General features: G+C 70.2%; 115 protein-coding genes and 1 tRNA gene (2 of these 116 cut by a window edge). 63 read left to right on the top strand and 53 right to left on the bottom strand.

Going from position 1 to position 110,216, the window contains the following annotated elements; translation table 11 throughout:
• Positions 1-738: the 5' portion of a leucyl aminopeptidase family protein gene (locus tag T8T98_RS10740; protein WP_160733794.1), read on the bottom strand. The gene continues 666 nt to the left of window position 1, outside the view; only the first 738 of its 1,404 coding nucleotides appear in the window; its start codon is at positions 736-738; its stop codon lies beyond the left edge, outside the window.
• Between the two features lie 36 nt (positions 739-774).
• Here T8T98_RS10740 and T8T98_RS10735 point away from each other — a divergent pair, with 36 nt between their 5' ends.
• Together T8T98_RS10735 and map are read left to right on the top strand one after the other, a co-directional pair.
• Positions 775-1,617 (top strand): DUF4163 domain-containing protein, encoded by an 843-nt coding sequence (locus T8T98_RS10735; protein WP_251105198.1) that lies wholly within the window; start codon positions 775-777, stop codon positions 1,615-1,617.
• 67 nt (positions 1,618-1,684) lie between these two features.
• On the top strand, positions 1,685-2,512 hold the full coding sequence (gene map, locus T8T98_RS10730) for a type I methionyl aminopeptidase (protein WP_160733792.1): 828 nt from the start codon (positions 1,685-1,687) through the stop codon (positions 2,510-2,512).
• A gap of 44 nt (positions 2,513-2,556) precedes the next feature.
• On the opposite strand, the gene T8T98_RS10725 is transcribed toward map, so the two are convergent.
• Together T8T98_RS10725 and ccmA are read right to left on the bottom strand one after the other, a co-directional pair.
• On the bottom strand, positions 2,557-3,147 hold the full coding sequence (locus T8T98_RS10725; protein ID WP_251105956.1) for a heme exporter protein CcmB: 591 nt from the start codon (positions 3,145-3,147) through the stop codon (positions 2,557-2,559).
• A gap of 65 nt (positions 3,148-3,212) precedes the next feature.
• Positions 3,213-3,830 carry a heme ABC exporter ATP-binding protein CcmA gene (gene ccmA / locus T8T98_RS10720; protein WP_251105199.1) on the bottom strand — a complete coding sequence of 206 codons (618 nt, stop codon included), beginning with the start codon at positions 3,828-3,830 and terminating at the stop codon, positions 3,213-3,215.
• 48 nt (positions 3,831-3,878) lie between these two features.
• Here ccmA and T8T98_RS10715 point away from each other — a divergent pair, with 48 nt between their 5' ends.
• Positions 3,879-4,166 (top strand): 4a-hydroxytetrahydrobiopterin dehydratase, encoded by a 288-nt coding sequence (locus T8T98_RS10715; RefSeq protein WP_160733789.1) that lies wholly within the window; start codon positions 3,879-3,881, stop codon positions 4,164-4,166.
• Positions 4,167-4,175: 9 nt separating this feature from the next.
• Here T8T98_RS10715 and T8T98_RS10710 read toward each other — a convergent pair whose 3' ends face one another.
• From T8T98_RS10710 to T8T98_RS10700, 3 genes are all read right to left on the bottom strand, one after another.
• Complete coding sequence (locus T8T98_RS10710; RefSeq protein ID WP_160733788.1) at positions 4,176-4,982, bottom strand: SDR family oxidoreductase; 807 nt, start codon at positions 4,980-4,982, stop codon at positions 4,176-4,178.
• A gap of 79 nt (positions 4,983-5,061) precedes the next feature.
• A complete protein-coding gene (locus T8T98_RS10705) occupies positions 5,062-7,128 on the bottom strand; it encodes a S9 family peptidase (RefSeq protein ID WP_322295671.1) in 2,067 nt (688 codons plus the stop codon).
• Between the two features lie 79 nt (positions 7,129-7,207).
• Positions 7,208-7,825 carry a DNA-3-methyladenine glycosylase family protein gene (locus T8T98_RS10700; RefSeq protein ID WP_160733787.1) on the bottom strand — a complete coding sequence of 206 codons (618 nt, stop codon included), beginning with the start codon at positions 7,823-7,825 and terminating at the stop codon, positions 7,208-7,210.
• 90 nt (positions 7,826-7,915) lie between these two features.
• Between T8T98_RS10700 and T8T98_RS10695 the strand changes: the two genes are divergently transcribed.
• The 28 genes from T8T98_RS10695 (at position 7,916) to T8T98_RS10560 (ending at position 37,992) form a co-directional block, all read left to right on the top strand.
• Positions 7,916-8,233, top strand: coding sequence for a 2Fe-2S iron-sulfur cluster-binding protein (locus T8T98_RS10695; protein WP_160733786.1), 318 nt, complete (start codon positions 7,916-7,918; stop codon positions 8,231-8,233).
• A gap of 120 nt (positions 8,234-8,353) precedes the next feature.
• The gene (locus tag T8T98_RS10690; protein WP_160733785.1) at positions 8,354-9,355 is read left to right on the top strand and encodes a cysteine synthase A; all 1,002 of its coding nucleotides are present in this window, start codon (positions 8,354-8,356) and stop codon (positions 9,353-9,355) included.
• A 30-nt stretch (positions 9,356-9,385) separates the two neighbouring features.
• Positions 9,386-9,757, top strand: coding sequence for a hypothetical protein (locus tag T8T98_RS10685; RefSeq protein WP_160733784.1), 372 nt, complete (start codon positions 9,386-9,388; stop codon positions 9,755-9,757).
• A complete protein-coding gene (locus T8T98_RS10680; RefSeq protein ID WP_251105200.1) occupies positions 9,738-10,514 on the top strand; it encodes a GldG family protein in 777 nt (258 codons plus the stop codon). Before T8T98_RS10685 ends, T8T98_RS10680 begins: the two co-directional genes overlap by 20 nt.
• Before the next feature lie 320 nt (positions 10,515-10,834).
• Entirely contained in the window at positions 10,835-11,338 is a 504-nt protein-coding gene (locus tag T8T98_RS10675; RefSeq protein WP_322295670.1) for a division/cell wall cluster transcriptional repressor MraZ, read from the top strand.
• Positions 11,335-12,285, top strand: a complete 951-nt coding sequence (gene rsmH / locus T8T98_RS10670; protein ID WP_251105202.1) for a 16S rRNA (cytosine(1402)-N(4))-methyltransferase RsmH — start codon at positions 11,335-11,337, stop codon at positions 12,283-12,285. Before T8T98_RS10675 ends, rsmH begins: the two co-directional genes overlap by 4 nt.
• Positions 12,282-12,791 carry a hypothetical protein gene (locus tag T8T98_RS10665; RefSeq protein WP_322295669.1) on the top strand — a complete coding sequence of 170 codons (510 nt, stop codon included), beginning with the start codon at positions 12,282-12,284 and terminating at the stop codon, positions 12,789-12,791. The genes rsmH and T8T98_RS10665 overlap by 4 nt, the downstream gene beginning before the upstream one ends.
• Positions 12,788-14,509: a peptidoglycan D,D-transpeptidase FtsI family protein gene (locus T8T98_RS10660; RefSeq protein ID WP_160733780.1), complete on the top strand. Its 1,722-nt coding sequence runs from the start codon at positions 12,788-12,790 to the stop codon at positions 14,507-14,509. The genes T8T98_RS10665 and T8T98_RS10660 overlap by 4 nt, the downstream gene beginning before the upstream one ends.
• On the top strand, positions 14,506-15,975 hold the full coding sequence (locus T8T98_RS10655; RefSeq protein ID WP_322295668.1) for a UDP-N-acetylmuramoyl-L-alanyl-D-glutamate--2,6-diaminopimelate ligase: 1,470 nt from the start codon (positions 14,506-14,508) through the stop codon (positions 15,973-15,975). Before T8T98_RS10660 ends, T8T98_RS10655 begins: the two co-directional genes overlap by 4 nt.
• Positions 15,972-17,444 carry a UDP-N-acetylmuramoyl-tripeptide--D-alanyl-D-alanine ligase gene (locus T8T98_RS10650; protein WP_251105204.1) on the top strand — a complete coding sequence of 491 codons (1,473 nt, stop codon included), beginning with the start codon at positions 15,972-15,974 and terminating at the stop codon, positions 17,442-17,444. Before T8T98_RS10655 ends, T8T98_RS10650 begins: the two co-directional genes overlap by 4 nt.
• The gene (mraY, locus tag T8T98_RS10645) at positions 17,445-18,515 is read left to right on the top strand and encodes a phospho-N-acetylmuramoyl-pentapeptide-transferase (protein ID WP_160733777.1); all 1,071 of its coding nucleotides are present in this window, start codon (positions 17,445-17,447) and stop codon (positions 18,513-18,515) included.
• On the top strand, positions 18,512-19,885 hold the full coding sequence (murD, locus tag T8T98_RS10640; protein WP_160733776.1) for a UDP-N-acetylmuramoyl-L-alanine--D-glutamate ligase: 1,374 nt from the start codon (positions 18,512-18,514) through the stop codon (positions 19,883-19,885). The genes mraY and murD overlap by 4 nt, the downstream gene beginning before the upstream one ends.
• Positions 19,882-21,108, top strand: a complete 1,227-nt coding sequence (locus T8T98_RS10635; RefSeq protein ID WP_251105206.1) for an FtsW/RodA/SpoVE family cell cycle protein — start codon at positions 19,882-19,884, stop codon at positions 21,106-21,108. Before murD ends, T8T98_RS10635 begins: the two co-directional genes overlap by 4 nt.
• Entirely contained in the window at positions 21,105-22,316 is a 1,212-nt protein-coding gene (gene murG / locus T8T98_RS10630) for an undecaprenyldiphospho-muramoylpentapeptide beta-N-acetylglucosaminyltransferase (protein WP_322295667.1), read from the top strand. The genes T8T98_RS10635 and murG overlap by 4 nt, the downstream gene beginning before the upstream one ends.
• Entirely contained in the window at positions 22,313-23,734 is a 1,422-nt protein-coding gene (gene murC, locus T8T98_RS10625) for a UDP-N-acetylmuramate--L-alanine ligase (protein WP_251105208.1), read from the top strand. Before murG ends, murC begins: the two co-directional genes overlap by 4 nt.
• 38 nt (positions 23,735-23,772) lie before the next feature.
• A complete protein-coding gene (gene murB / locus T8T98_RS10620) occupies positions 23,773-24,699 on the top strand; it encodes a UDP-N-acetylmuramate dehydrogenase (protein ID WP_251105959.1) in 927 nt (308 codons plus the stop codon).
• The gene (locus T8T98_RS10615) at positions 24,696-25,682 is read left to right on the top strand and encodes a D-alanine--D-alanine ligase (RefSeq protein WP_160733771.1); all 987 of its coding nucleotides are present in this window, start codon (positions 24,696-24,698) and stop codon (positions 25,680-25,682) included. Before murB ends, T8T98_RS10615 begins: the two co-directional genes overlap by 4 nt.
• A complete protein-coding gene (locus tag T8T98_RS10610; protein WP_251105209.1) occupies positions 25,669-26,574 on the top strand; it encodes a cell division protein FtsQ/DivIB in 906 nt (301 codons plus the stop codon). Before T8T98_RS10615 ends, T8T98_RS10610 begins: the two co-directional genes overlap by 14 nt.
• Positions 26,575-27,855, top strand: coding sequence for a cell division protein FtsA (gene ftsA, locus T8T98_RS10605; RefSeq protein WP_160733769.1), 1,281 nt, complete (start codon positions 26,575-26,577; stop codon positions 27,853-27,855).
• 124 nt (positions 27,856-27,979) lie between these two features.
• Positions 27,980-29,704, top strand: coding sequence for a cell division protein FtsZ (gene ftsZ / locus T8T98_RS10600; protein WP_251105210.1), 1,725 nt, complete (start codon positions 27,980-27,982; stop codon positions 29,702-29,704).
• A 164-nt stretch (positions 29,705-29,868) separates the two neighbouring features.
• Positions 29,869-31,647 (top strand): tetratricopeptide repeat protein, encoded by a 1,779-nt coding sequence (locus T8T98_RS10595; protein ID WP_322295666.1) that lies wholly within the window; start codon positions 29,869-29,871, stop codon positions 31,645-31,647.
• 173 nt (positions 31,648-31,820) lie between these two features.
• Complete coding sequence (locus T8T98_RS10590) at positions 31,821-32,306, top strand: type III secretion system chaperone family protein (RefSeq protein WP_407675122.1); 486 nt, start codon at positions 31,821-31,823, stop codon at positions 32,304-32,306.
• A 101-nt stretch (positions 32,307-32,407) separates the two neighbouring features.
• Positions 32,408-33,151: a Bax inhibitor-1/YccA family protein gene (locus tag T8T98_RS10585; RefSeq protein WP_160733765.1), complete on the top strand. Its 744-nt coding sequence runs from the start codon at positions 32,408-32,410 to the stop codon at positions 33,149-33,151.
• Between the two features lie 151 nt (positions 33,152-33,302).
• Positions 33,303-34,457, top strand: a complete 1,155-nt coding sequence (locus T8T98_RS10580) for a hypothetical protein (RefSeq protein ID WP_251105212.1) — start codon at positions 33,303-33,305, stop codon at positions 34,455-34,457.
• 133 nt (positions 34,458-34,590) lie between these two features.
• A tRNA-Ala gene (locus T8T98_RS10575) sits at positions 34,591-34,666 on the top strand.
• A 134-nt stretch (positions 34,667-34,800) separates the two neighbouring features.
• Complete coding sequence (cgtA, locus tag T8T98_RS10570) at positions 34,801-35,862, top strand: Obg family GTPase CgtA (RefSeq protein ID WP_160733763.1); 1,062 nt, start codon at positions 34,801-34,803, stop codon at positions 35,860-35,862.
• Positions 35,863-35,935: 73 nt separating this feature from the next.
• Positions 35,936-37,069 (top strand): glutamate 5-kinase, encoded by a 1,134-nt coding sequence (gene proB, locus T8T98_RS10565; protein WP_251105213.1) that lies wholly within the window; start codon positions 35,936-35,938, stop codon positions 37,067-37,069.
• Positions 37,066-37,992 carry an NAD-dependent epimerase/dehydratase family protein gene (locus T8T98_RS10560; protein ID WP_251105214.1) on the top strand — a complete coding sequence of 309 codons (927 nt, stop codon included), beginning with the start codon at positions 37,066-37,068 and terminating at the stop codon, positions 37,990-37,992. The genes proB and T8T98_RS10560 overlap by 4 nt, the downstream gene beginning before the upstream one ends.
• 61 nt (positions 37,993-38,053) lie before the next feature.
• Here T8T98_RS10560 and T8T98_RS10555 read toward each other — a convergent pair whose 3' ends face one another.
• The 10 genes from T8T98_RS10555 to purM all read right to left on the bottom strand — a co-directional run bounded on the left by T8T98_RS10555 (position 38,054) and on the right by purM (position 47,356).
• Positions 38,054-38,848 carry a phosphoadenylyl-sulfate reductase gene (locus T8T98_RS10555; protein WP_160733760.1) on the bottom strand — a complete coding sequence of 265 codons (795 nt, stop codon included), beginning with the start codon at positions 38,846-38,848 and terminating at the stop codon, positions 38,054-38,056.
• A complete protein-coding gene (locus T8T98_RS10550; RefSeq protein WP_251105215.1) occupies positions 38,841-39,278 on the bottom strand; it encodes a DUF934 domain-containing protein in 438 nt (145 codons plus the stop codon). Before T8T98_RS10550 ends, T8T98_RS10555 begins: the two co-directional genes overlap by 8 nt.
• Positions 39,271-40,905, bottom strand: coding sequence for a nitrite/sulfite reductase (locus T8T98_RS10545; RefSeq protein ID WP_251105216.1), 1,635 nt, complete (start codon positions 40,903-40,905; stop codon positions 39,271-39,273). The genes T8T98_RS10550 and T8T98_RS10545 overlap by 8 nt, the downstream gene beginning before the upstream one ends.
• On the bottom strand, positions 40,905-41,201 hold the full coding sequence (locus T8T98_RS10540; protein WP_160733757.1) for a DUF2849 domain-containing protein: 297 nt from the start codon (positions 41,199-41,201) through the stop codon (positions 40,905-40,907). The genes T8T98_RS10545 and T8T98_RS10540 overlap by 1 nt, the downstream gene beginning before the upstream one ends.
• On the bottom strand, positions 41,198-41,956 hold the full coding sequence (gene cobA, locus T8T98_RS10535; protein WP_251105217.1) for a uroporphyrinogen-III C-methyltransferase: 759 nt from the start codon (positions 41,954-41,956) through the stop codon (positions 41,198-41,200). Before cobA ends, T8T98_RS10540 begins: the two co-directional genes overlap by 4 nt.
• 99 nt (positions 41,957-42,055) lie before the next feature.
• Positions 42,056-43,168, bottom strand: coding sequence for a mechanosensitive ion channel family protein (locus T8T98_RS10530; protein ID WP_160733755.1), 1,113 nt, complete (start codon positions 43,166-43,168; stop codon positions 42,056-42,058).
• Positions 43,165-44,388 (bottom strand): cystathionine beta-lyase, encoded by a 1,224-nt coding sequence (metC, locus tag T8T98_RS10525; protein WP_322295665.1) that lies wholly within the window; start codon positions 44,386-44,388, stop codon positions 43,165-43,167. The genes T8T98_RS10530 and metC overlap by 4 nt, the downstream gene beginning before the upstream one ends.
• Positions 44,385-45,230: a sulfurtransferase gene (locus T8T98_RS10520; protein WP_251105219.1), complete on the bottom strand. Its 846-nt coding sequence runs from the start codon at positions 45,228-45,230 to the stop codon at positions 44,385-44,387. Before T8T98_RS10520 ends, metC begins: the two co-directional genes overlap by 4 nt.
• 61 nt (positions 45,231-45,291) lie before the next feature.
• Positions 45,292-46,194, bottom strand: coding sequence for a phosphoribosylglycinamide formyltransferase (purN, locus tag T8T98_RS10515; RefSeq protein ID WP_251105961.1), 903 nt, complete (start codon positions 46,192-46,194; stop codon positions 45,292-45,294).
• 55 nt (positions 46,195-46,249) lie between these two features.
• Entirely contained in the window at positions 46,250-47,356 is a 1,107-nt protein-coding gene (gene purM, locus T8T98_RS10510; protein ID WP_251105220.1) for a phosphoribosylformylglycinamidine cyclo-ligase, read from the bottom strand.
• 72 nt (positions 47,357-47,428) lie between these two features.
• Between purM and T8T98_RS10505 the strand changes: the two genes are divergently transcribed.
• Genes T8T98_RS10505 through T8T98_RS10490 form a run of 4 tightly spaced genes read left to right on the top strand, consistent with a single transcriptional unit; the run spans position 47,429 to position 50,452 of the window.
• The gene (locus T8T98_RS10505) at positions 47,429-48,700 is read left to right on the top strand and encodes a heavy-metal-associated domain-containing protein (RefSeq protein WP_160733750.1); all 1,272 of its coding nucleotides are present in this window, start codon (positions 47,429-47,431) and stop codon (positions 48,698-48,700) included.
• 9 nt (positions 48,701-48,709) lie between these two features.
• Entirely contained in the window at positions 48,710-49,336 is a 627-nt protein-coding gene (locus T8T98_RS10500) for a P-loop NTPase family protein (RefSeq protein ID WP_251105221.1), read from the top strand.
• A 43-nt stretch (positions 49,337-49,379) separates the two neighbouring features.
• Complete coding sequence (gene epsC, locus T8T98_RS10495; RefSeq protein WP_251105222.1) at positions 49,380-50,084, top strand: serine O-acetyltransferase EpsC; 705 nt, start codon at positions 49,380-49,382, stop codon at positions 50,082-50,084.
• Complete coding sequence (locus T8T98_RS10490; RefSeq protein ID WP_251105223.1) at positions 50,084-50,452, top strand: DUF2794 domain-containing protein; 369 nt, start codon at positions 50,084-50,086, stop codon at positions 50,450-50,452. Before epsC ends, T8T98_RS10490 begins: the two co-directional genes overlap by 1 nt.
• A 91-nt stretch (positions 50,453-50,543) precedes the next feature.
• On the opposite strand, the gene T8T98_RS10485 is transcribed toward T8T98_RS10490, so the two are convergent.
• Both T8T98_RS10485 and T8T98_RS10480 read right to left on the bottom strand, forming a co-directional pair.
• Complete coding sequence (locus tag T8T98_RS10485; RefSeq protein ID WP_160733746.1) at positions 50,544-51,479, bottom strand: SDR family NAD(P)-dependent oxidoreductase; 936 nt, start codon at positions 51,477-51,479, stop codon at positions 50,544-50,546.
• Positions 51,480-51,633: 154 nt separating this feature from the next.
• Positions 51,634-52,317: an HAD hydrolase-like protein gene (locus tag T8T98_RS10480; RefSeq protein WP_251105224.1), complete on the bottom strand. Its 684-nt coding sequence runs from the start codon at positions 52,315-52,317 to the stop codon at positions 51,634-51,636.
• A gap of 60 nt (positions 52,318-52,377) precedes the next feature.
• On the opposite strand from T8T98_RS10480, the gene glmU reads away from it, so the two are divergent.
• Genes glmU through T8T98_RS10465 form a run of 3 tightly spaced genes read left to right on the top strand, consistent with a single transcriptional unit; the run spans position 52,378 to position 54,585 of the window.
• Positions 52,378-53,733: a bifunctional UDP-N-acetylglucosamine diphosphorylase/glucosamine-1-phosphate N-acetyltransferase GlmU gene (gene glmU, locus T8T98_RS10475; protein WP_251105225.1), complete on the top strand. Its 1,356-nt coding sequence runs from the start codon at positions 52,378-52,380 to the stop codon at positions 53,731-53,733.
• Positions 53,730-54,293 carry a hypothetical protein gene (locus T8T98_RS10470; protein ID WP_322295664.1) on the top strand — a complete coding sequence of 188 codons (564 nt, stop codon included), beginning with the start codon at positions 53,730-53,732 and terminating at the stop codon, positions 54,291-54,293. Before glmU ends, T8T98_RS10470 begins: the two co-directional genes overlap by 4 nt.
• The gene (locus T8T98_RS10465) at positions 54,280-54,585 is read left to right on the top strand and encodes an HNH endonuclease (RefSeq protein WP_251105227.1); all 306 of its coding nucleotides are present in this window, start codon (positions 54,280-54,282) and stop codon (positions 54,583-54,585) included. Before T8T98_RS10470 ends, T8T98_RS10465 begins: the two co-directional genes overlap by 14 nt.
• 44 nt (positions 54,586-54,629) lie before the next feature.
• Here the strand turns inward: T8T98_RS10465 and T8T98_RS10460 are convergent, their stop codons facing one another.
• From T8T98_RS10460 to T8T98_RS10420, 9 genes are all read right to left on the bottom strand, one after another.
• Positions 54,630-55,217 (bottom strand): SAM-dependent methyltransferase, encoded by a 588-nt coding sequence (locus T8T98_RS10460; RefSeq protein WP_251105228.1) that lies wholly within the window; start codon positions 55,215-55,217, stop codon positions 54,630-54,632.
• A gap of 139 nt (positions 55,218-55,356) precedes the next feature.
• On the bottom strand, positions 55,357-55,614 hold the full coding sequence (locus T8T98_RS10455; protein WP_129523147.1) for an ATP synthase F1 subunit epsilon: 258 nt from the start codon (positions 55,612-55,614) through the stop codon (positions 55,357-55,359).
• 3 nt (positions 55,615-55,617) lie between these two features.
• Positions 55,618-56,106, bottom strand: coding sequence for a hypothetical protein (locus T8T98_RS10450; RefSeq protein WP_160733740.1), 489 nt, complete (start codon positions 56,104-56,106; stop codon positions 55,618-55,620).
• A gap of 61 nt (positions 56,107-56,167) precedes the next feature.
• Positions 56,168-57,625 carry a F0F1 ATP synthase subunit beta gene (gene atpD, locus T8T98_RS10445; RefSeq protein ID WP_160733739.1) on the bottom strand — a complete coding sequence of 486 codons (1,458 nt, stop codon included), beginning with the start codon at positions 57,623-57,625 and terminating at the stop codon, positions 56,168-56,170.
• Positions 57,626-57,647: 22 nt separating this feature from the next.
• Positions 57,648-57,998 (bottom strand): MSCRAMM family adhesin, encoded by a 351-nt coding sequence (locus T8T98_RS10440; RefSeq protein WP_160733738.1) that lies wholly within the window; start codon positions 57,996-57,998, stop codon positions 57,648-57,650.
• A gap of 25 nt (positions 57,999-58,023) precedes the next feature.
• Positions 58,024-58,899 carry a F0F1 ATP synthase subunit gamma gene (locus T8T98_RS10435; RefSeq protein WP_160733737.1) on the bottom strand — a complete coding sequence of 292 codons (876 nt, stop codon included), beginning with the start codon at positions 58,897-58,899 and terminating at the stop codon, positions 58,024-58,026.
• Between the two features lie 30 nt (positions 58,900-58,929).
• On the bottom strand, positions 58,930-60,459 hold the full coding sequence (atpA, locus tag T8T98_RS10430) for a F0F1 ATP synthase subunit alpha (protein ID WP_160733736.1): 1,530 nt from the start codon (positions 60,457-60,459) through the stop codon (positions 58,930-58,932).
• A gap of 29 nt (positions 60,460-60,488) precedes the next feature.
• A complete protein-coding gene (locus T8T98_RS10425; RefSeq protein WP_251105229.1) occupies positions 60,489-61,043 on the bottom strand; it encodes a F0F1 ATP synthase subunit delta in 555 nt (184 codons plus the stop codon).
• Positions 61,044-61,292: 249 nt separating this feature from the next.
• Entirely contained in the window at positions 61,293-62,834 is a 1,542-nt protein-coding gene (locus T8T98_RS10420) for a S1 family peptidase (RefSeq protein WP_251105230.1), read from the bottom strand.
• A gap of 103 nt (positions 62,835-62,937) precedes the next feature.
• Between T8T98_RS10420 and T8T98_RS10415 the strand changes: the two genes are divergently transcribed.
• The 3 genes from T8T98_RS10415 to T8T98_RS10405 are packed head-to-tail and all read left to right on the top strand — an operon-like array spanning position 62,938 to position 65,226.
• Entirely contained in the window at positions 62,938-63,414 is a 477-nt protein-coding gene (locus T8T98_RS10415; RefSeq protein WP_251105231.1) for a DUF1203 domain-containing protein, read from the top strand.
• A 1-nt stretch (position 63,415) separates the two neighbouring features.
• On the top strand, positions 63,416-64,453 hold the full coding sequence (gene ada / locus T8T98_RS10410) for a bifunctional DNA-binding transcriptional regulator/O6-methylguanine-DNA methyltransferase Ada (protein ID WP_407675121.1): 1,038 nt from the start codon (positions 63,416-63,418) through the stop codon (positions 64,451-64,453).
• Complete coding sequence (locus T8T98_RS10405; protein WP_251105233.1) at positions 64,450-65,226, top strand: isocitrate lyase/PEP mutase family protein; 777 nt, start codon at positions 64,450-64,452, stop codon at positions 65,224-65,226. The genes ada and T8T98_RS10405 overlap by 4 nt, the downstream gene beginning before the upstream one ends.
• Positions 65,227-65,232: 6 nt before the next feature.
• Here T8T98_RS10405 and T8T98_RS10400 read toward each other — a convergent pair whose 3' ends face one another.
• The 3 genes from T8T98_RS10400 to T8T98_RS10390 form a co-directional block, all read right to left on the bottom strand.
• Positions 65,233-65,859 (bottom strand): glutathione S-transferase family protein, encoded by a 627-nt coding sequence (locus tag T8T98_RS10400; protein WP_251105234.1) that lies wholly within the window; start codon positions 65,857-65,859, stop codon positions 65,233-65,235.
• A gap of 25 nt (positions 65,860-65,884) precedes the next feature.
• Complete coding sequence (locus T8T98_RS10395; protein ID WP_251105235.1) at positions 65,885-67,510, bottom strand: hypothetical protein; 1,626 nt, start codon at positions 67,508-67,510, stop codon at positions 65,885-65,887.
• Between the two features lie 70 nt (positions 67,511-67,580).
• Positions 67,581-69,746 (bottom strand): primosomal protein N', encoded by a 2,166-nt coding sequence (locus tag T8T98_RS10390; RefSeq protein ID WP_251105236.1) that lies wholly within the window; start codon positions 69,744-69,746, stop codon positions 67,581-67,583.
• A gap of 150 nt (positions 69,747-69,896) precedes the next feature.
• Here T8T98_RS10390 and fsa point away from each other — a divergent pair, with 150 nt between their 5' ends.
• The 7 genes from fsa to T8T98_RS10355 all read left to right on the top strand — a co-directional run bounded on the left by fsa (position 69,897) and on the right by T8T98_RS10355 (position 78,197).
• Entirely contained in the window at positions 69,897-70,550 is a 654-nt protein-coding gene (gene fsa, locus T8T98_RS10385; RefSeq protein WP_251105237.1) for a fructose-6-phosphate aldolase, read from the top strand.
• A 103-nt stretch (positions 70,551-70,653) separates the two neighbouring features.
• A complete protein-coding gene (cobT, locus tag T8T98_RS10380) occupies positions 70,654-72,474 on the top strand; it encodes a cobaltochelatase subunit CobT (RefSeq protein ID WP_251105238.1) in 1,821 nt (606 codons plus the stop codon).
• A gap of 471 nt (positions 72,475-72,945) precedes the next feature.
• Positions 72,946-73,617 carry a nitroreductase gene (locus tag T8T98_RS10375; protein WP_251105240.1) on the top strand — a complete coding sequence of 224 codons (672 nt, stop codon included), beginning with the start codon at positions 72,946-72,948 and terminating at the stop codon, positions 73,615-73,617.
• A gap of 55 nt (positions 73,618-73,672) precedes the next feature.
• The gene (gene cysS, locus T8T98_RS10370) at positions 73,673-75,118 is read left to right on the top strand and encodes a cysteine--tRNA ligase (RefSeq protein ID WP_251105241.1); all 1,446 of its coding nucleotides are present in this window, start codon (positions 73,673-73,675) and stop codon (positions 75,116-75,118) included.
• A 148-nt stretch (positions 75,119-75,266) separates the two neighbouring features.
• Positions 75,267-75,752 (top strand): endonuclease domain-containing protein, encoded by a 486-nt coding sequence (locus T8T98_RS10365; protein WP_251105242.1) that lies wholly within the window; start codon positions 75,267-75,269, stop codon positions 75,750-75,752.
• The gene (locus tag T8T98_RS10360) at positions 75,749-76,687 is read left to right on the top strand and encodes a D-2-hydroxyacid dehydrogenase (RefSeq protein WP_251105243.1); all 939 of its coding nucleotides are present in this window, start codon (positions 75,749-75,751) and stop codon (positions 76,685-76,687) included. The genes T8T98_RS10365 and T8T98_RS10360 overlap by 4 nt, the downstream gene beginning before the upstream one ends.
• Before the next feature lie 64 nt (positions 76,688-76,751).
• Positions 76,752-78,197 (top strand): aldehyde dehydrogenase family protein, encoded by a 1,446-nt coding sequence (locus T8T98_RS10355; protein WP_322295663.1) that lies wholly within the window; start codon positions 76,752-76,754, stop codon positions 78,195-78,197.
• A gap of 116 nt (positions 78,198-78,313) precedes the next feature.
• On the opposite strand, the gene T8T98_RS10350 is transcribed toward T8T98_RS10355, so the two are convergent.
• Positions 78,314-78,682 (bottom strand): hypothetical protein, encoded by a 369-nt coding sequence (locus T8T98_RS10350; RefSeq protein WP_251105245.1) that lies wholly within the window; start codon positions 78,680-78,682, stop codon positions 78,314-78,316.
• Positions 78,672-78,869 (bottom strand): hypothetical protein, encoded by a 198-nt coding sequence (locus T8T98_RS10345; RefSeq protein ID WP_160733724.1) that lies wholly within the window; start codon positions 78,867-78,869, stop codon positions 78,672-78,674. The genes T8T98_RS10350 and T8T98_RS10345 overlap by 11 nt, the downstream gene beginning before the upstream one ends.
• Positions 78,870-78,993: 124 nt before the next feature.
• On the opposite strand from T8T98_RS10345, the gene T8T98_RS10340 reads away from it, so the two are divergent.
• The gene (locus T8T98_RS10340) at positions 78,994-79,635 is read left to right on the top strand and encodes a S24 family peptidase (RefSeq protein ID WP_251105246.1); all 642 of its coding nucleotides are present in this window, start codon (positions 78,994-78,996) and stop codon (positions 79,633-79,635) included.
• 172 nt (positions 79,636-79,807) lie between these two features.
• Positions 79,808-80,449 (top strand): MBL fold metallo-hydrolase, encoded by a 642-nt coding sequence (locus tag T8T98_RS10335; RefSeq protein WP_160733968.1) that lies wholly within the window; start codon positions 79,808-79,810, stop codon positions 80,447-80,449.
• A 51-nt stretch (positions 80,450-80,500) separates the two neighbouring features.
• Here the strand turns inward: T8T98_RS10335 and T8T98_RS10330 are convergent, their stop codons facing one another.
• On the bottom strand, positions 80,501-80,893 hold the full coding sequence (locus T8T98_RS10330) for an MAPEG family protein (RefSeq protein WP_251105247.1): 393 nt from the start codon (positions 80,891-80,893) through the stop codon (positions 80,501-80,503).
• 275 nt (positions 80,894-81,168) lie between these two features.
• Here T8T98_RS10330 and rpmF point away from each other — a divergent pair, with 275 nt between their 5' ends.
• The 5 genes from rpmF to T8T98_RS10305 all read left to right on the top strand — a co-directional run bounded on the left by rpmF (position 81,169) and on the right by T8T98_RS10305 (position 84,183).
• Positions 81,169-81,348: a 50S ribosomal protein L32 gene (rpmF, locus tag T8T98_RS10325; RefSeq protein WP_047806539.1), complete on the top strand. Its 180-nt coding sequence runs from the start codon at positions 81,169-81,171 to the stop codon at positions 81,346-81,348.
• A 19-nt stretch (positions 81,349-81,367) separates the two neighbouring features.
• Positions 81,368-82,426 carry a phosphate acyltransferase PlsX gene (plsX, locus tag T8T98_RS10320; RefSeq protein ID WP_160733721.1) on the top strand — a complete coding sequence of 353 codons (1,059 nt, stop codon included), beginning with the start codon at positions 81,368-81,370 and terminating at the stop codon, positions 82,424-82,426.
• Positions 82,423-83,388 (top strand): beta-ketoacyl-ACP synthase III, encoded by a 966-nt coding sequence (locus T8T98_RS10315; RefSeq protein WP_160733720.1) that lies wholly within the window; start codon positions 82,423-82,425, stop codon positions 83,386-83,388. Before plsX ends, T8T98_RS10315 begins: the two co-directional genes overlap by 4 nt.
• A 116-nt stretch (positions 83,389-83,504) precedes the next feature.
• Positions 83,505-83,804 carry an integration host factor subunit alpha gene (locus tag T8T98_RS10310; protein WP_202389054.1) on the top strand — a complete coding sequence of 100 codons (300 nt, stop codon included), beginning with the start codon at positions 83,505-83,507 and terminating at the stop codon, positions 83,802-83,804.
• 4 nt (positions 83,805-83,808) lie between these two features.
• Positions 83,809-84,183 carry a MerR family transcriptional regulator gene (locus T8T98_RS10305; protein WP_251105248.1) on the top strand — a complete coding sequence of 125 codons (375 nt, stop codon included), beginning with the start codon at positions 83,809-83,811 and terminating at the stop codon, positions 84,181-84,183.
• Between the two features lie 27 nt (positions 84,184-84,210).
• On the opposite strand, the gene T8T98_RS10300 is transcribed toward T8T98_RS10305, so the two are convergent.
• A complete protein-coding gene (locus T8T98_RS10300) occupies positions 84,211-84,663 on the bottom strand; it encodes an Lrp/AsnC family transcriptional regulator (RefSeq protein WP_251105249.1) in 453 nt (150 codons plus the stop codon).
• 72 nt (positions 84,664-84,735) lie between these two features.
• Between T8T98_RS10300 and T8T98_RS10295 the strand changes: the two genes are divergently transcribed.
• Positions 84,736-85,338 carry a LysE family translocator gene (locus tag T8T98_RS10295; RefSeq protein ID WP_251105250.1) on the top strand — a complete coding sequence of 201 codons (603 nt, stop codon included), beginning with the start codon at positions 84,736-84,738 and terminating at the stop codon, positions 85,336-85,338.
• Positions 85,339-85,350: 12 nt separating this feature from the next.
• Here the strand turns inward: T8T98_RS10295 and T8T98_RS10290 are convergent, their stop codons facing one another.
• The 4 genes from T8T98_RS10290 to T8T98_RS10275 all read right to left on the bottom strand — a co-directional run bounded on the left by T8T98_RS10290 (position 85,351) and on the right by T8T98_RS10275 (position 90,883).
• The gene (locus tag T8T98_RS10290; protein ID WP_251105251.1) at positions 85,351-88,770 is read right to left on the bottom strand and encodes a chromosome segregation SMC family protein; all 3,420 of its coding nucleotides are present in this window, start codon (positions 88,768-88,770) and stop codon (positions 85,351-85,353) included.
• Positions 88,771-88,804: 34 nt separating this feature from the next.
• On the bottom strand, positions 88,805-89,554 hold the full coding sequence (locus T8T98_RS10285; RefSeq protein ID WP_160733715.1) for a thioredoxin domain-containing protein: 750 nt from the start codon (positions 89,552-89,554) through the stop codon (positions 88,805-88,807).
• A gap of 118 nt (positions 89,555-89,672) precedes the next feature.
• Entirely contained in the window at positions 89,673-90,350 is a 678-nt protein-coding gene (locus T8T98_RS10280) for a DsbA family protein (RefSeq protein WP_251105252.1), read from the bottom strand.
• Complete coding sequence (locus T8T98_RS10275; RefSeq protein ID WP_237487040.1) at positions 90,347-90,883, bottom strand: DUF721 domain-containing protein; 537 nt, start codon at positions 90,881-90,883, stop codon at positions 90,347-90,349. Before T8T98_RS10275 ends, T8T98_RS10280 begins: the two co-directional genes overlap by 4 nt.
• Before the next feature lie 62 nt (positions 90,884-90,945).
• Between T8T98_RS10275 and T8T98_RS10270 the strand changes: the two genes are divergently transcribed.
• Positions 90,946-91,956, top strand: coding sequence for an A/G-specific adenine glycosylase (locus T8T98_RS10270; RefSeq protein WP_251105253.1), 1,011 nt, complete (start codon positions 90,946-90,948; stop codon positions 91,954-91,956).
• Between the two features lie 233 nt (positions 91,957-92,189).
• Here T8T98_RS10270 and T8T98_RS10265 read toward each other — a convergent pair whose 3' ends face one another.
• Entirely contained in the window at positions 92,190-92,411 is a 222-nt protein-coding gene (locus T8T98_RS10265; RefSeq protein ID WP_160733711.1) for a hypothetical protein, read from the bottom strand.
• Between the two features lie 104 nt (positions 92,412-92,515).
• Here T8T98_RS10265 and T8T98_RS10260 point away from each other — a divergent pair, with 104 nt between their 5' ends.
• Genes T8T98_RS10260 through T8T98_RS10250 form a run of 3 tightly spaced genes read left to right on the top strand, consistent with a single transcriptional unit; the run spans position 92,516 to position 95,428 of the window.
• On the top strand, positions 92,516-93,835 hold the full coding sequence (locus T8T98_RS10260) for a serine hydrolase domain-containing protein (RefSeq protein ID WP_251105254.1): 1,320 nt from the start codon (positions 92,516-92,518) through the stop codon (positions 93,833-93,835).
• 10 nt (positions 93,836-93,845) lie between these two features.
• Positions 93,846-94,763 carry an NAD(+) diphosphatase gene (gene nudC / locus T8T98_RS10255; protein ID WP_407675026.1) on the top strand — a complete coding sequence of 306 codons (918 nt, stop codon included), beginning with the start codon at positions 93,846-93,848 and terminating at the stop codon, positions 94,761-94,763.
• Complete coding sequence (locus T8T98_RS10250) at positions 94,760-95,428, top strand: DsbA family oxidoreductase (protein WP_251105255.1); 669 nt, start codon at positions 94,760-94,762, stop codon at positions 95,426-95,428. Before nudC ends, T8T98_RS10250 begins: the two co-directional genes overlap by 4 nt.
• 22 nt (positions 95,429-95,450) lie before the next feature.
• Here the strand turns inward: T8T98_RS10250 and T8T98_RS10245 are convergent, their stop codons facing one another.
• The 4 genes from T8T98_RS10245 to mgtE form a co-directional block, all read right to left on the bottom strand.
• Positions 95,451-95,696, bottom strand: a complete 246-nt coding sequence (locus T8T98_RS10245) for a hypothetical protein (protein WP_251105256.1) — start codon at positions 95,694-95,696, stop codon at positions 95,451-95,453.
• 90 nt (positions 95,697-95,786) lie between these two features.
• The gene (locus T8T98_RS10240; RefSeq protein WP_251105257.1) at positions 95,787-97,556 is read right to left on the bottom strand and encodes a methyl-accepting chemotaxis protein; all 1,770 of its coding nucleotides are present in this window, start codon (positions 97,554-97,556) and stop codon (positions 95,787-95,789) included.
• A 145-nt stretch (positions 97,557-97,701) separates the two neighbouring features.
• The gene (locus T8T98_RS10235; protein WP_251105258.1) at positions 97,702-98,094 is read right to left on the bottom strand and encodes a DUF1489 family protein; all 393 of its coding nucleotides are present in this window, start codon (positions 98,092-98,094) and stop codon (positions 97,702-97,704) included.
• 42 nt (positions 98,095-98,136) lie between these two features.
• Positions 98,137-99,585, bottom strand: a complete 1,449-nt coding sequence (gene mgtE, locus T8T98_RS10230) for a magnesium transporter (RefSeq protein WP_251105259.1) — start codon at positions 99,583-99,585, stop codon at positions 98,137-98,139.
• A gap of 107 nt (positions 99,586-99,692) precedes the next feature.
• Here mgtE and T8T98_RS10225 point away from each other — a divergent pair, with 107 nt between their 5' ends.
• Entirely contained in the window at positions 99,693-100,157 is a 465-nt protein-coding gene (locus T8T98_RS10225) for a peptidylprolyl isomerase (protein ID WP_160733704.1), read from the top strand.
• Positions 100,158-100,162: 5 nt separating this feature from the next.
• Entirely contained in the window at positions 100,163-101,128 is a 966-nt protein-coding gene (locus T8T98_RS10220) for a lipase family protein (RefSeq protein ID WP_251105260.1), read from the top strand.
• A 72-nt stretch (positions 101,129-101,200) separates the two neighbouring features.
• Here the strand turns inward: T8T98_RS10220 and T8T98_RS10215 are convergent, their stop codons facing one another.
• The 4 genes from T8T98_RS10215 to T8T98_RS10200 are packed head-to-tail and all read right to left on the bottom strand — an operon-like array spanning position 101,201 to position 104,601.
• Entirely contained in the window at positions 101,201-102,040 is an 840-nt protein-coding gene (locus T8T98_RS10215) for a LysR family transcriptional regulator (protein WP_251105964.1), read from the bottom strand.
• A 50-nt stretch (positions 102,041-102,090) separates the two neighbouring features.
• Entirely contained in the window at positions 102,091-103,008 is a 918-nt protein-coding gene (locus T8T98_RS10210) for a hemolysin family protein (protein WP_160733701.1), read from the bottom strand.
• A 5-nt stretch (positions 103,009-103,013) separates the two neighbouring features.
• Complete coding sequence (ybeY, locus tag T8T98_RS10205; protein WP_251105261.1) at positions 103,014-103,517, bottom strand: rRNA maturation RNase YbeY; 504 nt, start codon at positions 103,515-103,517, stop codon at positions 103,014-103,016.
• A gap of 55 nt (positions 103,518-103,572) precedes the next feature.
• Positions 103,573-104,601: a PhoH family protein gene (locus tag T8T98_RS10200; protein WP_160733699.1), complete on the bottom strand. Its 1,029-nt coding sequence runs from the start codon at positions 104,599-104,601 to the stop codon at positions 103,573-103,575.
• 220 nt (positions 104,602-104,821) lie between these two features.
• Between T8T98_RS10200 and T8T98_RS10195 the strand changes: the two genes are divergently transcribed.
• Entirely contained in the window at positions 104,822-105,772 is a 951-nt protein-coding gene (locus T8T98_RS10195; RefSeq protein WP_251105262.1) for a hypothetical protein, read from the top strand.
• Here the strand turns inward: T8T98_RS10195 and miaB are convergent.
• The 6 genes from miaB to tsaB form a co-directional block, all read right to left on the bottom strand.
• On the bottom strand, positions 105,745-107,097 hold the full coding sequence (gene miaB, locus T8T98_RS10190; RefSeq protein ID WP_160733697.1) for a tRNA (N6-isopentenyl adenosine(37)-C2)-methylthiotransferase MiaB: 1,353 nt from the start codon (positions 107,095-107,097) through the stop codon (positions 105,745-105,747). The two genes, T8T98_RS10195 and miaB, sit on opposite strands and share 28 nt — an antisense overlap.
• 70 nt (positions 107,098-107,167) lie before the next feature.
• Positions 107,168-108,016, bottom strand: a complete 849-nt coding sequence (locus T8T98_RS10185; protein ID WP_251105263.1) for a lysophospholipid acyltransferase family protein — start codon at positions 108,014-108,016, stop codon at positions 107,168-107,170.
• Entirely contained in the window at positions 108,016-108,447 is a 432-nt protein-coding gene (locus T8T98_RS10180; protein ID WP_251105264.1) for a Fur family transcriptional regulator, read from the bottom strand. The genes T8T98_RS10185 and T8T98_RS10180 overlap by 1 nt, the downstream gene beginning before the upstream one ends.
• A gap of 119 nt (positions 108,448-108,566) precedes the next feature.
• A complete protein-coding gene (locus tag T8T98_RS10175; protein WP_160733694.1) occupies positions 108,567-109,010 on the bottom strand; it encodes a MucR family transcriptional regulator in 444 nt (147 codons plus the stop codon).
• Between the two features lie 160 nt (positions 109,011-109,170).
• The gene (locus T8T98_RS10170; protein WP_160733693.1) at positions 109,171-109,626 is read right to left on the bottom strand and encodes a GNAT family N-acetyltransferase; all 456 of its coding nucleotides are present in this window, start codon (positions 109,624-109,626) and stop codon (positions 109,171-109,173) included.
• Positions 109,623-110,216, bottom strand: partial view of a tRNA (adenosine(37)-N6)-threonylcarbamoyltransferase complex dimerization subunit type 1 TsaB gene (gene tsaB, locus T8T98_RS10165; protein WP_251105265.1) — the 3' portion only. It continues 66 nt past the right edge of the window; 594 of the gene's 660 nt are visible here — the last part of the coding sequence; its start codon lies beyond the right edge, outside the window — the gene reads right to left on this strand; the stop codon is at positions 109,623-109,625. Before tsaB ends, T8T98_RS10170 begins: the two co-directional genes overlap by 4 nt.

Genomic DNA, 110,216 nt, shown 5'->3' with positions numbered 1-110,216 from the left:
CAACATGCCCGATGACGACTTCACGTCCAGCCCGCCCGAATCGAAGCAGACCCCCTTGCCGACCAGCGCCAGCACGGGATCGCTTTCCTTGCCCCAGGTCAGGTGCATCAGGCGCGGCGCGTGGTGGCGCGCGGCGGCGCGCCCGACCGCGTGGACCATGGGAAACCCCTGCTCCAGCGCGTCGCCGCGGGTGGTGGACAGCTTCGCCCCGTGCGCCCGGGCCAGCCGCTCGCACTCTTCCTCCAGCGCGGCGGGGCCCATGTCCTCGGCCGGGGTATTGACCAGGTCGCGTACCAGGCACACGGCCTGCGCCTCGGCCAGGGCCGGTTCGATGTCGCGCACTTGCGCGCTCAGCAGCACGCGCGGGCCGGTCGGCTCCTCTTCCTTGCGATAGCGTTCGAACCGGTACTGCGCGGTCTGCCAGCCGTGGACCGCGGGGCCGGGATCGCCCCCGGCAAGGCGATAAGTGCCCGCGGGCAGGGTCTCGGCCAGGCGGGCCATGCACCAGCTCGACAGCGAATCGGGGTCGGCCACGCCGCCCACCGCGAACCAGCCGTCGCCATCGGGCACGATGCCGACCTGGAACCCGCTGCCGTCGAAACGCTGCGCGGCGAGCGCGGCGCGCTGCCCGGCGGAAAGCCTGCGCGACCAGTCCTCGAAGCCGTCCTTGCCGACGAGGTGGATCGGGATCGCGTCCTGGCCGCGATCGTCTTGAATGAGAGTAGCGTTCTGGCCCATACTCGCCCGATAGCGCCTTTCGCGGGAGAAAATCCAATGTCGTTTCGCACAATTGCCGCCATCCCGGTTGCACTCGCATTGGCCGCCTGTTCCTCGCCCGACGAGGTGAGCGAGGAACTGGGCGTCTCGCAGGAGGGTGCTGGCGCGCAAGCTGTCGGCGCCCAGGGCGCCGCGACGGCCAATGCCTCTGCCACCGGCGGCGGCGCGAGCGCGGTGGAGGAAGAGAACGATACCTACAGCTTCGACTATGCCTATCCCGCCGCGGCCGGGGCGATCCCCGATCTCGCCGCGATGCTCGATCGCAAGCGCGAAGACGCCCGCAGCGCGCTGGAGGAGCAGGCGGGGGACGACCGCGCCCAGGCGGAGGCGAACGACTATCCCTATCGCCCGCACAGCTATTCGCACGAATGGAAAGTCGTCGCCGACACGCCCGGCTTCCTCTCGCTTTCGGGCGAGTTCGCGACCTATTCGGGCGGGGCGCACGGGATGTACGGCCTCGAATCGCTGGTCTGGGACAAGCGGGCCGGGCGGGCGATGGACGGGGTGGACATGTTCCGCTCCGCCGAGGCGCTCGACGACGCGCTGGGCGAGAAGCTGTGCGAGGCGCTCGACGCGCAGCGGGCGCAGCGGCGGGGCGAGCCGCTGCCGGCCGGTCCGGGCGGCGACGATTTCGGCTTCGACAGCTGCCAGCACGTGAAGGATGCCACCGTCCTCGTCGGGTCGTCGAACGGCCGCGCGTTCGACCGGATCGGGATCTGGTTCGGCCCCTATGTCGCCGGCCCTTATGCCGAAGGTGCCTACGAGCTGAACTTCCCGGTGGACGCGGCGGTGCTCGATGCGGTGAAGAGCGAATACCGCGCGGCCTTCGCCGCCCGATAGAACGGCCCCCACAAGCCGACACGCGATAAGCTGGCAATTGCGCGCCGGTGCGCCTACATCGCCGGGCATGACCGAATACCAGGTGATCGACAGCCGCGACACGGTGATCCGCGACGGCACCATCAAGCTCCACGACGAAGCGGGCTTCGAAGGGATGCGCCGCGCCGGCCGGCTGGCGGCCAGCATCCTCGACGCGATCGTCCCGCTGATGCAGCCGGGCGTGACGACGGCCGAGATCGACGACAAGGTGCGCGAACTCATGCTCGCGGGCGGCGCGGTCCCGGCGACGCTGGGCTATCGCGGCTATACCCATTCCTGCTGCATCTCGATCAACCACGTCGTCTGCCACGGCATCCCGGGCGAAAAGGCGCTGAAGGACGGGGACATCGTCAATGTCGACGTGACCCCGCTGCTCGACGGATGGCACGGCGATACCAGCCGCATGTACCTGGTGGGCGACGTTCCGCTGAAGGCGCGGCGCCTGGTGGACGTGACCCACGAATGCCTGATGATCGGGATCGAGAAGGCCCAGCCCGGCGCACGCCTGGGCGACATCGGTGCCGCGATCGAAGCCCATGCGCGCCAGTTCCGTTATGGCGTCGTGCGCGAGTTCTGCGGCCACGGCCTCGGCCGCCTGTTCCACGATGCGCCCGAAGTCGTCCACGCGGCGACCGCAGGCACCGGGCCCGAACTGCGCCCGGGCATGTTCTTCACGATCGAACCGATGATCAACCTCGGCCGGCCGTGGGTGAAACTGCTGAAGGACGGCTGGACCGCCGTGACCCGCGACAAGAGCCTTTCGGCCCAGTTCGAACACTCGATCGGCATTACCGAAACCGGCAACGAGATCTTCACGCTGAGCGAGAAGGGCCTGCACAAGCCCCCTTACGACTGAAGGGGGCTTTGGCATTTCTGCGTGGGTTGACGCGCGCGGCGTGACTATTCCTCGCGCGCGGCGCGGATCGCGGCGCCGCCGGCGAAAGGCGCGATGGCCACGAGCAGGAGGCTGATCGCGCCGGTCAGCGCCAGCCCGCCTTCGCCCGGCGCCGAAAGCGCCCCCGCGCCGAACACCAGCAGGGGCACGGCCAGCGGGATCGCCAGCAGCCCGGCCAGCGCCGCGCTGCCCCGCAGGCCGATCGTCAACGAGGCGATCAGGATGCCGATTGCCGCCAGCCCGGGAGTCCCCGCGAGCAGCCCCAGTTCCACCAGAATCAGGGTTTCCCCGTCGATCCCGACGAGCGCGCTGGCGGGCACCGCCGCCAGCATCAGGAACGGGCCGAAGCCGAGCCAGTGGGCGAACAGGCGAACGGCGATTACCAGTTCTTCCGAAATGCCGCGCAGCGCCCACTGGTCGAACAGGCCCTGTTCGACGTCGCCCGCCAGAAGCCGGTCGAGCGGCAGGATCGCGGCGAGCAGCGCGGCGACCCAGATCACGCCCCCGCCGGTGGCGGCCAGCAATTGCGCGTCCGGCCCCACGGCGAAGGGATAGACCATGGCCACGGCGAGGAAGAACAGCAGCGGCAGCATCATCCCGCCGCCGCGCCCGCCGGGCAGGAGACGGGCCAGGTCGCGGCGCAGGAGGGCGGCGATCGTCCTCACGCTGCCGTCTCCCCCTGGCGGGAGCCGGCCGGGCCGGGCAGGGCGAAGTCGGCCAGCGCCAGCGTGGCCGGGGCCGGCATCGCCATCACCTGGTGGCTGGCGACCACGGCGATGCCGCCTTCGGCGCAGTGTTCGGCGACCAGCGCCTCGCACAGCGCGGCGCCTTCGGCATCGAGGCCGTTGAGCGGTTCGTCGAGCAGCCAGACCGGCGCGCCCTGCGCGGCCAGGCGGGCGAGGGCGGCGCGTTTCTTCTGCCCGGTCGAGAGATAGCGGACCGGCACGTCCTCCAGCCCCGCCAGGCCGAGGCGCCGGGCCTGCCGGCCCACGTCCGCGCGGTCGAGCCGGGCCCAGAAGGCCAGCGCGCGGCCGAGGGGGAGTTGCGCGTCCAGCGCGTGGCGGTCGTCGAGCAGGGCGATCGCGCCGCGCCGTTCGACCGTGCCGGCGAGCGGGCGCAGCAGGCCGGCGAGAATGCGGATCAGGCTGGTCTTGCCGATCCCGTTGGGCCCGGCGATGCGGCAGGCCGCGCCGGGGCCGAGCGCGAGCGAGACGCCGCGGAACAGGACCCGCTCGCCCCTGCGGCAGGCGAGATCGGTCGCGGCGAGGTGCGCTTGCATGGTCGCGCGGGTTAGGCGAAAGCGCCCGGCCTAACAAGGAGACACGAAATGGCCGTTGCCCGCCTGACCGATTCCGAACGCGAAGAGCTGCTGCGCCGGCACCCCGAATGGTCGCTGGCGCGCGACGGCGACGCGATCGAGCGGACGTTCGCGTTCGCCGATTTCAACGAGGCTTTCGGCTTCATGACGCGCGTCGCCCTGCTGGCCGACAAGGCCGACCATCATCCGGAGTGGTCGAACGTCTACAACCGGGTACAGATCGCCCTGACCACCCACGACGCGGGCGGCCTGTCGCAGCGCGATGCAGACATGGCGAAGGCGATCGACGCGCTCTGAGGCGGCGGCCTACTGCCCCAGCGGGCGCGCGGTGGCGCGGGCCATCCTGCGCACCCGGCCGGGCATCCAGCGCGCGCCGAAGGCCAGCCGCCGCGCGGTCTGGCCGACGAGGGTGTGAAGCCGCTCGCCATGGACGGCCGCCCAGGCCGCTTCGGCCACCTGTTCGACCGGGGTGATCTCCAGCCCTGCGGCGCGCACGCGGTCGCGGATCGCCTCGTTGCTCTGCTGGTTCGGGGCATGTTCGAGCAGGGGCGTGTCGATGAAGCCGGGGCACAGGCTGCGGACCCTGACGCCCAGCTCGGCCCATTCGGCGTCGAGCGCCTCGGTCGCGCCGCGCACGCCGAACTTGGTCGCCGAATAGACCGAGGCCCCGCTCGTCCCGTAGATACCCGCTGCGCTGGCCGTGTTGAGCAGGCAGCTGCCCGGCGCGGTCTTCTCCAGCCAGGGCAGGGCAGCCTGCGCGCCGTAGAGCACGCCCTTCAGGTTGATGTCGATGCAGCGGTCGATTTCCTCGGTGCTGTTTTCCGACAGCGATCCGCCCAGCGGAATGCCGGCGTTGTTCGCGACCACGTCGATCCGGCCGCCCGCCGCGGTCGCGAAAGCGTCCAGCGCCGTGTCCCAGGCGGCGCGGTCGCGCACGTCGAACTTGTGGGCGTAAGTGTACCCGTTGCCGATGGCCGACAGCGTCTGGTCCATCCCGGCGGTGTCGATGTCGCCCACGCCCACGAACCAGCCGCGCTGGCCGAACAGGTGGGCAATGGCCCGCCCGATGCCCGAACCGCCGCCGGTGATGAAGATCGCCTTGCGATCGCCCATTGTGCCTCTCCCGCAAAAAATGGCCGCGCGGGGATGGGTACCCCCGCGCGGCCGCTTTTGCCAGCACTTTACGTAAGCGTCAGTCGGCGAGCGCTTCGGCCAGGCCCTGGACGAATTCCTCGCCCTCGACGATCTGCGCCGAGGACGCGGCGACGGTGTCGCCGATCGGCTCGGCCCGGCCGCCCAGGCAGGTGGCGAGGAAATTCTCGCTGATCGCGGTGAAGGCGATGTTGTTCGCCGGGCGGGCGAACCCGTGGCCCTCGTCGGGGAAGAGCACGTACGTCACCGGGATCCCGTGTTCCTGCATCGCGGCGACGATCTGGTCGCTTTCCGCCTGCTTGACCCGCGGATCGTTGGCGCCCTGCCCGATCAGCAGCGGCTTGGTGATCCGGTCCGCCGAATGGAGCGGGCTGCGTTCCTTCAGCAGGGCCAGCCCTTCGGGCGTGTCGGGATCGCCCATGCGCTGGTGGAACTGTTCGACCAGCGGCGCCCAGTAGGGCGGGATCGTCTCCAGCAGGGTCTCGAGGTTGGACGGGCCGACGATGTCCACGCCGCAGGCGAATTTCTCCGGCGTGAAGGTCAGCCCGGCGAGCGTGGCATAGCCGCCGTAGGAACCGCCCATGATCGCGACCTTGTCGGGCGCGGTCACGCCGCTTTCGATTGCCCAGTCCACCGCGTCGATCAGGTCGTCGTGCATCTTGCGGCCCCATTCGAGGTCGCCGGCGGAGATGAATTCCTTGCCGAAGCCGGTCGAGCCGCGGAAATTGACGCTGAGGACGGCGTAGCCGCGGTTGGCCAGCCACTGGTGCTGCGAATCGTAGCCATAGCCGTCGCGCGCCCAGGGGCCGCCGTGGACCAGCAGGACCATCGGCACCGGCGCCTCGGGAACGCCGTCGCCATCGGCGTCGGAGCCCGGCGGCAGCGTGAGGTAGGACGGCAGGGTCAGCCCGTCGCGCGCGGTCAGCTCCAGCGGGTGCATCGGCTGCAGCGGCGCGCCTTCCAGCTCGGGCCGGCTGACGTAGAATTCCTCCAGCGTGCCCGCCTCGCGGTCGTAGATGAACGTCCGCACCGGCGCGGTCAGCGGGTCGTTCCAGACCACCCACTTGCTGTCGTCCTCGGTCCGCGACTGGATTCCGAACTCGCCCTCCAGCCGCTGGTCGAGCCAGTCGAGCGCGCTCCCGATCTCGGGATCGATCGCGGTCCATTCGGTGGTCAGGTAGGTGAAGCTGTAAGCCTCGATCTCGCCGGTCCTCGGATCGGTCAGCGCGCCGCCGATATCGGCCTTGTCGTTCTGCGCGATCACGGTCTTTTCGCCGGTCGCAACGTCCTGCGCGATCAGCGCGGCGGTGTTCCGGCCGCGGCTGTCGATCCAGTACATCGTCTTGCCGTCGGTGGTGAAACCGGCCGGCTGGGTCGTCAGCGAATCTTCCAGCCCGGTGCTTTCGGCCGGCTCGTCGGCGATCTCGCCGTCGACGATCGGGAAGAAATCCATCCCGCCCGCCGCGTTGGGGCGCAGCGCCATGCGCAAGTCGAGATTGTCGTCCGCCAGGAAGCCGGCATAGGCGTCGTTCTGCAGCACCAGGGTCAGTTCGCCGGTGTTGAGATCGAGCATGTGGACATCGTGGTAGCGCGGATCGCGATTGTTGAGGCCGACCAGGATCCGGTCGCGGATACTCTCCGACGTGCCGACGACCTGGACCCGGGTATCTTCGAACGGGGTCAGGGTGGTTTCCTGCCCGCTGGCGATGTCGATGCCGTAGAGCAGGAAGTTCTCGTCCCCGCCCTTGTCCTGGATATAGAGCAGGCTGCGGCTGTCCGGGGCCCAGAAATAGGAACGGATCGGGCGCTCGGTCGCGCTCGTCATCGCGCGGGCGGCGGCGGGATCGTCGACGGGCGCGAGCCAGACGTTCATCACCCCGTCCTTCGGCGCGAGCCAGCTCAGCCACCGGCCGTCGGGGCTCAGGCGCCCGGCGCTGCGGGTCGGGTTGCCGAAAAGATCCTCGCGCGGGATCAGCGGTGCGGCGTGGGCCGGGTTGGTCATTCCCGAGGTGGTCTCCGTTTCCTGGGCCGTGGCGGTGGCGGGCAAGGTCATTGCCAGCGCGGTGAGCGCGGCGCCTGCGGCGAGCATGTTCGAAAGCGAACGCATGGTCTTTGTCTCCCCTGTTCCTGCGTCGGCACGCTACTGCAAACGGGGGAGGGATTGCATCCGTAAACCGACGAACGGTTCACAGGGCTGGATTGTTGTAACAGTGCCAGGTCAGGATCGCGACGGCGCCGCGATGGGGCCGCCAGTCTTCGGCAAGTGCGCGCGTTTCCTTCTCCGATGGGCGTTCCGGCAGGTCCAGAATGCGGCCGATGCCGGCCTGAACGGCCAGATCGCCGGCCGGCCAGATATCGGGCCGCCCCTCCGCAAACAGCAGGTAGATTTCGGCCGACCACCGGCCGATGCCCTTGATCTGCGTCAGTTCGGCAATCGCCTCCTCGTCGTCGGCCGGAAGGTTGTCGAGGTCGAGCGCACCGCTGACCACCCTTTCGCAGAGCGAACGGGCATAACCCTGCTTCTGGCGCGAGAGGCCGCAGGCGCGCAGAGTGTCGAAATCCCGCGCCAACAGGGCATCGGGGGCAATGTCTTCGCCCAGTTCGGCTTCCAGCTTGTTCCACATCGACGTGGCCGCCGCGACCGAGACCTGCTGCCCCACGATCGTGCGCAACAACGTGCGGTAACCCCGCTCGCGGATGCGGGTATCGGGGTAGCCGACACGGCCCAGCGCCGCGCCAAGCCGCGCTTCACGCGCCGCAACGAAATCGATCCCTTCGCGCAACTGGTCGGCTGTCAGTCCCATCCGCCCGGCTTGCCTTCCCCACTGCGATTGCCTAGCAGGCCGGCGCATCCGGCCCGTTCACGGCCGCACGCCATAAGGGAAACACGCGCAATGCCCAAGCTGATCGTCGTCAATCGCAGTGGGGAAGAATCGTCGATCGACGTCGAGGATGGCCTGACCGTGATGGAAGCGATCCGCGACAACGGCTTCGACGAACTGCTGGCCCTGTGCGGCGGGTGCTGTTCGTGCGCCACCTGCCACGTCCACGTCGATCCGTCCTTCCGCGACAAGCTGCCGCAGATGAGCGAGGACGAGGACGACCTGCTGGAATCGAGCGACCACCGCGACGACAATTCGCGCCTGGGCTGCCAGATCCCGTTCACGCCCGACCTCGACGGGCTGAAAGTCGCGATCGCGCAGGAAGACTGAGCCGGCACCGCGCACCGCGGCGGGTGCGCCTGGCGCGCCCGGCCGGGCATTAGGCGCGGTATGCAGTCGCAAACCGCAAATGCGTTGCGCCGATGGGCAAGCGATCCTAGCTCGGTCACCATGACACCACCTGCATCCCGCACCGACACGCTCGATCTCATCGGCAACACGCCGCTCGTCCTGCTCAAGGGGCCGAGCGAGGCGGCCGGTTGCGAGATCTGGGGCAAGTGCGAATTCGCCAATCCGGGCGCCAGCGTGAAGGACCGGGCGGCCCTGGGCATCGTCCGCGATGCCGAGGCGCGCGGCGAGCTGAAGCCGGGCGGCTGCGTGGTCGAGGGGACGGCCGGCAATACCGGGATCGGCATCGCGCTGGTCGCCAATGCCCTGGGCTATCGCACGATCATCGTCATGCCCGACAACCAGAGCCGCGAGAAGATGGCGACCCTGCGCGCGCTGGGCGCGGAACTGGTCCTGGTGCCGCCGACCAAGTATTCGGACTGCAACCACTTCGTCCACACCAGCCGCCGCCTGGCGGAGGAGACCGAAGGCGCGATCTGGGCCAACCAGTTCGACAATACCGCCAACCGCAAGGCGCACCTGGAAAGCACGGCGCCCGAATTGTGGGACCAGATGGACGGGCGGATCGACGGTTTCACCTGTGCGGCGGGCACCGGCGGCACGATCGCCGGCGTCGGCATGGGCCTGAAGGAGCGGGACGAGAACGTCACGATCGCGCTGACCGATCCGCACGGCGCCGCTCTGTTCAACTTCTACGCCAATGGCGAGCTGAAGGCCGAAGGCAGTTCGGTCGCGGAAGGGATCGGGCAGGGCCGGATCACCGCCAACCTGGAAGGCGCACCGATCGATACCCAGTTCCGCATCTCGGACGAGGAAGGGCTCGAATGGGTTGCCCGGCTCCTGCGCGAGGAGGGGCTGTGCCTGGGCCTTTCGTCGGGCATCAACGTCGCCGGGGCGGTCGCGCTGGGCCGGCAACTGGGCAAGGGCGCGCGAGTGGCGACGATCCTGTGCGACACCGGCTTTCGCTATCTCTCCACCCTCTACAACCGCGAATGGCTGGAATCGAAGGGCCTGCCGCCCTTCGACTGGCTCGAACGCGATTGACTGGCGGCCGCGTTGGTCTAGCCTCGGGACATGCGCGGTATCGGCGGCATCATCGGTGAAAGGCGCCCGGACCCGGCGCGGCAGCCCGTCGAGCGATCGGGCCGCGGGCGGTCGGATTCGTTCCAGCGGCTGCAGGTCGGGCTGTCGGGCCTGATCGGGATCGTCCTGGTCCTGGCCCTGGCCGATGTCATCACCGATCGGGCCAACCGCACCGAGGCGGGCAGCGTGCCCGAGGCCGCGGCCACCGTCTCGGCCGGCCCGGTGGTGCACAGCCAGCAGAACGATCCCCTCGCCGAAGCCGGCGTCGTTCCCGACCCGAAGGCGAGCGCAACGGCAACCCCGGGACCGGTCGTGCCCATGCCGCCGATGCCCGAAGCGGACGATGCGATCCCGCCGCAGTAAGCTGGCGTGGCTGGGCGGGGCCTGCGCCCTGGCGCTGGCCGTGGCGGCCTGGGCCCTGTCCGGCGGCACCCGCGCGCGGGCGGAACTGGGCCTGTTCACCACGCTGCCGATCTACTGGGCCGAAGCGGCCGGAATGTCCGAGATGCTCAGCCTGGAAACGCGCACCGGCTGGACCCGCAGCGCGCTCGAACGGCGTTTCGACCTGATGCCGATCGACACGCTTGCGGGCGGGGACGGGGCGGCCAGCCCGGCGCTCGCCGATCTCGACCTGCTCCTGCTCGCGCAGCCGCGTGCGCTCTCCCCGCACGAGAACGTCGCGCTCGACCGGTGGGTGCGCGCGGGCGGGCACGCGCTGCTCTTCGCCGATCCGATGCTGACGGCGCATTCGCGCTTCGCGATCGGCGACCGTCGGCGGCCGCAGGACGTCGCGCTCCTCTCCCCCATCCTCGGCCGCTGGGGGCTCGAGATGCGGTACGACCCCGCGCAGGACGCGGCCGAGCGCATGATCGCGACCGATCACGCCGCGCTGCCGGTGCGGCTGGCCGGCACGCTTCACCCGGTGGACGGGTATCCGACGGCGCAGGAAAAGTGCTGGATCGCCTACGACCGGGTCTTCGCCCGGTGCGAGATCGGCCGGGGGCGGGTGACGGTGATCGCCGATGCCGCCGTGCTGGAAGAGGCCGCGGGCGCGGCCCTCGATGCGCGCGAGGACGCGCTCGACTGGCTGCTCGAAAGCGCGCTCGACACCGGCCGCTAGGCACGACCGGGGATTTTCGGGGAACGGGCCGCGCCGGCGGCGCAACTGCGTGAAATCGCGGGGCTTTTCGCGTGGTCTGTGCGAGCCTTTGCGTCGAAAATACTTAGGAAAATCAATATATTGCAGATCAATCCCCTGTAATCCCCGAATTTTCCCTTCCTTCCCGCCCTTCTCCGCGGTAGAAATGCCTTCCATCGGACAGGCTTCCCTGTGTCGCGCCCGCGATTCGCGAGGCGATCCGCTCTCGTTTGCGCGATTGCGGCGGCGCAGAAGGCATGCCCGGAACGGAGCAAACCCTGGGGTGATTGGGGGCGGGCCTGGTGCCGGAGGCGCAGAACTTCACAGGATTTAGCGGCCAGGCCTTTTCGCTGCTCGGCGAAAAGGGGCGCTACGTCCTGCCGCCCGCGTTCCGCAACCTGGTGAAGGAATCGAGCGGCGGGCGCACCTTGTGCATCGACAAGCATCCCAAGCTCGACTGCCTGGTCGGTTTCGGCCTCTCGCGCCACGACGAGCTGGAGGCGCAGCTCGACCGCGAGGAAGACCTCGCCTGGAAGCGCCAGCAGGATTTCGATCGCGACACCCGCGCAGCCCAGCTGTTCGGTTACCTGCGCGTGCCGTTCGACGACAGCGGCCGCTTCATCATGCCGCCGCACCTGATCCGCCTGGGCAAGATCGAGGACCAGCTCTACTTCCACGGCCTCGGCCGCTTCTTCACGATCTGGAACCCGACCGAGCTTGCCCGCATGAGCGACGACTGGGCCGGGGCGAAGGAAGCCTGCGCCGATTTCGTCGCCGAGCACAAGGCGAAGGCGAAGCGCAAATGAGCGGGCCGGAGCAATCCCCGCACGTCCCCGTGCTGCTGGACGAAGTCCTGGCCGCGCTCGCCCCGCGGCCCGGCGACGTGATCGTCGATGCCACGTTCGGCGCCGGCGGCTATACCCGCGCCCTGCTCGATGCAGGCGCGACGGTCCATGCCTTCGACCGCGATCCCGACGCGATCGCCGCCGGCCGCGCCTGGCCCGAAGCCGCCGAGCAGCCGCCGCGCCTCGTGCTTCACCCGCGGCGCTTCTCCGAAATGGTCGCCGCGCTCGCCGATGCCGGCGTGGCGCAGGTTGACGGGGTGGCGATGGATATCGGCGTGTCATCGATGCAGCTCGACCAGGCGGACCGCGGGTTCGCCTTTTCCGCCGACGGGCCGCTCGACATGACGATGGGCCGCACCCGTCCCAATGCGGCCGATTTCCTGAACGAGGCGGACGAACAGGCGATCGCCGACGTGCTCTATCGCTATGGCGAGGAGCGCCAGTCGCGCAAGGTGGCGCGGGCGATCGTCGCCGCGCGGCCGCTGGCGACCACCGGCGACCTCGCGCGCGTGGTCCGCAAGGCGCTCGGCTATCGTCCCGGCGCCCCCAGGGACCCGGCGACGCGCAGCTTCCAGGCCGTCCGCATCCACGTGAACGCCGAGCTGGACGAGCTTTCGGCCGGGCTGTCGGCGGCCGAGGCCCTGCTGCGCGAAGGCGGGCGGCTGGCGGTGGTATCGTTCCACAGCCTGGAGGACCGGATCGTCAAGCGGTTCCTGCGCGAAGCTTCCGCCCGCACCAGCGGCGGTTCGCGCCACTTGCCGATGGAAGAACCCGCGCCCGCGCTGTTCACCGCGGTTTCGCGCGCGGTCCGCCCATCGGAAGCGGAGATCGCGCGCAACCCGCGGGCGCGCTCCGCCACCTTGCGCCACGCGGTGCGGACCGCCGCTCCGGCGCGGGAGGCGGCATGATGATCGGGGGCAGCCGCCTGCGCCAGATCGGCTGGGCCGTGGTCCTCGCGGTGTGCCTGGCCGTGTTCATGGTGCTGACCTTCCGCGTCAACGCGGTGAAGAGCCAGGTGCGCCTGGCCGAACGACAGATCGTCGCGCTCGAGCGCGAGAAGCTGATGCTGGAAACCGAGTTCGAAACCCGGGCCAACCAGCGCCAGCTGGCCGACTGGAACCGGGTGGAATTCGGCTACCAGGCGCCGCGCGCCGACCAGTACCTGGAGAACGAGCGCCAGCTCGCCGCGCTCGGCCTGCCGCGGGCGGTCGATGCGCCCGAACCGATCCGCGTCGCCCGCGCCCCCGCGCCCGAGGAGATGGACCTGCCGTCGATCGTCTCCCCCCTCGTCGGCCGGGACGAGGGCGATGGCGCGGCGGATGGGCGGCGCGACTTGTCCGCGCCGCGTTCGCTGGCCGAGCGGCTTTCCGGCGGGGCGCGGCTGGGCACCGGCCTGGCGGAGGTCGCCGAATGAACGCGCTGAGCATCAGCACCGCGATTTCGACCGGCCGCGTCAACCTGATCACCACCCGCCAGCGCTCGCTCACCGTCGCGCGCTGGCGTGCGCTGTGGCTGGCGCTGGTCTTCGCCGCGATCGCCGCCGCGGCCCTGGTGCGGATCGCCGTGCTCGGCGTCAGCGACCGCACGACGACGATCGCCTCGCTGGAAGAGGCGCTGCTCCCGCCGCGCGGCGAGATCACCGATCGCAACGGCGTGCCGCTCGCGCGGGCCTTCCCCGCCTATGCCCTGTGGTACAACCCGCGCGCGCTGGGCGAGGGCGGATCGCCGCTGGTCAAGAGCGCGGAGGAAGTCGCCGCCGAGCTTGCCGCGATCTTCCCCGACCTCGACCAGGCGAAAGTCGCGCGCCAGCTGGCGGCCGGCCGGCCCGGCTACATCCGCCGCCGCGTGCTTCCCGAAGATGCCAACCGGGTCCAGGCGATCGGCGAACTGGCGCTCGAGATGCCGCAGGAAACCGACCGCTATTACCCGCAGGGTTCGATGGGGGCCCACGTGCTCGGCTATGTCGATGCCGAGGGGCGGGGGCAGGTCGGGATGGAGCAGGTGCTCGACCGGCACCTGACCGATCCCGCGCTGCGCGACCAGCCGGTCGCCCTGTCGATAGACATGCGCGTCCAGGGCGCGCTGGAGGACGAGCTGCGCCGCGGGATGCTGGCGGTCAACGCGCTGGGCGCGGCGGGGATCGTGCTCGACGTCGATACCGGCGAGGTCATGGCACTCGCCTCCCTGCCCGAGTTCAACCCGAACAAGATCGACGCCGAGGGCGAGAAGTACATGTTCAACCGGGTGACCAACCAGGTCTACGAACTCGGTTCGACCTTCAAGCCCCTGACCGTCGCCGCCGCGATCGACGCCGGGGTGGTGCGCGATTTCGGGCGCCGCTACAACGCGGAACCGGTCGCCATCGGCGGGTTCACGATTAGGGACAGCCACCCGCTCGGCGCGACGCTGAACGTGCCGGAAAGCTTGATCCATTCGTCCAACACGGTCACGGCGCGGATCGCCGACGAACTCGGCCCCGAAAAGCTGCGGCAGACGATGATCGACCTGGGAATGAACGAGCGCCCCTATATCGAACTGCCCGCGCGCGGCCACCCGATCTGGCCGGGCGACGACTGGCCGCGCCTGCGCAACATGACCGTCAGCTACGGCCACGGGATCGCCGTCACCCCGCTGCACCTCGCCAGCGCCTATGCCGCGATGGTCAACGGCGGCGTCTGGCGCCCGGCGACGCTGCGCAAGCTCGAACCGGGCGCGGCGCCGCGCGGCCGGCGGGTGTTCAAGGCTTCCACCAGCGCGCGGATGCGCCAGCTGCTGCGGATGATCGCGGTCTACGGCACCGGGCGCAACGCCAATGCGGCGGGGTATCGCGTCGGCGGCAAGACCGGTTCGGCCGAGAAGCCCGGCGCCGGGGGCTATCGCCGGTCCACCCTGGTCTCGACTTTCGCCGCCGCCTTCCCGATGGATCGCCCGCGCTACGTCGTGATCGCCATGCTCGACGAGCCCAAGGGCACGACGGCCAGCTCGTTCCAGCGCACTGCGGCGTGGAACGCGGCCCCGATCGTGGGCAACCTCGTTCCCCGGATCGGCCCGCTGCTGGGCGTCAGGCCCGACGACGCGCGCGATGTCGACATCAGCGACTTGCGCCCGCTGATCCGTGGAGACGGCGAATGAGGCTGGGCAGGCTGGGCGCCGCCGCGGGCATCGCGTTCGACAGCGACCCCGACCGACAGGTCACCGGGTTCGCGATCGATCACCGCAAGGTCGCCCCCGGCACCGTGTTCGGCGCCTTCCGCGGGGCATCGTTCAATGGCGAGGACTTCATTCCCGCGGCTGTCGCCGCCGGCGCGGTCGCTGTCGTCGCCCGGCCCGAAGTGCAGGTGGAGGGCGCGCTCCACATCGCCGATGCGGAGCCGCGCCGGGCCTTCGCGCGGCTGGCGGCGGGCTTCTTCGCGCCGGTGCCCCCCACGATCGTCGCGGTCACGGGCACCAACGGCAAGACCTCGACCGTCGAGATGACGCGCCAGCTCTGGCGCATGGCCGGCGAACGGGCGGCCTCGATCGGGACGCTGGGGGTCACGACCTCGGACGAAAGCGTTTCGACCGGGCTGACCACGCCCGACATCGTGACCTTCCTTTCGAACATGAGCGGCCTTGCGCGCGAGGGGATAACCCACGTCGCCTACGAGGCGTCGAGCCACGGCCTGTCGCAATACCGCAACGAGGGGCTGCGCGTGTCGGCCGCCGCCTTCACCAATTTCAGCCGCGACCACCTCGACTATCACGGGACGATGGAGGAATACTTCGCGGCCAAGATGCGGCTGATCGACGAGGTCGTGGCCGACGATGCCACCCTGGTGGCCTGGACCGGCGCAGGCGAGTGGGCCGGCCGGGCCATCGAGCACGCGCGCAGGCGGCAGCTGCGCGTGCTGACGGTGGGCGAGCAGGGCGAGGACATTCGCCTGCTCGCCCATAGGCCGACCCAGCTGGGGCAGGACCTGACGATCGCCCACGACGGGGCGGAGCGGACGGTCCGCCTGCCGCTGATCGGGGCTTACCAGGTCGCGAACGCCCTGGTCGCGGCGGGGCTGGTGATCGCGACCGGCGGCGCGGCGCAGGCGACGTTCGACGCGCTCGGCCGCCTGCAGCCGGTGCGCGGGCGGCTGGAACGCGCGGCCATCGCGCCCGGCGGCGCGCCGGTCTATGTCGATTACGCGCACACGCCCGACGCGCTGGAGGCGGCCATTGCCGCGCTGCGGCCGCACGTGGACGGCCGGCTGATCGCGGTCTTCGGCGCGGGCGGCGACCGGGACGAGGGCAAGCGGGCCGCGATGGGCCGTGTCGCGGCGGACAAAGCCGACTTGGTCATCGTCACCGACGACAATCCGCGCGGGGAAGACCCGGCCGCGATCCGCCGGGCCGTGCTGGAAGGCGCGCCGGGCGCGCGCGAGATCGGCGACCGGCGGGCCGCGATTGCCGAGGCGATCGCGATGGCCGGTGCCCACGACATCGTCCTGGTGGCGGGCAAGGGGCACGAACAGGGGCAGATCATCGGTTCGGGAGAGACAATGCGGGTATTGCCGTTCGACGACGTGGCGGTGGCGCGCGAATGCGCCGGGTCCGGGCGGGACCGGCCGTGAACGCCCATCGCGCCTTGCGCCCCTGGCCGGTCCGGCCGCGCGACCGCCTGCCGCTGGCCCTGTGGGACGCGGAAAGCCTGGCCGCGGCCATGGGCGGCACGGCGAGCGAGCCGTTCCAGGCCTCCGGCGTCGAGATCGATTCGCGCGACGTCCGGTCCGGCGACCTGTTCTTCGCCCTGGGCGGGGAGAACACCGACGGGCACCGGTTCGTGGACAAGGCCTTTGCCGCAGGCGCGGCCGCCGCGGTGGTGGAGCGCCCGATCGACTGGCCGCATATCCTGGTCGACGACACCGGCGCCGCGCTGCGCGCGCTGGCCGCCGCGGCCCGCCGGCGCAGCGCCGCGGTGCGGATCGGGGTGACCGGATCGGTCGGCAAGACCGGCGTGAAAGAGGCGATCTTCGTCGCGCTCGACCGGGCCAGCCGCGGGCAGGCCCATCGCTCGGTCCGCAGTTACAACAACCACGTCGGCGTCCCGCTCAGCCTCGCGCGGATGCCGGCGCGCAGCCGTTTCGGGGTGTTCGAAATGGGCATGAACCACGCGGGCGAGATCGCGGCGCTGACCGACCAGGTGCGCCCCGATGTCGCAGTGATCACCACGATCGCGCCCGCCCATATCGAGAACCTCGGCAGCGAAGAGGCGATCGCCGATGCCAAGGCGGAGATCTTCGCCGGGCTCGAGCCGGGGGGCTGGGCCGTCATCCCCGCCGATTCCCCGCATTTCGAGCGCCTGGCCGGCCATGCGCGGGCCGCGGGTGCGCGGATTCTCTCGTTCGGGCGCGCGGCCCATGCCGACGTGCGCCTGCTCGACGCGATCCCGTCTGCCAATGGCGGGGCGCTGGTTACGGCCGACCTCGGCGACCGGCGGGTCTGTTACTCGGTCGCCGAGCCGGGCGAACACTGGATCGCCAATTCGCTCTGCGTCATGGCGGCCGTGCGCGCGGCCGAGGGGGACCTCGCCGCCGCGGGGCTCGCGCTCGCGGAAATGGGCGGGCTCAAGGGTCGCGGCGCGCGCCACCGGGTCCCGGCCAGCGGCGGCCATGCCCTGTTGATCGACGAAAGCTACAACGCCAATCCCGCCTCGATGCGGGCGACGCTGCACCAGCTGGGGCAGACGCCGGCCACCCGGCGGATCGCGGTGCTGGGCAGCATGAAGGAACTGGGCGATTTCGCCCCCTCGTTCCACGCCCGCCTGGCCGAACCGCTGGCGGCGGCGAAAGTCGATCACGCGGTGCTGGTGGGCGACGAGATGCGAGCGCTCGCGCGGGACTTGGGGAAAGGCGGTGCCAATGCGCTTGCGGGCGGGATGAGCTTCGCCCATTGCGATGGGCCTGCCGAAGCGATCGCGGCGCTCGAGGAATACGGTATCGCCGCCGGCGATGCGATCCTGGTCAAGGGTTCCAACTCGGTCGGCCTGGGCAGGCTGGTGACACATTTCGCCTCCAGGAATGGTGGAGGCCGGGAAGGCTGAATGCTTTACCTTATCGCCGAATGGCTGGGCTTCGAAGGCGCTCTCAATCTCGTCCGCTACCAGACGTTCCGCGCCGGCGCGACGCTGATGACCGCGCTGCTGATCGGCCTGCTGATCGGCCCGCGGTTCATCAACATGCTGCGCGTGCGCCAGGGCAAGGGGCAGCCGATTCGCGAAGACGGGCCGCAGACCCACCTGGCCAAGCGCGGCACCCCGACGATGGGCGGGCTGATGATCCTCGTCTCGCTGCTGGTCGCGATGCTGCTGTGGATGGACTTGCGCAATCCCTTCGTCTGGGCCTGCCTTGCCGTGACCGCGGGCTTCGGCATGATCGGCTTCCTCGACGATTACGACAAGGTATCGAAGGCGAGCCACCGCGGCGTTTCGGGCAAGGTCCGCCTGCTGCTCGAATTCGCGGTCGCAGGCGTCGCGTCGTGGATCGTCGTCGGGCAGATCAACACGTTTCTCTACGTCCCCTTCTTCAACGACCTGGGGTTCGAACTCGGCTGGTTCTACTACGTCTTCGCCGCGATCGTGATCGTGGGGGCGGGCAACGCGGTGAACCTGACCGACGGGCTGGACGGGCTGGCGATCATGCCGGTGATCATCGCGGCGGGCACTTTCGCGATCATCGCCTACCTCGTCGGGCGGGTCGATTACTCCGAATATCTCGGCATCCCGCACGTGGCGGGGGCCGGCGAACTGGCGATATTCTGCGCCGCGATCATGGGCGGGGGCCTGGCCTTCCTGTGGTTCAACGCCCCGCCGGCGGCCGTGTTCATGGGCGATACCGGCAGCCTCGCCCTGGGCGGCGCACTGGGGGCGATCGCGGTCGCCAGCCATCACGAGATCGTGCTCGCCATCGTCGGCGGCCTGTTCGTGGCCGAAGCGCTGTCGGTCATCATCCAGGTCTTCTGGTTCAAGCGCACGGGCAAGCGGATCTTCCGCATGGCGCCGATCCACCACCACTTCGAACAGCTCGGCTGGAGCGAGAGCAAGGTCGTGATCCGGTTCTGGATCATCTCGATCGTCCTCGCGCTGATGGGGCTGGCCACGCTGAAGCTGCGATGATCGTTTCGCCCGCCTTCGCCGGCAAGCGCTACGCCGTGCTCGGCCTCGCCCGGTCGGGGCTGGCCGCGGCGGAGACGCTGCTGGCAAGCGGCGCCGAGGTGACCGCCTGGGACCGGCAGGACGTGGCGCGCGACAAGCTGGAGGGGCGGGCCCGCCTGGCCGACCCGCTGGAAATCGACCTGACCGGCTTCGACGGGGTGGTCGTGTCGCCCGGCGTGCCGCTCAACACCCACCCGATCGCCGCCCGCGCGCGCGATTTCGGCGTGCCGGTGATCGGCGACGTGGAACTGTTCGCCCAGGCGCGCGCGGCCCTGCCGCCGCACCGCGTGGTCGGCATTACCGGCACCAACGGCAAGTCGACCACGACCGCACTGGTCCACCATGTCCTCGACAGCGCCGGGGTCCCGGCGCGCATGGGGGGCAATATCGGCCTGCCGATCCTGGCGCAGGATGCCCTGCCGGCGGGCGGGGTCTACGTGCTGGAGCTGTCCAGTTACCAGGTGGACCTGACCCGCACGCTGGCCTGCGAGGCGGCGGCCCTGACCAATATCACCCCCGACCACCTCGACCGCTATGCCGACTTCGCGGCCTATGCCGCATCGAAGGCGCGGCTGTTCGCAATGCAGGCGCCCGACCAGTTCGCGGTGTTCGGCTGTGCCGACGGGCCGAGCGAGGCGGTCCGGGCGACGGAGGCCGCGCGCCGCGGCCCCGGGCGCGCGGTCTGCGCCGATCGCGCTTCGCTCGCCGCGGGCCAGCGCGACTGGCCCGCCCTGCAGGGGCCGCACAACCTCGAGAACGCGGCCATCGCCGCGGCGCTCTGCGCCGAGCTGGGGGTGGAAGAGGACGCGATCCGCGCGGCCATGGCGACCTTCCGCGGGTTGCCCCACCGGATGGAGATCGTCGCCGAACATCGCGGCGTCCTGTTCGTCAACGACAGCAAGGCGACCAACCAGGCCTCCACCGCGCCGGCGCTCGCGGCCTTTCCGCCCGATCGCGCCGGCACGCCCGCGCGCCCGCGCGTTCACTGGATCGTGGGCGGCCTGCCGAAGGAAGACGGCCTGGGCGAGTGCGAGGCGCACCTGGGCAACGTCGCCGCCGCCTACACGATCGGCGAGGCGGGCCCGCGCTTTGCCGAACTGCTCGAAGGCCGCGTGAGGGTGGAGCGGGCCGAGCTGATGTGCCAGGCCCTGCGCCTGGCCTTCGCCGCGGCGGGGCCGGGGGACGTCGTCCTCCTTTCCCCCGCCTGCGCCAGCTTCGACCAGTTCCGCGACTACGAGAAGCGGGGCGAGTACTTCCGCGAGATCGTGGCCATGATGATTGGGGAACCGGCGCCGCCTGCCGATGCCTTCCCGGGGCGGTCCGCGGCATGAGCGCGACCCAGCCCTATATCCCCCGCGCCGGCGAGCGGGCCCCGCGGCCCGACCGGTTCCGCACCTCGCGCCGGGCGGAGCTGAAGATCTGGTGGCGCGAGATCGACCGCGTTCTCCTGTTCCTGATCCTGGCGCTGATGGCGATCGGCGCGGCGGCGGTGGCGGCCGCTTCGCCGGCGAGCGCCAGCCGCCTGTCTACGTCCGACCAGCAATTGCCCGATCTCTATTTCTACTGGGCGCACCTGCGCTGGCAGCTGCTCGGCCTTGCCGCGATGTTCGGCGCGGCCATGCTCTCGCGCGAGAACGCGCGGCGCGCGGGCATCGTGCTGTTCGCGGGGATGTTCGCGATGCTCGTCCTGGTGCCGATCGCCGGGTACGAGGTGAACGGCGCGCGGCGCTGGATCGACCTGGGCGTATCGTTCCAGCCGTCGGAATTCCTCAAGCCCGCTTTCGTCATCACGCTCGCCTGGATCATCGCCTGGCGCGCGCGCGATCCGAACATTCCGGTGGTCGCCATCGCCACCGCGATCATGGGCGCGGTCGGCGTGCTGCTGATGATGCAGCCGAACCTGGGCGACACGGTCCTGTTCGCCGGGGTCTGGTTTGCGCTGGTCGTGCTCTCGGGCGTTTCGACCCGGCGGCTGGGCGCGGTGATCGGCGGGGGGCTGGTCGCCGGGGTGCTGGTCTACCTGTTCTACGAGAACGGCCGGAACCGCATCAACGACTTCCTCGGCGGGGGCACGGCCTTCGACCAGGTGGACCTGGCCCAGCGCACGCTGCTGGCCGGCGGCTGGACCGGCAGCGGCCTGTGGCTGGGCATTCGCAAGATGAGCCTGCCCGAAGCCCATACCGATTACATCTTCTCGGTCATCGGGGAGGAATTCGGCCTGCTCGTCTGCGCGGTCATCGTCCTGCTCTACCTCGCCATCGTCGTGCGCGTCCTCGTGCGCCTGGCGGACGAGGAAGACTTGTTCACCCTGCTCGCCGGGGCCGGGCTGGCCGTGCTGATCGGGGGGCAGGCCTTCATCAACATCCTGGTGAACCTGCAGCTCGCCCCGTCGAAGGGGATGACCCTTCCGCTCGTCTCCTACGGCGGATCGTCGACGATCGCGGTGTGCCTGACGGTCGGCCTGCTCCTGGCCATCACCCGGCGAAATCCCTTTCTCAAGCGCGGCAGGCCCGGTGTATGGCAGCGTCTTTTCGGGCGGGAGTCACGGCAATGACTGGCGGAGCGAACCGGCACTATGTCCTCGCGGCAGGCGGCACGGGCGGGCATCTCCTGCCCGCTTTCGCCCTGGCGGCCGAGCTGGAGCGGCGCGGCCACCACGTCGCCCTGATCACCGATCGCCGCGGGGCCGAGATTCCCGGCAAGCCCGACTTCCTGCCCGCCCACGTCCTGCCGGCCGGGCGGTTCGGCAAGAACCCGCTGCGCTGGCCAAGCGCGCTGCGGGCGGTGCTGGAAGGGCGCAAGATGGCCCTGCGCCTGTTCGAAAGCTTCGAACCGAGCGCGGTGGTCGGCTTCGGCGGCTATCCGGCGCTGCCGGCGCTTCTGGCGGCGACGTCCGCCGGCGTCCCCAGCATCGTTCACGAGCAGAACGCGGTCCTGGGCCGGGTCAACCGCCTCCTGGCCGGCCGGGTCGAGGCGATCGCCACCGCCTATCCCGAGATCGCGCGCCTCAAGGGCCGCCACGCGGACAAGGTCCACCTCGTCGGCAACCCGGTGCGCCCGGCGGTCCTCGCCCTGCGGGAGGCGGAGTTTCCGCCGCTGGCCGAAGACGGCGTGCTCAAGGTCCTGGTGACCGGCGGCAGCCAGGGCGCGCGGGTCTTGAGCGAAGTCGTGCCCGACGGCCTCGCCATGCTGCCCCCCCCATTGCGCCAGCGGCTGCAGGTGACGCAGCAGTGCCGGGCAGAGGATATCGAGGCCGTGCGCGAACGCTATCGCGGGCACGACATCCCGGCCGAGCTGGGCACTTATTTCGAGGACATGGCCGCCCGCCTTGCCGGCGCCCACCTGTTCATCGGGCGCGCGGGGGCCTCCACGATCGCCGAGCTGACCGCCGTGGGCCGGCCGGCGATCCTCGTGCCCCTGCCGATCGCGACCGACGATCACCAGGCGGCGAACACGCGCGAGGTGACGAGGGCGGGCGGGGCCCGGATGATCCGGCAGGACAAGTTCACGCCGAAGGAACTGGCCAAGCAGATCCAGGTCCTGGCGCAGGATCCCCGGGCGCTGGCCAATGCCGCCCACGCCGCGTGGAATTGCGGCCGGCCCGACGCGGCGAAGGACCTGGCCGACCTGGTCGAAAGCTTCGGCGGGGCGGAAATGATGGACGTTATCCGCGTCGGCGCCGGTTCGGCCCGGGCCGGCGCGCAGACGGCGGCCGCCGGGCAGGGCGCGGCGCGTGGCAGCCTGGGGAAATCGACGGCATGAAGGGCGTGGCAACCGATATCGGGACGATCCACTTCGTCGGCATCGGCGGGATCGGCATGTCCGGCATTGCCGAGGTCATGCACAACCTGGGCTATAGCGTCCAGGGATCGGACCTCGCCGAAAGCGCGACGGTAGAGCGCCTGCGCGCGCGCGGGATCAGGGTCGCCATCGGCCAGGCGGCCGGGAACGTCGAAGGGTCCGCGGTCGTCGTCATCTCGACCGCGGTGAAGCGGACCAATCCGGAAGTCGTCGCGGCGCTGGAAAACCGCATCCCCGTCGTCCGCCGGGCGGAAATGCTGGCCGAGCTGATGCGGCTGAAGAACACCGTCGCCGTGGCCGGGACGCACGGCAAGACGACGACGACCAGCATGGTCGCGGCGCTGCTCGACGCCGGCGGGATCGACCCGACGGTGATCAACGGCGGGATCATCGAACAGTACGGATCGAACGCGCGGCTGGGCGACAGCGACTGGATGGTGGTCGAGGCCGACGAGAGCGACGGCAGCTTCCTGCGCCTCGACGGGACGATCGCGGTCGTGACCAATATCGATCCCGAGCACCTCGATCATTACGGCGATTTCGACGGGGTGAAGGACGCCTTCGTCGAATTCATCCACAACGTGCCGTTCTACGGCGCGGCGATCCTGTGCATCGACCATCCCGAGGTCCAGGCCGTGACCGGCAAGGTGCGCGACCGGCGGGTCGTCACCTACGGCTTCTCGCTCCAGGCCGATGTCTGCGCGGTCAATGTCGAGCCCGATCGCGGGGGCAACCGCTTCGACGTGGTCGTGCGCCAGCGCAGCGGGGAAGACCGGCGGATCGAGGGGGTCCACCTGCCGATGCCGGGGCGGCACAACGTGCAGAACGCGCTCGCCGCGATTGCCGTGGCGATCGAGATGGGCTGCGACGACGAGACGATCTGCAACGGTTTCGGCCAGTTCGGCGGCGTGCGACGGCGCTTCACCCGCGTGGGCGACGTGGCCGGCGCGACGGTGATCGACGATTACGCGCACCACCCGGTCGAAATCCGCGCCGTCCTGTCGGCCGCGCGCGAAAGCGTGGCGAGCCAGTCCGCGGGCCGGGTGATCGCGGTGATGCAGCCGCACCGCTATTCGCGCCTCGGCGACCTGATGGACGACTTCCAGAACTGCTTCAACGATGCCGACAGGGTCTATGTCACCCCGGTCTATGCCGCGGGGGAGGAGCCGGTGCCGGGCGTGGATTCGCAGGCGCTGGTCGCCGGGCTGAAATCGCGCGGCCACCGCGCAGCGACGACGGTCGCCGACGCGCAGGAACTGGCCCGCGTGCTCGCGGGCGAGATCGGCGAGGGCGACCTCGTGGTCTGCCTCGGCGCGGGCGACATCACCCGCTGGGCGGCGGACCTGCCCGAGGCGATCGCGCGGGAGCGCGGCGAATGAGCGACCGCGCCCCTGACTGGCCCGAACCGGATACCGGCATGGCGCCCGATTGCGCGGTCGAAGGGGGCGTGTCCGCGCCCGTGCCGGCTGGCAGCGTGCGCGGCAGCCTGACCGCGCAGGCGCCGCTGGCCAAGCTGGTCTGGTTCAAGACCGGCGGGCCGGCGGACTGGCTGTTCGAACCGGCCGACCTCGACGACTTGCGCGAGTTCCTCGGCCGCCTGGGCGGCGAGCTGCCGGTCATGGCGCTCGGCCTCGGGTCCAACCTGATCGTGCGCGACGGCGGCGTGCCCGGGGTCGTGGTGCGCCTGGGCAAGCCTTTCGCCGGGGTCGCGGAAGAAGGCGATTCGATCCTGCGCTGCGGCGGCGGGGCAAGCGGCATCCTCGTCTCCTCCACCGCGCGCGATGCGGGGATCGCGGGGCTGGAGTTCCTGCGCGGCATCCCGGGCACCGTCGGCGGCTTCGTGCGGATGAACGGGGGCGCCTATGGCCGGGAAGTGGCCGACATCCTGCTCGATTGCGACGTGATCCTGCCCGGCGGCGAGCTCGTGCGGCTGCCGGCGGCGGACTTGCGCTACAGCTATCGCCACTCGGCCCTGCCCGAAGGGGCCGTGGTCGTCTCCGCCCGGCTTCAGGGCGTCCCCGGCGATCCCGCGGCGATCGGGGCGGAGATGGACCGGATCGCGCAGGCGCGCGAGGATTCGCAGCCGCTGCGGACCAAGACCGGCGGCTCGACCTTCAAGAACCCCGATGGCGACAAGGCCTGGCGGCTGGTCGATGCCGCCGGTTGCCGCGGGCTGCGCATGGGCGGCGCGCAAGTGAGTGAGAAACACACCAACTTCCTGATCAACACCGGCGATGCGACCAGCGCCGATATCGAGGGGCTGGGCGAGGAAGTGCGCCGCCGCGTCTATGCCGACAGCGCGATCATGCTCGAGTGGGAAATCCAGCGGGTGGGCCGGCCATGAGCGGCAGCACGACCACCGGGCGCGCGCTGCACGTCGCCGTGCTGATGGGCGGCTGGGCCAACGAACGGCCGGTCTCGCTGATGTCGGGCGAGGGCGTGGCCGAGGCGCTTGAAGCGCGCGGCCACCGGGTGACGCGGATCGACATGGACCGCCAGGTGGCCGCGCGGATCGCCCAGGCCGCGCCCGACGTGGTCTTCAACGCGCTGCATGGCGTGCCGGGGGAAGACGGCACGGTCCAGGGGATGCTGGACCTGATGGGCATTCCCTATACCCATTCGGGCCTCGCCACCTCGGTCATCGCGATCGACAAGGAACTGACCAAGCAGGCGCTCGTGCCGCACGGCATCCCGATGCCCGGCGGGCGGATCGTCGAAAGCGCCAGCCTGTTCGAACAGGACCCGCTGCCGCGCCCCTATGTCCTCAAGCCGGTGAACGAGGGCAGCTCGGTCGGCGTCGCCATCGTCACGCAGGAAGGCAATCACGGCAACCCGATCGCGCGCGATGCGAAAGGCCCCTGGCAGGAGTTCGAGCGGCTCCTGGCCGAACCCTATATCCGCGGACGGGAACTGACGGTGGCGGTGATCGACGGTGCGGCCGGGCCGCGCGCGCTGACGGTGACCGAGCTGGTGCCCAAGTCGGGCTTCTACGATTTCGACGCCAAGTACACCGACGGCATGACTGAACACGTCTGTCCGGCCGAGGTGCCGGACGAGATCGCCCGGCTGTGCATGGACCTGGCCCTGCGCGCGCACCGCGTGCTGGGCTGCCGCGGGTGCAGCCGGACGGATTTCCGCTGGGACGACGAACATGGCGAGGATGGCCTGTTCGTGCTGGAAACCAATACCCAGCCGGGCATGACCCCGCTCAGCCTGGTGCCCGAGCAGGCGCGCCAGTGCGGCATGAGTTACGAAGACCTGGTGGAGGCGATCGTGGCGGAGGCGATGGACCGCGCGGCCCGGGGGGGCGGCAGTGGCGACGGTTAACCGCAAGGCCAAGGGGGTGCGCCGCTCGACCGCGGCCAAGGGACGCGCGCGGACCGCGCGGGCGGCGCGGGCCAGGACCGGATCGGTCCTCGATTCGCTGGTCTCCGCCCTGCCTTTCACCGAGGAGCAGCTGCATCGCATCTTCCTCGCCATCATCCTCGGCGGCGCAGTCGCGCTGGCGCTGTTCGTCGCCAGCCTCGCCGGGGTTCCGGCAATGGCGCAGCAACAGGTCGCGCTGCTGGCGGCCGATGCCGGGTTCGAAGTCCGCAAGGTCCGCGTCACCGGGGTCGAGCGGATGAACGAGATGAAGGTTTACGAGCGCGCGCTGGCGCGGCGCGACCGGCCGATGCCGCTGGTGGACCTGGAGGCGCTGCGCGCCGAACTGCTCGAGCTGTCGTGGGTGAAGGACGCCCGCGTCTCGCGCCAGCTGCCCGATAGCCTGGTGATCGACATCGTGGAGCGCAGGCCCCATGCCGTCCTGCGCAAGCCCGACCGGCTGATGCTGATCGACGACAGCGGGGTCGAGCTGGAGCCGATCGCGGCCGACAAGGCGCAAGGCATGCTGATCGTCGCCGGGCCGGGCGCCGGCCGGCAGGTGGGCGCGCTGGCCGACCTGCTGGCGGCGGCCCCGGCGCTCGGCCCCCAGGTGGCGGAGGCGGAGTGGATCGGCAACCGCCGCTGGAACCTGACGTTCGACACCGGCCAGGTGCTCGCCCTGCCGCAGGGGGAGGACGAATCCGCCGGCGCGCTGGTCGCCTTCGCGCGGCTCGACGGGGTCAACCGCCTGCTGGGCGGCAAGGTCGCGACATTCGACATGCGCGCGCCCGATCGGATCTACATGCGCGTGCCCGGGCGCGCGGCGCAGGCCATGGCAACGCAGGAGGGGGAATAGATGGGGCTGCCGCGCATCACCCGCGTCTTCGGGGCGGTCAACATCGGCTCGTTCCGCATCTCGGCCATGATCATGGGGCTTTCCGAAACCGGCGAGATGATCGTCCTGGGGTCGGGGCACCGGGCCAGCCAGGGGATCAAGCGCGGTTACGTGACCGACATGGCCGCCGCGACATATGCCATTCGCGACGCGGTGGAACGGGCGGAGAAGAACGCGGGGACGAGCGTTTCCAGCGTGTGGATCGGCTGCGCCGGGGCGGGGCTGGCGAGCCAGGTCGCGAAAGTGGAAATCGACATCGGCGGGCGCCGGATCGAGGAGGAGGACATCGAGCTCCTGCTCGTCACCGCGCGCGATTCGATCGAGCCGGACGGGCGCATGGTCCTCCACGCCCAGCCCGCGCATTACACGCTCGACGGGGCGCACGGGGTCGCCAACCCCAAGGGCCTCCATGCCGAGCAGCTGGGCGTCGACGTCCACGTCATGCTGGCCGACGGGGCGCCGGTCCGCAACCTGATCGAGGCGGTGCAGAACGCGCACCTCGACGTGGAGGCGGTCGTCGCCGCGCCGATCGCGGCCGGTTACTCGTGCCTCACGCACGAGGAGCGCGAACTGGGCACCGCGCTGATCGAGATCGGGGGGGAGGTGACGAACGTCTCGCTCTATGCCGGCGGGATGCTGCTCGGCCTGGCCGCGATCCCCTACGGCAGCGCCGACATCACCGACGCGATCGCCTCCAGCTTCGGCATTCGCCGGTTCCAGGCCGAACGGCTGAAGTGCGTGGCAGGATCGGCCATCGCCAGCCCGACCGACCACCGCGAGATGGTGCCGGTCAACGGGCCGGACGACGGATCGGTCCAGCCGGCCGCGCGCGGCGCGGACGACCGCAACCGCATCCCCCGGGCGGAGCTGGTCTCGGTAGTGACCGAGCAGCTGGCCAAGCTGACGGGCGAGATCGCCCGGTCGCTGAAGGCGATGGGCTTTTCCGGCTCGAGCGGGAGCCAGGTCGTCCTCACCGGCGGGGGCGCGGAACTGGCGGGCATTGCCGAATTCACCCAGAGCGCGCTCGGCCGCCCGGTCCGGATCGGCAAGCCGCCGGCGCTGCGCGGCTTGCCCGAGGCACATTCCACCGCAGGTTTCGCGACGCTGGCCGGATTGTGCCTCTATGCGGCCGACGACCCGGTTGACATTCGCTCGGTCGGTCCGAGCTACCAGCCGACGATGCGATATTCCGGCCTCGGCCTGGTCAACCGCGTCGTTCGCGCGGTGCGCGAGTATTTCTGACGCGATGGCCCGGAGGTTTAACCACTGTGGATAAGCGGTTGCGCCCTATGCAACGCCGATTCCGTTTGTGCCAGACTGTGTGGCCAGTAACCAAAGCGCATACCATCCCTTGGAGCGACACCCCATGAGTATCAATATCGGCCCCGCAGCATCCGACGATCCGCGCCCCCGCATCGCGGTGATCGGCGTGGGTGGCGCCGGCGGAAATGCCATTGCCAACATGATGGCGGCGAAGATCGAGGGGGTCGAATTCATCGTCGCCAACACCGATGCCCAGGCGCTCAGCAATTCGCCCGCGCCCACGCGGATCCAGCTCGGCCCCGACATTACCGGCGGCCTGGGCGCGGGCGCGCGCGCCGAAGTGGGCAAGGCCGCGGCCGAAGAAACGGTGGCCGAGATCGAGGAGGCGCTGGAAGGCGCCAACATGTGCTTCATCGCCGCCGGGATGGGCGGGGGCACCGGAACCGGCGCCGCGCCTGTCATCGCCGAGGCCGCACGGCGCAAGGGCGTGCTGACGGTCGGCGTCGTGACCAAGCCGTTCCTGTTCGAGGGGACGCGCCGGATGCGCGCGGCCGAATCCGGGATCGTCGAACTGCAGAAGCACGTCGATACCCTGATCGTCATCCCCAACCAGAACCTGTTCCTGATCGCCAAGGCGGAAACGACCTTCAAGGAAGCGTTCCAGCTGGCGGACGAGGTCCTGCAGCAGGGCGTCCGCTCGATCACCGACCTGATGGTCATGCCCGGCCTCATCAACCTCGACTTCGCCGATATCGAATCGGTCATGCAGGAAGCCGGCAAGGCGATGATGGGCACGGGCGAGGGCGAAGGCGAGAACCGCGCGCTCGAGGCGGCGGAGCGCGCGATCGCCAACCCCCTGCTCGACGGTGTCTCGATGCAGGGCGCGAAGGGCGTGATCATCTCGATCATCGGCGGCGAGGACATGAAGCTGCTCGAAGTCGACGAGGCGGCGAATCATATCCGCGAACTGGTGGACGAGGACGCGAACATCATCTGGGGTTCGGCCTTCAACGCCGAACTGGAAGGCAAGATCAGGGTTTCGGTGGTGGCCACCGGGATCGACGCCGCGGCCGAGGCCAGCCAGCCGGAAAACCGCTCGATGTCGCTCGGCGCGGCACGCGCGCCCAAGCGCCCGGTGCTCGAACTGCCGAGCGAGGACGAATTCGGCGATGGCGATGGCGACGGCGGCGCGCCCGCGCCTTCCGCTCCGCCCCCTGCGCCGCAGGGCGATCGCTTCGCGGCCCCGGCCGATGCCCCTTCGGCAGACCATGACGAGGAAGGCGAGGACGACGACGTCGACGGGATCGTCGATCCGCTCGCCGGCCTGCGCAACGAGATGGCCGAGGCGCAGCGCGCCGGCCAGGGCGACACCGACACCGGCGTGGCCGAGCCGGCCGACGATTCCGGCCACGCCGTGGTCGGCGAGGATGGCGGCTTCGCGTCCGACGAGGGCGCCCAGCGCGCCGAGCCGGCCGGGCGGAAGGAACCGCTCGACCTCGGTGCCGGTGCCGGGGCGGATTCCGGGGCGGGCGACCGGGGCGCGCAGTCGCGGCAGGACGAGCTGCTTCTCGACGCCGATCGCCTGGCGGAAGAAGACGGCCCGGTCCAGCCGCGCGTCGGCCCCGGGCGCCGCCGCGGGCTCGTCTCGGGTGAAGAGGGCGGCTCCGGTGGCGGATCGACCCTGTTCGAGCGGATGGCCAATCTTTCCCGCGGTTCGGGCGACAAGGGGGGCGGCAAGCCCGCTCCGCGCGATGCGGAGGACGACGGCGACGACGATGGCGGTTCGCTGAACATCCCGCGTTTCCTGGGGCGCCAGAACAACCAGTAACGCCGCCCGGCGTTGCTGGGCCACGCCTTGCCGGTCATTTCCGCCCGCGGCCCTATGAAGGCGTGGCGTCACGGGCTAAGTGCTGCTTCACGGCAATGCGAAACCGACCTCTCCAGATCCCGTTTGGCCGCCGCGCGCCCGGCCCCTCCCCGATCGGGCCACGTGTGATCGGGGCCGCCCTGCTCGGCCTCGCCGGGCTGGGTTTCGCCGCGCCGGTCGCGGCGCAGTCCGGCGATGCGGTGTCGCGTCCGGTGGTCCAGCCGCTGCCGCCCGCGGGGGTCAACGATCTGACGTCCGCGCTCCAGCGGCTGGCGCGCGATTCGCGCGATGTCGATGCGCTGATCGATGCCGGCAACGCCTCGCTCGCGCTCGACGACATCGACGCCGCGATCGGCTTCTTCGGCCGCGCGCAGGAACTTTCGCCGCAAAATCCCCGGATCAAGCTGGGGCTGGCAGGCGCTTTCGTCCGCTCCGAGCGGCCGCTGGAGGCGCTGCGCCTGTTCGAGGAGGCGGAGCGTGCCGGCGTGTCCACCCGCGCCTTTGCCAGCGAGCGCGGCCTCGCCTACGACCTCGTCGGCGATTCCGCCGCCGCCCAGGCGCAATATCGCCTCGCGCTGGCCAGCGGCGCGGACGACGAGACCACGCGGCGGCTGGCGATCAGCCAGGCGATCGCCGGCGACAGGGAAGGGTTCGAAGAGACGCTCTACCCGCTCCTCGAAAGCCAGGACTTCGCCTCGTTCCGCGCCCGCGCCTTCGGCCTCGCGATCCTGGGCGAAGAGGACGAGGCGGTCGCCATTGCCGAGGCGGTCATGCCGCGCGACCTTTCGGCGCGGATCGCGCCTTACCTGCAGTACATGGGCCGCCTGACCCGGGCGCAGCAGGCGGCTGCCGCCAATCTCGGCATGTTCCCGCGCGCGGCGCAGATCGGGCGCGACGATCCGCGCATCGCGCAATATGCCGCGCGGCGCGGATCGCCCGCCGCGGCCCCCGATGCCCGGCTGGCCCCGCAGGGCGAGCCGCTGGGGCCGCGCGCGCAGCGCCGGGCGGAGGAACGGCGCGAAGCGGCCACCACGCGCGAGAGCCGCCGTGCCGCGCGCAATCGCGGCCGCGCCGCCGCGGCGGCCCCCACCGAACCGCCGGCAGACGGCCCGGCACCGGGGCGGGTGGCTGCGACCTCGCAGGCGTCGCCGGGGGCGGGGCCCGAGCCGGCCGAACTGCCGCCGGCCGCGCAAGCGCGGGCGCCGGTTCCCGTCGTCTCGCAGCCCGTGGTCCAGCAAATCGCGGCGTCCACCGACGATGCGGGCGAGGGCGGCGCACCGGCCGCCGGGGCCAATGCGGCATCACCGGCCATGCCCGACGCGGCTCCGGCGGCCCTGGCTGCAGCGAGCGGCACCCCCGCCGCGCCCGGTTTCGACCTGGCGGCCGTGCCGGGGGCCGTGGCGGCTGGAGCCGAGCGCAGTGGGGCCGAACAAGGCGCTGCGACCGGCAGCCCGACCGCCCGTCCAGCCTCCGGCGCGACTCCGGGGCCCGCGGCGCGGGTGGAGGATGCCTTCGCCGATTTCCGCCTGCTCCCGCGCGCGAATGCGCCGCAGTCGCCCGACGTGGTCGATATCCGCACGATCGAGCCGCCGCGCGAAGTCGAGGAAAAGCCGGCCGCCGAACCCGCGCCGCCGGCCCATCCGCGGCGTTTCTGGGTCCAGGTGGCGACCGGCCGCGACCTCGAGGCGTTCCGTTTCGACTGGCGCCGGATAAGCCGCAAGGCACCTGAAATCCTGGGCGAATTCGAGCCGATGACCGCGCCCTGGGGCCAGGCGAACCGTCTGCTGGCAGGGCCTTTCCCCAGCGCCAAAGCCGCCGCGGACGCCGTCAACGCGCTGCGCGAGGCGGGGCTGGACAGCTTCCCCTTCACCAGCGCGCAAGGCGAGGAAATCTCCCCGCTCTAGGCCTGGCGGCGGGCAGCCGCCGCGTTCTTTTTTACACAAGCTTTGAACAGTCTTGTTCGGTTCTCCCCAGCAGCCGCACGGCGCGCGATTGCAACGCCGCCCCGTCTCACTGCATCCAGCGCATCGTAATTGCTAACCGGGATTTAACGGCGATGGGACGTGGCGCGAAAAGCATGCAGTTGAGCGACGACGCCGCACCGGTGGACATGCTGGCGGCCCTGTTCGAGGCGCGCGGCTGGCCCTGCCAGTCGGTTTCCGAGGAGGAGATGCTGGGCGAGATCCAGGGCAGCTGGGGCGCGTACCAGCTGCGCGGGGTCTGGCGCCCGGAAGACCGCGTCCTCCAGCTTATCAGCCTGCCCGACATCCGCCTTTCGCGCGACAAGCTGCGCGACGCCTACGAATTGCTGGCGCTGGTCAACGAACAGCTCTGGCTCGGGCATTTCGACATCTGGTCGCAGGGCGACATGCTCGTTTATCGCCACGGCGTCATGCTCGGCGACGACGGGCTGCTCAGCCTCGACCAGGCGCAGGCGCTGGTGGAAATCGCGATCGACGAATGCGACCGGTTCTACCCCGCGTTCCAGTTCGTGCTCTGGAGCGACAAGTCGCCCCGCGATGCCCTGGCCGCCGCGCTGGTCGATGCCGCGGGCGAGGCCTGAGCGTCGCGGCGCAGCGATCCCTTGAAAAACCGGGCCCGGCAAGCGATATTGGCCGGTGAGCCGGCGGCCATTCCGCCGCCGGGAATGGAGAGCTGATTACAATGGCTGACTGGAACGAACCCCGCCGATCTCAGACGGGATTCGGCGCCTCCCCCGCCTACGGCGGCCAGGTTGCCGCCGGCGAGACCTTCGATGCGGGTCTGCGGCAGCACATGCTGTCGATCTACAACTACATGACCTCGGGCATCCTGCTGACGGGGATCGTGGCCCTGCTCACGTTCATGAGCGGGCTGGCCTACGATCTCTTCTCTGGCCCGATGCGCTGGATCGTCGCGCTGTCGCCGCTGGCGATCGTCTTCGCGATGAGCTTCGGCGCGAACCGCTTCGGCAAGACCACGCTCCAGGCGATGTTCTGGGCCTTCGCCGTGCTGATGGGCCTGTCGCTGTCGTCGGTCTTCGTGGTCTACACCGGCCCTTCGATCGCGGTGACCTTCTTTGCCACCGCGGCGGCCTTCGCCGGGCTGAGCCTCTGGGGCTACACCACGAAGAAGGATCTCAGCGGCTGGGGCAGCTTCCTGATCATGGGCGTCATCGGCCTGATCGTGGCGAGCCTGCTCAACCTGTGGCTGCAATCGCCCGCGCTGCATTACGCGGTGGGCGCGATCGGTGTGCTGATCTTCGCCGGCCTCACCGCCTACGACACGCAGCGCCTGAAATCGCAGTACTTCCAGGTCCGCGGGACGGACTGGGCCGGCAAGGCGGTCGTCCTCGGCGCGCTGAGCCTGTACCTCGATTTCATCAATATGTTCATGTTCCTGCTGCAGTTTCTCGGCAACCGCGAGTAATTGCACACAGGACTCGATTCATCGTGCCCGGGGCGCCTCGTGCGTCTCGGGCATTTTCTTTGCCCGTGCCTGCGACTAGGGTCGCGCGCTTAATGTTGCCGCAAGCTGCGATGGCGCACCCTGCCGCGCGGGCGAAGGAGGATCTGCAATAATGTTCGGACTGACCACCGGTCGGATTCAGCTACTGGCGATTGCCGGCGGCATGGCCATGCTGGCGGGTTGCGCCACCCCGCCGCCGCCGCCGCCGCCCCCCCCGCCGCCGCCGCCGGTCAAGGTCGTTCCGCCGCGCCCGACCCCGCCCGACGGCGCGACCGCCTCGATGGCGATCCCCCCGGTCGGCCCGGACGGCGTGCGGCGCACGGTCAATTACGGCCTGTCCACCGCGCAGACGATCTGGAACGTGCGCTCCGCGCTCAACGTGGCCGCGCTCAATTGCCTCGAGCCCGAACACGCGGAAATCCTCCCCGCGTACAAGTCGCTGCTCGAACGGGGCGAGAAGGCGCTGGCGCGGACCAATCGCAATCTCCTGGCCCAGTACCGCGAGAGCTACGGCTCCGAAGGGCGCGCGGCCTACGACCGCTACATGACGCAGGTCTACAACTACTTCGCCCTGCCGCCCGCGCTGGACGAGTTCTGCGACGTCTCGCAGCAGGTGGCGCGCGAATCGCTGCTGGTCGAGCCGGACGAGATCGACAGCTTCGCGCTGCGCAGCCTCCCGGTGCTCGAGGCCGTTTTCGAAGATTTCTTCAGCTCGTACGAACAGTATCGCAGCGCCGTGGCTTCGTGGGATGCCGAATATGGTCCGCCGCAGCCGGCGGCCACGCTGGTTTCGGGCCCCGGTGCGGCCGACACGGGCACCGCCGCCACAGGCTCGATCGGCACGGGCTCGATCGGCACGGCCTCGATCGGAGCGGGCGTCGCGAGCGCGGACGGCACCGCGCAGGCCGCCGGTGGGACCGATGCGGCCACCGTCCAGGCGATCCCCACGTTCGACCCGTCCCCCAGCCAGGTGGCCCAGCCGGCCGCGCCGACCGTGCCCGCCCCCGGGCAGCCCGGCGCGGTGCAGCAGGCCGCGATCCCGCCGGCGGGCGAGGCGGTTCAGGCCGTGTCGCAGCCCGTCGTCCAGGGGGAGGCGAACGTCGCGGCGCAGCCCGGCTTCGGCGCCGACCTGACCGGCACGGTTGCCGAGGAGCCTGCCGAGACGCCGACGATCGTTCTGACCCCGGGGCCCGAGGGCGCCGATGACGACGCCGAGGACAACGCCGGCGACCGCGCGAACGACAGCGCCGGCGACACCGGCGCCTGACCGGCGCGACCGGCCGCCGCCGGCACAGGGGCCGGGCCGCGCGGGATGCGAATTTGCCCTTTGCACCGCGCGCCGGTTTCGCTAAGGGGCGCGCTCGCCGGCGCGAACCGCAGCCCGGCAAGAGACCTGGAACGGGGCCGTAGCTCAGTTGGGAGAGCGCGTCGTTCGCAATGACGAGGTCAGGGGTTCGATTCCCCTCGGCTCCACCAGGCACAGCGCCGCCCGATCGATCGCGGCGCCAGGCACCGGCATGAATAGCGCGGCGCACCGCTTGCTTTCGCGGCCGAATGCGCAAGGATAGCCACGGGCACTGGGCTCAACGGCGCTTGAGGCTGAAAAGACTATGCATTTCCTCGACCAGGCCAAGATCTTCCTCAAGTCCGGCGCGGGCGGCCCCGGGGCGGTGAGCTTCCGGCGCGAGAAGTATATCGAATATGGCGGGCCCGACGGCGGCAATGGCGGCCGCGGGGGCGACATCGTGTTCGAGGCGGTGGCCGGCCTCAATACCCTGATCGATTTCCGCTATACCCAGCATTTCAAGGCCCAGCGCGGCGGGCACGGCATGGGCAAGGACCGGACCGGGGCGGGCGCGCCCGACCTGGTGATCGAAGTCCCCGTGGGTACGCAGATCCTGTCGGAAGACAAGGAGGAGATCCTGGCCGATTTCACCGAGGTCGGCCAGCGCATCGTGTTCCTCGAAGGCGGAATGGGCGGCCGGGGCAATGCCAGTTACAAGACCAGCACCAACCGCGCCCCGCGCCAGCACCAGCCGGGCGAGCCGGGACAGGAAATGTGGGTCTGGCTGCGGCTGAAGCTGCTCGCCGACGTGGGCCTGCTGGGCCTGCCCAATGCCGGCAAATCCACCTTCATCAACCAGGTGACCAATGCCCGGGCCAAGGTCGGCGACTATGCCTTCACCACGCTGATCCCCAAGCTGGGCGTCGTGCGGCACAAGGGGCGCGAATTCGTGCTGGCCGACATTCCCGGCCTGATCGCCGGCGCGGCCGAAGGCGCGGGGATCGGCGACCGGTTTCTCGGTCACATCGAACGCTGCCGTGTGCTGATCCACCTGGTCGATATCGCGGGGCAGGACCCGGCCGGGGCGATGCAGACCGTGCGGGCGGAACTGGCCGCCTATGGCGAAGGCCTGGCCGAGAAACCGCAGCTGGTGGCGCTGAACAAGGTGGACCTTGCCGATGCCGAGCTGGTCGCCGGCTTTGCCGAGGAACTTCGCGCTGCAGGAGCGGACGAGGTCTTCGGCGTTTCGGGCGCGACGGGCGAAGGGATCGAGCCGCTGCTCGACGCCGTCCTGGCCTACCTGCCCGATCGCACGGCGACCGAGACCAAGGGCAGCGAGGTCGAGGATGATCCGGGCGCCGAAGGCGACTGGTCGCCGCTCGGCTAGGGCCCCGGCCGCGCGGTCGCGGCGCAGGCAGGTAGTGGATGACGGAATCGAACCGCTCGGCTAAGCGCGCCGCATGGCCATTGCCGCGCTCCAGCACCTGACCGATCCCCGGCTTGCAGGGCGAATCGTGCTCAAGATCGGCTCCTCCCTCCTGGTCGACGGGGCCGGCTGCGCGCGTGCCGACTGGCTGCGTTCGATCGCCGGCGAGATCGCGGGCTTGCGCGCCGGCGGGCAGGAGGTGGTCGTCGTCAGTTCGGGCGCGATTGCCCTCGGCGCGGCGAAGCTGGGGCTGGACAAGGGCGGCCGGGCGACGCTGGCCGATGCCCAGGCGGCGGCCTCGGTCGGGCAGATCGCGCTCGCTTCGCTCTGGTCCCGATCCCTCGGCACGCACGGGCTCACCGCGGCCCAGCTGCTCCTGACGCTGGAGGACCTCGAGGATCGGCGGCGCTACCTCAATGCCGCGTCCACGCTGGCCCGCCTGCTCGAAAACGGCGCGGTGCCGGTGATCAACGAGAACGATTCGGTCGCGACCCAGGAAATCCGCTTCGGTGACAACGACAGGCTCGCCGCGCGCGTCGCCCAGGCCGCGCGGGCGGACGCGGTTCTGCTGCTGTCCGACGTCGACGGGCTGTTCGATCGCAACCCGGCAGAGGCCGGCGCGCGGCTCGTCCCGGTGGTCCAGGGGATCGACCAGTCGATCCGCGCCATGGCCGATGGCGGCTCCGCCTCCGGCCTCGGTTCGGGCGGGATGGTGTCCAAGCTCCAGGCGGCCGAGATCGCCGAGCGGGCCGGCATTGCGCTTGCGATCGTGAACGGCACCCACCGGGCGCCGATCGCGCGCGCGGTGGGGGAAGGGCAGGGCACGCTCTTCCTGCCGCGGCGTCGCGACGGTGCGCGCAAGGCATGGCTGGGCGGGCGCCTGCGGGTGAAGGGCGTGGTGCGCGTCGACGGGGGCTGTGCCGCCGCCCTGGCGGAAGGCGGCAGCGTGCTCGCCGCCGGGATCACCGCGGTCGAAGGCGCGTTCGAGCGTGGCGACCTGGTCGAGATCCGCGACCCGGCGAACGGGGCCCTGGCCCGCGGGCTGGCCGAATACCGGGCGGAGGAATGCCGCGCGCTGATCGGCCGGCGCAGCGCCGAACAGGCGGCGGTGCTGGGCTATGCCCCGCGGGCGGCCGTCGTCCACCGCGATCACATGGTGATGCTATGACCCGCAATGCAGCGACCCTGGCACTGACCGGAGGGACCGGGTTCGTCGGGCAGGCGACGCTGGACGCGATCGCGCAAGGCGGGCTGGCCGCGCGCGCGCTGGCGCGCAAGGTTCCCGCCGAATCGCGGCCCGGGATCGACTGGGTCCGCGGCAGCCTGTCCGACCGCGAGGCCCTGGCCCGGCTGGTCGAAGGGGCCGAGGCGGTGATCCACATCGCCGGGCTGACCAGCACGCTCGTTCCCGAAGAGTTCGAGGCGGCCAACGTCGCCGGCACGCTGGCCCTCGTCGAGGCGACAAAGGCCGCCGGTGTGCGCCGTTTCGTGTTCGTATCCTCGCTCGCCGCGCGCCGGCCCGACCTTTCGGCCTACGGCGCGTCGAAGGCGCGGGCGGAGAAGATCGTCGCGGCCAGCGGGCTCGACTGGACGACCGTGCGCCCGCCGGCCGTTTACGGCCCGCGCGATCGCGACATGTTCGAACTGTTCCGCGCCGCCCGCCGCGGGGTCGTGCCGATGCCGCCGCCGGGCCGCGCCTCGATGATCCATGTCGAGGACCTGGCCCGGCTTCTCCTCGCGCTCGTGCCGGGGGGCGAGGACGTGAGCGGGGCGACGTTCGAGCCCGACGACGGGCGCGAAGGCGGCTGGCCGCATCGCGCGCTGGCGCTGGCGATCGGCCAGGCCGTGGGGCGGCGCCCGTGGGTGCCGCACCTCTCGCGCACGGTGCTCGACTGGGCATCGCGGATCGATTGCAGCGTGCGCCGGGCCAGGGCGCGCCTGACGCCCGACCGGGTCGGCTACATGTGCCACCCTGACTGGGTGGCGGACCCCGCGCGGGCGGTTCCGCGCGATCGCTGGCAGCCGCGCATCGCCACTGTCGAGGGGCTGGCCGCCACGGCGCGCTGGTATCGCGAGCAAGGGTGGCTCTAGGCCGCGCCTGCCCGCGTCGTCTCATCGCGCCGCGCCCGACGTGCGCGCGGGCGCGGGACCGCTAGAACGCGGGATCGTATCCCGGCGGCAGCTCGCCGTCGGGGGTCAGCGGGGTGTGAATGCCGCACTCGGTCTTGTCCCAGCCTTTCCACCGGCCGGACCGCGGGTCTTCCCCGGGGGCGACCTTGTGGGTGCAGGGGCTGCATCCGATCGACGGGTAGCCTTCGGCCACCAGCGGGTGCGGCGGCAGGTCGTGCTCTGCGATATAGGCGGCCAGGTCCTCTGCGCTCCAGTCGATCAGCGGGTTGATCTTGAGCCGCCCCTGCGCGTCGGAGCTGTCGACCTCGAACCGGGGCAGGTTGGCGCGCGTGGCGGACTGGAACGCCTTGCGCCCGGTGAGCGTGGCATCGAAACCGGCCAGCGCCGCGGCGAGCGGCAGGACCTTGCGGATCTCGCAGCAGCCATCGGGGTCGTAGGACCAGCGCAGCCCGCTCTCGTCGCGCTTGGCCAGCAGCGCGGGATCGGGCGTCAGGTTCACCAGCCCGGTCAGGCCGAGCTGTTCGACCAGCTGGTCACGGTAGGCCAGCGTCTCGGGAAAATGCTTGCCCGTTTCGAGGAACAGGACCGGCAGCGAGGGATCGACCTGGGCCACGAGGTGAAGCAGGACAGCGCTTTCCGCGCCGAAGCTCGAAACCGTGGCAAGACGGCCGACCAGCCCTTCGTCGATGACGGCGCGCAGCATCTCGGCCGTGTCGGCGCCGCGGAACCGGCGGTTCAGCCGGATCGCGTCGGCATCGGTGAACCGCGGCCCCGTCTCGATCCGGTCGCGCAGGCGGATCGGGTCGGCGTCAGCCATTGTCCGTCCCGTGGCGCAGGTTCCAGATCGGCATGCGCCCGTCGGCAGCCGGCTGGTAGACATGGGGCCAGTGGCGGAAGGCGGCGTCGGCATCGGCCGGGTCGAACGGACGATCGGGGGCGAAGGAATCGAACCCGCACCGGCGCATAGCCGAAAGCTGGTCCACCAGCACGTCGCCCACCGCGCGCAGTTCGCCGGCATAGCCCGCTTCGCGCAGCACGCGCGCCGCGGAATAGCCGCGCCCGTCGGTGAAGGCGGGGAAGTTCACTTCGACCAGGCGGACATGGTCGAGGTGCGGGATCAGCGCGCGCGCGTCGTCGCCCGGCTCGATCCGCACGGCCGCGGCGTTCGACTGGTCGAGGAAGGCATCGACGGTCACCGCCGGGTGATCGACCGGCTCGTCGTCGCGAAAACGCAGCAGCTCAGCCATAGAGCGCCTCCTTGAACGGTTCCATGCCGATCCGGCGATAGGTGTCGAGGAAGCGTTCCCCGTCCTGGCGCCGCGCGAGATAGACGTCGGTGGCCTTTTCCACCGCGTCGACGATCCCGGCCTCGTCGAAGCCCGGGCCGGTGATCTTGCCGAGCGAGGTATCGTCCGCCTCGCTCCCGCCCAGCAGGAGCTGGTAGTTCTCGACCCCCTTGCGATCGACCCCCAGGATGCCGATGTGCCCGGCATGGTGATGGCCGCATGCGTTGATGCAGCCGGAGATCTTCAGTTTCAGCTCGCCCAGGATCTTGCCCTTGCCGTTCGCTGCGAAGCGTTCGGAAATCTGCTGCGCCACCGGGATCGAGCGGGCATTGGCGAGGCTGCAGTAATCGAGGCCGGGGCAGGCGATGATGTCGTCCACCTGGTCGAGGTTGGGCGCGGCAAGCCCGGCCTCGTCCAGCGCGCTCCACAGCGCATGGAGATCGGCCTTGCGGACATGGGGCAGAACGATGTTCTGCGTGTGCATCACGCGCAGCTCGTCGAAGCTGTAGCGCTCCGCCAGGTCGGCGATCAGGCGCATCTGTTCGGCGCTGGCATCGCCCGGGATGCCGCCCACCGGCTTGAGGCTGATGACCGTCGAGACATAGCCGGGCGCCTTGTGCGCCACGCAGTTGCGATCGACCCAGAGCGCGAATTCCGGGTCCGACCGGTCGATGTCTTCCGGCAGGCCGGTTTCGAAAGCGGGATCGGCGAAGAAGGTCTTGATCCGCTCCAGCTCCGCCCGGGGCGGCTCGATGCCCTGGTCGAGGAGGTGGGCGAATTCCTCTTCCACCTGGCGCGTATATTCGTCCGCGCCGAGTTCGTGGACCAGGATCTTGATTCGCGCCTTGAACTTGTTGTCGCGGCGGCCGTGGCGGTTGTAGACCCGCAGGCACGCCTCGGCATACATGACCAGCTGGTCGAGCGGCACGAATTCGCGGATGCACGGGGCGATCATCGGCGTGCGGCCCATCCCGCCGCCGACGTAGAACGCCGCGCCCAGTTCGCCCGCGTCGTTCTTCACGATGCGAATGCCGATATCGTGCAGCTTCATCGCCGCGCGGTCGGCCTCGCTGGCGATCACCGCGATCTTGAACTTGCGCGGCAGGGCCAGGAACTCGGGGTGGAAGCTCGACCACTGGCGCAGCAGCTCGGCATAGGGCCGCGGATCGACCAGCTCGTCGGCCGTGGCACCGGCAAAGTGATCGGAACTGATGTTGCGGATGCAATTGCCGCTGGTCTGGATGGCGTGCATTTCCACCGCGGCCAGGTCGGCCAGGATGTCGCCGGCATCCTCCAGCTTGATCCAGTTGTACTGGATGTTCTGGCGGGTGGTGAAATGGCCGTAACCGCGATCGTACTTCTCGGCGATGTCGGCCAGCGCGCGCATCTGCCGCGAATTGAGCGTGCCGTAGGGCACGGCGACCCGCAGCATGTAGGCGTGGAGCTGGAGATAGAGGCCGTTCATCAGGCGCAGCGGCTTGAACTGGTCCTCGCTCAGCTTGCCTTCGAGCCGGCGACGCACCTGGTCGCGGAACTCGGCGACGCGGGCATCGACCATGGCCTGGTCGTATTGGTCGTACTTGTACATCAGATCACCCAGTTGCCGGCCGTCGGATCGGCGGGTTTGAGCGTGAGGTCGGGGCGAACGGTCGGACCCAGCGCGCGGATCCGGTCCTTGATATGGGCCGGGCGAACGCCCTCGGCGGTCTTCTCCCCCTCGATCACGTAGGGGGCGTTGACGCGGCGGGCGGCCTCTTCGCGGGTGGCGATGTCTTCCGCCTGTTCGCCGGCATCGACCGCGTCCTCGACATGGATCGACCAGTCGACGCCGGTCCACCACACGACGGCCCCGGTCTTGAGGTCGTTTCCGGTAACGATCTTCATTCTGCTGCCTCCGCCGCCAGCGCGGCCACATGTGCATCGTCGCGTGCCGTGACCTCGCCGATCACGATCAGCGCCGGGCTCTTCACGCTTTCGCGCGCGACCAGCTCGGGAAGCGCGGCGAGCGGGCCGCGCAGGACCCGCATCGCGGGCCGGCAGGCGTTCTCGATCACCGCCAGCGGCATGTCGGGCGCGAGCCCGTCCGCCATCAGCTTTTCCGCGATCCGCGGCGCGGTCTTCACGCCCATGTAGATCACCAGCGTCCGCCCCTTGCCCGCCAGGCCGGCCCAGTCCTGGTCGGACAGGCCCTTGCACTGGCCGGCGACGAAGCTGACCACGCTGGCCGCGTCGCGGTGGGTCAGGGCGATGCCGGTGGCCGCGGCCGCGCCGTTGGCGGCGCTGATCCCGGGCACGATCTCGACCGGGACGCCGGCCGCGCGGCAGGCTTCCGCTTCTTCCCCGCCGCGGCCGAAGATGAACGGATCGCCACCCTTCAGCCGCACGACGGCGCGGCCCTTGCGCGCCTCGCGCACCAGAAGCTCGCAGATCGCCTCCTGCGGCAGGGTGTGGTGGGCCCGGCGCTTGGCGACCGAGATCATCTGCGCGTCGCGCGCGGCCAGCGCGAGCACGGCGCGGTCGACCAGGCCGTCGTGGACGACCACTTCGGCCCGTTCCAGCAGGCGCGCCGCGCGCAGGGTCAGCAGGTCCGGGTCGCCCGGGCCGGCGCCGACCAGGTAAACGGTTCCGACAGTATCCATGCGGCGCAAGATGCGCGGCCGCGCCGCGCCGCGCCAACGAGAATGCATGTCAGTGCCGCTAGGATTGGTTTTGATAGCCGCGGTAGCGGCCTCGCAAGCCTAGCTTTCGCGGGTTTCCAGGCGTTGTGAGATGGCCGCGATAAGCTGTTCGAACTGCTCGTTTCCGCGCAAGTTGATGTCGCGCTGGGGGAAGGGGATCTCGATCCCTTCGCGCTGGAACAGGTTCCACAGGTTCTTCAGCACCTGCGATCGCACGTTGCCGATCCCGGCTTCCGGGTCGGTGATCCAGCAGTGGATGACGAAATCGACCGAGCTTGCGCCGTACTGGTCCAGCCAGACCGTCGGCGGCGGGGTGTCGAGCACCCGCGGGGCGGCGCGCGCGGCCTCCAGCATCAGCTTCTCGGCCAGGTCGAGATCGCAGTTGTACGACACGCCCACCGGCACCTGGACCCTGACGTTGCGCGAGGAATAGGACCAGTTTTCGACCTGGTTGATCATCAGGTTCTCGTTCGGGATCAGGTATTCCTTCTGGTCGCGCGTGGTCAGCGAGACCGCGCGAATGCCGATCTTGCGGATCTGCCCGAAGGTCGAATTGCCTGCCTGGTCGGCGATCGCGATCACGTCCCCCGGCTTGATCGACCGGTCCATCAGCAGGATGATCCCGGCGATCAGGTTGCCGAAGGTCTTCTGCAGGCCGAAACCGATCGCGAGGCCGAACGCGCCGGAGAAGACGGCAAGCGCGGTGAGGTCGATCCCGAGAACGTCGATGCCGAGCAGGACGGCGATGGTCCAGACCGTGATCGAGACCAGCTTTTCCGCCAGGAGCTGCTGCGTCGAATCGAAGCGCGAGATGCGGCGCAGAACGGCGCGCGCCAGCTTGCTGCCGAACAGCGCGAGCAGGTAGATGCCGACGATCACCGCGGTCACCACCAGCGCGTCCCACAGCGAGATGCGCATGTCGCCCACGCTGAGGGCGAGCGCATCGAGCGTCTCGACCACGCCGCCGACCGTCTCGCTCTTCGACGCCACGGCCTGCGCGAGATCCTCGGCCGCGCCGACCGGCTCGGCGGGGGCAGGGCTCGGGACGGGCGCCGCGGCAGCCGCGGTGGCGGGCGCATCCGCCGCGGCGGTGCCCCCGGCGGGGTCGGGCAGGGCGGCGCCGTCGGTCGCGGCTTCGGCCTCGGGCGATGCGGTGGGAAGGGGCTGGGTCATGCTTGCCTCGTGCCGGTAAATGCCTGGTCCATGTCCGCGACGAGGTCCGCCGGGTCCTCCAGCCCCACCGACAGGCGCACGCCGCGGCGGTGGCCGGGCGCCCAGCCGGCGGGCGGCCAGGCGCTGGCGGTGCGGACTTTCGCGGGGTCGATCGGCAGGGCGAGACTTTCGAACCCGCCCCAGCTGAACCCGATCCCGAACAGCGAAAGCGCATCGACGAAACGGTCGGCCGCTTCCGCGTCGTCGGACGCGAATATGAAACTGAACAGGCCGCAGCCTCCGGCGAAGTCGCGCCGCCACAGCTCGTGGCCGGGTGAGCCGGGCAGCATCGGGCAGAGCACGTGGGCCACTTCGTCCCGGCCTTCGAGCCATTCGGCAAGCGCCAGCGCGGTGGCGGCGGAGCGTTCGACCCGCAGGCCCATCGTGCGCAGCCCGCGCAGCGCGAGCGCGGCGTCGTCGGGCGAGACGACCTGGCCGAGGGCCTGCGCGGTCTGGCGCAGGCGGCGATACCACCGCTCCCCGCCGCTGGCCGCGCCCATCATCAGGTCCGAATGGCCGCCGACATGCTTGGTCAGGCTGGTGATCGCGATGTCGCATCCCCGTTCGAGCGCGGGAAAGCCGAGGGGGGAGGCCCAGGTGTTGTCGATCAGGCTGACCGCGCCTTTCTCGCGCGCGATGGCGGCCAGTGCCGGAACGTCGCAGACTTCCATCGTCAGGCTGCCCGGGCTTTCCAGCAGCACCGCTTTCGTCCGCTCGCAGAACTGCGCGGCGAAGCCGTCGACGTCGCGCGGGTCGAAGAAGCGTGCCTCCACCCCCATGCGGCGAAGCAGGCCATTGGCCATGACCCGGCTGGGTTCATAGGCATTGTCGGTCACCAGCAGGACGTCGCCGGGCTTGAGCACGGCCAGAAGCGCGCCGGCAATCGCGGCGACCCCGCTGGGATAGAGAACCGTGCCCGCAGCGCCCGGTTCGATCGCGGTCAGCGCCTCTGCCAGGGCCCACTGGGTGGGCGCGCCGCGCCGGCCGTAGAAGAACCGGCCGTCCTCGTTCGTCCTGCCGCCTTCCTTCAACGCCGCGGTGTCGGGATAGAGGTGCGTGCTCGCGCGCCAGACCGGCGGGTTGACCACCGGGCCGGTCCATTCCGGCCGCCGCCCGGCCGCCGCGAGGCGGGTGTTCGGCCCGCCCTTGCCGCTCGCGCCGCTGTCGTTCTTCGCGCTCATGCCGGGGCCCCCGTTTCGCGCGGCAGATCGGGATCGGCCGCCCATTCGCTCCAGCTGCCATCGTAGAGCGCGGCGTCCTCCTTGCCCAGCAGGGCGAGGGCGAAAAGCACGACCGCCGCGGTCACCCCGCTGCCACAGCTGGCCGTGACCGGGCGATCAAGATCGACGCCTGCCGCATCGAAGGCGGCGCGCAGATCGTCGCGCGGACGGAATGTCCCGTCGTCGTTCAGCAGGTCGCGGTAGTGCAGGTGGCGCGCGCCGGGGATGTGGCCGCCGGGCAGGCCGTGGACGATGTCCTGCGCCGCCCCGGTGAAGCGGTCCGCGTCGCGCGCGTCGACGATCTGCTCGCGCGGGTCGACCAGGCTGGCGAGGACTTGCGCCCGCGTTCGCAGACGGGCGGCATCGGGATCGCGCGGTGCGCCGATGGGGCAGGGCGCATGGTTCGCCTCGCCGGTTTCCAGCGCGCGCCCTTCGGCCCGCCATTTCGCCAGCCCGCCATTGAGGATCGCGACCTCGGCGCATCCGAAGAGGCGGAACAGGAACCAGGCCCGCGCCGCGCTGCGCAGTGCGCTGTCGTCGTACAGGACGACCGGGCACCCGCTTTCCACCCCCAGCGCGGCCAGCCGCTGCGCGAACTGCGCCCCCCGGGGCACGGCGGCCGGCACGGGGGAGCTATCGTCCTGCAGGCTCGCGAGGTCGAGGAAGCGCGCGCCGGGAATGTGCCCTGCGGCGAATTCCGCCCGGGCATTGCGTCCGGCCGCGGGGAGGTGCTTGCTGGCGTCGATCACGGCCACGCGGGCGAGGTTGTCCGCCAGCCAGCCGGTCGAAACGAGAATATCCATGGCATCGGTGGGTAGCCTTGCCGGCCGGCCCCGTCGAGAGGGGGCGGGCCGGGGCGCGATGTCAGAACGCGTCGGCCGCGTCGACCAGGCCGGCGAGCGACCTGGGCGCCACCGCGCGCCAGCTGCGCCGGATCCAGCCGTCGACCGCGTCCCAGTCGGTATCGCCCAGGTCCAGCCGGATCCCGATCCAGCCGTCGCCGAAATAGGGCGGCCGGTAATAGCGTCGCGGATCGTTTTCGATCAGCTGCTCCTGCTCGTCGGCGCCGCTGATCTTCGCCAGCAGCGCGGTCGCCGCGTCGCCGTGGCGATCGACGCTGACCCAGGCGAATTTCTTGCCCTTCTCGATCCCGAAACAGGGCATTCCGTGGCTCACCGTCTCCTCCGCTCGGGGCAGGGCCATCGCGCGTTCGCGCACTTGCGCCACCAGCCATTCCGGGTCGAACGGGCGCGCGACATAGTCGCCCAGGACGCGGGGATAGAGCTGGTGTTCGGCGAGCTTGACCCGCTCGGCCAGGGTTTCCGCCGTGTCGCCGGGCAGGATCGCGACTTCGGCCCGGCCCAGGACTTCGCCCATGTCGAGATCGTCGGTCACGAGATGGACCGAGGCGCCGGCGTGGCTGTCGCCCGCCGCGATCGCGCGGGCATGGGTGTCGAGCCCGGGATAGCGGGGCAGGAGCGAGGGGTGGATGTTGAGCATCTTCCCCTCCCACGCGGCGACGATGGCCGGGCCAAGGATGCGCATGTACCCGGCCAGGACGACATATTCGGCCCCGGCTTCGCGGATCGCCGCGTCCATCGCCGCGTCGTGCTCGGCGCGTTTCATGCCGCGGTGGGCGAGGGCGAAAGTCGGCACGCCCTCCGCCTCGGCCAGGGCAAGCGCTTCCGCCGCCGGGTCGTTGCTGGCGACGAGGACGATCTCGTAGGCTGCCCCCGGCAGGCGCGAGGCGTAGAGCAGGGCGGCCATGTTGGTCCCCTTGCCCGATACGAGCACGGCGACCCGGGCGCGGGGGCGCGTGCCGTCAGGCAATGTGGCGCGCCTCCCACGCCTCGTCCGCCTGCCAGGTCCCCGCGCTGCCGCGCACGGTGCAGCCGCGTTCGCCCGCCTCGATCGTGCCGACCCGCACGACGCGTTCCCCCGCATCGGCGAGCTCGCGGGCGACCTGGTCGGCCGCGCCTTCTTCCACGACCAGGACCATGCCGACGCCGCAGTTGAACGTGCGCGCCATCTCCGCCGGGGCGATCGCGCCTTCGGCCTGGAGGAAGGCCATGACCGGCGGCTGTTCCCAGCCATCGGCATCGACTGCCGCATGGGCGCCCGCGGGCAGGACGCGGGGAATGTTCTCCAGCAGGCCGCCGCCGGTGACATGCGCGAGCGCGGCGATCTTCCCCGCGCGGATCGCGGGCAGCAGCGCCTTCACGTAGATCCTCGTCGGCGCGATCAGCGTTTCGACCAGCGTGCGCTGCGCGTCGAAGGGCGCGGGGGCGTCGAGCTTCCACTGCTTGTCGGCCGCCAGCCGGCGGACGAGCGAATAGCCGTTGGAATGAACGCCCGAACTGGCCAGCCCCAGCAGGATCTGGCCCGGGCGTACGCCTTCGCCGGTCAGCTGTTCGCCGCGCTCGACCGCGCCGACGCAGAAACCTGCCAGGTCGTAATCGCCGGGGGCGTACATGCCCGGCATTTCGGCGGTCTCGCCGCCGATCAGCGCGCAGCCAGCTTCGCGGCAGCCCGCGGCAATGCCGGCGATGACCCGCTCCGCCACGCCGGTCTCCAGCTTGCCGGTCGCGAAATAGTCGAGGAAGAACAGCGGCTCCGCGCCCTGGACGATCAGGTCGTTGACGCACATGGCCACCAGGTCGATGCCGACCGTGTCGTGCAGGTCGTGATCGATCGCCAGTTTCAGCTTCGTGCCGACGCCGTCGTTCGCGGCGACCAGCAGGGGATCGCGATAGCCGGCCGCGCGGGGATCGAAGAACCCGCCGAAGCCGCCGATCTCGCCATCGGCGCCGGGGCGCGCGGTCGCCTTGACCAGCGGGCCGATAGCCTTGACGAGGGCATTGCCCGCGTCGATCGAGACACCGGCCTGGGCATAGGTGTAGCCGCCGGACGTGTTTTCTTGCTCTGACATCGGCTAAGCGCTTTAGACTTTCGCGCTTGGATTTCCATGCCCGTTTCGGCAAAAGGCCGCGAGTTTTCCCCTATGGCCCATACCCTTTCGCTCTCCCGCCTCCCGCGCCCTTCGCTGATCTTCGCGGCCGTTCTCGCCTGCGCGGCGGGCGGCGCGGCGCTGTGGGCGCAGGTCGAGGGGGAACGCGGCATCGCGCCGATCGCCAGCACCGGCGATATCGACATTGGCGGGATCGAGGTGGACGTGCGCGGCGACAATGCCGAGGACGCGCGCGAGAAAGGCTGGCGCGAGGCCCAGCGCAAGGCCTGGGAAAAGCTGGGCGGGCCGAGCATTTCGGACAGCCAGCTGCAGGGCCTGGTCGTCGCCATGGTGATCGAAGACGAGAAGATCGGCCCGCGCCGCTATATCGCGCGGCTCGGCGTCACGTTCGACCGTGGCCGGGCGGGATCGATGCTGGGGGCGAGCGGGCGCGGCCCGGGATCGGCGCCGATGCTGCTGGTCCCCGTCACGCGTTCGGCCGGGGCCTACACCGTTTACGAGGCGCGCAACCCGTGGCAGCGCGCCTGGGCCGAGTACCAGACCGGGTCGAGCCGGATCAATTACGTCCGCCCGTCCGGGGCAGGGGGCGATTCGCTGCTGATCAACTTTGGCCAGACGGGGCGGCGCAGCCGCCTGTGGTGGCGCAACGTGCTCGACCAGTTCAGCGCCGCCGACGTCCTGGTGCCGGTCGCGCATCTCGAATACCAATGGCCCGGCGGCCCGGTGGAGGGGACCTTCACCGCCCGTTACGGCCCCGACAATACATATCTCGACAGCTTCGCCATGCGGGCCGAGAGCCCCGAGGAACTGCAACCGATGCTGGAGCGCGCGGTCGCGCGGTTCAACACGATCTTCGAACGCGCGCTGGCCGAAGGCAAGCTGAAGCCCGACCCGACGCTGGACCTCGGATCGGTGGAGGCGGAGCCTGCCCTGCAGCGCCTGATCGAGATCGGCCGCACGGCCCTCGCGCGCGAGCGGGCCGCGGCCGCCGCGCGCGAACAGGCCGCGACGCAGGAAGCCGCGGGCGAGACGCCGGCCGCCCCCGACCAGCCGGAACAGCCGGTCCAGGCGACGACTTACTCGGTCCAGTTCGCCACGCCCGACGCGGGCGCCTTCGACGCCTCGCTGGCCGGTGTTCGCGCCGCGCCGGGCGTGCGCGGAACGGCGGTCACCAGCACCGCGATCGGGGGCAGTTCGGTCATGGCGGTCACTTTCACGGGCACCCTCGACCAGCTCGCCGCCGCGCTGCGCGCGCGGGGCTTTGCCGTGCGCCAGTCGGGCAATTCGCTGGCCATCAGCCGCTAGGCCCGGGGCATGTCGCAGATTGCCCTGCCCCTGGTGGTGCGCAGGCGCGGCGATCCCGCGCGGATCGTGCTGGGCAATGCCAACCGCCACGTGGCCGACGCCTTGCAGGAACCGGCCGGCTGGCCGTTCGGCACCGCGGTCCTGCTCGGTCCGCCGCGCGCGGGCAAGTCGCTGTTCGCGCGCTGGTTCGCCGCCAGCGGGCAGGGCGAGGCGATCGACGATGCCGACCGGCTCGACGAGACCGCCCTGTTCCATCGCTGGAACCGCGCGCAGGAGGAAGGCCGGCCCTTGTTGCTGACGGCGCGGGCGCCGGCATGGACCATTGCCCTGCCCGACTTGCGCAGCCGCATCGGTGCCGCGCTGACGCTGGAGATCGGCGTGCCCGACGATGCCATGGTCGCCGACCTGATAGAGGCCCATGCCACCCAGCGCGGCCTTGCGCTGGGCGAAGGCGCGCTTACCTATCTCGTGCCCCGGGCCGAACGCGGCTTCGCGGGTATCGAGCGGCTGGTCGCGGCGATCGACCGGCTTAGCCTCGAGCGCAAGGCGCCGGCGACGATGTCGATCTGGCGCGATGCGCTCGCGGCGGTAATGGGGCCGGAGCAGCAAAAGCTCGACTTTGACCCCCCGAACTAGCCCCGGCTTGCCTCGCCGGGCCGGAAATGGGACTATCGGGCCGATGTTCGACCGCCTGCTTGCCTATCTCGACTCGATCCAGGCGCGCGATCCCGCGCCGCGATCGCGCTGGGAGGTGCTGCTCTATCCCGGCGTCCTGGCCGTGGGCCTGCACCGCCTGGCGCACTGGCTGTTCCAGGCGCGGCTCTATTTCCTCGCCCGGCTGGTCAACCACTTCTCGCGCTGGCTGACCGCGATCGACATCCACCCCGGCGCCAGGATCGGCCGCAACCTGTTCATCGACCACGGCTTTACCGTGATCGGCGAAACGGCGGAAATCGGCAATGACGTGACGATTTACCAATGCGTGACGCTGGGCGGTACGAACCCTGCCAACGGCAAGGGGGGCAAGCGCCACCCGACCGTGCGCGACGGGGTGATCATCGGATCGGGCGCGCAGATCATCGGCCCGATCACGCTGGGCGAACGCGCGCGCATCGGCGCCAATGCCGTGGTTACCGACGACGTGCCCAACGGGGCGACGATGATCGGCCTGAAAGCCCGCTCCACCCTCGTCCCGGCGGAGGAATGGCTGCGCGAGTTCATCCCCTACGGCACCCCGTGCGACGAACCTTGCGAGGAAATCGGCGCGAACGGCGCCGGCCGCATGGCCGAACTGGAACGCCAGGTGGCCGACCTGCGGGCCGAGCTGGACCAGCTGCGCGCAGGCGGGGGCGAGCCTGCCCGGCGCAGCGGGACGGACAGCTGATGGCGCCGCCGGGGGCAGGGGGCGCGGCCCCTGCCAATATCGTCGCCTTTCCCGGGCGCCAGCCGAACCAGGTGGCGTTCCAGCGCGACGAGCTGCAGCGGATACTCGACCTTTATGGCCGCATGGTCGCCGCCGGCCAGTGGCGCGACTACGCGATGGATTTCGCGCGCGATGCCGCGACCTTCGCAGCCTTTCGCCGCGCGGCCGAGCGGCCGCAGGCGCGGATCGAGAAACGCCCCGCGCTGCGTAACCGGCAGGGGATGTGGACCCTGTTCGGCGAACACGGCCAGGTGCTGAAGCGCGGGCACGAGCTGGCCGGCGTGCTCGCGCCGATCGAGCGCAAGCTGCTCAAGCCCGTTTCCGGCTGACCTGCGCCCGCGCAGCGGCGCGGGCGGCGAAAGCCGCGGCGACGGGCGCACCTGCCGGCCAGCGCCCGTCGCCGATCTTCGCGAGAAGCGGTTACCCGCGGGCGGAGGAGGGGGCCGCGTCGCCGCCCAGAACGCCCTGCATCGCCTTGAGGATCGCGCCCGACTGTTCGGAGCCGGACTGCGGGGCCTGGAGGTTGTTCATGCCCGAGATCCTGTCCCAGTTCGCGGCGAAGCCTTCGACGGTCCGCTCGTCTTCCTTCAGCCAGACGGCGTCGTTCATCACGACCCAGGCCGAGTGGAACCCGCCGGCGCCCGCGCCGACGATGGCATTGGTCGGGGCATCCTCGCTCACCAGGAAGAGCGCGGCGGGGACCACGTTGACCGGGTCGAACAGCTTGAACGCCTCTTCGGGGAAGAGATCTTCGGTCATGCGCGTCCCGGCAACCGGGCTGAGCGTGTTGACCTTGATGTTGTATTTCGCGCCTTCGAGCTGAAGCGTCTTGGTCAGGCCGGCCAGGCCCAGCTTGGCCGCGCCGTAGTTGGCCTGGCCGAAGTTGCCGAACAGGCCGGTGGAGGACGCGGTCATCAGCACGCGGCCATAGGCCTGCTCGCGGAAGGTTTCCCAGCAGGCCTTGGTCGCGAAGGCGGAACCGGTCAGGTGGACCTTGACCACGAATTCGAAATCGGCCGGGTCCATCTTGGCGAAGGTCTTGTCGCGCAGGACGCCCGCGTTGTTGATCAGCACGTGCACGCCGCCCCACTTCTGCTTGGCGTCGGCGACCATCTTTTCCATCTGTTCGTATTCGGTCACCGATCCGCCGTTCGCCATCGCGGTGCCGCCGGCCTTCTCGATTTCCTCGACCACCTGGGCTGCCGCGTCGGACGACCCGGTGCCGTCGCGCGATCCGCCCAGGTCGTTGACGACGACTTTCGCCCCGCGCCGCGCCAGCTCCAGCGCATATTCGCGGCCCAGCCCGCCGCCGGCGCCGGTGACGATCGCGACCTTGTCCTTGAAATCGATGCTCATGAGCTCTCTCTCCTGTGCAACAGCCCTCGCGGGCCTTACGTTTGCGTCAATCTGGCGCGGGGGTGGCAGGTTCCGCGCGGCGATGCAACCGTGTCCGCGGCAGGGCGTGTTGCCGTAGGGTCACCGGCCGCCGCGGGCCGCCGGCGCGGCCGGGTCAGAGCGCTTCCAGCGCCGGGATCAGCTCCGCGAACGAATCGATCATCGCGTCTGCGCCCAGCTCCTCGCGCGGGAGATCGCAATAGCCGTAACAGGCCGCGACCACCGGCACCCCCGCCGCGCGCGCCGCGCGCACGTCGTAAGAACTGTCGCCGACATAGGCCATGCGCCCGCCGCCGCAGCACGCGCGCGCTTCCAGAATCGGGTCGGGCGCGGGCTTGGCCCGCCGCCGCCCTGCCGCATCGCGGCCCAGGCTGTCGCCCCCGATCACGCAGTCGAACCGGTCGGCAAGGCCCAGCGCCCCCAGGATATCGCGGGCGAAGCCTTCGAACTTGTTGGTCACCACCCCCACGCGCACGCCGCGCGCGGCCAGTTCGTCCAGCACCTCGACCGCGCCGGGATAGGGCCGGGTGTGGACCGCGCTGTTGGTACCGTAGAAGGCCAGCATCTTCTTGTAGAGCGCGTGAAAATCGTCGTCCGCCATGCCGCCCTGGTCGTCGATCGCGCGCCGTAGCATGATCTTGGCGCCGCCGCCGATCAGGTCCTTCGCGCTGTCCGCCGGGACGACTTCGAACCCGCCCAGCGCCAGCGCGTGGTTCACCGCCGCGCCGAGATCGCGATGCGTTTCGAGGAGCGTGCCGTCGAGATCGAAGCCGACGACGTCGAAAGGAAAATCCGCCATGGCGGGCGGGGTGGCGCAAGGTTCTTCAAACCGCAAGCGTTTGCTGGCAAGGGGCAGGGCATGAGAGAGTTTGCAACGGTCATCCTTGCCGCGGGCAAGGGCACGCGCATGAAGTCGGGCCTGCACAAGGTCCTCCACCCGATCGCCGGGCGGCCGATGATCGATCACCTGATGGCCTCCGCGGCGGAGCTGGGGCCGGCGCGCACGGTTGTCGTCGTCGGCAGCGGGCGCGACCAGCTGGAAAGCGCGCTGGCCGGGCGGGCCGAGACCTGCCTGCAGGAACCGCAGCTGGGCACCGGCCACGCGGTGCAGCAGGCGCAGGGTAGCCTCGACGGGTTCGAGGGCGATGTCCTGATCCTTTACGGCGACGTGCCTTTCGTGCGGGCGGAGACGATGCGCGCCATGCTCGACCGGCTCCATGCCGACGATGCGCCGGCGGTCGTCGTCCTCGGGTTCGAACCCGCCGATGCCCTGCAATACGGCCGCGTGATCGCCGACGCGGATGGCCGGATCGAGAAGATGGTCGAGCACAAGGACGCGACCGAGGCGGAGCGGGCCTGCCGCCTGTGCAATTCGGGCTTGATGGCCGCGCGGGCCGCCGACATGTTCGACCTGCTCGGGCGGGTCGGCAACGACAACAGCCAGGGCGAATACTACCTGGTCGACGTGGTCAACGTCGCCCGCGAGGACGGGCGCCACAGCGCGGTCGTCGTGACCGACCGGCCGGACGAAGTGGCCGGCATCAACAGCCGCGCCGAGCTGGCGCGGGCCGAGGCGCAGTGGCAGGAAATGAAGCGCGAGGAGACAATGGCGAACGGCGCCTCGCTCCGCGCGCCCGAAACGGTGTTCTTCAGCTACGATACCGAGATCGGCCGCGACGTGACGATCGAGCCCAACGTCGTCTTCGGCCCGGGCGCGAAAGTCGCCGACGGCGCCACGATCCGCGCCTTCAGCCATATCGAGGGGGCGGAGATCGGCCCCGGCTGCGAGGTCGGCCCCTATGCCCGCCTGCGCCCCGGCGCGGTGATGGAAAGGGGGAGCAAGGTCGGCAACTTCGTCGAGATGAAGAAGGCCGTGCTGGGCGAAGGGGCCAAGGCCAATCACCTGACCTACCTCGGCGATGCCGAAGTGGGGGCGGGCGCCAATATCGGCGCCGGCACGATCACCTGCAATTACGACGGCTATTTCAAGTACAAGACCGTGATCGGCCCGCGCGCCTTCATCGGCAGCAACAGCGCGCTGATCGCCCCGGTGCGGATCGGGGCCGACGCGATCGTCGCCGCCGGCAGCGCGGTGAGCCGCGACGTCGACGACGGTGAACTGCGCATGGTGCGCGCCGAACAGCTGGTGAAGCCGGGCTGGGCCGACCGCTTCCACGATACGATGAAGAAGAAGAAGGCGGGCGAGGGCAAGTGATCCGCCTGCCGGCCCTGCTCGCGCTGCCGGCCCTCGCGGCCTGTGGCGGCGCGGGCCAGGGCGAGCGGGTCGAACCGGCCCCGGCGCTGGCCGCGCGCTGCGGGGCACAGGCCGAACCGATATTCCACTGCACGGTGGCGGACGGGCGCGTGCTCTCCGTCTGCGCGGCCACCGGCGACGGCGGCGTGCCCCGGGTCCGCTATTCCTTCGGGCGGGGCGCCGCGCACCTCGTCCTTCCCACGCCCGAGGGACCGCCCCCGCGCTTTGCCACCGTGCCCTATTCGGGGGGCGGGGAGGCGCAGATCGCGTTCGACGACGGCCCCTGGCGCCATGTCGTCTTCAGCCGCATGGTGCGGACCAATTTCACCGCGGGGGAGCCCAATTATCCCGCGATCCGCGACGGCCTCGTCGACCTGCGCGAAGGGCGGTTCGCGCAGATGCATGTGTGCCAGGGGGGCGCGGCCGACCTGCCCATCCAGTACGAGGCGGCCGGGCGCACGATGACGCGCGAGGACGAGCTGTTCACCGAAGAGACTGCGCGCGCCGATGCCGGGGGATGACGAGGGCGCGACCTGCTGGCTTTGCCACCGTGCGATCGCGAGCCGCGTCCAGTGGCATCACCCGGTGCCCAGGGCCAGGAAAGGGCGGGCGACCGTTCCCGTCCACCCGATCTGCCACCGCACGATCCATGCCCATTTCACCAATGCCCAGCTGGCCCGCATCGGCGACGACCGCGACCGGCTGGCGCGCGAGCCGGCCGTGGCGCGGTTCCTCGAATGGATTGCCGACAAGCCGCCCGACTTCCATGCCCCGACGCGCGGCGGCCCGGTGCGTGGCGGACGCCGGCGTTGATGGGGCGCGCCAGGGCGTTTCGCTTCGACCTCGCTGGAAAGCCCTCAATCGACCCCGCCGAAGCCGGGGATGAAGGTTTCGGGCACGGTCCACTTGTAGACCGGCCGGTTGGCCACGATCCGTTTCTCGTCCGGGGGCCAGTCGCCCATGGCGAAATCGTGGCTGACCACGCGGTCGCCGGGCTCCAGCTGTTCGAGCAACTGCGGGCGCAGGCGCAGGTTCAGCGTGTCGCCGAGATAGAGCGTGACGACGTCCGCGTCGGAAAAGTCGGTTGCGAACAGGTCCGCCTCGCGAAACTCGACGAGGTGCGCGACACCCGCGGCCTTCGCATTGGCGCGCGCCTCGCGCACCAGGCGCGGATCGATCTCGATCCCCACCGCGCGCACGCCGAACTGGCGGGCGGCGGCGATCGGTATGCGCCCGTCGCCTGACCCGAGATCGTAGAGCACGTCCCCTTCCTCGATCGCGGCCATGTCCAGCATGGCATCGACCACCGGCTCGGGCGTGGGCACGTAATGGATATCGACCCGCGGCCCGCAGCCCGCCAGCACGGCGGCGACCACGGCCAGAAGCGCGGCGACGACCGGGGCCGGGGCCCGGCGCGCGCGGAGGGCAGGGAATCGGGCGATCATCGGCCCCGGGGATGACGGGCTCGAAGTGACGTCACGCTGAATGGCCGTCTCAGGGTGCAATACGGCCGGGCCGCCCCCCGGCCACGAAAAAGGGCGGCCCTCGCGAGCCGCCCCTCCATCTCGCGCCGGTGCGACGGGCTCAGCCCTCGACATGCTCGGCAAGGACGGTGAGGCCGTTCTCGCCCACTTCGGCAAAGCCGCCGCGCACCTGGATTTCCTCGGGCGCGGCGCCCTCGGTCTTGTAGACCTGGACCGCGCCGTCGCGGATCGTGGACATGAAGGGGGCATGCCCTTCAAGCACGCCGAATTCCCCCTCCGCGCCGGGGACGACGACCATGTGGACGTCTTCGCTGCGGACGAGCTTGGCGGGAGTCACGAGTTCGAAATGCAGTGCCATCGTTCAACTTTCTTTCACACGGACGACCAGGGTGCCGCCATTCGCCTCGGCGGTCGCCACTGTCTCGCCCTTTTCCACGCTCCGGTAAACCGCGACCGGGGCCGGGCCCTTGCCGGCGGCTTCGGCCCGTTCGCGCGCGCCGCCTTTCCGCACGCCGACCTTGGCGTAATAATCACCCACCGCGTCCAGCGCGTCGTCGGCGTCCATTTCGGGCAGCATGACGCGGCAGCGCGGCGTTCCGGCCTCCTCGTCCAGCTCGACCGCGACCAGGCGGGCGCCGTCGTGCTGCATCCGGATCAGGTAGTCGCCGGGGGCGGGGGACACGACGAAACCGTGATCGGTCCAGTAACGCAGGAAGGCGGGATCGACCGCGCCGTCCTGCCCCAGGGCTTCGCCCGCCAGGAAAGTCGGGCAAAGCTCGCTCAGCGCGGGGCCGAGCGCGTCGGGCTTGGCCGCCTGTGCCGTGCCCGCCACGCCTGCGCCCGTTGCCACGAAGAGGGTGAACGGAAGAAGGCGGAAGGCGGGCATGGCGGTCGGTCCGGCGATCGGGCGATCAGGCCTCGTCGGCCAGCTTCTTCGCCTTGGCGACCGCCTGGTCGATGCCGCCGACCATGTAGAAGGCGGCTTCGGGCAGGTGGTCGTATTCGCCTTCGACGACGGCCTTGAACGACTTGATCGTGTCTTCGAGCTGCACGAACTCGCCCGGGATGTTGGTGAACACCTCGGCCACGTGGAACGGCTGCGACAGGAAGCGCTGGATCTTGCGCGCGCGGGCGACGGTCAGCTTGTCCTCTTCCGACAGCTCGTCCATGCCCAGGATGGCGATGATGTCCTGCAGGCTCTTGTACTTCTGCAGCGTTTCCTGGACCTTGCGCGCCGTTTCGTAGTGCTCCTGGCCCACGACGCGCGGTTCGAGAACACGCGAAGTCGAATCGAGCGGGTCCACCGCCGGGTAAATGCCCAGCTCGGAAATCGCGCGGCTCAGCGTGGTGGTCGCGTCGAGGTGGGCGAACGAGGTGGCCGGGGCCGGGTCGGTAAGGTCGTCGGCGGGAACGTAGATCGCCTGGACCGAGGTGATCGAGCCCTTGGTGGTCGAGGTGATGCGTTCCTGCAGGTTGCCCATGTCGGTCGACAGCGTCGGCTGGTAGCCCACGGCCGAGGGAATGCGGCCGAGCAGCGCCGACACTTCCGAACCCGCCTGGGTGAAGCGGAAGATGTTGTCGACGAAGAACAGCACGTCCTGCCCTTCCTGGTCGCGGAAGTACTCCGCCATCGTCAGGCCGGAGAGGGCGACGCGGGCACGGGCGCCCGGCGGCTCGTTCATCTGGCCGAAGACGAGCGCCACCTTCGAACCGTCGGACGTCGCGTTGCCTTCGGCGTCCTTGGCGATGACGCCGGCGTCGAGGAACTCGTGGTAGAGGTCGTTGCCTTCGCGGGTACGCTCACCCACGCCGGCGAAGACCGACACGCCGCCGTGGCCCTTCGCGATGTTGTTGATCAGTTCCTGGATCAGCACGGTCTTGCCCACGCCGGCGCCGCCGAACAGGCCGATCTTGCCGCCCTTGGCGTAAGGGGCGAGCAGGTCGATGACCTTGATCCCGGTGACGAGGATGGCCGCCTCGGTCGACTGGTCGACGAACTCGGGGGCCTCGGCGTGGATCGGCGCGGTCTGCTCGGCACCGATGGGGCCGCGCTCGTCGATCGGTTCGCCGACGACGTTCATGATGCGGCCGAGCGTCTTCGGGCCGACCGGGACCGAGATCTGCGCGCCGGTGCTGATCACTTCCTGCCCGCGGACGAGACCGTCGGTGCCGTCCATCGCGATCGTGCGGACGGTGTTCTCGCCGAGGTGCTGCGCGACCTCCAGCACCAGCGTGCTGTCGCCGTTCTTCGTTTCGAGCGCGGTGAGAATCGCCGGCAGTTCGCCTTCGAAGGTCACGTCGACGACGGCGCCGATGACCTGGCTGATCGTGCCGTTGGTTGCCTGGTTGAGTACGGGTGCGGTGGCCATGATGCTATGTCCTGCCTTGCAGTTATTCGGCGCCGGGAGCGCAGATCGAAGCGGGGTCGGCGAGCGTCCATTCCCCGTCGCCGGGGGTCAGGGTCGCCTTGTTGCGGAGGTACGAATCTTCGCCGAGGCCATATTCGCAGATGACGTCGCTGGAGCCGAAACCCGCGCGCTTGCACACGGCGGTGTTGACCGGCTTCAGTTCGGGGCACGCCTCTGCCAGCAGGCCGGAGAACAGTTCCTGGTCCGGGGCCGGGAGCGAGGGTTCCGGGGCCGGTTCGGGTGTCTGCACCGGTGCGGGCTCGGGCGCAGGCTCTTCGCCGCAGGCGGCGAGGGAGAGGGCGAGGGCGGGGACGAAAAGTGCGATCTTCTTCACGATTGATATTCCGGTAGCTGGGGGCTCAGAGCGCTTCCGCGCCGGCGATGATTTCGATGAGCTCGGTGGTGATGGCGGCCTGGCGGCTGCGGTTGTACTGGATGGTGAGCTTGTTGATCAGCTCGCCCGCGTTGCGCGTCGCGTTGTCCATCGCGGTCATCGACGCGCCCTGCTCGGAAGCGGCGATTTCCAGCAGCGCGCCGAACACCTGCGTCTTCACGTAACGCGGCAGCAGTTCCTCGAGGATCGCTTCCTCGTCGGGCTCGTACTCGACGACCGCGTCGCCGCCGGTACCCGCCTCGCCCTGGGGGGCGGGGACGGGGATCAGCTGCTGCACCGTCGGGTCCTGCGCCAGCGCGGACTTGAAGATCGGGTAGACGAGGTGCGCGACGTCGAACTTGCCCGCTTCGAACAGCTCGACCAGTTCGTCCGCGATCGCCTCGGCTTCCTCGAAGCCGGGGTTGCGCACGGTGCTGGTGTCGAACTGCTGCCCGATCCGGTCGGCATGGTCGCGCTTGATCGGCGCGCGGCCTTTCTTGCCGACGAGGTAGAACTGCACGTCCTTGCCCTCGGCGATCAGCGCGCGCGCCTTGGCCTTGGCAGCCTTGACGATATTGGCGTTGAGGCCGCCGCACAGGCCCTTGTCGGTATTGACCACGACCAGCAGGTGCCGCTGGTCCGAGCCGGTGCCCGCCAGGAGACGGGGCGCGCTGTCGCCGCCGACTTTGCCGGCGAGCGATGCCATGACCGCGGAAAGACGCTCGGCATAAGGGCGCGCAGCCTCGGCCGCGGCCTGTGCCTTGCGCAGCTTCGCCGCGGCGACCATCTGCTTGGCCTTGGTGATCTTCTGGGTCGACTTGACCGAGTTGATCCGGCCCTTGAGTTCTTTCAGCGAGGCCATTTCGGCTCCCTAGCTAGTGTCTCGCGGGGCTCAGGCGAACTGCTTGGCGAACGTGTCGAGCGCGGCGACCGTGCGGGCCTTCACGTCGTCTTCGAACTTGCCGCTTTCGCGGATGTCCTTGAGCACGTCGGCGTGTTCGCTGCGCATGTAGCTGAGCATGGCCGCCTCGTACTCGGTCACGCGTTCGACCGCGACGCTGTCGAGATAGCCGTTGGTGCCGGCGAAGATCGACACGGTCTGCTCCTCGAACGGCATCGGCGAGAACTGCGGCTGCTTGAGCAGCTCGGTCAGGCGCGCGCCGCGGTTGAGCAGCTTCTGCGTGGCGGCGTCGAGGTCCGAGCCGAACTGCGCGAAGGCCGCCATCTCGCGGTACTGCGCCAGCTCCAGCTTGATCGAGCCGGAGACCTTCTTCATCGCCTTCGTCTGGGCGGCGCCGCCGACGCGGCTGACCGAGAGGCCGACGTTGATGGCCGGGCGGATGCCCTGGTAGAACAGGCCGGTTTCGAGGAAGATCTGCCCGTCGGTGATCGAGATGACGTTGGTCGGGATATAGGCCGAGACGTCGCCCGCCTGGGTTTCGATGATCGGCAGCGCGGTCAGCGATCCGCCGCCGTTCGCCTGGCTCATCTTGGCCGCGCGCTCGAGCAGGCGGCTGTGGAGGTAGAACACGTCGCCCGGGTAGGCTTCGCGGCCCGGCGGGCGGCGCAGGAGGAGCGACATCTGGCGATAGGCGACGGCCTGCTTCGAAAGGTCGTCGTAAACGATCACGGCGTGCATGCCGTTGTCGCGGAAGAACTCGCCCATCGCGCAGCCGGTGTAGGGCGCGAGGTACTGCAGCGGGGCCGGCTCGGACGCGGTCGCGGCGACCACGATCGAGTATTCCATCGCGCCGTTTTCTTCGAGCTGGCGGACGATCTGCGCCACGGTCGAGCGCTTCTGGCCCACGGCGACGTAGATGCAGTAGAGCTTCTTCGATTCGTCGTCGCCGGCGTTGACTTCCTTCTGGTTGATGAAGGTGTCGATCGCGACGGCGGACTTGCCGGTCTGGCGGTCGCCGATGATCAGCTCGCGCTGGCCGCGGCCGACGGGCACGAGCGCGTCGATCGCCTTGAGGCCGGTCTGCACCGGTTCGGAAACCGATTCGCGCGGGATGATGCCCGGGGCCTTCACCTCGACCCGGCGGCGCTCGGTCGTCTCGATCGGGCCCTTGCCGTCGATCGGGTTGCCCAGCGCGTCGACCACGCGGCCCAGCAGGCCCTTGCCGACCGGAACGTCCACGATCGTCTCGGTCCGCTTGACGCTGTCGCCTTCCTTGATCTCCGCGTCGGAGCCGAAGATCACGACGCCGACGTTGTCGGCTTCGAGGTTCAGGGCCATGCCCTGCACGCCGTTGGCGAATTCGACCATCTCGCCGGCCTGGACCTTGTCGAGGCCGTGGATGCGGGCGATGCCGTCACCGACCGAAAGGACGGAGCCGACTTCGCTGACTTCGGCCTCGGTGCCGAAGTTGGCGATCTGGTCCTTGATGACCTTGGAGATTTCTGCGGCGCGGATTTCCATGTGCGTGTCTTCCTTCGAGCCTTGTGGCGTCAGCCCTTCATGGCGTGGGCGAGAGAATTGAGGCGGGTGCGGATCGAACCGTCGATGCGCTTCGAACCGATGGTGACGACGAGCCCGCCCAGGAGATCGGGATCGACCTTCGCGTCGAGCTTGACCGTGCGGCCTTCGCGCGCGGTCAGTTTTTCCTTGAGCGCGGCGAGCTGCGCGTCGGTCAGCGCGTGGGCGCTGGCGACTTCGGCCGATACCTCGCCCCGCTGGGCGGCGGCAATGGCGCGGAAGGCGCGGACGATCGCGGGAAGGGCGCCCAGCCGGCGGTTGGCGGCGAGCACGCCGAGGAAATTGCCGGTCAGGTCGGACAGGCCGAGCAACCGGGCCACGCCCTCCATGGCCGCGCCCTGCGCCTTGCGGCTCAGTTCGGGATTGGTCGTCACGGCGCGCATGTCGGCCGATTCGGCCAGGGCGGTGGAAAGCTTCTCCAGGTCCGATTCGACCGCAGTGACCGTGCCCTTTTCGGCGGCCAGATCGAACAGGGCCGAAGCATAGCGCCCTGGCAGGCTAGCCTGAATACCGGCGGAAATCTCCACGCGTCTCTCGTCCTTTGAAGGTCCGGAAAATAGCGGTGCATCGCCCATGCCGATGCGGGCGGAACGAGCCACCCCGGCAAGGCTGGCGCGCGACTAGCACCCGGTTTCCTACTATGCAACCCGCCCGATGCAACGCGCGCGGGCAACGCGGGCGGCCGGCGGGGGCGGATTGGCCCCTGTTGCGCCGGTGCGATGCACGGGCATCGGCCCGGCCGCGTGCGATCGCGCGCAACCGCCGCCGGGCGCCCGTCACTCGGCGGCCTTGCAGGAATAGACCAGCCGCTCGTTCGGCGCCTGCGGGAGGAGCGCGACGACGCCCGATTGCAGGTCGCCGAGCCGCGCGGCCGCCCCCGCGGCATCGCAGGCGGGCGGCGAATATTCGCCCCGTGCGGCGCGGGCCGCGGCCATTTCCGCCCGGCCGAGCAGGTAGCGGTCGGTGCGGAAGGTGCCGCTCGCGGGGTCGAAGCGGTTGACGGACACGGCCTGTTCCTCGTTCGGCACGAAGACGCGCGACCACTCGCCGCCGGCAAAGCCGTATTGCGTGCGGCCGTTGACGCAGCCGTCCTCGCGCCAGGCGAACTCCAGCTCGCGGTCGGGCGCGCCGACCACGCGGCTGCGGGCCAGGTCCAGGGTGCAGGTGAGCAGGCCCTCGCCGGTGCCGCCGGCCCCCGGCGCCTCGGGGTCCGCCTCGGCCTCGCCCATGGCGGCGGCGACGCGGCGTTCCACTTCGTCGAGCCCCGGGCGGGTGAGCCACAGCGCCAGTGCGGCGATCGCGGCCACGAGCGCGACCGTGCCGGCGATCATCATGCGCCGTTCGCCGCCTTCGCCCGCCTGCCGGGCCTGCCAGGCGAGGGCCAGGCCGCCCGCCGCGACGAGGGCGAGGACGAAGGCCAGCGCCATCGCGTTCTCGCGGTCGGTCCGAACCGATTCGCGCGCCTCGTCCTCCGCCCGTTCGCGGCGTTCGCGCGCTTCCTGCGCGCGGGCGGCCATTTCGCGGCGCGCCTGGGCCTGCTGCCGTTCCAGTCGCGCGCGTTCGGCCGCGTCGAGTTCCTCCAGGCTGCGGCAGGGCAGGTCGGCGACGCGGGCATCGACATCGTTCGCGCGCAGGAACGGCAGCAGCTCGCGGGTCGAAACGGCGAAGTAGAACTCGCCGTCCGAACCGCCCGAATCGGTGCCGAAGCTGTTGACCCCGATAACCCGCCCGCACCCGTCGAGCAGCGGCCCGCCGGAATTGCCGCGCGCGATCGGCGCGGTGTGCAGGATCGTGTCGAACAGGCGGCTGGGCCGCTGGCCGGACAGGAAGCCGCGGCTCTTCACCGGTGGCTGCGAACGGAAGATGTCGCCCATGTCGAGCCCCTGGGCGCGATCGACGTTCATCGGGTAACCGACGGCGGAAACCTGCCCGTCGCGCATCGGCCCGGCCGCGATCGTCAGCGGGGGCAGGCGAAGCGTGCCGGTGATCTCCACCAGGGCAAGGTCGTTGGCCGGACTGACCGCGACCGCGCGGGCATAGTCGGCCGCCTCGCCGCCTTCGCTGGGCACGATCCCGATTCGCAGCGTGTCGTCCTGCAGCGCCTCGCGCACGACGTGGGCGTTGGTGACGATCCGGCGCGGCGCGACGGCAAACCCCGTCCCGTGGCTGACGGGGAAGACTTCCTGCCCGTCGGTGCCCATGATCACCACCCGCACGACCCCGCGCGCGGCGGCGTCGATGTCGGCCGGGTCGGCCTGCGCCGCCGGGGGCAGGACCAGCGCGAACAGCGCGGCGAGAAGGCAGGACAGGCGCGTCATCGGGCGACATCTAGGCGAGGGCCGCTTTTGACCGCAAGCGGCGGGATGCGGCTGTCCGCGAGCCGATGCATAGCGAGCGGGCAATCGAACAGGAGCGGTTTTCATGGCATATCGCATTCGCGGGCTCGACCCCGCACAGTTCGCGGATCGTTTCGCAATGGGTGGGGACGCGCTGGCCGCAACGCTTTCGCAGCGGCTGACCGCGCGGCCCGAAGGCTACTATGCCTGCCGGGTGAGCCTGCAGGAAGCGGCACCGGGCGAGGAGGTGCTGCTGACCAATTTCACCCATCACGATCCGGCCAACCCCTATCGCAGCGCCTTTGCCATCTACGTGCGCAGGGATGCCGATGAACCGGCGGAGTTCGTGGACAGCCTCCCCCCGGTACTGCGCCGCCGCCCGATCGCGCTGCGCGGCTATACCGCGGACGGGTGCCTGCACCGGGCCTCGCTGGCGCTGGCGGACGACGTCGACGCCGCGATACGCGCTTTGCTCGAAGACCGGGACATCGCCTATATCGATGCCCACAACGCCGCGCATGGCTGTTTCGCAGCGCGTGTCGAACGGTATCGAGGGCTGTGAGATGGTGAGCGACGATCATGCCTGGGCCGCGGTCAAGCGGCGCGACAGGAGCTTCGACGGTCGCTTCGTCACCGGGGTGCTTTCGACCGGCATCTATTGCCGCCCGTCCTGCGCCGCGCGCCATCCCCGGCGCGAGAACGTCCGCTTCTTCGCCAGCGGGGCGGAGGCGCGCCGGGCCGGCCTGCGCGCCTGCAAGCGCTGCCTGCCCGACGACGTCGCGCGCGACGAAGCGGCGGTGGCCGCCGCGATCGACGAGATCCGGCAGGCCGTCGGCGATGCCGCGGGCCCGCCCTCGCTCGATAACCTGGCGCAGCTCACCGGCTATTCGCCGGGCCACTTCCAGCGGGTGTTCAAGCGCGCGATCGGCCTGTCGCCGGCCGCCTACGCCCGCGCCTTGCGCGACGAGCGCGTCCGCGACGCCCTGAGCGAGGGGGAAAGCGTGACCGGCGCGATCTACGACGCGGGCTTTTCCGCCCCTTCGCGGTTCTACGATTCGACCGGGGGGAGACTGGGCATGACGGCGAGCGCGTGGGTCAACGGCGGGGCGGGGGTGACGATCCGCTGGGCCCTGGTCGAAACGACGCTGGGGCCGATGCTGGTCGCCGCGACGGACAAGGGCGTGTGCCGCCTGTCGTTCGGCGAAGGCGAGGACGACTTGCGCCGGCGTTTCCCCAATGCCGACCTGGTCGAAGGCGGCGGGGCTTTCGCCCGGCTGCTGGCGGATGTCGTGGCGACGGTCGAATCGCCCGGCGATTTCGCCCACATCCCGCTCGACGTGAAAGGCACCGCCTTCCAGGAAGCGTGCTGGAAGGCGCTGCGCGAGATCCCGCCGGGGGAAACGCGCACTTACGCCGATATCGCCGCGGCGGCGGGCAATCCGAAGGCCGTGCGCGCCGCGGGCAGCGCCAATGCGCGCAACAATGTCGCCATCCTGATCCCCTGCCACCGCGTGGTCCGGTCCGATGGCGACCTGGGCGGCTATGCCTATGGGCAGGACATCAAGCGGGAACTGCTCAAACGCGAAGGAGCGAAGACATGAGCAAGATCGACGAACTGCGCGGCCTGCATGTTCCCGGCGATCCGCTGGTGCTGTTCAATGTCTGGGATGCCGGGTCCGCCCGCGTCGTGGCAAGGGCCGGGGCGGCGGCGATCGCGACGGGCAGTTACGGCGTGGCCGAATCGCTCGGCTATCGCGACGGCCAGACCGTTCCGCTCGACCTCGTCCTCGCCAATCTCGCGCGGATCATGTCGGTGACCGACCTGCCCGTGTCGGTCGACATGGAAGCCGGCTATGGCGACACGGTGGAACAGGTCGCCTCTTCCGTCGCCCGCGCGCGCGATGCCGGTGCCGCCGGGATCAACATGGAAGATCGCGGGCCGGGGCAGGACGCGCTCGTACCCGTCGCGCAGCAGGCCGAGCGCCTGGCCGCCGCCGCATCCAGCGGCGTCTTCGTCAATGCCCGCTGCGACGTGTTCCGGGGTCGCGACGCCGCCAGCGAAGGCAAGGCGCTTGTCGCCGGCGTCATCGAGCGTGCGCGCGCTTACGCCGATGCCGGCGCGGGCGGCCTGTTCGTGCCCTTCCTTTCCGATGCCGGCTGCATTGCCGCGATCTGCGAGGCATCGCCGCTCCCGGTCAATATCCTGTGGTCGCCGGCCTGCGGCGACCGGGCCGCGCTGGCCAGGCTCGGCGTGGCGCGGATCAGCCACGGGCACCAGCCCTGGGAAGCCGCGATGGCCATGCTGGAGCGCGAGGCGCAGACCGTCCTTGCCGGGGGAACGCCCGGCTACGCGGCCCAGGGCCGGCGTTACTGAAGCGGCCTAGTCCAGCTTGGGCGCCATGCCCGGTTCGCACTTCTCCATCGCGCGGCGATAGGCCTCGCGCCGGCCGATACGCTGGAGATAGGCGGCGATATTGGGAAAGGCGTCCAGGCTCGTCCCGCCGAACGTGCGCGCGGTGGTGAGGTTGAAGCCCATCATGATGTCGGCCGTGGTCAGCTGCGACCCGCCGAAGAACTCCGCCTCTCCCAGCCGCGCCTCGGCCAGGGCCCAGGCCTTCGCCGTCCGGCCGGTCACGAACTCGGGCACTTCGCCCATGCGCCCGGTGACGAGCGCCATCATGCCGTTGGTCATGAACGTGGCATTGGCGGAGTGGAACCAGAACAGGTGATCCGCAAAGTCGGGATGATCCGGGCCCGGCGACAGCCTGGCCCCGCCATACTTGCGGTCGAGGTAGTCGCAGATCGCCCCGCTTTCGCCCAGCGCCAGGTCGCCATCGGTGATGACCGGGGCAACGCCCATCGGGTGCAGCGCCTTGTACTCGTCGGGCGCGAGGTTGTTGTCTTCGCGCCGGGCATAGAGGCGCAGCGCATAGTCCAGCCCCAGCTCCTCGCACAGCCAGACGACCCGCTCCGACTGCGAGATGCGAAGGTGATGAACGGTCAGCATGGGGCTTCTCCTCGCGGCACGGGGTTCACGGCGCGGTCGGTTCTGTCTGCTGGCCGGTGCCGGTCTCGGCCGAAGTGCGCTCGGCGAGATGGTCTTCCAGTTCCTCCAGGAACTCCAGGGCTCCGCCCCCGCCGTGGGGGTTGTAGGCGAGAGCCTTCAGCAGGGCGATGGCCCGTGGGATCTCGTCGTGCGCAACCAGATCGTTGACATAGGCCATGCGCAGGCGGGACGATTCCGGAGCGAGCGTGAACGCCTGTCCGATCGCCGTGCGGGCGATGTCGGGTGCGGCCAGGCCGGTTTGGCGGAAGCTGTCATAGAACACGAACAACGGTTGCGGATCGCGCGGATCGGTTCGGTGCGCCTCCAGCAAGGCCTGGCGCAACGGGCTCCACGACCGGGTGGTCAGGTCGTCGGCCCGGGTAAGATCGCGCATCTGGAAGCGCACTTGTTCGACCCTTGCGCGCACATGCTGCGGGTCGGCGGCGAGCGCCTTCTCGATCGCCTGGCGGGCGGCCGCCTCGTGGACAAGCTGCTGGGGCGACGGGGCGTCGGGATCGTCGCCAACCTCTTCGCTCTCGCGTCGCTCGTCTCCGCCCTCCTTGTCCCCGTCCGCCGCGTCGACCGAGCGGGACAGCGCCAGTTCGGTCAGTGCCAGTTCGTACCAGACACCGGCATGGGCAGGCGACTCGGCGGCGAGTTCGAGCAGCTCCTCGCGCGTTCGCTCCAGGTCGGTTTCCATCAGCCGCTCCAGCCTCAGATCGACCAGGTCGCCTTCGGGACCCGACAGCGTCCGGATGTCCAGCCGTCCTTCATAGGGCAGCGGGGTTGAGGACGACCGGAAGCGCAGCGACTCGTTGACGTAGTTCTCCAGCGTCTCTTCCAGGTCGTCGAGCGAGCCGAAATTGCGCTCGGCCGCTACGCGCGGCTCCACGCCATTGGCGAAATCACGCAGGTAGCCCTGCAACTGGCGGCCTTTTTCCGGGTCGCTCATCGCCATGTGCACGAGCATCCAGGCCCGGCCGTAGTAGAGATCCACCTCGATGCGGGTCATCCCCTCGGTCGTTCCGAACAGGAGCTGGTCCAGATCGAGGCGATGGTTGCCCAGCAACGAACGTGCGCGGTGGTACGCGGGCTTGCCGAGATCCCAGCGGCCCTGCTTGTCGAACTCGACGGTCGAAAAGTACTCGGCGAAGCCTTCCACGTACCAGGCGGGATAGGCGGCCGTCAGGTGCCGGAACATGAAGTGGTGGGCATATTCGTGGAACAGCGTGGTCTGGCCCGACAAGGCGAACTTGGTGTTGGTCCGTTCGCGGTTGGTGACCGCGAAGCTGCCCTCGCCGCGGCTACGGTAGAAGCCGGCGATCGACGTTTCCCCCCGCCCCATCAGCCGGGCGATCTCGTCGGTCGAGCGCACCGCATAGATCGTCAGGCGGTTCTCTCCGCCGGCCGATGCGGGAAGGCGAAAGAACTGCCGTAACAGCGCATCGAAGCGCTCGGTGTCCTGGGCAAAGCGTTCGAGTTCGCGCGCCGAACCGTCGGAAAAGATGACGAAGTGATCGGTATCGGCGCGGTGCCAGTCTGCCCGGGCGCCGGCGGCTGCAAGACCGGCCAGGGCCAGGGTAACGGCGATGCGCAGGCATCTTGCGAACACGACTTGTCTCCCCCCGTTGCGCGTGTTTCGTCCATCATGCCCGAAACGCCTGATCGCGCAAGTCGATCGGTCAGACGAACGAATAGGGGTCGATGTCGATCGATACGCGCACGCCGCGGGGGAAGGCGAGGGCGTCCAGCCAGCTGCGGATCGTTTCCTGCAGGCGCGCGCTGCGGCGGGCGTTGATCAGCAGGCGGTAGCGATAGCGGCCGCGCAGCAGCGACAGCGGGGCGGGCGCGGGGCCGTAGATCGCGATGTCGGCCAGGTCGGGGCGCGTGCCGCCGATCGCGCGGGCGGCCTCTTTCGCTTCCGCCTCGTCCTCGCTCGACACGATGATCGCGGCCCAGCGGCCGAAGGGCGGGGCGCCGGCGTGGCGCCGTGCCTCCGTCTCCGCGGCATAGAAGGCATCGCGGTCGCCGGCGGCCAGCGCCGCGATCACCGGCGCTTCGGGATGGCGGGTCTGGATCAGCACCTGGCCCGGCTTCTCCCCGCGCCCCGCGCGCCCGGCGACCTGGGCGACCTGCTGGTAGGTCCGCTCCGCCGCGCGCAGATCGCCCCCCTCGAGCCCCAGATCGGCATCGACCACGCCGACCAGCGTCAGCTCGGGAAAATGGAAGCCCTTGGTCACCAGCTGGGTGCCGACGATCACGTCGATCGCCCGTTCCTCGACCTGCGCGACGAATTCGGCCGCGCGTTCGGGCGAATTGAGCGTGTCGCTGGTGGCCACGGCCACGCGCGCGCCGGGCAGGATCTCGGCCACTTCGTCGGCGATCCGTTCCACCCCGGGGCCGCAGGCGACGAGGCAGTCGGGCTCCCCGCATTCGGGGCATGTCGCGGGCGGCGCGGTCTCGTGGCCGCAATGGTGGCAGGCGAGGCGGCGGGTGAAGCGATGCTCGACCAGCCAGGCCGTGCAATTGGGGCATTCGAAGCGGAACCCGCAGTTGCGGCACAGCGTCAGCGGGGCATAGCCGCGCCGGTTGAGGAACAGCAGCGACTGTTCCCCCTTGTCCAGCCGCTCGGCCAGTTCCCGCGCCAGCCGCGAGGCCAGCCAGCGGCCGCGCTCGGGCGGGTCCTCGGTCAGGTCCACGGTGTCGATCGCGGGCAGTTCCGCCGCGCCGAAGCGGCTGGGCAGCTCAAGCCGTTCGTAGATCCCGCTTTCGGCCATCTGCAGGCTTTCGAGCGCCGGGGTCGCGCTGGCGAGAACCACGGGCAGCCGTTCGAAATGCGCGCGCATCACCGCCACGTCGCGCGCGTTGTAGCGCACGCCGTCGTCCTGCTTGAAACTGACCTCGTGCGCTTCGTCGACCACGATCAGGCCCAGCCGGGCATAGGGCAGGAACAGGGCGGAGCGCGCGCCGACGACGACTTGCGCCTCCCCGCTGGCGATCGCGCGCCAGGCGCGGCGGCGCTCGGTCGACTTGAGCGAGGAATGCCAGACGACCGGCGGCGCACCGAAGCGATCCTCGAACCGGCGGAGGAAGGCCTGGGTCAGCGCGATCTCGGGCAGGAGGACGAGGACCTGCCGATCCGCGTCGAGCGCGGCGGCAACCGCTTCGAAATAGGTTTCGGTCTTGCCCGATCCGGTCACGCCGTCGAGCAGGAAGGGCGCGAAGACCCCTTCGTTCACGGCCTCCACCAGCCGCGCCGCGACCGCGGCCTGTTCCGGGTTGAGGTCCACCGTCGCGTGACCGGCCCGGGCGCGGGGATAGGGGCGGTCGCAATCGACGGTGACCGCTTCCATCGCGCCCTGGTTGACCAGCCCGCGCAGCACGCCTTCGGAAACGCCGGCGATCTCCGCCAGCTCGCGGATCGTCGCCTGTTCGCCCTCCAGCCGCTCCATCGCGCGTTCGCGCTGCGAGGTCATGCGTTCGGGCATTCCGCCGCTCAGCCGGTACTCGGTCATCGTCGCCGGGCCGCGCAGCGCGCCGCCGCTGGAGATCACCATCCGCGCGACCGCCGACAGCGGGGCGCAGTAATAGTCAGCGGTCCATTCGATCAGGCGGCGCAGCTCGGCGCGCAGCGGGGGCACCGGGAGCACTTCGGCCAGCGGCCGCAGGCGCGCGTCGGGCACCGATTCGGCGGGCAGCCGCTCTTCCTCCCACGCGATGCCGACGATCTGGCGCGGGCCGAGCGGCGCGACCACGACCGATCCCGGTTCCACCGCCATGCCTTCGGGCACGCGGTAGTCGAGCGCGCCGAGCGCGGCGTTGAAGACGAGGAGACGGACACGGTTCATCGGCCCCGCCATATGAGAGCGCGCCCCCGCGCCCGGCAAGGCGCGGGCCGAGAAATCCTGCGAATTGTGCGGCCGCGCGCGTGCGATGGCCTAGCTCCGCCGGCCTGCCTTCGTTAGAGCGGGACGGGAATCGCCAATCGGAGCCGACCCATGAAATTCTTCGCCGACACTGCCGACACTGCCGAGATCGAGGAACTGGCCGCGACCGGCCTGCTCGACGGGGTCACCACCAATCCCTCGCTGATCGCCAAGTCCGGGCGCGACTTCATGGAAGTGACGAAGGAAATCTGCGCCCTCGTGGACGGGCCGGTGAGCGCCGAGGTCGTCGCGCTCGACCACGAGACGATGATGAAAGAGGCCGAGACGCTGCGCAAGATCGCGGACAACGTCTGCATCAAGGTGCCGCTGACGATCGACGGGCTGAAGACCTGCAAGGCGCTGACGGGCGACGGCACGATGGTCAACGTCACGCTGTGCTTTTCCGCCAACCAGGCGCTGCTGGCGGCCAAGGCGGGCGCGACGTTCGTTTCCCCCTTCGTCGGCCGGCACGACGACAACGGGTTCGACGGGATGGAACTTATCCGCGATATCCGCCTGATCTACGACAATTACCTGTTCGATACCGAGATCCTCGTCGCCTCTGTCCGCCACGCCACCCACGTGCTCGAAAGCGCGCGGATCGGGGCCGACGTGGCAACGATGCCGCCCGCGGTGATCAAGGGGCTGGTCAAGCATGTCCTGACCGACAAGGGCATCGAAGGCTTCCTGGCCGACTGGGCGAAGACCGGGCAAAAGATCGTATGATGATCTTTTGTCCGTCTCCCCGCGCAAGCGGGGACCTCGCGCCGCTGGCGCTCCGCCTGTGGCCTGAGGCCCCTGCCCTTGCGGGGGCACCGAAGGGATAGCATTGGCCGATCAGACACCCCTCGATCGTTTCAAGCGCGCGCTGACCGGCACGGCGCGCGCGCTTGCGCGCGAGAGCGAGGTGGAAGTGGCGTGGAGCGCCGATGCCCCGTCGGCATCGGGTCGTAATTTCCGCGTCCCGCTGCCGGGCCGCGACCTCCCGCCCGAACAGGCGCGCGAGGCGCGCGGCTTCGCCGACAGCTTCGCGCTCCGCCTGCGGCATCACGACAGTGCGCTCCATGCCCGCAACGCCCCGGCGGAACCGGTTGCGCGCGCCTGTTACGACATGGCGGAACAGGTCCGTTACGAGGCGCTGGGCGCCAATGGCTACAGCGGCATTCGCGAAAACCTCGACGCGGCGGTCGAGCTACGCACCGCGGCCGACCCGATCGCGCGGGCGCAGGGCGAGAACGAGGTCCCGCTGCAGACCGCGCTCGGCCTGATCCTGCGCGAGCGGCTGACCGGGGCCCCGGTGCCCGAACGCGCGCGGGCCGGCGTGGACATGGTGCGCGAGTTCATCGAGGCGCGGGCCGAACCCGATTTCGAGGCCCTGGCGCTCTCGCTCGACGACCAGAAGGCGTTCCAGTCGCTCGCGCTCGACATGTTGCGCCACCTCGAACTCGTCCGCCCGGAGGAGAACGAGGGCGGCGAGGACGAAGAGGGCGACGACGAGGACGGCGGCGAGCAGGACGAGGACGAGAGCGAGGGCGATGAAGGCGGCGAGGCGGAGCCGCAGGCGACCCAGATCGCCGGCGAGCCGGGCGAGGGCGAAACCGACGGCGAGACCGAGAGCGAGGCCGAATCGAGCGAGGAGACGGCCGACGGCGAGGCGGCCGACGACGGGGAGGAGGGCATGTTGCCGGTCCGCCCCAACCGCCCGTGGACCGACATCCCCGGCGATTTCGAGTACAAGCATTTCACCGACCGTTTCGACGAGGTGATCGAGGCGCCCGAGCTGTGCGACGCGGAGGAGCTGGACCGGCTGCGCAGCTATCTCGACAGCCAGCTGGCCGGGTTGCAGTCGGTCGTCACCAAGCTTGCCAACCGGCTGCAGCGGCGGCTGATGGCGCAGCAGAACCGCAGCTGGGATTTCGACCAGGAAGAGGGGCTGCTCGATGCCGCGCGGCTGGCCCGCGTCGTCATCAGCCCCGGGCACTCGCTCAGCTACAAGGTCGAACGCGATACCGAGTTCAAGGACACGGTCGTCACCCTGCTGATCGACAATTCGGGCTCGATGCGCGGGCGGCCGATCTCGATCGCCGCGATCAGCGCGGACATCCTCGCGCGCACGCTGGAACGCTGCGGGGTGAAGACCGAGATCCTCGGCTTCACCACCCGCGCGTGGAAGGGCGGGCAGAGCCGCGAGGCCTGGCTGGCCGACGGCAAGCCGCCGCATCCCGGGCGGCTCAACGACTTGCGCCACATCGTCTACAAGAAGGCGGACGAGCCCTGGCGCCGCGCGCGCCGCAACCTCGGCCTGATGATGCGCGAGGGGCTGCTGAAGGAGAACATCGACGGCGAGGCGCTGCTGTGGGCGCACCAGCGCCTGCTCGGCCGGCCGGAAGATCGCCGCATCCTGATGGTGATTTCCGACGGCGCGCCGGTGGACGATTCGACCCTGAGCGTGAACAGCGCCGGCTACCTCGAAAGCCACTTGCGCCGGGTGATCGACTGGATCGAGAAGCAGTCCCCCGTCCAGCTGGCGGCGATCGGCATCGGCCACGACGTCACGCGCTACTACCGGCGCTCGGTCACGATCATGGACGTCGAGCAGCTGGGCGGCACGATTATCGAGCAACTCGCCGACCTGTTCGAGGTGGAGTGACTAACGGAGCGCCCAACGGCCGCCGCCGATTCCATTTACCGAGCGAAATAAGTTTCGATGACCGGTGAATGACTCGGAGTCAGAGCTATTATTCTCTAATTCGCGTCGGATGACGGCGTCGATTGATGCAGGAAGAGACCTGCCTGCTTTCTGACGGATTTCTGTGACCGCACGATAAATCTCATGAAGGTCTGCCTCGCCACCCAAGCGACCCAAGGCCTCTACAATATCGTCTCTCCAACGCACTTTGTTTCCTTTCGATTTTGACGCTGACTGCCTGGGTTCAGCGAGCCGCTGTGACCTGACTTGAGGCGAACCGAGCATCCTCTTCAATATCTGGTCCTCAGTCTCTTCGCCCGGTTGACGCGCCGCCCAAATCAGCGAGAACACATCGGTCGAAATTTCGATCGTTCGCATAAAACCTCCAGAACGTTCGAAATAGCTCTAGAACGTTCTGGGAGGAAGTCAATAGTGAACGTATTAGAAGCCATCGCCAGCCGCCGCTCGGTGCGTGCGTTTCTCGACAAGCCGGTCGATCGCGAGACGCTCACCCGCATTCTTGAAAAAGCGCAGCGCGCGCCGTCGGGCGGGAACACGCAGCCGTGGCACGGGATCGTGCTGACGGGCGCGCCGATGCAGCGCCTGTTCGACCGGATCGCGCGGGAGTTTCCCAAGGGGCGCGCCGCCCATGCGCCCGAGTACCACATCTATCCGCCCGAACTCGACGGCCCCTACGAAGCGCGCCGCCGCGGGGTGGGGGAGGACATGTACGGCGCGCTCGAGATCGCGCGCGAGGACAAGGCGCAGCGCCTGGCCTGGTTCGCCAACAATTTCCGCGCTTTCGGGGCGCCGGTGCTGATGCTGGTCCACACCCCGCGATACATGGGCCCGCCGCAATGGAGCGATATCGGCATGTGGCTGCAGACGATCATGCTGCTCCTGCGCGAAGAAGGGCTCGATTCCTGCGCGCAGGAAGCCTGGGCGGTCTATTCCCCGCAGATCCGCGAGGTGGTCGATATCCCCGAGGATCACACGTTCTTCTGCGGCCTTGCCGTCGGCTATCGCGACCCGGATGCGCCGGTGAACCGTTTCCCGGTCGCCCGCGCGCCGCTGGAAGAGAGCTTGCGCTGGGAAGGGTGGTAATCCCCGCCCCCGCTCGCGGCTTGCGCTGCGGTGACGCGACTGTATCAGGCTCGCCATGACCGAAACGCCGCTCATGCTGTTCAACTCGCTCACCCGCGAGCTTGAGGAATTCGTTCCCGTCCATCCCGGCGAGGCGCGCGTCTATTCCTGCGGGCCGACGGTCTACAATTACCCGCATATCGGCAACATGCGCGCCTATGTCTTCGCCGACGTGCTCGGCCGCACGCTCTCGTGGAAGGGTTACGACCTGACCCACGTTATCAACATCACCGATGTCGGCCACCTGACCGACGACGGCGACGCGGGCGAGGACAAGATGGAGAAGATGGCCGCGGAAAAGGCCCAGTCCATCTGGGACATCGCGAAGCACTATACCGAGGCTTACTGGGCCGACGTGAAGGCGCTCAACATCCGCGAACCCGCCAAGTGGTCGGTGGCGACCGACTATATCGACGAGATGATCGATTTCGCGAAGTCGATCGCCGACCGGCACTGCTACGAGCTCGACAGCGGGCTCTACTTCGACGTGTCGACCGTCGAGGATTACGGAAGGCTGGCCCGCGCGGTCACCGAAGAAGGCGAAGGCCGGATCGAGACGGTCGAGGGCAAGCGCAATCCGGCCGATTTCGCGATCTGGCGCAGGACGCCGCCGGGCGAAAGGCGGCAGATGGAATGGGATTCGCCCTGGGGCAGGGGCGCGCCGGGCTGGCATCTCGAATGCTCGGTCATGGGCGAGAAGCTGCTCGGCTTCCCGTTCGACATCCACACCGGCGGGATCGACCACCGCGAGATCCACCATCCGAACGAGATAGCGCAGAACCAGGCCTTCTGCGGCTGCGGCGGCCTGTCCGAAGCCACCAATTCGGGTGCGAAGATCTGGATGCACAACAACTTCTTGGTCGAGCGCAGCGGCAAGATGAGCAAGTCGTCGGGCGAGTTCCTGCGGCTGCAACTGCTGATCGACAGGGGCTACCACCCGCTCGCCTACCGGATGATGTGCCTCCAGGCGCATTACCGCAGCGAGCTGGAATTCGGCTGGGAAGGGCTGGGCGCCGCAATGACGCGGCTGAAGCGGATCGTCATGGCGGTCGAGCGGCTGAAGGATGCCGCCTCGGGCGCTCCCGACCATCCCAGGTTCGCCCCGATGCGCGAGAAATTCGCCGCCGCCATGGCCGATGACCTGAACACCCCGATCGCGCTCGTCGCGCTGGAAGAGGCGCTCGCGGTCAAGAAAGTCGATGCCGGCGCGAAGCGCGCGGTGATCGAGGAGATGGACGCGGTGCTCGGCCTCAGCCTGTTCGACCTCTCGCGCGGCGACTTGCGGCTGCGGCCCCGGGACGCCACCGTCACCGAAGAGGAAATCGAGGCTGAACTGATCCGCCGCAAGGAAGCGCGCGCGGCCAAGGATTTCACGACTTCGGACGCGATCCGCGACGAACTGTCCGCGAAAGGCGTGGAGGTAATGGACGGCGATCCGCTCGGCTGGGACTGGAAGCTGTGAGGGAAGGCCCCTCCGTCAGCCGCTTGGGCGGCTGCCACCTCCCCAACGCAAGTCGTTGGGGAGGAACGATCGAGGCCGGCACCAGTCCTCCCCATCGTCTTGCGATGGGGAGGGGGACCGCTCGCGAAGCGAGTGGTGGAGGGGGGCCTTGAACCGCCCCGCCAAACCCAAACGCACCGTCGCGCGCGCGAAACGCCTGCGCCGTGAAATGTCGCTGCCGGAAATACTCCTGTGGCAGCAAATACGCGGCTCGCCGCGCGGCATTCGTTTCCGCAAGCAGCACGCCGCCGGTCCATATGCTCTCGATTTCTTCTGCGCGCGGGCCAACCTTGCGATCGAAATCGACGGCCTGGCGCACGACATGGGCGACAGGCCTGCTCGCGACGAAGATCGCGACGCTTGGCTGCGCGAGCGCCGGGTCGAAACGCTTCGCATTCCTGCCAGAGAGGTGATGACCGACGCGGTGCAGGTTGCCGAAGGAATTCTGGCCTTGGTGGAGGAACGGCTGATGGCGATGGGGAAGAAGGCCCCTCCGTCAGCCGCTGGCGCGGCTGCCACCTCCCCATCGCAAGCCGATGGGGAGGACTTGAGCGCCGATCCACCCGCCAACGAATCGAAGGAGCGAAGCCAATGACCGTTGCCGTGCTATCCGGGCTTGTCCGGCCGTTGGTGGAGGGCAAGTTGCCGGCGGGGATCGAGCCGCGCTGGTACACCTCGGTCGAGGAGCTTCACGCGCTTGCGCCCGAGGCGGAGATCGGCTGGTTCGACCTCGACGCGAAAGAGCCGATGGCCGAGGCGGTCCGGCGGGCGGAGAAGCTGCGCTGGCTCAGCTCGATCTACGCCGGGCTCGATTTCCTGCCGCTCGACCTGCTGCAGCGGCGCGGGGTCACGATCACCAATGGCGCGGGCATCAACGCGATCACGATCGCCGAATATGTCGCGATGGGGATGCTGACCATGGCCAAGGGCTACCGCGAGGTCGTGCGCGCGCAGGACCGGCGCGAATGGCTGGCCGATTCGCCGGGCAAGCGCGAACTGGCGGGCAGCCGGGCGCTGCTGCTGGGCTATGGCGCGATCGGCCGGTTGATCAGGCCGCGGCTGGAAGCCTTCGGGGTCGAGGTATCGGTCGTCCGCCGTTCGGGTGGGGAAGGGGTGCTGGGCCCCGACGAATGGCGCGTGCGGCTGGGCGAGTTCGACTGGGTGATCCTGGCCGTGCCCGCGACGCCGGAAACCGACGCGATGATCGGCGCGACCGAACTCGCCGCGATGAAGGCGGATGCCGTCCTGGTGAACATCGCGCGCGGCGCGGTGGTGGACCAGGACGCGCTTGTCGCCGCGCTGGAGGAACGGCGGATCGGCGGCGCGTTCCTCGACGTGACGACGCCCGAGCCGCTGCCCGCCGATCACCCGCTGTGGCGGCTCGACAATGCCCATGTGACGATGCACCTTTCCGGGCGGGCGCAATCGAAGATGTTCGCCCGTTCGGCCGAGCGCTTCCTGGCCAATTGCCACCGGTTCGTCGCCGGCGAGCCGCTGGAGCCGATCTTCGACCCCGCGCGCGGATACTGACGGGCGGCAGGGCCGGACCTTTCGCCCGCCGGCGGGATTGTTGGGGGAGGAGGACCCGATTCCCATGCCCACGCCCACGCTCCACGAGACTTACCCGCTCTACCTGAACAACCGGCCGCAGCAGCCGAACGCCGATCTCGCCGTGACCGACAAGTACTCCGGCGAGGTCGCCTTTCGCACCGCGCTCGCCACGCCGGAGATCATCGACGCGGCGATCGCCGGGGCGGTGCGCGCGGCCGGGCCGATGGCGCGCCTCGCCGCGTTCGAGCGCCAGGGCGTGCTGCAGCACTGCGTCGATCGCTTCCGCGAGCGTTTCGACGAGCTCGCCCATGCCCTGTGCGTCGAAGCCGGCAAGCCGATCCGCGACAGCGAGGGCGAAGTCACCCGCCTGATCGACACCTTCCGCATCGCGGCGGAGGAAGCGGTCCGAAATTACGGCGAGGTCATGCCGCTCGACATCTCGGAGCGGGCCCGCGGCTACCAGTCGATGTGGAAACGATACCCGATCGGGCCGTGCAGCTTCATCTCGCCGTTCAACTTCCCGCTGAACCTCGCCGCGCACAAGATCGCCCCGGCCATCGCCATCGGCTGCCCTTTCGTGATGAAACCGGCGAGCAAGACCCCGCTGGGCGCGCTGATCGTCGGCGAAGTCCTGGCCGAATGCGACGTGCTGCCCGAAGGGGCGTTCTCGATCCTGCCCGCCAGCCGCGACGGGGCGGACCTGTTCACCGAGGACGAGCGGCTGAAACTGCTCAGCTTCACCGGTTCGCCCAAGGTCGGCTGGGCGCTGAAGGCGCGCGCGGGGAAGAAGAAGGTCGTGCTCGAACTCGGCGGCAACGCCGCGGTGGTGGTCGATCGCGACGCCGATCTCGACGATGCGCTGGAAAGGATCGTCTTCGGCGCCTTCTACCAGTCGGGGCAGAGCTGCATCGGGGTGCAGCGTATCCTGATCCACGAGGACATCTACGGCCGCTTCCGCGACATGCTGGTGGACAAGACCCGCACGCTCAGGGCCGGCGACCCGAAGGACCGGGAAACCTTCATCGGCCCGATGATCTCCGAGGACGAGGCCTGCCGGCTGAAAGGCTGGATCGACGAAGCGGTCGAGGGCGGGGCGCGGCTGCTGTGCGGCGGCGGGCGCGAAGGCAACATGCTGGAGGCGACCCTGCTCGAGAACGTCGATCGCGACGCGCGCGCGCTGAACGAGGAAGCCTTCGGCCCGCTCGCGATCCTGCAGCCGTTCTCCGATTTCGATGCCGCGCTGGACGAGGTGAACCGCAGCGAGTTCGGCCTCCAGGCCGGGGTCTTCACCCGCGACCTTTTCAGGATGTTCGATGCCTGGGACCGGCTGGAGGTGGGCGGGGTGATCGTCAACGACGTGCCCAGCTACCGCGTGGACAACATGCCTTACGGCGGGGTCAAGGATTCGGGCCTCGGGCGCGAGGGGATCCGCTTCGCGATCGAGGACATGAGCGAGATCCGCAACCTCGTCGTCCGGCGCGGCGGCTGATCGCGCCGGTGGCTGGACCATCGCCGGGGGATGGGCCGGGACCGGGGGCTGGGCGGATGCCGGCGCGCGGGCGGGAATCCACCCGCGGGGCGCCCGGCGGCGCGGATAGAGCGTGATCATGCATCCTCCAGCAGCAGGAGCTCGCATTCCAGCGACAGGCGCGGATGCGGCAGCAGGGCGTGATCGACCCGCGTCACGCGGGCCTCGGCGACGATCTGGCCGGGAATGGCGAACTCGTGCTCGGGCAACTCGGCGATGAAATGCTCGGCCGCGGCGACCGCCCCGGCCCCGTCGAAGTCGATTTCCAGCGTGTGGCGCGCACCCTCGAAAGTGATGCTGGCCCAGGCTTTCTCCGCGTGGCGGCGGACCTGGCCCTGCTCGGCGGCCAGCGCGCGCAGCGCGGCGCGCAGGCGGTCGGCGTTCGTGCGCCGGACCGGGCGCGGGGCCGGACGCGGGGTTTCGGGGGGATGGCGATCATGCAGCACGGCCGGTCTCCCGCGCGGCCTCGTACCCGGCCATGAAGCCGCGGATGCGCGCCTCCATGACGCCGCGCGGCTCGCGCCCGTTCCTCAGGTCGAGGACGAGGCGCGGGTCCTGCGCGGCGAGGCGGCCGAAGCTGGTGGGCGCGATGGCATGGGCGCGAAGGAACTTCTCGACGGAACGGATCAGCATGGCTCTCCCCGTGGCTGGTGTGGCGAATCGGGCGGTGTTCCCGATTCGTTCCATTTCAAATCCTACTTGTCTAGGAAAAATACATCGTCTAGGAAGGAAAAATGTCACCGGGGCGATCATCGGCATGAGCGACGCGCGACAGCGCCTGCTGGAGCTTGCCCGCGAACGCGGGGCGAGCCTGGCCGGCCTGTCCCACCTGATCGGCCGCAACCCCACCTACCTCCAGCAATTCGTGCGCAAGGGCAGCCCGCGCAAGCTGGAGGAACGCGACCGGCGGACCCTGGCCGAATTCTTCGGCGTGCCCGAATCGGACCTCGGTGCGCCGGAGGATAAATCCTATCCGCAAGTTTCCGCGCCGGTCCGGGGCGACTGGATCGAGGTGCCGCGGCTGTCGCTCGATGCCTCGGCCGGGTCCGGGGCGCTCGGCGCGCGCGAAATCCCGTTCGACGCCTTCCGCTTCTCGCGCCGCTGGCTGCGCGAGATGGGGCTGGAAGGCGCCGATCTCACCGCGATCCGGGTCGAGGGCGATTCGATGGAGCCGCTCCTGCGCTCGGGCGACGAGATCTTCGTCGACCGGCACAAGCGCGGGGGGGAGGGGATCCACGTCGTGCGGATCGGCGACGCGCTCCACGTCAAGCGGCTCCAGGCGGCCGCGCCGGGCCGGGTCAAGCTGGTCAGCGAGAACGAGGCCTATCCCCCGATCGACCTCGCGCGCGAGGAGATCGAGGTGATCGGCCGCGTCGTGTGGAAGGGCGGGCGGGTGTGAGCCGGCCCCTCCCCGGCGACTCGCGGTGGGGAGGCGGCAGCCGCGCCAGCGGCTGCCGGAGGGGCCGGCCGCCGGGCGCCGGGCAGGATGGAACCGCGCCGACGCGCCGCTTGCAACCGGCCCTGTTCCCCGCCATCTCGCGCAGATGACCGATAGTGATACCCAGCCGCCGATGCGGGCCGCGATCATGCCCGTCACGCCCCTGCAGCAGAACTGTTCGCTGATCTGGTGCACCAGGACGATGCGCGGGGCGCTGGTCGATCCGGGCGGCGATCTCGACAAGCTCAAGGCCGGGGTGGCCAGGGCCGGGGTGACGCTGGAAAAGCTGCTGATCACGCACGGCCATCTCGATCACTGCGGGCAGGCCGGGGTCCTGGCACAGGAACTGGGCCTGCCGATCGAGGGCCCGCACGAGGAAGACCGGTTCTGGATCGCCCGGCTCGACGACGACGGGCGGCAATGGGGCATGGAGGCGAGGAGCTTCGAGCCAGACCGGTGGCTCGACGATGGCGACACGGTGACCGTGGGCGACCTCACGCTGGACGTGATTCACTGCCCCGGCCACACGCCGGGGCACGTCGTGTTCCACCACGCGCCGAGCCGCTTCGCGATCGTCGGCGATGTCCTGTTCAAGGGTTCGATCGGGCGGACCGATTTCCCGCGCGGCAACCACCAGGACCTGATCGACGCGATCACCGGCAAGCTCTGGCCGCTGGGCGACGAGGTGACCTTCATTCCCGGCCACGGCCCGACCAGCACCTTCGGCCACGAACGGCGCACCAATGCCTTCGTCGGCGACGCCGCCCTGGCCTGAGCCGCACCAGGCGGCGGGCGCCCGGCCGGGCCGGGGCGCCCCGCCGCCCGGCTAGAACTGGCGCAGCATCACGCCCACGGCGACGCCGGCCAGAAGCAGCTGGACCGCGATCGTCACCAGCACGCCGACGACGCGCCCGGCCTGGGCCTTGCCCCCGTCCATCCCGAAGCCGTGGGCGACCCGCGCGAGGATGAAGGCGCCGGCGACATAGGCCAGCCAGCCCCCGCCGATCCCCCCGATTTCCAGCACCGCGATCAGCAGCAGCGTGATCGGCACGTTCTCCGCGAAGTTGAGCTGCGCGCGCATCCGGCGCGAAAGCGGCTCGTGCCCGCCGTCGCCGATCGAGACCTTGAATGCGCGCCGCAGTGCGGCGACGCGCAGGCCCAGCCAGATATTGACGATCACCGCGGCGGCCACCGCGCTCAAGGTTACCGGAAGTATCATCGTGGCGTCTCCCCCTTCGTGTCCTGTCGCCCGGCCGGTACCCGCGGCATGGGCTGGCCCCGGCCTTGCCGCGGTGTTACGGACGCCGCGCGGGGCGGGCAACGGCCAATCGCCGGGCCGCGGCCCGCGACGCCGCTTGCAACCGCGCGAATATGCGCTATAGGGCGCGCCTTCCCGCCATGGCCGGGTCCACGATTACGCGCGCGCTTGTGCGTTGCCGGACCTTGGCCTAGAGCGGCCCGCAACACACGGATTTTACTGGAACAGGTGCCGCAATGGCTGTCCCGAAGAGAAAAGTATCGCCCCATCGCCGCGGCAACCGTCGCGCGCACGATTCGCTGAAGGTCGAGGCATTCCACGAATGCTCGAACTGCGGCGAGCTGAAGCGTCCGCACAACCTCTGCCCGCACTGCGGGCACTACAACGGCCGCGAAGTCATCGCCGTCGGCCTCTGACGGCCGGCCGGGGAACGTCATGAGCCTGCCGCGTATCGCCGTCGACGCGATGGGCGGCGACGAGGGCGTGCGCGTCATGGTCGAAGGCGCGGCGCTCGCCCGCCGCCGCCATGACCGGTTCAAGTTCCTGCTGGTGGGGGACGAGGCGCGGATCAAGGCCGCGCTCGATACCCACCCGGGGATGCGCGACGCATCCGAGATCCTGCATTGCGACGATGTCGTGGGCGGCGAGGAAAAGCCGACCCAGGCGCTTCGCCGTGCCCGCACGACCTCGATGGGCCTCGCGGTCAACGCGGTGAAGGCCGGCGATGCCGGGGCCGCGGTCAGCGCGGGCAATACCGGCGCGCTGATGGCGATGAGCAAGCTGGCCCTGCGCACCCTGCCGGGGATCGACCGCCCGGCGCTGGCCGCGCTGATGCCGACGCTGGGCGACAACGACGTGATCATGCTCGATCTCGGCGCCAATACCGAGGCCGATGCCCGCAACCTGGTCCAGTTCGCGATCATGGGCGCGGCCTATTCGCGCATCGTCACCGGGCTTGCCGAACCGCGCGTGCGCCTGCTGAACATCGGGACCGAGGAAACCAAGGGCACCGACGCGCTGCGCGTCGCCGCGGCGCAGCTCCAGGCCGCGACCGGCCTCGCCCTCTCGTTCGACGGCTTCGTGGAAAGCGACAAGATCAATCGCGGCGAAGTGGACGTGGTCGTCACCGACGGCTTTTCCGGCAATATCGCGCTGAAGGCGATCGAGGGGGCGGCGCGCTTCGTCACCGACCTGCTGCGCAGCGCGTTCACCAGCTCGCTGCGCTCGAAGATCGGCTTCCTCGTCTCGCGCCCGGCGACCGAACTGCTCAAGCACCATCTCGACCCCAACAATCACAACGGCGCGGTTTTCCTCGGCCTCAACGGGGTCGTCGTGAAAAGCCACGGCAGCGCCAATGCCGCCGGGGTGGCCAATGCCGTGACCGTGGCCGCGCGCCTGCTGGAGGACGACCTGACCAACCGCATCAGCACCGATCTCGCGGCGCTCGGCGAAGCGCGCCTGCGCACCGGCGGGCAGCCGGGGGATGCCAAGTGATCCGTTCGCAGATCAGGGGCAGCGGGTCGGCGCTTCCGCGCACGGCGGTGACCAACGCCGAACTGGCCGAGCGCGTCGATACCAGCGACGAATGGATCGTCGAGCGGACGGGCATTCGCCAGCGCTACATCGCCGAAGACGACGAGACGACGTCGTCCCTCGCGATCGAGGCTTCGCGCAAGGCGCTCGAGGCGGCGGGGATCGAGGCGAAGGATATCGACCTGATCGTGCTGGCCACCGCCACGCCCGACCAGACTTTCCCCGCCACGGCCACGATCGTCCAGCACGCGCTGGGCTGCAACGGCGGGATCGCGTTCGATGTCGGGGCGGTCTGCTCCGGCTTCCTCTACGCGCTGGCGACCGCCGATTCGATGCTGCGCAGCGGCATGGCGAAGCGCGCGCTGGTCATCGGGTCCGAAACGTTCAGCCGCATCCTCGACTGGGAGGACCGCGCGACGTGCGTCCTGTTCGGCGACGGGGCCGGCGCGATCGTGCTGGAGGCGCAGGACGTGGCCGAAGACGGCCCCGGCGTGCTCGCCTGCAAGCTCCACGCGGATGGGGAGCACAACCAGCTGCTCTACGTCGATGGCGGCCCCTCGACCACGCAGACCGTGGGCCACTTGCGGATGCGCGGGCGCGAGGTGTTCCGCCACGCGGTCGTCAACCTCGCCGCGGTGCTGGAGGAAACGCTGGCGGCGACCGGTTTCGTCCCCGCCGATATCGACTGGGTCGTGCCGCACCAGGCCAATGCCCGCATTCTCGACGCGACGGCGCGCAAGCTGGGCCTGCCGTCGGAAAAGGTGATCGTGACGGTCGATCGCCACGCGAACACCTCGGCCGCCTCGGTCCCGCTGGCGTTCGACGCCGGGGTGCGCGACGGGCGGATCAGGCCGGGCGACCTCGTGATGTTCGAGGCGATGGGCGGCGGCTTCACCTGGGGTGCCAGCCTGGTCAGGCTGTAATGCCCGACGCCGGTCGGCCAATTTCGTCGTTTGGCCTGCAACACGTTGCGAAGGCGCGATATCATCGTTAGGGCGCGCAGAGTCCGAAATCGGGTCGCGATGGAGGAGAATGCCGCATGATGCGTTCGGTGGGCACGCTGACACGCGCCGATCTCGCGGAAACGATCAATCGCAAGATGGGATTGTCGCGCGCCGAGTCGCTCGATCTCGTCGAATCGATCCTCGCGCACATGTGCGGGGCGATGGCCGATGGCGAAAACGTGAAGATTTCGGGCTTCGGCAGCTTCGTGCTACGCGACAAGAAGGAACGGATCGGGCGCAACCCCAAGACGGGGGTGGAAGTGCCGATCACGCCGCGGCGCGTGATCACATTCCGCGCAAGCCAGCTCCTCAAGGACAGGATCGCGAAAGGCTGAAACGATGGCGGCGGAATTCGACGATGGCAAGGATGCGGGCGCGCTCAGGACCATCGGCGAGGTCGGCCAGGCGCTGGGCATAAAGCCGCACGTCCTGCGATACTGGGAACAGCAGTTTCCCATGCTCCGCCCGCTCAAGCGCAGCGGGGGGCGCCGCTATTACCGGCCGGAAGACGTCGCGCTGGTCGAACGGATCGACCGGCTGGTCAACCGCGAAGGCTATACGCTGAAAGGCGCGCTGGCCGCGCTGAAGGGTGGCGATCGCGAGGCGGCTGGAAAGGCCCCGCTCGCCCGGGGCGAAACCGCGCCGCCGCCGGCCGAACTGGCCGCGCGCCTGCGCGCCGTGCGCGACGACCTGGCCGCGGCCCTGTCGGACTGACCGCCGGCCGCCCCGCGCGCGCCCGGTTCAGGCGCGCAAGTCCTTGGGCGAACCCATGACGACATAGGACGTGATCGACTGGACCTGTTCGACGGTTCCCAGCGTCTCGGTGTGGAACCGCTTGTAGGCCGCGAGATCGGCCGCCTCGACGCGGAGGAAATACTCCACCGCGCCGGCGACGTTGTGGCATTCCCTCACTTCCGGGGCCGCCGCCATCTTGCGCTCGAAATCCTCCTGCGCGGCCTTGGTATGGCGGTTCAGCCCGACCGCGACGATCGCGGTGAAGCCGATGCCGAGCTTGCGCGGATCGAGCACTGCGCGATAGCCGCGGATCACGCCCGACTGCTCGAGCTCCTGGACCCGTCGCAGGCAGGCGGAAGGCGACAGGCCGACCCGCGCGGCCAGCTCGATATTGCTGATTCGCCCGTCCTGCGACAGCTCGTGCAATATCCGTTCGTTGATGCGGTCCATCTTCGGCATATGTTGCATATCGTCGGGCCGGCGGCGGATATTTGCAACCCCGTGCGGCGGGGAATCGAATATTCCTGGACCATGTCCAGCGATCTTCTCCTCGCCCTCGTCGCCTTTGCCTTCGCCGCCTCGATCACCCCGGGGCCGAACAACCTGATGGTCATGGCGTCCGGCGCCAATTTCGGCCTGCGCCGGACGGTGCCCCACCTCGCCGGGATCCTGGTCGGCTTCGTGGTCATGGTGGTGCTGGTCGGCCTCGGCCTGTCGCGCGTGTTCGAGGCCTGGCCCGCGGTGCGCCAGGCGCTGGTGGCGGTGAGCGCGCTCTACCTCGCCTGGCTGGCGTGGAAGATCGCCACCGCCGCGCCGCCGGCGGAGGGGGAGCAGGCGGGGCAGCCGATCACCTTTCTCCAGGCGGCGCTGTTCCAGTGGGTCAATCCCAAGGCGTGGATGATGGCGCTGACCGCGGTGACGCTCTACGCCGCCGACCGCTCGATGGCGGCGGTCGCGCTGGTCGCGCTGGTGTTCGGCGCGGTCAACGTGCCGTGCGTTTCGGCCTGGGCCGTCCTCGGCCGCCAGGCGCGCCGCTGGCTGGCGACCGGCGCGCGGCTGCGGCTGTTCAACCGCGCGATGGCCGTGCTCCTGCTCGCGTCGCTAGCCCCCGCGATCGCGGGCGAGCTTGCCTGAGCGCGCCCGCGCTCACTCCGCCGCCAGCAGTTCTTCCGCGCCGCCGAGATCGACGCTGACCAGGCGGCTGACGCCCTTTTCGATCATTGTCACCCCGAACAGGCGGTGCATCCGGCTCATCGTCACGGCGTTGTGGGTGACGATCAGGTAACGGGTGTCGGTCTCGCGCACCATGGCGTCGAGCAGGTCGCAGAAGCGGTCGATATTGGCATCGTCGAGCGGGGCATCGACTTCGTCGAGCACGCAGATCGGCGCGGGATTGGTCAGGAACAGGGCGAAGATCAGCGCGATCGCGGTCAGCGCCTGTTCGCCGCCCGAAAGCAGGGTCAGCGATTGCAGCCGCTTGCCCGGCGGCTGGGCGAAGATCTCCAGCCCGGCTTCCAGCGGGTCGTCGCTGTCGACCAGCGCGAGGTGCGCCTGCCCCCCTTCGAACAGGCGGGTGAACAGGCGCCGGAAATGGGTATCGACCTGCTCGAAGGCGGCGCGCAGCCGTTCGCGCCCCTCGCGGTTGAGGTTGCCGATCGAACCGCGCAGGCGGGCGACCGCCTCGGCCAGCTCGGCCTGTTCGGCCGCGCTGTTGCCGTGTTCTTCCTCGATCTTCGCCAGTTCCTCGGCCGCGACGAGGTTGACCGGGCCGATCCGCTCGCGGCTGGCGGTCAGGCGTTCGAGCGCCTCGGCCTCGGCCGGCGAATCGCCGACGTCGCCCTCGTCGAAGTCGAACCGGCCGGCGAGCAGGGGCGGCGGGCACTGGAAACGCTCGCCCGACAGGCGCGCCATCTCGCCGCGGCGGGCCTCCTCGTTCTCCGCCCGGGCGGCCAGGGCGGCGCGGTTCTCGCGCGCCGCGGCGAGCGCCTCGTTCGCTTCGGCAAAGGCGCGGTCGGCGGCTTCGGCCGCTTCCTGCGCCGTGGCCACGGCCGATTCCGCCGCCGCCAGCGCCTTCCCCAGCCGTTCGCGCACGACATCGCCCTGTTCGATCTCGCGCATCAGCCCTTCGGGTTTGGCCGCGGTAACGGCGCGTTCCTGGGCGATCTCCTCGAACCGCTGCTCCATGCCCGAAAGGCGTTGCGCCGCCTCGCCCGCGCGCGCCTGCCAGCCGGCCATGTCGCTGCGCTGGGCGGCGGTTCGTTCGCGTGCGACCGCCAGGGACTGGTCGTGCGCGGCGAGTTCGGCCGCGGCGGCCTGCTGGGCGGAGCGGGCGGCCTCGTTCTTCGCCTGGGCCGCCTCCAGCGTGGCCCGGCCGGTCGCCGGGTCGGGCAGGGCGTCCTTGCGCTCCTGTGCGCCGGCCAGCTCGGCGGCGGCCTGGGCGCGCTGTTCGGCCAGTTCGCCCGCGGCTTCCTCCAGCTCGGCGCGCCGCGCGGCGAGCCGCTCGCGCTCCCCTTCCGCCTGGTCGAGTGCGCGCAAGGCCTGCCGCTCGCGCTCGCCCGCCTCGGCGATTTCGCGCTCGGCGGCGACGAGTTCGCGCTGGAGCGTGGCCAGCTCGTCCTGCGCCGCGGCTTGCGCGGCTTCGGCCTTTTCGACCGCCGCGCGCAAGCCGGGGAGCTGGCTTTCCAGCTCGGCGAAGCGGTTTTCAGCCTCCAGCCGGGCGGCTTCGGCGGCCCCTTCGCCGCGCGCGACGAACCCGTCCCAGCGGCGCAAGTGGCCGGCCGTGGTCACCAGCCATTCGCCCGGGCCCAGCGCGCGCCCGTCGTCGGCCTCGGCGACATGGACCAGCGCGAGGCGGGCGGCCAGTTCGGGCGGGCAATCGGGAACGTGGCGCGCGAGGGCGCCCGCCACCGGGTCGGGGGGCGCGCCGCCGGTCCAGAAGCGGCCGTCGCCTTCCGCCTCCCCCAGCGGGGCCCGGGCATCGCGCCCGAGCACCGCCGCCAGCGCCCGTTCGTAGCCGCGGGCCGCGCGCACCTTGTCGAGCGCGGCCGGCCGTCCCTTGCGCCCGGCGGCCTGGCGCTCGCGCGCTTCGCGGTCGCGCTTGAGCGCGGTCCATTCGCGTTCCGTCCCCGCCAGCTCCGCGCGGGCGGAGGCAAGCGCGCTCGCCGCCTCGTCGCGCGCGCCCTGAAGGCTCTCTTTCCGCGCACGCCGCTGGTCGAGCGCCGCGCGAAGGGCGGCCAGTTCCTGCCCGGCGCGTTCCGCCGCCGCGCGCGCGTTTTCCACCGCGGCTTCCGGATCGCCCGCTTCGGCCAGCGCGGCGCGCGCCGCCTCCTGCCGCCGGGCCTCCCCGTCGAGCCGATCGAGCCGTCCGCGCGCCTGTTCGATCGCCGCCTCGGCCACGCGCCACTCGGCCTCCACTCCGGCGTGGTCGGCGGTCGCGCGCGCCAGCGCGAGTTCGGCCGCGCGCCCTGCGCTTTCGCTGTCCTCCAGCCGGCGGGCGAGCGCGGGGCGCGCTTCCTCCGCCCCGGCCAGGGCTGTCTCGTTGGCGGCCAGTTCCTTCTCCAGCCGGGCGAGCGCCTCGGCCGCGTCGCGCGTCAGGCGGTCGGCATCGGCCCGGTCTTCCTCCAGCCGCGCCTTCTGCCGGTCGAGGTCGGCCAGCCGCTGCTCGGCCGCTTCCAGCTGGCTGGCGAGCGCGGCCATGCGGTGCCCGTGGGCGGAGGCGTCGTCGCGCCGGTCGGCCAGTTCGTCGCGCGCCTCGGCCAGCGTGCGGGCGGCGGCGTGTTGCGCCTTCTGCGCCGCGTCGCTCGCCGCCTGGGCCTCGGCCACGCGCGTCTCTGCGGCCCGGGCCTCGCCGCGCGCCGCCTCCGCCGCGGCGGCGGCATCGCGCCAGCGCGCGAAGAGCAGGCGCGCCTCCGCCACGCGGATCTCGTCCGAAAGGCGGGTATAGCGTTCCGCCTGCCGGGCCTGCCGGCGCAGCGAAGCGATCTGCGAATCGAGCCCCGCCATCAGGTCTTCCAGCCGGGCGAGGTTTGTCTCGGTCTGGCGCAGCTTGCTTTCCGCGTCGCGGCGGCGGACGTGGAGCCCGGCAATGCCGGCCGCTTCCTCCAGCATCATGCGCCGCTCGGCCGGCTTGGCCGCGATCACCTGGGCGATCTTGCCCTGGCTGACCAGCGCCGGGCTGTGCGCCCCGGTGGCCGCGTCGGCGAAAGTCAGCGCGACATCCTTGGCCCGCACGTCCTTGCCGTTGACGCGATAGGCGCTGCCCGCCCCGCGTTCGATCCGGCGCATGACCTCGAAATCGCTGCCGTCGTCGGCTTCTGCCTGGAGAGAGACTTCGGCGAAGTCGCGCGGCGGGCGGCTGGCGGTGCCGGCGAAGATCACGTCTTCCATCCCGCCCGAGCGCATCGATCGGGGCGAGTTCTCGCCCATGACCCAGCGGATCGCCTCGAGCAGGTTGGACTTGCCGCAGCCGTTGGGGCCGACGACGCCGGTCAGGCCGGGCTCGATGGTCAGGGTCGCAGGCTCGACGAAGCTCTTGAAACCGCTGAGCCGGAGCCGCCTGATCTGCATCGCCGTTCCCTTGCTCCCCCTCCCGCGCGGCGGCTTACCTCGCGCCGGCGTTCTGAAGCATGGGTTCCAGCGTCGCCCAGCTCTGCGTGCCGACATTGCGGCCGTTGATGATGAATGTCGGCGTCCCGGTCACGTTCAGTTCCTGCGACTGGGTGTCGGAATTGGTCACGATCGCCTCCACCGAATCGGCATCGGACAGGCACTGGCGCGCCTGGTCGCGGCTGACCCCGCGGGCGGCGAAGAAATCGAGGAACCCGGCGGCTTCGGCGACCGCGACGAAGCGCTGGTCTTCCGGCTGCTGCATCGCCGCGTCGAGCGCCTGCGGATCGGCCTGCGCCCCTTCCATCAGGCTGGGCAGGTTGAGCCAGACCTGTTCGGACAGCGGGTGATAGCTTTCCGGCGCGCCGCACCGCACGAGGCGGGCGAGGGTGAGGTCGAAGGCGTTGTGGATCTGGTTGCGCAATTCGTAGCTGACGCGGCCGGTGGCGACGTATTCTTCCTTCAGCGGCTCGATCCCGGTGGCCGCGAAATTGGCGCAGGCGCCGCAAGTGAGCGAGCCGTATTCGATCAGCTTGATCGGCGCGTCGGGGTTGCCCATCAGGTAGCCGTCGGCCTCGGTCACGGTGACCGTGTCGACCCATTCGGTGCCTTCGGGCGGGGCCACGTTCTCGACCGGCTCGCCTTCGGGCGCCTCCCCGTCGGCCGGCTGCGATCCGCACGCGGCAAGGCCGAGCGCGAGCGGCGCGGTGAACGAGGCGAGGGCGATCTGGCGAAGCGTGGTCATGGCAATCCTGGTCCTTTGGGCCTGGTCCTGGGCGGAATTGAACGAAGCTATACCAAGCGGGGGCGGGATTGAAGCGGGCCGGGCCCCTTTCCACAGGTTCCCGGCATCGCGCGCGCGGCTAGAAACGGGCCGCGAGCTGGGGGGACAGCATCGACCAGTCGTGCGTGCCGGCCAGGGTCACCCCGTCCACCACGAAACTGGGCGTGCCGTGCACGTCGTGCTTCAGCGCCGCGGCCTGGCTGCTGGCGATCAGCGCCCGGGCGGCCGCGTCGTCGGCCAGGCAGCGATCGATCTCGACCCGGGAATAGCCGCGGCTTTCCATCAGCTTGTAGAAGCCCAGATCGGAAGCGATCGCGCGCCGGCGCGAAGGCTGGCTGCCGCTCTGCCAGCGGGCGCGCTGGGCGCCGGTCGCGCCGACGTAGCGATCGAGCCATTCGCCCTGCTTGTGCATGATCAGCGTGTGGTTGCGCATGAATTTCGACGGGGCGCCGCACCCGGCCAGCATCGTCGCCACGAGGTCGGCCGAATTGCGGATCATCGGCTGGACTTCGAGCTCGACCCGCCCCGGGCCGACATAGGCGAGCTGGAGCGCGGGATCGCCCTCGGTCGCGAAGCGCGCGCAGGCCGGGCAGGTATAGCTGACGAAGGCGATCATGTGGATCTTGGCATCGGGGTTGCCGATCCGGTGCGCGCCGTCCTCTTCCACCACGCGGGTGTTCCAGTTGCCCGCATTGCCCAGCGCCAGCAGGGCGGCGGCCGCGACCATGCCCGAACGGGCGAGGCGTGAAAGCTTCATGATTCCTCTTCCTCCTTGCCGCCCAGGCTGCGGGCGAGCGATTCGAGCACGGTCCGCAGCTCCGGGTCGCCGATGTCGCGCAGGCTGTCGCCCAGTTCCATCGGGATCGGCTTGAGCGAAGGCGGCGCCTTGGCCCGTTCGTGGCCACGCGGCGGCCTGACCTCCCCCTGCCGCAGCTTGACCCGCGATACCGCCTTGTAGCCGAAGAAACGGTTCACCCGCTCCATGATCTCGGGGATCACGTGCTGGATCAGCGGGGCATGGGCCGGCAGGACCACCAGTTGCAGGATCCCTTCCGCTTTCTCTCCCGGGGGAAACCGGATCGCTTCCGGCATGCACACGCGGGCGTGCTGCTCCCCGACGATTTCGGGCCAGCGGGTGACCACGCTCGACTGGACGAAGCCGAAGCGGCGGAAGGCGGTGCGGCCGATCTGCGGCATGAGGTCCGCGATCTGGCGCGCGGGCCCGCCCCGCGGCCGTTCGTAAGTGCGCGGCCTGGCGCGCGAGGTTGCTGGCTTGCCGTCCCGTTCCATTGCGCCCATGCCCATGCCATAGGCGGGGCGTGACTGCCAGCGGGGAGAGATCGGGAACGGACGTGGCGAGCCTCCTGCTTGCCTGGTACGACCGCCATGCTCGCGCGCTCCCCTGGCGTGCCCCGCCGGGCGAGCCGCCGCCGGCACCCTATCGCGTGTGGCTGTCCGAAGTGATGCTGCAGCAGACGACGGTCGCCGCGGTAAAGCCCTATTTCGCCGAATTCACCCGCCGCTGGCCGACCGTGGAGGCGCTCGCCGATGCGCCGCAGGAGGAGGTCATGGCCGCCTGGGCGGGGCTGGGCTATTACTCGCGGGCGCGCAACCTGGTGAAATGCGCCCGCGCCGTCGCCGAACGGGGCGGCTTTCCCGATACCGAGGCGGGCCTGCGCGCCCTGCCGGGGATCGGCGACTATACCGCGGCGGCGATCGCCGCGATCGCCTTCGGCCGGCGCGCGGTGGTGGTCGATGCCAATGTCGAGCGGGTGGTCGCCCGGCTCTTCGCGGTGGAGGAGGTCCTGCCCGGCGCGCGCAAGGCGATCCGCGCGGCGACCGGGGCAATCGCGCCCGCGGCGCGAGCCGGCGATTTCGCGCAGGCGATGATGGATCTCGGCGCCGGTATCTGCACCGCGCGCGAGCCCCGCTGCCCGCGCTGCCCGCTGGCGGCGCCATGTGCCGGCCGGCGCACCGGCGATCCGGCGCGCTTCCCGCGCAAGGCACCGAAGAAGGCGAAGCCCGCGCGCACCGGCACGGCCTGGTGGATCGAGCGCGACGGACACGTCTGGCTGGTGCGCCGGCCGGGCCGGGGAATGCTCGGCGGGATGCGCGCGCTGCCCGATGACGGCTGGTCCGCGCGGGCCGGCGGCGACGGCACACCGCCGGTGGCGGGCGCGTGGCGTCCGGCGGGCGCGGTGCGCCACGGCTTCACCCATTTCGATCTCGAGCTGCAGGTCATGGTGCTGGAAGGCGGCGCGGCACCGCCGGGGGAGGGGGAATGGTGGCCGCTCGATGCGCTGGACGCGGCGGGCCTGCCGACCCTCTTCGCCAAGGCCGCGCGCCGCGCCAGGGCGGGCTGAGCGGCGCCTTTTCCGGAGCAGGGCGGGGCAGGCGATCGCGCGCGACCGCAAGGCCTCGTGCCGGAAAAACTCAACCGTGGTTGAGGGTTTTTGGCGGGAAATCCATCAATCTCACTTGAAGTTTCACTTGGCGCCAAATCTCACTTGGCGCCAGAGCCGCGTTCCCGGGCGGGGGCGCGCACGCACCGCCGCGATCGCGAACGCCCGGACGGCCCGATCAGATGACGGCCCGGTCAGATAATGCCGCCGCCCAGCATCAGGCGGATCACCGCGATGGCGAAGACGATCAGGCAGAAATTGCGCCCGCCGTTGGACGAAGAGAGCGCGCCCACCCCGATGCCGACCACGACGATCGGCAGGGCGAACCAGTTGCCCCAGCCGAGCAGGGGGATCGTGGAGGGGATCACGATCACGAGCGCGACGATCCCGAAGAGGATGGAAAGCAGGTTCAGCATGTGTCCTGTATTGGCAATACAGCGCGGTGCCGCAAGGGGCAATTGACCGTTCAGGCGCGATGCCGCACACCGGCAGGCAACCGATGGCGAAAAGGGACCGTTCGATGGGATCGAGAACGATCGAGACTGCGGCGCTGTCGCGGCGTGCGCTGCTGCGGGGCGGGGCGATGCTGGGCGCGGGCGCGACGCTGGCCGGCCTGCCGTTCGGGCGCGCCGCCCTGGCCCATGCCGGGCACTGGCCGTCGGTCATCGCGCTGGCGGAAGAGCACGTATCCGCCCGCAAGGTGGCGAACATGGTCGCCGTGCTCGGCTGGCAGCAGCGCGCGCCCGACGTGATCGCGCGCGGCACGCTGGCAATCGGCCAGGCGGCGCCGGCGGGGATCGACAGCCTTTACCGGATCTATTCGATGACCAAGCCGATCACCGGCATGGCGGCGATGGCGCTGATCGAGGACGACCGGCTGGCCCTCGACCAGCCGCTGGCGGAGATCCTGCCCGCTTTTGCCGACATGAAGGTGCAGAAGACCTACGACGGGTCGATCACCGACCTCGAACCGGCCGAACGGCCGATCACGATCCGCCACCTGCTCACCCATACCGCCGGGCTCGGCTACTCGATCGTCCAGAAAGGGCCGATCAGGGCCGCTTACGAGCGCGCGGGCGCGGTTCCCGGGCAGGTGACCCGGCTGCCGCTGGGCGCGGTCTTCGGCCGGGGCGAGCCGGCCGCGAGCCTCGAAGCCTTCGCCGACAACCTCGCCCGCTTGCCGCTGGTCGCGCAGCCGGGCACGCGCTGGAGCTACTCGGTCTCGCTCGACCTGCTCGGCCGCGTGATCGAGGTCGTCGCGGGCAAGCCCTTCGACGTGTTCCTGAAGGAACGCCTGTTCGATCCGCTGGGGATGACGAGCACCTGGTTCCGCGTGCCGCCGGGCGAAGCGGGGCGGCTGACGACCAACTACGGCGTGATGAACGGGCGCCTCGTGCCGCTCGACCCGGCGCGCGTCTCGGTCTTCCTCGATGCGCCTGCGTTCCCCTTCGGCGGGGCCGGGCTGGTCTCGAGCCCGCGCGATTACGACCGGTTCCTGCAAATGCTGGTCGGATATGGCCAGGTCGGCGGCAAGCGCGTGCTGAGCGAGGCGGCGGTGCGGCTCGGTACCTCGAACCTCCTGCCCGACGGGGTCAGCACCCGCGGCACATTCGCCGAGGGGTCGGGCTTCGGCGCCGGCGGGCGCGTCGGGCTGGGCGACCAGGCGGGCACGTTCGGCTGGGGCGGGGCCGCGGGCACCGTCGCCTTCGCCGACTTGCGCCGGGGCCTGCGCGCCGCGCTGTTCACGCAGTACATGCCGTCGGAAGCCTATCCGATCCACGGCGCCTTCCCCGCCGCGGTGGTGAAGGACCTCGCGGGCATGGCGACGGCCCAGGGATGAGGGCGCAGGGGTGAGGGTTCAGGCGGCAGACAAGGTGCTGGCCTTCACCGGCTGCGCGCTCGACCGGGCGGACAACGTGCGTGCCGACCGGGAGGCGCTGGCCGGCCACATGAACTGGCGCGCGCGGCTCCTCGCGCTCGACGGGATGATGCCCGCGCTGGACGGCGACGGGCGGCTCGCCTGGGGCACGCTGGCCGATGCGCCCGAGGATGCGGAACTGGTCTTCCTCGGCTTCGACCGGGGGGAAGGCGGGGGCACGGGCCGCGCCTGCTTCGCCGCCGTGCCGCCGCAGGGCGATCCGCGCCCGCGCATGGCGAACCCGCAACTGTGGAACCTGATGGCCGCGCTCTCGCCCGAAGACCTGGCGCTCTACGGCGGCGCGCGCAGCCTGGTCGACTGGCACGCCCGGCACCGGTTCTGCCCGGCCTGCGGCGGGCCGACGCGGATCGCCAAGGGCGGCTGGCAGCGCGACTGCGTGGCGGACAGCGGCGGCTGCGGCGCCCCGCAGTTCCCGCGGACCGACCCGGTCACGATCATGCTGGTCGAACATTCCGGGCGGCTGATGCTGGGCCGCGGGCTGGGCTGGCCGGAGGGACGCTATTCGGCGCTGGCCGGGTTCGTCGAGCCGGGCGAGAGCATCGAGGAGGCCGTGGCGCGCGAAGTGCTGGAGGAATCGGGGGTGCGCGTGCGCGACGTGACTTATATCGCCAGCCAGCCCTGGCCTTTTCCCAGCCAGCTGATGATCGGTTGCCACGCCCATGCCGACGATGACGCGGTGACGATCGACGAGACCGAGCTGGCCGACGTGCGCTGGTTCGCGCGCGAACAGGTCGCCGCGGCGCTCGACGGGGCGGCCGATGCGCCCTTCGGCGCGCCGCCGCCGCACGCGATCGCGCATCATCTCCTCGAATGGTGGATTTCCCGATGAAGACGCTGACGATCGATATCTGGTCCGATGTCATGTGCCCGTGGTGCCTGGTCGGCTGGGGCAACCTGCGCCAGGCGCTGGACCGGCTCGAGGGCGAGATTGCCGCCGAGATCCGCTGGCGCCCGTTCGAGCTCAACCCCGACATGCCGCCCGAGGGCGAGGAACAGGAAGCGCACTTGCGCCGCAAGTACGGGCGCAGCGCGGCCGAGGGGCAGGCCGTGCGCGAGCAGATGCGCGCGATGGCGCAGGAGGCCGGCGTCTCGCTCGAATGGCAGGGGGACGGGGAACCGCCCCCGGCAATGATGTGGAACACCTTTGCCGCGCACCGCCTGCTCGCCTGGGCGCTCGACAGCGCCGGGCCGGAACGCCAGGGCGCGCTCAAGCTCGCGCTGTTCGCCGCGCACTTCCATCACCGCCGGCCGATCGGCGACGAGGACGTCCTGCTCGACGTGGCGGAGGAAGCCGGGTTCGACCGCGCGGCCGCCCGCGCCGCGCTGGACGACGCGGCGCTGGCCGCGCGGGTGCGCGCGGAACAGCGCCAGGCGCTCGACCTCAACATCACCGGGGTGCCGGCGATGGTGATCGCGGGCAAGTTCCTGGTCCCCGGCGCGCAGCCGGTGGACAGTTACGTCAACGCGCTGCGCCGGGTGGCGGCGAAGGCCTGAGCGCGCGCCGCGCCGGCCGGCGTCAGCTCTCGCGGTCCCGCTGGATCGCGGCCCGCGTCTTCGGCCCCTTCTTCGCGTCTTCGCCCGGGTTGTCCGAGCCGACGACCGGCTCGCGGTTCTCGGGATCGGTCGCGCGGGCTTCCTCGCCCCGCTTGCCGACCCGGCGATTGACCTCGCCCCCGGCGGAGCTTTGCTGCGAGGGGGTTTCGCCCTCGGTCAGTTCGTCGATCAGGTCGTTGTCGGGATGGCGCGACTGGCGCTCGGTCATGGTCGATCTCCTTCTTGCCCCGCCAGCGGCGGGGGCTCCTGTTACCCCACCAACGGCGGGGGGCGCCCCGGCGTTCCAGCGTTCCGGCGATCAGGCGCGGCGCACGTAGGCGAGAAAATCGTCGACCTGCGCGCGCAGCCGCTCCGCCTGGCGGTGCAGGTCGCCGGCGGCGGCGAGCATCTGTTCGGCCGAGCGGTCGGTCGTGCGGACCATGCCGCGCACGCGGTCGAGGCTGACCCGGATCGAATCGGTGCCGCTGGCGGCGAGGTCGAGGCTGTGCGCCAGGTCGCGGCTGGCGATCCCCTGTTCCTCCACCGATCGGGCGATCGCGCTGGCATTGCCTTCCACGTTGCGGACATGTTCGCCGATCTCGCGCAGGGCGCCGATATTGGCCGTGCTCGCCTGCTGCACCGCGGATACCTGGCCGGCGATCTCGCCGGTCGACTCGCGCGTCCGCCGGGCGAGGTCCTTGATCTCGTTGGCGACCACCGCGAAGCCCGCGCCGACCTGGCCCGCGCGGCTCGCCTCGATCGTGGCGTTGAGCGCGAGGATATTGGTCTGTTCGGCGATCGAATCGATCAGGCTGACGATCTCGCCGATCTGCGTCGCGGCCTGCGACAGCTCGCCGGTCGTCGCATCGACCGCGTCGACCGATCCGAGCGAGTGGCGCGCGCGTTCGGCCGAGCCGGCGGCCTGTTCGCCGATCTCGCGGATCGAGGCGGCGAACTGCTCGCCTGTCGCGGCCGCCATCGCGACCCCGCGGCTGGCCTCCTCCATCGAACCGGCCACGCCATCGACGTGGCTCGCCGCCTGTTCGGCGGAGCGGGCCATTTCGCCGGCCGCGCCCTCGAGCTGTTTCGAGGCGGCGGCGATCCCGCCGACGACTTCGCCCACCGTGCGTTCGAACCGGCTCGCGAGATCGCGCAGCACCTCGGCCTGGCGGTCGCGCGCGGCGAGCTTCTCTTCCGACCGGCGGGCCGATTCCTCCTGCAGCGCGGCGAGTTCGCGCGCGTCCTCGCGGAAGACGACCAGCGCGCGGGCCATTTCCCCGATCTCGTCGCCGCGGGTCGTGCCCGGGATCGGCACCGTCTGGTCGCCCGCGGCCAGCCCGCTCATCGATGCGGTGAACTCGCGGATCGCCCCGGCCACCTGGCGCACGAGGAAGCGGGCGGCGAGAAGCGCGGCGACGACGCAGGCCGCGATCAGCACGATCACCGCCCCGGTCAGCGTGCGGTTGAGGTCGGCCAGGCGGGCGTGGGCCTCGCGCGTGCGCCGCGCCAGCGTGCTTTCGACCTCGCGCGCCTGGCCGGCCAGCAATTCGCCGCTGACGTCGATCGCCGCGGCGAGCCCGACCGCGCTGTCCGACGGGCCATAGGCGGCGATCGAGCTTTCCAGCGCGTCGAGCTCCGCCTCGAACCCGTCGACCTGGACGTCGAGCCAGGAGATCGCCTCGATCGCCTCGGCGCCGATGTCCCCCGCGCCGTCGCGCGTCTCGGTCAGGCGCTGGCGCGCGTTGGCCAGGGTCTGCCGCGCGCGGGCGATCTCCTCCGGCGCGCCGGTCACGGCATAGCGGGCGGAGTGATAGCGGCTTTCGGCGATCGCCGTGGTCAGTTCGGACGCGGCGAGCGAGCCGCGGGCATAGACGGAGGCGGCGTGGTTGCTCGCGGTCAGCTGGTAGAAGACGGCGCCGAGGACGAGGCCGAGCGCGACCAGCAGCGCGACGAAGAACATCGCGAAGAGGCGAATGCGCCCGGCGATCGTGGCGGTCGCGCGGTCCCACGCCCCGCGCAAGGCGGTCGCCAGCTGCGAGGGCCGGGAAACGGCGGTGTCGGAGGCCCAGAGGCCTGGGGTCTTGAGCAAGGCGGGCGGTCCTGGTTCTGCGGCCCGGTTCGGGCAACCGGCTGCGGCGCCATGGCCGCCCATCTTTGCCGCAGTGTGACGCCGGCGTTAACCATTCGGTCACGCCTGGCCCGCCCGGCGCGCCAGGCGGCCCGGGGGAACCCGGTTACACGAGGCCCAGGCGGATCAGCCTGTTCATCATCTTGCCGGGCAGGACGTCGCCGTGGTCCTCCCCCTCGGGCAGGTCGCGCGGGGCATCTTCGTCGGCCAGGTAGCGCCAGCCCTGGTGCGCCCGCTTCGGCCGCGGCTCGACCCGGACCAGTCGCGGCGCGAGGCGGATCGTCCAGCGCCCGTCGTCGCGCTTCTCGAAGCCGAGGATCTCGCTGCGCGCGACGAGCGCGTGGTCCATGATCCAGTAGAGCGATCCGCCGACCATCTCCTCGTGCCGCTTGGGCAGGTAACGGGTCGTCATGTGCGGTTCCGGCCCCTTCTCCACCCAGGCGCGCAGGGTGTCGAGGTTCTTCGAGCGGAAGGCGATCTTGGTCATGTGCAGCGGCATGGGCCGTGCGATATGGGCGCTGGGGCCGCCCGGCTCAAGCCGTCATCCGGCGACCCCGCTGGCGACCGCGAGGCCGAGGAAGGCGAGGAAGCCGATCGAATCGGTGATCATCGTGACGAAGACCGAGCTGGCGACGGCCGGGTCCTGCCGCAGCCGTTCGAACATCACCGGCACCAGGACCCCGGCCAGCCCGGCCACCGCGACGTTGACCACCATGGCCGTCGCGATCACCGCCCCCAGCGGGGGGCCGAAGATCGCCGCCGTGGCCGCGCCGAGGACGAGAGCGACGGTGGCGCCGTTGAGCAGGGCGACGCGCATTTCGCGCCACAATATCCGCCCGGTATTGGCGCGGGTGAGCTGGTTGATCGCGATCGCGCGGACGGTGACGGCCATCGTCTGGGTCCCGGCATTGCCGCCGATGCTGGCGACGATCGGCATCAGCACCGCCAGCGCGACGAGTTCCTCGATCGCGGCGCCGAACATGGCGATGATGAAGCTGGCGACGAGCGCCGTGCCGAGGTTCGCGATCAGCCAGCGCACGCGCGCGGTATAGGCGTCGCGGATCGGTTCGTTGATGTCGCCTTCGCCGGCGCCCGAGAGCAGGAGCACGTCCTCGCCCGCTTCTTCGGAGATGATGTGGACCACGTCGTCCACCGTCATCTGGCCGACCAGGCGCCCGCTGGCATCGACCACCGCGGCCGAGATCAGCGCGTATTTCTGGAACATCAGCGCGACTTCTTCCTGGTCCATCGTGACCGGGATCAGCGTCTGGTCGCGCTTCATCACGTCGGTCAGCGCGACCGAGCGCGGGGTCCGCAGGATCCAGCTGAGCATGCAGGTGCCGACCGGGTGGTGGGCATGGTCGACGACGAAGATTTCCCAGAAATCGTTCGCCAGGTTGCCTTCCTCGCGCAGGAAATCGATCAGGTCGCCCACGGTCATGTGCTCGGGCACGGCCACGAAATCGCGGCTCATCAGGCGCCCGGCGGTTTCTTCCGGGTAGGCGAGCGCGCTCTCGATCGCCGCGCGGTCCTCGGCGTCGAGCGCGTCGAGCACGGCGCGCTGTTCGGCCGGCTCGAGATCCTCGATCAGCTGGACCGCGTCGTCGGTCTCCAGCTGTTCGGCAATGGCGGCGACCGCGCCCGGGGGCAGGGCCTCCATCATGTCGTCGCGGACGTAGTCGTTGAGCTCGGCGATCACGTCCGAGCTGACGAGGTCGGCGATCGCGGCGGCCAGTTCGCGCCGCTCGTCGCGTTCGAGCAGCTCGAGCAGGTCGGCGATGTCGGCCGGGTGGAGCGGTTCGACGAGGTCGTGGGCGGCCCCGTCGTCGCCGCGTTCCAGCGCGTCGCGCACGGCCCGCACGAAGTCGGGTTTCAGCCGGTTTTCCTCGTCGTGGCGCTCGTCGTCGACCCGGTCATCGGGGTGCGCGCCATCCTCCGCCGGCAGCGGATCGGCCAGAATGGTCTCGTCCTCGCGCGTGTCCTGCGGCATCGGCCTTGCTCTACGGCCCGGGCAGGCAAAAGCAAGCGCGCGCCGGGGTGACATTGCGCGCCAGCGGCCTATACCGGCGCTGAATTCGAACAGGAGACAGTTTCGCCATGACCGATCAGACGCTTACCTTCACGCTCGACACCGGCGACGGGGAGGGCGGCGATGTCGTGATCAAGCTGCGCCCCGACCTGGCACCGGGACATGTCGAACGCATTACCGAGCTGGCGAAGGAAGGGTTTTACGACGGGGTCGTGTTCCACCGCGTGATCCCCGGCTTCATGGCGCAGGGCGGCGATCCGACCGGCACCGGCATGGGCGGCAGCGACCGGCCCGACCTGAAGGCGGAGTTCAACAGCGAACCGCACGTGCGCGGAACCTGCTCGATGGCGCGGACCCAGGTGCCCGACAGCGCGAACAGCCAGTTCTTCATCTGCTTCGACGATGCCCATTTCCTCGACGGGCAATATACCGTCTGGGGCCAGGTCGAGAGCGGGATGGAACACGTCGATGCCCTGCCCAAGGGCGAGCCGCCGCGCGCGCCGGGCAAGATCGTCAAGGCCACGGTGAGCTGACCGCGGTGGCCCGTTTCCTGCGGGCCCTGGTGGCCGTGGGCGCGGCGGCGATGCTGCCCGCCTGCGCCACCGACCTGACGCAGGCCCGCGCGCCCTGCGTCTACGAGCCGGGCGGCTGGTGCGGCTTCACCCGCGCCATGGCGGAAGAGAGCTGGGCCTATGCCCAGCTCGCCAACAACAGCTACAAGGACGACGAGGAATTTCCCCGGCCCCCCGCCGGGTTTCGGCAGGCCGGCCCCGCGCACGAGGGGGAGGCCGGATATGCCTATGTCGTCTACGACCGGTTCGGCCCCGAAGACGACCCCGAAGACGGCCCCGAAGACGGCCCTGAAGACGGCGGGCACGGCGGGGACGCCGGGGGGCAGCGCACCCTGGTCGAGCGGGTGATCGCCTTCCGCGGGACCGAGATGGACAGCTTCGACGACTGGGTCTTCGGCAATATCCGCGCGCAGCACAACGATCGCGGCTGGGACACTTATGCCGAACAGCGCAAGACGCTCGACGCGCAAGGGCTGGACGCGGTGCCGATCACGCTGACCGGCCATTCGCTGGGCGGGGCGATCGCCACTTACGTCGCCCTGCGCGAAGAGCGGGCGCGATCCTACGCCTTCAATCCTTCCCCGCGCTTTTCCGCGCCCGAGACGCCGGCGGGCAACCGGCGGCTGGCGGTTGCCGAGCGGGGGGAGGCGCTGCGCGGCTTGCCGACGGGCAGCGCGATGTTCCTGCAAGACATGCTGGTCGTGAACTGCCGCCCGCGCGGCGCGCCGTGGAAAGACCACTCGGTCCGCAAGCTGGCCGAATGCCTGACCTGGATCGCCGCCTATGGCGACCCGGACGCCCTGGCCTCGCTGGACGCGAACGCGATTGCCAAGCCGGCGGTCGAATGCGGCCCGCCGGGCAAGGGCCACCCGGGGGTGGACCCGCCGCCGCAGGGCGTCTGCCGGCACAAGCGGCGGATCGACGAGGACTGAGGCAGCCGGCGGCCCGGCGGCCGCCTTTGTGCAGGGCCGGCCTGCGCGCAGGAAGCCGGTCGGCCGAGGGGCCTAGAGCTCGGCCTTGACCAGCCAGTCGTGGAACAGGCGCACCGGGCGTTCTTCCAGCGCGGCGGGCTTGCACACGAACCAGTAGCTGTACGGGCTTTCGACTTCGGCCCCGAAGAGGTTGGTCAGCCGCCGGTCGGTCGCGCGGCGATAGTGATCGTCGTGCATGATCGCGATGCCCAGCCCCTGGGCCGCCGCCTCGAGGATCAGCTGGCCCGAATCGTAATGGTCGATCGCCGCCGGCTCGAGGTCGTCGAGGTCGAGCGCGCGCTTCCACGCCTCGAAGCTCGCCGGCAGCTCGGTGTGGACGAGGAAGGTCTGCTTCGCCAGCCGTTCGATATCGGGCTCCGTCCCCAGGGTATCGGCCAGTTCCTGGCGGCAGATCGCGTGGACCCGGTTGTAGTCGAGCCGCACCGCGTGGAGCGAACGGTCCGGCCCGCGCGAGAGGATGATCGCCGCGTCGAGCGTGTCGCCCACGCGCGTTTCGAGATGGGGCCCGGTGTCGATGTCGATATGCAGCCGCGGGTGCAGTTCGCGCAGCTCGGTCAGCCGCGGGAACAGCCGCTGGGTGCCGAACAGTGGCAGCACGCCGAGGTGCAGGCGCAGGAGCGAGAGGTTTTCCGACTGCCCTTCGACCGCGCGGGCCAGCGCCTCGAAATGGGGGCTGACCGCCTCGTAGAACTGGTGCCCTTCGTCGGTCAGCTGCATCGCCTGGCGGGCGCGGGTGAACAGCTTCTTGCCGACGAATTCCTCCAGGTTGCCGATCCTGCGCGAGAGGGCCGAGGGGCTGAGGCCGATTTCCTCGGCCGCCGCGCGCGCGGAGCCCAGGCGCACCGTGCGCATGAAGGCTTCCAGCGCGCGCAGCGGCGGCAGGCGGCGGATGGGCTTGGGCATCAGGCTTCGACCGGCATGTCTTCGGGCGGGTGCAGGCGCAGGCGCGTGACATGGGTGGCGTCGCCCGCGGTCACCTCGATCCGCCAGCCGCTGGGATGGCTGACGACCGTCCCCACCGGCGGCACCTGTTCGGCGAGGATGAAGGTCAGCCCGCCCAGGGTATCGACCGATTCCTCGACTTCGGCGAGGCGCGGATCGACCTGTTTGGCCACGTCCTCCAGCTCGGCCCGGGCGTCGCAGTCCCACATGCCTTCGCCGATCGGCACGATCCACTGTTCGGGCGTCTCGTCGTGCTCGTCCTCGATCTCGCCGACGATTTCCTCGACCAGGTCCTCGATCGTGATGATCCCGTCGGTGCCCGAAAACTCGTCCACCACCACCGCGAGGTGGGTGCGCTGCGCGCGCATGTCGGCCAGGACATCGAGCGCGCCGCGCGCCTGGGGCACGTAGAGCGGCTGGCGCATCAGCACGGTCCAGTCGTCGGGCGGGGGCTTGCCCTGCGCGAGATAGGGGAAGACGTCCTTGATGTGGATCATCCCGATCACGTCGTCGAGCGTGTCGCGATAGACCGGCATGCGCGAATGGCCGTTCTCGGAAAAGGTCGCGACCAGCGCGTCCCAGCCGATCGTCGCCTCGACCGCGACGATTTCCCCCCGCGGCACGGCCATGTCGTCGGCATCGTGTTCGCTGAAGTGCAGGATGTTGCGCAGCATCTGGCGTTCGACGAGCGACAGGTCGCCATCGGTGCGGGTGTCGTCCCCCCCGTTGGCGGTTTCCTCGTCCTCGTGCTCGTCGATCGCCTCTTCCAGCTGCGCGCGCAGCGAACGGTCGCCCTCGCTATCGAAGAACCTGCGGATCGCGAGCCACAGCCCGCTTCTACTGTCCACATCTCCGGCTGAATTTTCGGAATCGGGCATGGCCCTCAAGCGTGCTCCTGGTTGTCCCGGTCGCCATATGGGTCCGGGAGGCCCAGAATCGCAAGCGCCTTTATTTCCAGCGCCTCCATCGCGTCGGCATCGCGGTCGGAAATCTCGTGGTCGTACCCGGCGAGATGCAGGAACCCGTGGACCAGCAGGTGCGCGGTGTGGTCCTCGGTCGCGATTCCCTTTTCCGCTGCCTCGCGCCGGCAGGTTTCCCAGGCAAGTGCCAGATCGCCCAGCATTTCCGGGCCGCCTTCGGGCGCGAGTCCGGTCAGCTCGTCGCGCAGGAGCATGGGAAAGGACAGGACATTGGTCGGCTTGTCCTTCGTGCGCCATTCGCGGTTCAACCGGCGCATGTCCTCGTCCACGGTGAACAGGACGCTCGCGGTCAGGCGGCGGTTGGCCAGTTCGGGGGCGACCTTTTCCGCCGCCTCCGCCGCGCGATAGGCCAGCTCGGCCCAGTCGTGGGTGCCGGGCCAGCCGTCGATCTCTATGTCGAGGTCCATCAGCGTGCCGCCTTTCCCGCGCGCCGCCCGGTCGCCGGGCCCGGTTGCCGCGCGCTCATTCGGCCGGGCCCTCGTAAGCCTCGACGATCCGGCCCACGATCGGGTGGCGCACGACATCGGCGGCGGTGAAGCGGCTGACGGCGACCCCCTCGACCCCTTCCAGCCGCGAGACCGCGTCGGCCAGACCGCTGGTCGCGTCGCCGCCGGGGATGTCGACCTGCCGGGGATCGCCGCACACGACCATGCGACTGTTCTGCCCGAAGCGGGTGAGGAACATCTTCATCTGTTCGCGCGTGGTGTTCTGCGCCTCGTCCAGGATCACGAAGGCGTCGGCCAGCGTGCGCCCGCGCATGAAGGCGATCGGGGCGACCTCGATCACGCCCGACATCAGGTGCCGCTCGACCTGTTCGGGGGGCATGCAGTCGTACAGCGCGTCGTAGAGCGGGCGCAGGTAGGGATCGACTTTCTCCTTCATGTCGCCGGGCAGGAAGCCGATCCGCTCGCCCGCCTCGACCGCCGGGCGGCTGAGGATCAGGCGCTGGACATTGCCGGTGATCAGCTGGCTGACGGCCTGGGCCACGGCGAGGTAGGTCTTGCCCGTCCCCGCCGGGCCGAGCGCGAAGATGATCTCGTCCCGCGCGAGCTGGCGCATGTAGGGAATCTGCCCGGCGGAACGGGGCACGATCGTCTTGCGCCGGGTGCGGATCATGATCGGCGGGCCGTCGCTGTCGCCCGAGATGATCCCTTCCAGCGTCGGTTCGTTCGACATTGCGACAAGCGATTCGATGGCTCCGCTGTCGAGCTCCTCCCCGCGGGCGAGGCGGCTGTACATGGCCTGGAGCACGTCGCGCGCGCGGGCGACCGAATCCTCCGGCCCTTCGACCAGGACCTTGTCGCCGCGCGCCGAAATGAACACGCCCAGCCGGTTCTCCACCTGCACGAGGTTGGCGTCGAACTGGCCGAACAGGGGAACGAGCAGCGACTGGTCGTCGAAGCTCAGCTCGGTCCTCGCCCGCCGGATCTCCCGCTGCGGGCTGGGCGGCGGGGAGATCGGCCTGTCGGCGCTATGCGGTTTGCGTCCCATGCAATCCTTTCGTCGCTGCCCCGAATCTAGATGGCAACGCGCGGGAGGCAAGCTCGGTCCCTGCACGCGGCAGTGGATTGTTATCGAACTGTCGCCAAAGTGGCGCGATTATGCCGCGCGGCGGTGGCGCCGGGCGGCCAGCGGCGGTAGAACGGCGCACGGCTGGCCGGCTGTCCAGGCCGGATGCTGTTCAGGCCGGATAGAAGGAAAGGGACCGGGCATGGTCATCGCAGGGTGGGGGCAGGGTGCAGTGGCGGGGATCGTCGCGGTCCTGCTGGCAGGCGGCGACGCCCGGGCGCAGGAAGGGACCGCATCGTCTCCGCCGTCCGGGGAGATCGTGGTCGAGGCCCAGCTGGAGGAGGTGGAGCGCAAGGTCGAGACGCTGACTCGCCGGATCACGCGCCGCCCGCGTACCGACAAGCCGATATCGCGCCGCTATTCCGCCATCTGCGTGGGGGTTCACGGGATGACCGAAAGCTTCGCCCATGTCCTGATCGATCGGGTGGAGGACAATGCGCGCGAGCTGGGCATCCCGGTGCTGGGGCCGGGATGCCAGGTGAACACCCTGATCGCGTTCGCCAGCGATAGCCGGGCGGAGATCGAGCGCCTGCGCAAGGCCGAGCCCTGGCTGTTCGATACCCTGCTCGATTACGAGTACGATCGGATCATGCGCGGCAACGGCGCGGTGCAGGCCTGGCAGGCGACCGAGGTGAAGGGCGCCGACGGCAAGGAATTCGCGACGATGGTGGTCGGGAATCCCCCGCGCGAGGTGCAGATGAACAAGCAGCCGTTCGCGAGCAATATTTCGCAGCAGCTACGGGTGGACATCGAGGGGTCGATCGTCGTTTTCGACAATGCCCACGTGCCCGGCAAGTCGCTGCAGCAACTGGCCGATTACGCCACGATGCGCCTCTTCGCGCCGACCGACGACGTCTCGAAAGGCGATGTCTCGGAAGGCGGCGTCTCGGAAGGCGGTGGGGCGGGCGTGCCGACCATCCTTTCGCTCTTTGCCGAAGCGGGCGACGCGCCCGACGGGCTGACGTCGTTCGACCGGGCCTATCTCGGCGCGCTCTACAAGCTGCCGCCCACCGCGCGCGGGGCGGCGATCCACGACGCGACCTGGTCGGCCTATCGCTCGGCCAATTACGAGGTGGCGGAAACCGCCGACTGAGGCAGCCTGCCGGCGAGCGAGTTGGGGCCCGCTTCGGCGAGCTCGAGGGTCACGAGGTCGCCGATCGCCGCCTCGCCTTCGAACCAGACCGATTGCAGCCAGGGGGACTTGCCCAGCCACTGGCCCGGGTGCTTGCCCCTGCGTTCGACGAGGACCGCGCAGGTCCGGCCGACCGAGGCGCGGTTGAAGGCAAGCTGGTCGCGGTTGAGCGCGGCCTGGAGCCGCTGCAGCCGCTCGTCCATCACCTCGCGCGGGACCTGGCCTTCCATCGCCGCCGCCGGGGTGCCGGGGCGCGGCGAATACTTGAAGCTGAAGGCCTGGGCATAGCCGACCGCGTCGACCAGGTGCAGCGTCTCTTCGAACTCGGCGTCGGTTTCGCCCGGGAAGCCGACGATGAAATCGCCCGACAGCGCCAGGTCGGGCCGCGCGGCGCGGAAGCGTTCGAGCAGGCGGAGGTAGCTTTCGGCCGTGTGGCTGCGGTTCATCGCCTTGAGCACGCGGTCGCTGCCCGCCTGGACCGGCAGGTGGAGAAACGGCATCAGCTTGTCGATCTCGCCATGGGCGGCGATCAGCGCGTCGTCCATGTCTGCCGGGTGGCTGGTGGTGTAGCGGATGCGGGCGAGGCCGTCGATTTCGGCGAGGTCGCGGATCAGCCCGGCCAGCCCGATCGCGCGGCCGCGCGCGTCCTCCCCGCTCCAGGCCGAAACGTTCTGGCCGAGCAGGGTGATTTCGCGCGCGCCGGCCTCGACCAGGCGGTGCGCCTCGGCCACCAGGTCGCCGTAGGGGCGCGAAATTTCCGCGCCGCGGGTATAGGGCACGACGCAGTAGGTGCAGAACTTGTCGCACCCTTCCTGCACCGTCAGGAACGCGGCCGGCGGGCTGGTGCGCCGGGCGGGAAGGGCATCGAACTTGGCGATCGGCGGCATGTCGGTATCGGTCGCGCGCTCGCCGGCGACCGCGCGGTCGATCATCGCGGGCAGGCGGTGGTAGGCCTGGGGGCCGACGACCATGCTCACCGCCGGGGCGCGGGCCATGATCTCCTCGCCTTCGGCCTGGGCGACGCAGCCGGCGACCGCGATCATCGGCTTGCGCCCGCGCGCCTCGCCCGCCTTGGCCAGGCGGCCGATGTCGGAATAGACCTTCTCCGCCGCCTTCTCGCGGATATGGCAGGTGTTGAGCACGACGAGGTCCGCCTCCTCGCCCTCGGGCGCGGGGGCGATCCCTTTCGCGGCCAGCAGCTCGGCCATGCGCTCGCCGTCGTAGACGTTCATCTGGCAGCCGAAGCTCTTGACCCTGTAGGTCCGGGGAGGGGCACTCTGTCGCATGGCGCGCGCCTATAGCCGAGGTGAGGGCGGTTTGAAACTCCCGCGCGGGAGGGGGCGGGCGGCAGGGCGCCTAGTCGCGCGGCGCGTGGTAGCGCACGGGCACGACGTCGTGGGCAAAGGGGCGCAGCGGCTCGCCCAGCGTGGTCAGCAGCGCGGCCTCGATCGCGGCCCGGGCGCGCGCGCCGATCGCCTTGCGACCGCGGAATTCCTCGGGGCTGAAGGGTTCGAGGAAATGGAGCCGGACCGTGAAGGTCCCCTTGCGCGCGAGCACGCGGCGCGCATTGTTCAGCCCGCCTTCGTCGCCGATCCAGCCGATCTCTTCCGCCACCGGGCCGTAATCGACCAGGACCGGCTGGACGAGGACGCCGGGCGGCGGCGGTTCGAGGACCGAGAGCATCGAGGTCTTGAACGGCAGGAGCGAGCGCCCGTCGGTGGTGGTCCCTTCGGGAAAGACGGTGATCGACCAGTTGTCCTGCAGCGCCTCGCGCAGGGCGTTGATCTGTTCGGCGACGCCGAGCCGGTTCTCGCGCTCCACGAAGACGGTGCGGTTGAGCCGGCTGAGCCAGCCGACCACCGGGGCGCGGCCAAGTTCCGCCTTGGCGACGAAGGCCGTCCCGCTCGCGCCCGCCAGCGCGAGGATGTCGATCCACGATACGTGGTTGGCGATGAAGAACACGTCGCGGCGCAGCGGGACGCCGATCCGTTCGACCCGCGCGCCGGCGATCCGCGCGGCGAGGCCCAGGAACAGGCGCGGGAAGGGGGAGCCATAGGCGAACAGGCGATAGAGGTAATGCAGCGGGACGCAGACGAGCAGCGCCACCAGCAGCGCCGCCAGCCGCAGCGCAAAGCGCAGCCAGCCGGCGAACGAGATCGGTGTGCTTTCCCCGCGTGCCGCCGCCTCGCGCAGCGCGCGGTCCATCAGTCGGCCTTGTCGCCGCGGTCCAGCTTGACGCCGTAGAGTTCCATCCGGTGATCGACGAGGCGATAGCCCAGCCGTTCGGCGATGACTTTCTGCAGCGCCTCCAGCTCGGGATCGACGAATTCGACCACCTTGCCGCTTTCCACGTCGATCAGGTGATCGTGGTGCGCCTCGGGCGCGGCCTCGTAGCGGGCGCGTCCGTCGCCGAAATCGTGCCGGTCGAGGATGCCGGCTTCCTCGAACAGGCGCACGGTGCGATAGACGGTGGCGATCGAGATCTTCGAATCGATTGCCGAGGCGCGCTGGTGCAGCTGCTCGACGTCGGGGTGGTCGTCGCTCTCGGAAAGAACGCGCGCGATGACGCGGCGCTGTTCGGTGATGCGCAGCCCGCGGTCGGCGCACAGTTGTTCGAGGTCGATCCGCTGGGACACTGGCTACCCTATGACAGAAAACAAGAAACGCCCGGTTGCCTTAACGGCACCGGGCGTTCTTCTCAAGCTCCCGCTCGGGCGCCCTTACGAGCGTCTGTCCGGGCGCCTGGCGCAGGGCCTTATTCGGCGTCCTTCTTGCGCCGGCCGCGCTTCTGGCCGGGCTTGCGGCCGAGGCCGATCTTCTTGGCCAGTTCGCGCCGCTTCTCGGCATAGTTGGGCGCGACCATCGGGTAGTCGGCGGGCAGGTTCCAGCGCGCGCGGTATTCTTCCGGCGACATGTCGTAATTCGTCCGCAAGTAACGCTTGAGCATTTTCAGCTTCTTGCCGTCTTCGAGGCAGACGATGTAATCCGGCTTGACCGAGGCGCGCACCGACACCGCCGGTTCGGGCGGGGTCTCTTCCTGCGTCTCGCCGCCGCCGAGCCCGGCCAGCGCGCCGTAGACGTTGGAGATCAGCGAGGGCACTTCGTCCACGGATACGCTGTTGTTGCTGACATGCGCTGCGACGATGTCCGACGTCAGCGTGATGAGCGTTTCCGCCATGTCGTTTTCGATGTTGTCCATATTTTCCTCACACAGGCCAGCTGGCCGAAATTGTATTTCTACAACCCGTGGACTTTTACCACGGTGCGCCCTTGAACGAGCAAGTGCAACATTTCAATAACATTTCAAGGGGCCTGCTGCACGTGCCCATGACAAATCTTGGGTCGTCCTGAATCAAAGGTTATAGTTTACAGCCGAACGTAATCGCATCGAGAAACCGCCCGTCGGGCAGGCGGTAATAGGATGAACGCCGCCCGATCGGCTCGAACCCCATCTGCCTGTAAAGCCCCTCCGCCGGGTTGTTGTGCCGCATTTCGAGAAACATCCTTTCCGCCCCGCGTTCCCGCGCGGCGTCGAGCGCGCGGCGCAGCAGCGCCCGGCCGACCCCGCGCCCGCGCCATTCGGGGCGCACCGCGATCAGCAGCAGTTCTTCCTCCCCCGGCGCGTGGCGGGTGAGGGTGAAGCCGGCCGCCGGCGCGCCCGGCGCGGGCAGGCCGCCGCGCGCGTCGGCCAGGGCATAATGGGTCGAGGGCAGGGCCAGCGAGTCGCCGACCTGGCGCCGCGTCCAGGCCTCCGCCCAGGCCGGGTCGAAGGCGGCGTCCATCACCGCCATGATCCGGTCCAGATCGTCGTTCATCCGCGCGCCCCTGCATGGCTCTTTCCGCCGTGGCCGCCCTTTCCCGCCGGTGCGGGGCGCGCGTCGGGCGGGCGGCCATAGGCGGGGCGAATGGTCGCCTCGAGCGCGGCCGCCGGGATCGCCAGCGCATGGCGCGCATCGGGATGGAGCGGCAGGGCCTGGCCGTGCCCGCGCAGGGCGACGAATTCCTCGGCCCGCGTCCCGCCGACCAGATCGGCGTCCAGCGCGCGCGCGGCCTCGTCCGGCACCAGCGAGCGCGCCTCGCCGCGCGGCAGGCCGTCGGGGCCGAAGGACTGGACGAACCATTCGCCGTGCCCGCCGACCGTGCAGGCGCCGACCGCGCGGCCGGGGTGCTGCGCGCGGACCATGGCCGCGACCAGCGCGAGCGTGGGATAGCCGGCGATCGCGGCGCCCCAGGCATAGGCGAGCGCGCGGGCGGTGGCGATGCCGATCCGGACCCCGGTGAAGCTGCCGGGGCCGAGCGAGACGAGGATCCGCGCTGCCTTGCCGCGATCGGGCAGGTCGGCGATCATCGGCACCAGCCGTTCGGCATGGCCGCGCCCCAGCACGCGGTGATCGTGCGCGAGCAG

It is taken from the genome of Pelagerythrobacter marinus (genome assembly GCF_034375205.1).
GTDB lineage: Bacteria > Pseudomonadota > Alphaproteobacteria > Sphingomonadales > Sphingomonadaceae > Pelagerythrobacter > Pelagerythrobacter marinus.
Note: the sequence above shows the minus strand (reverse complement) of the source record. Positions and strands in the feature narration are given on the sequence as shown.

Coding starts and splice junctions, on each gene's coding strand:
- T8T98_RS10345 (WP_160733724.1), bottom strand. CDS start 78,869: ATGCTGATCCGTTCCGTCGAGAAGTTCCTTCGCGCCCATGCCATCGCG.
- T8T98_RS10580 (WP_251105212.1), top strand. CDS start 33,303: ATGTTCGGACTGACCACCGGTCGGATTCAGCTACTGGCGATTGCCGGC.
- T8T98_RS10480 (WP_251105224.1), bottom strand. CDS start 52,317: ATGGCGGATTTTCCTTTCGACGTCGTCGGCTTCGATCTCGACGGCACG.
- T8T98_RS10665 (WP_322295669.1), top strand. CDS start 12,282: ATGATGATCGGGGGCAGCCGCCTGCGCCAGATCGGCTGGGCCGTGGTC.
- plsX (WP_160733721.1), top strand. CDS start 81,368: ATGAGCCTGCCGCGTATCGCCGTCGACGCGATGGGCGGCGACGAGGGC.
- T8T98_RS10685 (WP_160733784.1), top strand. CDS start 9,386: ATGCGCGGTATCGGCGGCATCATCGGTGAAAGGCGCCCGGACCCGGCG.
- atpA (WP_160733736.1), bottom strand. CDS start 60,459: ATGGAAATCCGCGCCGCAGAAATCTCCAAGGTCATCAAGGACCAGATC.
- T8T98_RS10200 (WP_160733699.1), bottom strand. CDS start 104,601: ATGGGACGCAAACCGCATAGCGCCGACAGGCCGATCTCCCCGCCGCCC.
- purM (WP_251105220.1), bottom strand. CDS start 47,356: ATGTCAGAGCAAGAAAACACGTCCGGCGGCTACACCTATGCCCAGGCC.
- atpD (WP_160733739.1), bottom strand. CDS start 57,625: ATGGCCACCGCACCCGTACTCAACCAGGCAACCAACGGCACGATCAGC.
- rpmF (WP_047806539.1), top strand. CDS start 81,169: ATGGCTGTCCCGAAGAGAAAAGTATCGCCCCATCGCCGCGGCAACCGT.
- proB (WP_251105213.1), top strand. CDS start 35,936: ATGGCCATTGCCGCGCTCCAGCACCTGACCGATCCCCGGCTTGCAGGG.
- T8T98_RS10635 (WP_251105206.1), top strand. CDS start 19,882: ATGAGCGCGACCCAGCCCTATATCCCCCGCGCCGGCGAGCGGGCCCCG.
- T8T98_RS10590 (WP_407675122.1), top strand. CDS start 31,821: ATGCAGTTGAGCGACGACGCCGCACCGGTGGACATGCTGGCGGCCCTG.
- rsmH (WP_251105202.1), top strand. CDS start 11,335: ATGAGCGGGCCGGAGCAATCCCCGCACGTCCCCGTGCTGCTGGACGAA.
- T8T98_RS10530 (WP_160733755.1), bottom strand. CDS start 43,168: ATGACCCAGCCCCTTCCCACCGCATCGCCCGAGGCCGAAGCCGCGACC.
- T8T98_RS10500 (WP_251105221.1), top strand. CDS start 48,710: ATGTCGCAGATTGCCCTGCCCCTGGTGGTGCGCAGGCGCGGCGATCCC.
- ftsA (WP_160733769.1), top strand. CDS start 26,575: ATGGGGCTGCCGCGCATCACCCGCGTCTTCGGGGCGGTCAACATCGGC.
- T8T98_RS10555 (WP_160733760.1), bottom strand. CDS start 38,848: ATGGCTGACGCCGACCCGATCCGCCTGCGCGACCGGATCGAGACGGGG.
- T8T98_RS10405 (WP_251105233.1), top strand. CDS start 64,450: ATGAGCAAGATCGACGAACTGCGCGGCCTGCATGTTCCCGGCGATCCG.
- T8T98_RS10300 (WP_251105249.1), bottom strand. CDS start 84,663: ATGCCGAAGATGGACCGCATCAACGAACGGATATTGCACGAGCTGTCG.
- T8T98_RS10700 (WP_160733787.1), bottom strand. CDS start 7,825: ATGGGACTGACAGCCGACCAGTTGCGCGAAGGGATCGATTTCGTTGCG.
- T8T98_RS10725 (WP_251105956.1), bottom strand. CDS start 3,147: ATGATGCTGCCGCTGCTGTTCTTCCTCGCCGTGGCCATGGTCTATCCC.
- purN (WP_251105961.1), bottom strand. CDS start 46,194: ATGGCCGCCCTGCTCTACGCCTCGCGCCTGCCGGGGGCAGCCTACGAG.
- T8T98_RS10505 (WP_160733750.1), top strand. CDS start 47,429: ATGGCCCATACCCTTTCGCTCTCCCGCCTCCCGCGCCCTTCGCTGATC.
- cgtA (WP_160733763.1), top strand. CDS start 34,801: ATGCATTTCCTCGACCAGGCCAAGATCTTCCTCAAGTCCGGCGCGGGC.
- cysS (WP_251105241.1), top strand. CDS start 73,673: ATGACCGAAACGCCGCTCATGCTGTTCAACTCGCTCACCCGCGAGCTT.
- epsC (WP_251105222.1), top strand. CDS start 49,380: ATGTTCGACCGCCTGCTTGCCTATCTCGACTCGATCCAGGCGCGCGAT.
- T8T98_RS10705 (WP_322295671.1), bottom strand. CDS start 7,128: ATGCGTTCGCTTTCGAACATGCTCGCCGCAGGCGCCGCGCTCACCGCG.
- glmU (WP_251105225.1), top strand. CDS start 52,378: ATGAGAGAGTTTGCAACGGTCATCCTTGCCGCGGGCAAGGGCACGCGC.
- ccmA (WP_251105199.1), bottom strand. CDS start 3,830: ATGCAAGCGCACCTCGCCGCGACCGATCTCGCCTGCCGCAGGGGCGAG.
- T8T98_RS10260 (WP_251105254.1), top strand. CDS start 92,516: ATGGGATCGAGAACGATCGAGACTGCGGCGCTGTCGCGGCGTGCGCTG.
- T8T98_RS10695 (WP_160733786.1), top strand. CDS start 7,916: ATGCCCAAGCTGATCGTCGTCAATCGCAGTGGGGAAGAATCGTCGATC.
- murG (WP_322295667.1), top strand. CDS start 21,105: ATGACTGGCGGAGCGAACCGGCACTATGTCCTCGCGGCAGGCGGCACG.
- T8T98_RS10460 (WP_251105228.1), bottom strand. CDS start 55,217: ATGATCGCCCGATTCCCTGCCCTCCGCGCGCGCCGGGCCCCGGCCCCG.
- T8T98_RS10195 (WP_251105262.1), top strand. CDS start 104,822: ATGGTCATCGCAGGGTGGGGGCAGGGTGCAGTGGCGGGGATCGTCGCG.
- T8T98_RS10710 (WP_160733788.1), bottom strand. CDS start 4,982: ATGGGCGATCGCAAGGCGATCTTCATCACCGGCGGCGGTTCGGGCATC.
- mraY (WP_160733777.1), top strand. CDS start 17,445: ATGCTTTACCTTATCGCCGAATGGCTGGGCTTCGAAGGCGCTCTCAAT.
- T8T98_RS10540 (WP_160733757.1), bottom strand. CDS start 41,201: ATGAAGATCGTTACCGGAAACGACCTCAAGACCGGGGCCGTCGTGTGG.
- T8T98_RS10660 (WP_160733780.1), top strand. CDS start 12,788: ATGAACGCGCTGAGCATCAGCACCGCGATTTCGACCGGCCGCGTCAAC.
- T8T98_RS10175 (WP_160733694.1), bottom strand. CDS start 109,010: ATGGACAACATCGAAAACGACATGGCGGAAACGCTCATCACGCTGACG.
- T8T98_RS10185 (WP_251105263.1), bottom strand. CDS start 108,016: ATGGACCGCGCGCTGCGCGAGGCGGCGGCACGCGGGGAAAGCACACCG.
- T8T98_RS10360 (WP_251105243.1), top strand. CDS start 75,749: ATGACCGTTGCCGTGCTATCCGGGCTTGTCCGGCCGTTGGTGGAGGGC.
- T8T98_RS10290 (WP_251105251.1), bottom strand. CDS start 88,770: ATGCAGATCAGGCGGCTCCGGCTCAGCGGTTTCAAGAGCTTCGTCGAG.
- metC (WP_322295665.1), bottom strand. CDS start 44,388: ATGAGCGCGAAGAACGACAGCGGCGCGAGCGGCAAGGGCGGGCCGAAC.
- T8T98_RS10715 (WP_160733789.1), top strand. CDS start 3,879: ATGGCCGTTGCCCGCCTGACCGATTCCGAACGCGAAGAGCTGCTGCGC.
- T8T98_RS10390 (WP_251105236.1), bottom strand. CDS start 69,746: ATGAACCGTGTCCGTCTCCTCGTCTTCAACGCCGCGCTCGGCGCGCTC.
- T8T98_RS10310 (WP_202389054.1), top strand. CDS start 83,505: ATGATGCGTTCGGTGGGCACGCTGACACGCGCCGATCTCGCGGAAACG.
- T8T98_RS10335 (WP_160733968.1), top strand. CDS start 79,808: ATGCGGGCCGCGATCATGCCCGTCACGCCCCTGCAGCAGAACTGTTCG.
- T8T98_RS10265 (WP_160733711.1), bottom strand. CDS start 92,411: ATGCTGAACCTGCTTTCCATCCTCTTCGGGATCGTCGCGCTCGTGATC.
- T8T98_RS10400 (WP_251105234.1), bottom strand. CDS start 65,859: ATGCTGACCGTTCATCACCTTCGCATCTCGCAGTCGGAGCGGGTCGTC.
- T8T98_RS10215 (WP_251105964.1), bottom strand. CDS start 102,040: ATGCGCACGGTGCGCCTGGGCTCCGCGCGCGCGGCGGCCGAGGAAATC.
- T8T98_RS10275 (WP_237487040.1), bottom strand. CDS start 90,883: ATGGAACGGGACGGCAAGCCAGCAACCTCGCGCGCCAGGCCGCGCACT.
- T8T98_RS10245 (WP_251105256.1), bottom strand. CDS start 95,696: ATGACCGAGCGCCAGTCGCGCCATCCCGACAACGACCTGATCGACGAA.
- T8T98_RS10355 (WP_322295663.1), top strand. CDS start 76,752: ATGCCCACGCCCACGCTCCACGAGACTTACCCGCTCTACCTGAACAAC.
- T8T98_RS10170 (WP_160733693.1), bottom strand. CDS start 109,626: ATGAACGACGATCTGGACCGGATCATGGCGGTGATGGACGCCGCCTTC.
- T8T98_RS10225 (WP_160733704.1), top strand. CDS start 99,693: ATGACCGATCAGACGCTTACCTTCACGCTCGACACCGGCGACGGGGAG.
- murD (WP_160733776.1), top strand. CDS start 18,512: ATGATCGTTTCGCCCGCCTTCGCCGGCAAGCGCTACGCCGTGCTCGGC.
- murB (WP_251105959.1), top strand. CDS start 23,773: ATGGCGCCCGATTGCGCGGTCGAAGGGGGCGTGTCCGCGCCCGTGCCG.
- T8T98_RS10560 (WP_251105214.1), top strand. CDS start 37,066: ATGACCCGCAATGCAGCGACCCTGGCACTGACCGGAGGGACCGGGTTC.
- T8T98_RS10280 (WP_251105252.1), bottom strand. CDS start 90,350: ATGAAGCTTTCACGCCTCGCCCGTTCGGGCATGGTCGCGGCCGCCGCC.
- T8T98_RS10250 (WP_251105255.1), top strand. CDS start 94,760: ATGAAGACGCTGACGATCGATATCTGGTCCGATGTCATGTGCCCGTGG.
- ada (WP_407675121.1), top strand. CDS start 63,416: ATGGTGAGCGACGATCATGCCTGGGCCGCGGTCAAGCGGCGCGACAGG.
- T8T98_RS10690 (WP_160733785.1), top strand. CDS start 8,354: ATGACACCACCTGCATCCCGCACCGACACGCTCGATCTCATCGGCAAC.
- T8T98_RS10550 (WP_251105215.1), bottom strand. CDS start 39,278: ATGGCTGAGCTGCTGCGTTTTCGCGACGACGAGCCGGTCGATCACCCG.
- T8T98_RS10210 (WP_160733701.1), bottom strand. CDS start 103,008: ATGCCCGATTCCGAAAATTCAGCCGGAGATGTGGACAGTAGAAGCGGG.
- T8T98_RS10735 (WP_251105198.1), top strand. CDS start 775: ATGTCGTTTCGCACAATTGCCGCCATCCCGGTTGCACTCGCATTGGCC.
- T8T98_RS10330 (WP_251105247.1), bottom strand. CDS start 80,893: ATGATACTTCCGGTAACCTTGAGCGCGGTGGCCGCCGCGGTGATCGTC.
- T8T98_RS10305 (WP_251105248.1), top strand. CDS start 83,809: ATGGCGGCGGAATTCGACGATGGCAAGGATGCGGGCGCGCTCAGGACC.
- T8T98_RS10420 (WP_251105230.1), bottom strand. CDS start 62,834: ATGACGCGCCTGTCCTGCCTTCTCGCCGCGCTGTTCGCGCTGGTCCTG.
- T8T98_RS10680 (WP_251105200.1), top strand. CDS start 9,738: ATGCGATCCCGCCGCAGTAAGCTGGCGTGGCTGGGCGGGGCCTGCGCC.
- T8T98_RS10455 (WP_129523147.1), bottom strand. CDS start 55,614: ATGGCACTGCATTTCGAACTCGTGACTCCCGCCAAGCTCGTCCGCAGC.
- T8T98_RS10285 (WP_160733715.1), bottom strand. CDS start 89,554: ATGACCACGCTTCGCCAGATCGCCCTCGCCTCGTTCACCGCGCCGCTC.
- T8T98_RS10545 (WP_251105216.1), bottom strand. CDS start 40,905: ATGTACAAGTACGACCAATACGACCAGGCCATGGTCGATGCCCGCGTC.
- ftsZ (WP_251105210.1), top strand. CDS start 27,980: ATGAGTATCAATATCGGCCCCGCAGCATCCGACGATCCGCGCCCCCGC.
- ybeY (WP_251105261.1), bottom strand. CDS start 103,517: ATGGACCTCGACATAGAGATCGACGGCTGGCCCGGCACCCACGACTGG.
- T8T98_RS10295 (WP_251105250.1), top strand. CDS start 84,736: ATGTCCAGCGATCTTCTCCTCGCCCTCGTCGCCTTTGCCTTCGCCGCC.
- T8T98_RS10655 (WP_322295668.1), top strand. CDS start 14,506: ATGAGGCTGGGCAGGCTGGGCGCCGCCGCGGGCATCGCGTTCGACAGC.
- T8T98_RS10235 (WP_251105258.1), bottom strand. CDS start 98,094: ATGCCGCTGCACATGACCAAGATCGCCTTCCGCTCGAAGAACCTCGAC.
- T8T98_RS10415 (WP_251105231.1), top strand. CDS start 62,938: ATGGCATATCGCATTCGCGGGCTCGACCCCGCACAGTTCGCGGATCGT.
- cobA (WP_251105217.1), bottom strand. CDS start 41,956: ATGGATACTGTCGGAACCGTTTACCTGGTCGGCGCCGGCCCGGGCGAC.
- T8T98_RS10615 (WP_160733771.1), top strand. CDS start 24,696: ATGAGCGGCAGCACGACCACCGGGCGCGCGCTGCACGTCGCCGTGCTG.
- T8T98_RS10585 (WP_160733765.1), top strand. CDS start 32,408: ATGGCTGACTGGAACGAACCCCGCCGATCTCAGACGGGATTCGGCGCC.
- T8T98_RS10465 (WP_251105227.1), top strand. CDS start 54,280: ATGCCGGGGGATGACGAGGGCGCGACCTGCTGGCTTTGCCACCGTGCG.
- T8T98_RS10490 (WP_251105223.1), top strand. CDS start 50,084: ATGGCGCCGCCGGGGGCAGGGGGCGCGGCCCCTGCCAATATCGTCGCC.
- map (WP_160733792.1), top strand. CDS start 1,685: ATGACCGAATACCAGGTGATCGACAGCCGCGACACGGTGATCCGCGAC.
- miaB (WP_160733697.1), bottom strand. CDS start 107,097: ATGCGACAGAGTGCCCCTCCCCGGACCTACAGGGTCAAGAGCTTCGGC.
- T8T98_RS10485 (WP_160733746.1), bottom strand. CDS start 51,479: ATGAGCATCGATTTCAAGGACAAGGTCGCGATCGTCACCGGCGCCGGC.
- T8T98_RS10435 (WP_160733737.1), bottom strand. CDS start 58,899: ATGGCCTCGCTGAAAGAACTCAAGGGCCGGATCAACTCGGTCAAGTCG.
- mgtE (WP_251105259.1), bottom strand. CDS start 99,585: ATGCCGCAGGACACGCGCGAGGACGAGACCATTCTGGCCGATCCGCTG.
- T8T98_RS10340 (WP_251105246.1), top strand. CDS start 78,994: ATGAGCGACGCGCGACAGCGCCTGCTGGAGCTTGCCCGCGAACGCGGG.
- murC (WP_251105208.1), top strand. CDS start 22,313: ATGAAGGGCGTGGCAACCGATATCGGGACGATCCACTTCGTCGGCATC.
- fsa (WP_251105237.1), top strand. CDS start 69,897: ATGAAATTCTTCGCCGACACTGCCGACACTGCCGAGATCGAGGAACTG.
- T8T98_RS10520 (WP_251105219.1), bottom strand. CDS start 45,230: ATGGATATTCTCGTTTCGACCGGCTGGCTGGCGGACAACCTCGCCCGC.